Source organism: Peptostreptococcus stomatis DSM 17678 (assembly GCF_000147675.1).
Lineage (GTDB): Bacteria > Bacillota > Clostridia > Peptostreptococcales > Peptostreptococcaceae > Peptostreptococcus > Peptostreptococcus stomatis.
In genome coordinates, this window is record NZ_ADGQ01000071.1 from 1 (window position 1) to 111,577 (window position 111,577).

Annotated in this window: 96 protein-coding genes, 2 pseudogenes and 1 riboswitch; of the genes and pseudogenes, 87 read left to right on the forward strand and 11 right to left on the reverse strand. The window is 37.8% G+C overall.

What is annotated here, in order from left to right; genetic code table 11:
* On the forward strand, positions 1-436 hold a 436-nt coding region (locus HMPREF0634_RS08150), incomplete at its 5' end, for a cell wall-binding repeat-containing protein (protein ID WP_007791134.1).
* A 171-nt stretch (positions 437-607) separates the two neighbouring features.
* Here the strand turns inward: HMPREF0634_RS08150 and HMPREF0634_RS08155 are convergent.
* Together HMPREF0634_RS08155 and HMPREF0634_RS09425 are read right to left on the reverse strand one after the other, a co-directional pair.
* Positions 608-1,258, reverse strand: a complete 651-nt coding sequence (locus HMPREF0634_RS08155; RefSeq protein WP_007791051.1) for a response regulator transcription factor — start codon at positions 1,256-1,258, stop codon at positions 608-610.
* Positions 1,259-1,387: 129 nt separating this feature from the next.
* Positions 1,388-2,533, reverse strand: a complete 1,146-nt coding sequence (locus HMPREF0634_RS09425; RefSeq protein ID WP_007791009.1) for a sensor histidine kinase — start codon at positions 2,531-2,533, stop codon at positions 1,388-1,390.
* Positions 2,534-2,808: 275 nt separating this feature from the next.
* On the opposite strand from HMPREF0634_RS09425, the gene HMPREF0634_RS08165 reads away from it, so the two are divergent.
* The 8 genes from HMPREF0634_RS08165 (at position 2,809) to HMPREF0634_RS08200 (ending at position 10,633) form a co-directional block, all read left to right on the forward strand.
* On the forward strand, positions 2,809-3,741 hold the full coding sequence (locus HMPREF0634_RS08165) for an ABC transporter ATP-binding protein (protein WP_007791023.1): 933 nt from the start codon (positions 2,809-2,811) through the stop codon (positions 3,739-3,741).
* Between the two features lie 14 nt (positions 3,742-3,755).
* Entirely contained in the window at positions 3,756-4,874 is a 1,119-nt protein-coding gene (locus HMPREF0634_RS08170; RefSeq protein WP_040565929.1) for an ABC transporter permease, read from the forward strand.
* On the forward strand, positions 4,861-5,973 hold the full coding sequence (locus tag HMPREF0634_RS08175) for an ABC transporter permease (protein ID WP_040565930.1): 1,113 nt from the start codon (positions 4,861-4,863) through the stop codon (positions 5,971-5,973). The genes HMPREF0634_RS08170 and HMPREF0634_RS08175 overlap by 14 nt, the downstream gene beginning before the upstream one ends.
* 255 nt (positions 5,974-6,228) lie before the next feature.
* Positions 6,229-6,825, forward strand: a complete 597-nt coding sequence (locus HMPREF0634_RS08180) for an HMA2 domain-containing protein (RefSeq protein ID WP_007791097.1) — start codon at positions 6,229-6,231, stop codon at positions 6,823-6,825.
* 12 nt (positions 6,826-6,837) lie between these two features.
* Complete coding sequence (locus HMPREF0634_RS08185) at positions 6,838-7,215, forward strand: HMA2 domain-containing protein (RefSeq protein WP_007790914.1); 378 nt, start codon at positions 6,838-6,840, stop codon at positions 7,213-7,215.
* Positions 7,216-7,241: 26 nt separating this feature from the next.
* Positions 7,242-9,443 (forward strand): heavy metal translocating P-type ATPase, encoded by a 2,202-nt coding sequence (locus HMPREF0634_RS08190; RefSeq protein WP_243440526.1) that lies wholly within the window; start codon positions 7,242-7,244, stop codon positions 9,441-9,443.
* 1 nt (position 9,444) lies between these two features.
* Positions 9,445-10,299, forward strand: a complete 855-nt coding sequence (locus HMPREF0634_RS08195; RefSeq protein ID WP_040565931.1) for a hypothetical protein — start codon at positions 9,445-9,447, stop codon at positions 10,297-10,299.
* 61 nt (positions 10,300-10,360) lie between these two features.
* Complete coding sequence (locus tag HMPREF0634_RS08200) at positions 10,361-10,633, forward strand: hypothetical protein (protein WP_007791028.1); 273 nt, start codon at positions 10,361-10,363, stop codon at positions 10,631-10,633.
* 25 nt (positions 10,634-10,658) lie between these two features.
* On the opposite strand, the pseudogene HMPREF0634_RS10205 reads toward HMPREF0634_RS08200, so the two are convergent.
* Positions 10,659-10,865 (reverse strand): annotated as a pseudogene (locus HMPREF0634_RS10205) (ISL3 family transposase); the annotation flags it as partial.
* A 273-nt stretch (positions 10,866-11,138) separates the two neighbouring features.
* On the opposite strand from HMPREF0634_RS10205, the gene HMPREF0634_RS08205 reads away from it, so the two are divergent.
* From HMPREF0634_RS08205 to HMPREF0634_RS08300, 20 genes are all read left to right on the forward strand, one after another.
* The gene (locus HMPREF0634_RS08205; protein WP_007791005.1) at positions 11,139-13,568 is read left to right on the forward strand and encodes a helix-turn-helix domain-containing protein; all 2,430 of its coding nucleotides are present in this window, start codon (positions 11,139-11,141) and stop codon (positions 13,566-13,568) included.
* Positions 13,569-13,851: 283 nt separating this feature from the next.
* On the forward strand, positions 13,852-14,640 hold the full coding sequence (locus HMPREF0634_RS08210) for an Ig-like domain-containing protein (protein ID WP_040565932.1): 789 nt from the start codon (positions 13,852-13,854) through the stop codon (positions 14,638-14,640).
* Between the two features lie 89 nt (positions 14,641-14,729).
* Positions 14,730-16,754 (forward strand): Ig-like domain-containing protein, encoded by a 2,025-nt coding sequence (locus tag HMPREF0634_RS08215; protein WP_123795863.1) that lies wholly within the window; start codon positions 14,730-14,732, stop codon positions 16,752-16,754.
* A gap of 248 nt (positions 16,755-17,002) precedes the next feature.
* Positions 17,003-18,472: a SpaH/EbpB family LPXTG-anchored major pilin gene (locus HMPREF0634_RS08220; protein ID WP_165480198.1), complete on the forward strand. Its 1,470-nt coding sequence runs from the start codon at positions 17,003-17,005 to the stop codon at positions 18,470-18,472.
* 243 nt (positions 18,473-18,715) lie between these two features.
* Complete coding sequence (locus HMPREF0634_RS08225; protein ID WP_040565933.1) at positions 18,716-19,633, forward strand: Cna B-type domain-containing protein; 918 nt, start codon at positions 18,716-18,718, stop codon at positions 19,631-19,633.
* Positions 19,634-19,748: 115 nt separating this feature from the next.
* The gene (locus tag HMPREF0634_RS08230; protein WP_007790913.1) at positions 19,749-20,606 is read left to right on the forward strand and encodes a class C sortase; all 858 of its coding nucleotides are present in this window, start codon (positions 19,749-19,751) and stop codon (positions 20,604-20,606) included.
* Positions 20,599-21,534: a class C sortase gene (locus HMPREF0634_RS08235; RefSeq protein WP_007791088.1), complete on the forward strand. Its 936-nt coding sequence runs from the start codon at positions 20,599-20,601 to the stop codon at positions 21,532-21,534. The genes HMPREF0634_RS08230 and HMPREF0634_RS08235 overlap by 8 nt, the downstream gene beginning before the upstream one ends.
* Positions 21,535-21,633: 99 nt before the next feature.
* Positions 21,634-22,491: a class C sortase gene (locus tag HMPREF0634_RS08240; RefSeq protein ID WP_165480199.1), complete on the forward strand. Its 858-nt coding sequence runs from the start codon at positions 21,634-21,636 to the stop codon at positions 22,489-22,491.
* Positions 22,492-22,616: 125 nt separating this feature from the next.
* Positions 22,617-22,729, forward strand: a riboswitch (FMN riboswitch).
* A 175-nt stretch (positions 22,730-22,904) separates the two neighbouring features.
* Entirely contained in the window at positions 22,905-24,023 is a 1,119-nt protein-coding gene (ribD, locus tag HMPREF0634_RS08245) for a bifunctional diaminohydroxyphosphoribosylaminopyrimidine deaminase/5-amino-6-(5-phosphoribosylamino)uracil reductase RibD (RefSeq protein WP_007791129.1), read from the forward strand.
* Positions 24,008-24,664, forward strand: a complete 657-nt coding sequence (locus HMPREF0634_RS08250; protein WP_007790912.1) for a riboflavin synthase — start codon at positions 24,008-24,010, stop codon at positions 24,662-24,664. The genes ribD and HMPREF0634_RS08250 overlap by 16 nt, the downstream gene beginning before the upstream one ends.
* Before the next feature lie 10 nt (positions 24,665-24,674).
* Positions 24,675-25,880, forward strand: coding sequence for a bifunctional 3,4-dihydroxy-2-butanone-4-phosphate synthase/GTP cyclohydrolase II (locus HMPREF0634_RS08255; protein WP_007790920.1), 1,206 nt, complete (start codon positions 24,675-24,677; stop codon positions 25,878-25,880).
* 118 nt (positions 25,881-25,998) lie between these two features.
* On the forward strand, positions 25,999-26,460 hold the full coding sequence (ribH, locus tag HMPREF0634_RS08260) for a 6,7-dimethyl-8-ribityllumazine synthase (RefSeq protein WP_007790970.1): 462 nt from the start codon (positions 25,999-26,001) through the stop codon (positions 26,458-26,460).
* Between the two features lie 208 nt (positions 26,461-26,668).
* Entirely contained in the window at positions 26,669-27,355 is a 687-nt protein-coding gene (locus HMPREF0634_RS08265; RefSeq protein ID WP_007790932.1) for a Crp/Fnr family transcriptional regulator, read from the forward strand.
* 220 nt (positions 27,356-27,575) lie between these two features.
* Positions 27,576-28,586 (forward strand): anaerobic sulfite reductase subunit AsrA, encoded by a 1,011-nt coding sequence (gene asrA, locus HMPREF0634_RS08270; protein ID WP_007791007.1) that lies wholly within the window; start codon positions 27,576-27,578, stop codon positions 28,584-28,586.
* 9 nt (positions 28,587-28,595) lie between these two features.
* Complete coding sequence (gene asrB / locus HMPREF0634_RS08275; RefSeq protein ID WP_007790905.1) at positions 28,596-29,396, forward strand: anaerobic sulfite reductase subunit AsrB; 801 nt, start codon at positions 28,596-28,598, stop codon at positions 29,394-29,396.
* 11 nt (positions 29,397-29,407) lie between these two features.
* Positions 29,408-30,379 carry a sulfite reductase subunit C gene (asrC, locus tag HMPREF0634_RS08280; RefSeq protein WP_007790989.1) on the forward strand — a complete coding sequence of 324 codons (972 nt, stop codon included), beginning with the start codon at positions 29,408-29,410 and terminating at the stop codon, positions 30,377-30,379.
* 211 nt (positions 30,380-30,590) lie between these two features.
* Entirely contained in the window at positions 30,591-31,361 is a 771-nt protein-coding gene (locus HMPREF0634_RS08285; RefSeq protein ID WP_007790909.1) for a formate/nitrite transporter family protein, read from the forward strand.
* Positions 31,362-31,665: 304 nt separating this feature from the next.
* Complete coding sequence (locus HMPREF0634_RS08290) at positions 31,666-31,989, forward strand: PadR family transcriptional regulator (protein WP_007791034.1); 324 nt, start codon at positions 31,666-31,668, stop codon at positions 31,987-31,989.
* Positions 31,982-32,527, forward strand: coding sequence for a DUF2812 domain-containing protein (locus HMPREF0634_RS08295; RefSeq protein ID WP_007791068.1), 546 nt, complete (start codon positions 31,982-31,984; stop codon positions 32,525-32,527). Before HMPREF0634_RS08290 ends, HMPREF0634_RS08295 begins: the two co-directional genes overlap by 8 nt.
* Positions 32,528-32,685: 158 nt before the next feature.
* The gene (locus HMPREF0634_RS08300; protein ID WP_007790911.1) at positions 32,686-33,087 is read left to right on the forward strand and encodes a thioesterase family protein; all 402 of its coding nucleotides are present in this window, start codon (positions 32,686-32,688) and stop codon (positions 33,085-33,087) included.
* Between the two features lie 108 nt (positions 33,088-33,195).
* Here HMPREF0634_RS08300 and dcd read toward each other — a convergent pair whose 3' ends face one another.
* Positions 33,196-33,717, reverse strand: coding sequence for a dCTP deaminase (gene dcd, locus HMPREF0634_RS08305; protein WP_007790935.1), 522 nt, complete (start codon positions 33,715-33,717; stop codon positions 33,196-33,198).
* Between the two features lie 150 nt (positions 33,718-33,867).
* Here dcd and bioB point away from each other — a divergent pair, with 150 nt between their 5' ends.
* From bioB to HMPREF0634_RS08340, 7 genes are all read left to right on the forward strand, one after another.
* On the forward strand, positions 33,868-34,836 hold the full coding sequence (gene bioB / locus HMPREF0634_RS08310) for a biotin synthase BioB (RefSeq protein ID WP_007791093.1): 969 nt from the start codon (positions 33,868-33,870) through the stop codon (positions 34,834-34,836).
* A 203-nt stretch (positions 34,837-35,039) separates the two neighbouring features.
* Positions 35,040-35,972, forward strand: a complete 933-nt coding sequence (hemC, locus tag HMPREF0634_RS08315) for a hydroxymethylbilane synthase (RefSeq protein ID WP_007791025.1) — start codon at positions 35,040-35,042, stop codon at positions 35,970-35,972.
* 144 nt (positions 35,973-36,116) lie between these two features.
* Positions 36,117-37,640: a uroporphyrinogen-III C-methyltransferase gene (gene cobA, locus HMPREF0634_RS08320; protein WP_007791074.1), complete on the forward strand. Its 1,524-nt coding sequence runs from the start codon at positions 36,117-36,119 to the stop codon at positions 37,638-37,640.
* Between the two features lie 78 nt (positions 37,641-37,718).
* The gene (gene hemB / locus HMPREF0634_RS08325) at positions 37,719-38,687 is read left to right on the forward strand and encodes a porphobilinogen synthase (RefSeq protein WP_007791079.1); all 969 of its coding nucleotides are present in this window, start codon (positions 37,719-37,721) and stop codon (positions 38,685-38,687) included.
* Positions 38,688-38,871: 184 nt separating this feature from the next.
* Positions 38,872-39,348, forward strand: coding sequence for a precorrin-2 dehydrogenase/sirohydrochlorin ferrochelatase family protein (locus HMPREF0634_RS08330; RefSeq protein WP_007791062.1), 477 nt, complete (start codon positions 38,872-38,874; stop codon positions 39,346-39,348).
* Positions 39,348-41,711 (forward strand): ATP-dependent helicase, encoded by a 2,364-nt coding sequence (locus HMPREF0634_RS08335; protein WP_007790955.1) that lies wholly within the window; start codon positions 39,348-39,350, stop codon positions 41,709-41,711. The genes HMPREF0634_RS08330 and HMPREF0634_RS08335 overlap by 1 nt, the downstream gene beginning before the upstream one ends.
* 40 nt (positions 41,712-41,751) lie before the next feature.
* A complete protein-coding gene (locus HMPREF0634_RS08340) occupies positions 41,752-43,179 on the forward strand; it encodes a M18 family aminopeptidase (RefSeq protein ID WP_007790937.1) in 1,428 nt (475 codons plus the stop codon).
* 170 nt (positions 43,180-43,349) lie between these two features.
* Here HMPREF0634_RS08340 and HMPREF0634_RS08345 read toward each other — a convergent pair whose 3' ends face one another.
* The gene (locus HMPREF0634_RS08345) at positions 43,350-43,874 is read right to left on the reverse strand and encodes a peptidylprolyl isomerase (protein ID WP_007791118.1); all 525 of its coding nucleotides are present in this window, start codon (positions 43,872-43,874) and stop codon (positions 43,350-43,352) included.
* Positions 43,875-43,888: 14 nt separating this feature from the next.
* The gene (locus HMPREF0634_RS08350; protein WP_007791039.1) at positions 43,889-44,797 is read right to left on the reverse strand and encodes a manganese-dependent inorganic pyrophosphatase; all 909 of its coding nucleotides are present in this window, start codon (positions 44,795-44,797) and stop codon (positions 43,889-43,891) included.
* A 187-nt stretch (positions 44,798-44,984) separates the two neighbouring features.
* Between HMPREF0634_RS08350 and HMPREF0634_RS10080 the strand changes: the two genes are divergently transcribed.
* The 10 genes from HMPREF0634_RS10080 to HMPREF0634_RS08400 all read left to right on the forward strand — a co-directional run bounded on the left by HMPREF0634_RS10080 (position 44,985) and on the right by HMPREF0634_RS08400 (position 55,391).
* Positions 44,985-46,223 carry a 5-formyltetrahydrofolate cyclo-ligase gene (locus HMPREF0634_RS10080; protein ID WP_007791000.1) on the forward strand — a complete coding sequence of 413 codons (1,239 nt, stop codon included), beginning with the start codon at positions 44,985-44,987 and terminating at the stop codon, positions 46,221-46,223.
* 131 nt (positions 46,224-46,354) lie between these two features.
* Positions 46,355-47,164 carry an ABC transporter ATP-binding protein gene (locus HMPREF0634_RS08360; protein WP_007790967.1) on the forward strand — a complete coding sequence of 270 codons (810 nt, stop codon included), beginning with the start codon at positions 46,355-46,357 and terminating at the stop codon, positions 47,162-47,164.
* An 8-nt stretch (positions 47,165-47,172) separates the two neighbouring features.
* Positions 47,173-48,918: an ABC transporter permease gene (locus tag HMPREF0634_RS08365; RefSeq protein ID WP_007791101.1), complete on the forward strand. Its 1,746-nt coding sequence runs from the start codon at positions 47,173-47,175 to the stop codon at positions 48,916-48,918.
* Positions 48,919-49,143: 225 nt separating this feature from the next.
* A complete protein-coding gene (locus tag HMPREF0634_RS08370) occupies positions 49,144-50,370 on the forward strand; it encodes an ABC transporter substrate-binding protein (RefSeq protein WP_007791112.1) in 1,227 nt (408 codons plus the stop codon).
* Between the two features lie 54 nt (positions 50,371-50,424).
* Positions 50,425-51,120, forward strand: coding sequence for a GTP-binding protein (locus HMPREF0634_RS08375; RefSeq protein ID WP_007791133.1), 696 nt, complete (start codon positions 50,425-50,427; stop codon positions 51,118-51,120).
* A 17-nt stretch (positions 51,121-51,137) separates the two neighbouring features.
* Positions 51,138-52,133 (forward strand): ATP-binding cassette domain-containing protein, encoded by a 996-nt coding sequence (locus HMPREF0634_RS08380; RefSeq protein WP_007790925.1) that lies wholly within the window; start codon positions 51,138-51,140, stop codon positions 52,131-52,133.
* 24 nt (positions 52,134-52,157) lie between these two features.
* On the forward strand, positions 52,158-52,838 hold the full coding sequence (locus HMPREF0634_RS08385) for an alpha/beta fold hydrolase (RefSeq protein WP_007790978.1): 681 nt from the start codon (positions 52,158-52,160) through the stop codon (positions 52,836-52,838).
* Positions 52,839-53,043: 205 nt separating this feature from the next.
* Positions 53,044-54,036: an ABC transporter substrate-binding protein gene (locus HMPREF0634_RS08390; RefSeq protein WP_007791019.1), complete on the forward strand. Its 993-nt coding sequence runs from the start codon at positions 53,044-53,046 to the stop codon at positions 54,034-54,036.
* Positions 54,020-54,769, forward strand: coding sequence for an ABC transporter permease (locus HMPREF0634_RS08395; RefSeq protein ID WP_007791037.1), 750 nt, complete (start codon positions 54,020-54,022; stop codon positions 54,767-54,769). The genes HMPREF0634_RS08390 and HMPREF0634_RS08395 overlap by 17 nt, the downstream gene beginning before the upstream one ends.
* Positions 54,770-54,791: 22 nt before the next feature.
* Positions 54,792-55,391 (forward strand): ABC transporter ATP-binding protein, encoded by a 600-nt coding sequence (locus tag HMPREF0634_RS08400; RefSeq protein ID WP_007791065.1) that lies wholly within the window; start codon positions 54,792-54,794, stop codon positions 55,389-55,391.
* A gap of 42 nt (positions 55,392-55,433) precedes the next feature.
* On the opposite strand, the gene HMPREF0634_RS08405 is transcribed toward HMPREF0634_RS08400, so the two are convergent.
* Entirely contained in the window at positions 55,434-56,495 is a 1,062-nt protein-coding gene (locus HMPREF0634_RS08405) for a cell wall-binding repeat-containing protein (RefSeq protein WP_007791059.1), read from the reverse strand.
* A 326-nt stretch (positions 56,496-56,821) separates the two neighbouring features.
* Between HMPREF0634_RS08405 and HMPREF0634_RS08410 the strand changes: the two genes are divergently transcribed.
* The 9 genes from HMPREF0634_RS08410 to trxB all read left to right on the forward strand — a co-directional run bounded on the left by HMPREF0634_RS08410 (position 56,822) and on the right by trxB (position 67,338).
* Positions 56,822-58,024 carry an FprA family A-type flavoprotein gene (locus HMPREF0634_RS08410; protein ID WP_007790907.1) on the forward strand — a complete coding sequence of 401 codons (1,203 nt, stop codon included), beginning with the start codon at positions 56,822-56,824 and terminating at the stop codon, positions 58,022-58,024.
* 89 nt (positions 58,025-58,113) lie between these two features.
* Positions 58,114-58,575: a dCTP deaminase/dUTPase family protein gene (locus HMPREF0634_RS08415; protein ID WP_007790900.1), complete on the forward strand. Its 462-nt coding sequence runs from the start codon at positions 58,114-58,116 to the stop codon at positions 58,573-58,575.
* A 303-nt stretch (positions 58,576-58,878) separates the two neighbouring features.
* Positions 58,879-59,787: a quinolinate synthase NadA gene (gene nadA, locus HMPREF0634_RS08420; RefSeq protein WP_007791055.1), complete on the forward strand. Its 909-nt coding sequence runs from the start codon at positions 58,879-58,881 to the stop codon at positions 59,785-59,787.
* Positions 59,788-61,098, forward strand: a complete 1,311-nt coding sequence (locus HMPREF0634_RS08425) for an L-aspartate oxidase (RefSeq protein ID WP_007791016.1) — start codon at positions 59,788-59,790, stop codon at positions 61,096-61,098.
* Complete coding sequence (nadC, locus tag HMPREF0634_RS08430; RefSeq protein ID WP_040565935.1) at positions 61,067-61,915, forward strand: carboxylating nicotinate-nucleotide diphosphorylase; 849 nt, start codon at positions 61,067-61,069, stop codon at positions 61,913-61,915. Before HMPREF0634_RS08425 ends, nadC begins: the two co-directional genes overlap by 32 nt.
* 174 nt (positions 61,916-62,089) lie before the next feature.
* Positions 62,090-63,340 carry a DNA polymerase Y family protein gene (locus tag HMPREF0634_RS08435; RefSeq protein ID WP_007791084.1) on the forward strand — a complete coding sequence of 417 codons (1,251 nt, stop codon included), beginning with the start codon at positions 62,090-62,092 and terminating at the stop codon, positions 63,338-63,340.
* Positions 63,341-63,509: 169 nt separating this feature from the next.
* Positions 63,510-64,949 (forward strand): decarboxylating NADP(+)-dependent phosphogluconate dehydrogenase, encoded by a 1,440-nt coding sequence (gene gnd / locus HMPREF0634_RS08440; protein ID WP_007791115.1) that lies wholly within the window; start codon positions 63,510-63,512, stop codon positions 64,947-64,949.
* Entirely contained in the window at positions 64,939-66,312 is a 1,374-nt protein-coding gene (gene zwf / locus HMPREF0634_RS08445; RefSeq protein WP_007790929.1) for a glucose-6-phosphate dehydrogenase, read from the forward strand. The genes gnd and zwf overlap by 11 nt, the downstream gene beginning before the upstream one ends.
* Positions 66,313-66,411: 99 nt before the next feature.
* A complete protein-coding gene (gene trxB / locus HMPREF0634_RS08450) occupies positions 66,412-67,338 on the forward strand; it encodes a thioredoxin-disulfide reductase (protein ID WP_007790995.1) in 927 nt (308 codons plus the stop codon).
* Positions 67,339-67,413: 75 nt separating this feature from the next.
* On the opposite strand, the gene HMPREF0634_RS08455 is transcribed toward trxB, so the two are convergent.
* The gene (locus HMPREF0634_RS08455; RefSeq protein WP_007791137.1) at positions 67,414-68,178 is read right to left on the reverse strand and encodes a PepSY domain-containing protein; all 765 of its coding nucleotides are present in this window, start codon (positions 68,176-68,178) and stop codon (positions 67,414-67,416) included.
* Between the two features lie 128 nt (positions 68,179-68,306).
* Between HMPREF0634_RS08455 and trkA the strand changes: the two genes are divergently transcribed.
* The 12 genes from trkA (at position 68,307) to HMPREF0634_RS08515 (ending at position 83,454) form a co-directional block, all read left to right on the forward strand.
* Positions 68,307-69,689: a Trk system potassium transporter TrkA gene (gene trkA, locus HMPREF0634_RS08460; protein WP_276324360.1), complete on the forward strand. Its 1,383-nt coding sequence runs from the start codon at positions 68,307-68,309 to the stop codon at positions 69,687-69,689.
* Between the two features lie 20 nt (positions 69,690-69,709).
* Positions 69,710-71,161, forward strand: a complete 1,452-nt coding sequence (locus tag HMPREF0634_RS08465; protein ID WP_007791126.1) for a TrkH family potassium uptake protein — start codon at positions 69,710-69,712, stop codon at positions 71,159-71,161.
* Between the two features lie 320 nt (positions 71,162-71,481).
* Positions 71,482-72,759, forward strand: coding sequence for an adenylosuccinate synthase (locus HMPREF0634_RS08470; protein WP_007791043.1), 1,278 nt, complete (start codon positions 71,482-71,484; stop codon positions 72,757-72,759).
* A gap of 13 nt (positions 72,760-72,772) precedes the next feature.
* The gene (purB, locus tag HMPREF0634_RS08475) at positions 72,773-74,197 is read left to right on the forward strand and encodes an adenylosuccinate lyase (protein ID WP_007791014.1); all 1,425 of its coding nucleotides are present in this window, start codon (positions 72,773-72,775) and stop codon (positions 74,195-74,197) included.
* A gap of 128 nt (positions 74,198-74,325) precedes the next feature.
* Positions 74,326-75,255 (forward strand): DUF975 family protein, encoded by a 930-nt coding sequence (locus HMPREF0634_RS08480; protein WP_007790926.1) that lies wholly within the window; start codon positions 74,326-74,328, stop codon positions 75,253-75,255.
* Between the two features lie 332 nt (positions 75,256-75,587).
* Positions 75,588-75,962: a YbaN family protein gene (locus HMPREF0634_RS08485; RefSeq protein ID WP_007790963.1), complete on the forward strand. Its 375-nt coding sequence runs from the start codon at positions 75,588-75,590 to the stop codon at positions 75,960-75,962.
* Positions 75,963-76,032: 70 nt separating this feature from the next.
* The gene (locus HMPREF0634_RS08490) at positions 76,033-77,961 is read left to right on the forward strand and encodes an NEAT domain-containing protein (RefSeq protein ID WP_083799413.1); all 1,929 of its coding nucleotides are present in this window, start codon (positions 76,033-76,035) and stop codon (positions 77,959-77,961) included.
* Positions 77,962-77,984: 23 nt separating this feature from the next.
* On the forward strand, positions 77,985-79,109 hold the full coding sequence (locus HMPREF0634_RS08495) for a heme-binding Shp domain-containing protein (protein WP_050786379.1): 1,125 nt from the start codon (positions 77,985-77,987) through the stop codon (positions 79,107-79,109).
* Positions 79,102-80,019 carry a heme ABC transporter substrate-binding protein IsdE gene (gene isdE / locus HMPREF0634_RS08500; RefSeq protein WP_007791045.1) on the forward strand — a complete coding sequence of 306 codons (918 nt, stop codon included), beginning with the start codon at positions 79,102-79,104 and terminating at the stop codon, positions 80,017-80,019. The genes HMPREF0634_RS08495 and isdE overlap by 8 nt, the downstream gene beginning before the upstream one ends.
* Entirely contained in the window at positions 80,019-81,083 is a 1,065-nt protein-coding gene (locus HMPREF0634_RS08505; protein WP_007790943.1) for a FecCD family ABC transporter permease, read from the forward strand. Before isdE ends, HMPREF0634_RS08505 begins: the two co-directional genes overlap by 1 nt.
* Positions 81,073-81,837 (forward strand): ABC transporter ATP-binding protein, encoded by a 765-nt coding sequence (locus HMPREF0634_RS08510; protein WP_007790923.1) that lies wholly within the window; start codon positions 81,073-81,075, stop codon positions 81,835-81,837. The genes HMPREF0634_RS08505 and HMPREF0634_RS08510 overlap by 11 nt, the downstream gene beginning before the upstream one ends.
* A gap of 156 nt (positions 81,838-81,993) precedes the next feature.
* Positions 81,994-83,454, forward strand: coding sequence for a cell wall-binding repeat-containing protein (locus HMPREF0634_RS08515; protein WP_007790951.1), 1,461 nt, complete (start codon positions 81,994-81,996; stop codon positions 83,452-83,454).
* Positions 83,455-83,770: 316 nt separating this feature from the next.
* Here the strand turns inward: HMPREF0634_RS08515 and htpG are convergent.
* Positions 83,771-85,750, reverse strand: a pseudogene (htpG, locus tag HMPREF0634_RS08520) (molecular chaperone HtpG).
* A 286-nt stretch (positions 85,751-86,036) separates the two neighbouring features.
* Here htpG and HMPREF0634_RS10085 point away from each other — a divergent pair.
* The 5 genes from HMPREF0634_RS10085 to HMPREF0634_RS08540 all read left to right on the forward strand — a co-directional run bounded on the left by HMPREF0634_RS10085 (position 86,037) and on the right by HMPREF0634_RS08540 (position 91,291).
* Positions 86,037-86,168: a hypothetical protein gene (locus HMPREF0634_RS10085; protein ID WP_273163284.1), complete on the forward strand. Its 132-nt coding sequence runs from the start codon at positions 86,037-86,039 to the stop codon at positions 86,166-86,168.
* Complete coding sequence (locus tag HMPREF0634_RS08525) at positions 86,143-86,778, forward strand: cyclodeaminase/cyclohydrolase family protein (protein WP_007790958.1); 636 nt, start codon at positions 86,143-86,145, stop codon at positions 86,776-86,778. The genes HMPREF0634_RS10085 and HMPREF0634_RS08525 overlap by 26 nt, the downstream gene beginning before the upstream one ends.
* On the forward strand, positions 86,779-87,636 hold the full coding sequence (locus tag HMPREF0634_RS08530; RefSeq protein ID WP_007791057.1) for a bifunctional 5,10-methylenetetrahydrofolate dehydrogenase/5,10-methenyltetrahydrofolate cyclohydrolase: 858 nt from the start codon (positions 86,779-86,781) through the stop codon (positions 87,634-87,636).
* A gap of 26 nt (positions 87,637-87,662) precedes the next feature.
* Complete coding sequence (locus HMPREF0634_RS08535) at positions 87,663-89,249, forward strand: ClC family H(+)/Cl(-) exchange transporter (RefSeq protein WP_007791048.1); 1,587 nt, start codon at positions 87,663-87,665, stop codon at positions 89,247-89,249.
* 170 nt (positions 89,250-89,419) lie between these two features.
* Entirely contained in the window at positions 89,420-91,291 is a 1,872-nt protein-coding gene (locus tag HMPREF0634_RS08540; protein WP_007790917.1) for an ATP-dependent helicase, read from the forward strand.
* A 25-nt stretch (positions 91,292-91,316) separates the two neighbouring features.
* On the opposite strand, the gene HMPREF0634_RS08545 is transcribed toward HMPREF0634_RS08540, so the two are convergent.
* Positions 91,317-92,201 (reverse strand): thermonuclease family protein, encoded by an 885-nt coding sequence (locus HMPREF0634_RS08545; protein ID WP_007790992.1) that lies wholly within the window; start codon positions 92,199-92,201, stop codon positions 91,317-91,319.
* A gap of 76 nt (positions 92,202-92,277) precedes the next feature.
* Complete coding sequence (gene pdxS / locus HMPREF0634_RS08550; protein ID WP_007791050.1) at positions 92,278-93,135, reverse strand: pyridoxal 5'-phosphate synthase lyase subunit PdxS; 858 nt, start codon at positions 93,133-93,135, stop codon at positions 92,278-92,280.
* A 243-nt stretch (positions 93,136-93,378) separates the two neighbouring features.
* On the opposite strand from pdxS, the gene pdxR reads away from it, so the two are divergent.
* From pdxR to rpoN, 15 genes are all read left to right on the forward strand, one after another.
* Entirely contained in the window at positions 93,379-94,740 is a 1,362-nt protein-coding gene (pdxR, locus tag HMPREF0634_RS08555) for a MocR-like pyridoxine biosynthesis transcription factor PdxR (RefSeq protein ID WP_007791072.1), read from the forward strand.
* A 90-nt stretch (positions 94,741-94,830) separates the two neighbouring features.
* Complete coding sequence (locus HMPREF0634_RS08560; protein WP_007790941.1) at positions 94,831-95,130, forward strand: MTH1187 family thiamine-binding protein; 300 nt, start codon at positions 94,831-94,833, stop codon at positions 95,128-95,130.
* A 213-nt stretch (positions 95,131-95,343) separates the two neighbouring features.
* Positions 95,344-96,516, forward strand: coding sequence for a class I SAM-dependent methyltransferase (locus tag HMPREF0634_RS08565; protein ID WP_007790948.1), 1,173 nt, complete (start codon positions 95,344-95,346; stop codon positions 96,514-96,516).
* A 28-nt stretch (positions 96,517-96,544) separates the two neighbouring features.
* Positions 96,545-97,771: a D-alanyl-lipoteichoic acid biosynthesis protein DltD gene (dltD, locus tag HMPREF0634_RS08570; protein ID WP_007791033.1), complete on the forward strand. Its 1,227-nt coding sequence runs from the start codon at positions 96,545-96,547 to the stop codon at positions 97,769-97,771.
* Positions 97,772-97,776: 5 nt separating this feature from the next.
* On the forward strand, positions 97,777-97,902 hold the full coding sequence (locus HMPREF0634_RS10090) for a hypothetical protein (RefSeq protein WP_007790946.1): 126 nt from the start codon (positions 97,777-97,779) through the stop codon (positions 97,900-97,902).
* A 16-nt stretch (positions 97,903-97,918) separates the two neighbouring features.
* Positions 97,919-99,517 carry a D-alanine--poly(phosphoribitol) ligase subunit DltA gene (gene dltA, locus HMPREF0634_RS08575; RefSeq protein ID WP_007791042.1) on the forward strand — a complete coding sequence of 533 codons (1,599 nt, stop codon included), beginning with the start codon at positions 97,919-97,921 and terminating at the stop codon, positions 99,515-99,517.
* Positions 99,518-99,530: 13 nt separating this feature from the next.
* Entirely contained in the window at positions 99,531-100,691 is a 1,161-nt protein-coding gene (gene dltB, locus HMPREF0634_RS08580; RefSeq protein ID WP_007790981.1) for a D-alanyl-lipoteichoic acid biosynthesis protein DltB, read from the forward strand.
* 170 nt (positions 100,692-100,861) lie between these two features.
* Positions 100,862-101,098: a D-alanine--poly(phosphoribitol) ligase subunit 2 gene (gene dltC, locus HMPREF0634_RS08585; protein ID WP_007791077.1), complete on the forward strand. Its 237-nt coding sequence runs from the start codon at positions 100,862-100,864 to the stop codon at positions 101,096-101,098.
* A 240-nt stretch (positions 101,099-101,338) separates the two neighbouring features.
* Entirely contained in the window at positions 101,339-103,741 is a 2,403-nt protein-coding gene (locus HMPREF0634_RS08590; RefSeq protein WP_007790910.1) for a L,D-transpeptidase family protein, read from the forward strand.
* Between the two features lie 103 nt (positions 103,742-103,844).
* A complete protein-coding gene (gene nrdE, locus HMPREF0634_RS08595) occupies positions 103,845-105,953 on the forward strand; it encodes a class 1b ribonucleoside-diphosphate reductase subunit alpha (protein WP_007791124.1) in 2,109 nt (702 codons plus the stop codon).
* 30 nt (positions 105,954-105,983) lie between these two features.
* Positions 105,984-106,970: a class 1b ribonucleoside-diphosphate reductase subunit beta gene (gene nrdF, locus HMPREF0634_RS08600; RefSeq protein WP_007791091.1), complete on the forward strand. Its 987-nt coding sequence runs from the start codon at positions 105,984-105,986 to the stop codon at positions 106,968-106,970.
* A 145-nt stretch (positions 106,971-107,115) separates the two neighbouring features.
* Entirely contained in the window at positions 107,116-108,279 is a 1,164-nt protein-coding gene (locus HMPREF0634_RS08605; protein ID WP_007791109.1) for an MGDG synthase family glycosyltransferase, read from the forward strand.
* A 141-nt stretch (positions 108,280-108,420) separates the two neighbouring features.
* Positions 108,421-109,110, forward strand: a complete 690-nt coding sequence (locus tag HMPREF0634_RS08610) for a polysaccharide deacetylase family protein (RefSeq protein ID WP_007791106.1) — start codon at positions 108,421-108,423, stop codon at positions 109,108-109,110.
* A 25-nt stretch (positions 109,111-109,135) separates the two neighbouring features.
* On the forward strand, positions 109,136-110,179 hold the full coding sequence (locus HMPREF0634_RS08615; RefSeq protein WP_007791011.1) for a lysylphosphatidylglycerol synthase transmembrane domain-containing protein: 1,044 nt from the start codon (positions 109,136-109,138) through the stop codon (positions 110,177-110,179).
* A gap of 24 nt (positions 110,180-110,203) precedes the next feature.
* Entirely contained in the window at positions 110,204-111,550 is a 1,347-nt protein-coding gene (gene rpoN, locus HMPREF0634_RS08620) for an RNA polymerase factor sigma-54 (RefSeq protein WP_007791053.1), read from the forward strand.
* Positions 111,551-111,577: the final 27 nt, after the last annotated feature.

The following is a 111,577-nucleotide window of genomic DNA, read 5'->3' on the forward strand; positions in this document are numbered from 1 at the left end:
CTATCCAATCTTACTAGTTAAGAAGAACCTTGTACCAGACCAGGTTGTAAGGGCTATCAAGGACCTAGAAATCAAGAAGACTTATATAGCAGGTGGAACTAACACAATATCTAAGTCTACAGAGGCCAAGCTTCCAGGCGTTTTAGAAAGAATGGCAGGTAAGGACAGGTATGAAACATCAGTAGCCATAGCCAAGTCTAAGTTTAAGGATAGCAGAGAGGCCTTTATAGCATCAGGTGAAGAATTCGCAGATGCCCTAGTTATCTCACCAGTATCTGGTAAGTATAATAGGCCAACATTACTTGCATCAAGAAACAAGAAGACTAATGCTGTAGTTAAGAAGTATATAGAAGAGTCTTACTTGACTAGCATTACAGCTATAGGTGGAGAAAAGTACCTACCAAATAGTATAATGTTAGATTTAGTCGGTAAGTAGAAAATTAAATAATAAATATTATAGAAAACATGATATAAAGACAATATAAAAAGCTCTCCGGGGAATTTCCCTGGAGAGTCTTTTATATTGCATGCTTATTTTTTATAGAATCATTTTTATAAAGAGAAATTAGCCATTTGTTGGCCATATAGACGAGTCACTGGGTTCAACCTAGCTTTTAAGATAATAGATAGCCAATTGGGTCCTGTCTCTTAGGTCTAGTTTTACCAGGATAGAGGAAATATAGTTTCTTACAGTTCCTTCACTTAGGTAGAGTTTACCCGCTATTTCCTTGTTGCTGAGACCATCAGCTATAAGTTCCAGGACATCTATTTCCCTTTCGCTTAGGACCTTAGTTAGGTTTTCTTTTTTGCCTTTTATAGATGATCCTTCAGTATCCTCATCAACTTCCTTGGCAGCAAGGCTAAGACTATCAAAGACCTTATTTCCAAATACATTTTGTCCTGCAAAGGCAGCCCTGATGGCAGGGCAGATATTTTCAAAGTCATCCTTTAGGATGTAGCCAGAGCTACCATATTTTATAGAGTCCTTGATATATTCCTGGTCCAGGAAGGTAGTAAGGAAGATTATTTTAGCATGGGGATAGTCTATTTTTATGTATTTTAGGGCATCGATACCGGTCTTGTCACCTATTCTGATATCAAATAGACAGATATCGGGCTTGTGTTCCTTGTACTTATTGATGGCATCATCATAATTATGGCCTATATCAACCACTTCCATATCACTTTCCGACTCTATGATGGTCTTAAGGGCGAAGCATATCATCTTATCATCATCTATTACTAGTATTCTCATCATATCACCTTTCTATTTCCTAATTAAATCTATTATTATAATCTATAAATCGAATCCTCAAATATAGTATATAAATCTAATCTGCAAGTATTACCTATTAAATAAGACTATAATTATGTTTATAAATCCAGCCTATACATCTAGATGTGAATCCTGACTAATGTTCTTACCTATAGTGGCAAATATCCTGAAACCATCCTCTGTAGATATTTCTACCTTACCACCCAGGTCTTCTATCCTCTTGCTGATAGAGAAGATTCCCATACCACTATCCTTACTAGGAAGCTTAGTACCGTTGTCACTAATCTTTAGATAGCAAGCAGTCTTCATTTCTACCAGGGTTATATTTACAAGGCTAGCATTAGAGTGCTTGCTAACATTTGTTAGGGCTTCCTTGATAATATATAAGATGGAGTACTTGAAGGCCATATCAAAGTCACTAGTTAGACCATATGAGAAGTTAATCCTACAGAAGGTAAATTCATCTATTAGCTTGTCTATTTCAGCTTTCAAATTAATGGATTCGCTTTGGAGGTTATGGAGACTCCTTCTTACTTCAGTCATACCTTCGGATAGGGTGTTCTTGATTTCATTAAGGGCATCTTTCTTGACAGGGTCTTTTTCCACGACCATCATGGCCCCAAGTTGTAGGATAGCCCTTGAGGTCAAGTGGCCCAGGCCATCGTGGATATCCCTAGAAATCCTGTTTCTTTCACTCAGGATGGCATTTTCTATCCTGTTATTTTGGTCAATACTAAGGGACTGGTAGAGCTTTTCTAACTTGTATCTTTCACCCTTAGACCTATGGTAGTAGCTATAGTACTTATTTTCCAGGTCTAAAATATTTACACTATACTTGCCTATGATATACACTAGTCCGCTGATACCTAGGAGAATTACTATATCAGTAGGGGCTAGAGAAGCAAATGGGCCAAGTATAGGTATGGAGACTAGTAGTAATACCTCTTCCAAGGACATCCTTGGCCTATCTATAGAAAAGTATAGGATTAGGGGTATGTATACCAGGCTGTACCTTAAGTCCAGATAGGATGGGATGATCTTAGCTGCATCTAGACCTACAAGTAAGACTAGACAAATATTTACAAGGGCAACCATGTGGTCATACTTGAAAATTATAGTAGAAAGGGCTAGAATTAAGCCTACACAGATAGGAATTATTATATAGACATCAGTTGCCGACCTAAGAGATATAGAAAGGCAACTTATAAACACAAGCAGGCCTATAAAATTTGTCTTTATCCTATATTTTTGATACATACCTATCCCCCTCAGTTAAATATACTTATTTACTAGAATACCATACAAATATTCATAACATAATTATATCAAAAAAAGAATGATAGGGGGGCTTTTAATGGAGAAAGTATAGATAATGACAAATGTAATATAGGATTATGACGGTGAGCACTAAAAAAATACGTAAAGATATGTTAGTATATCAATACTAGTTAAAAGTTTTATGAATAGGTTAAAAGAAAATGGTAAAAGCGAATATGACAATATGAAGATAAATAAATAGAGGAGGAAATATTATGTTAGAGGTTAAGAATGTATTAAAAAGATATGATGATTTGGTTGCCCTAGACAACCTTAGCTTGGATATAAAGAAGGGAGAGGTTTTTGGTCTATTGGGACCCAATGGTTCAGGTAAAACTACCCTTATAAATTGTATCTTATCTTTGAGTAAGTTTGAAAAGGGTGATATAAAAATATTCGACCAGCCTATGTCTGCGGATCGTTACGGTTTAAAGGCTAAAATAGGCTATGTTCCTCAGGAAATAGCTGTCTTTGATGAATTAAGTGTCTATGATAATATAGATTTTTTCTGTGGTCTTTATATCCAGGACAGGGCTACTAGGAAGCAGTATGTAGAGGATGCCATAGAATTTGTTGGTCTAAATGACTTTAGGAAATTTGTACCTAAGAAGCTAAGTGGAGGACTAAAGAGGAGACTAAATTTAGCTTGTGGTTTGGCCCACAAACCTGAGCTTTTAATCCTAGATGAGCCTACAGTTGCAGTGGACCCCCAGAGTAGAAATGCGATCCTAGAGGGGATAATGGACCTTAACAATAAGGGTATGACAGTAATATATACATCCCACTACATGGATGAAGTAGAGCAGATTTGTACAAGAATTTCAATAATAGACAAGGGTAAGCTACTGGCAACAGGGGACAAGTATGAGCTTAAGAAGCTAGTTGGTCTAACAGATACCCTAATACTAAAGGACATAGATATGAAGAACCTAGACCTAAGTCAGTTAGAAAGTATTGAGGGCTTAGGAAAGATAAGCCTAGAGGGGTCTAATCTAAGCATTGGTATCCAAGATAACCTGGCTATGACACATATCTTTGCCTACCTTGAAAATAATGATATCTTCTTTAAGGGTATGGATATAATTTCCCCTAGTCTTAACGATGTATTCTTGGAGATAACTGGCAAGCAGTTAAGAGACGACCTATAAGGAGGGATAAGTATATGTTTGGATTTTTATTTAAATATGTTATAAAGCGTGCAATTTTAAACAAGGAATCCCTTTTTTGGGTCTTGATATTCCCATTTTTCCTATCAACCATATTCGGTATAGTTTTTACTAGAATGGATAATAATACTGAACTCTCACCAATACCAATCATGGTAGAGGACAGGGCCTATAAGGAAATTCTCAACCAAATAGACCTGGACGACAAGAAAATTTTTGACATAAAAGACTACAAAAACCCTGACCAGGCCCTAGAGTCTGGCAAGGTAGAGGCAGTAATTAATGGTGACCTTAGGAAGCCTCAATTAGTTATAAAGAATGATACTGTAAATACAGCCATTGTCCATGGTGTAGTATCACAAATCAACCACATGGGTCTATCAGTTGGTCAACTTATGAAAAACCCTGAAAATAGGTCAAAGATAGAAGCTATATTAAAAGACTTAAGGGGAAATAATGATTTCGAAATTGAAAATGACCTTAATCTTAAAAATAAGTCTGGTATTACTATATATATTTACTCCCTATTAGCTATGATATGCCTGGGGGCATCTACATTTGGTGTAGCAACAGTAGAAGGCTTAAGATTAGATTCAGATATGGATACTTCAAAGAGACTTGGAGCATCACCAATACCAAGGATCAAGCACCTGATTGCCGATTTTGCAGGCTACCTTGTAATTACCAGCCTAAATACTATCCTATTGTATATCTATATCAGGTATGTCATGAACACCGACTTTGCTGGTAGCCAGGCCCAGATAATATTTGGCTTATTGATTGGTAATGTAATGGCCATGGCAATGGGTATGTTTATAGCCCTATCTACAAGGATGGGGACTAATGCAAAGTTTGGTCTTAGTGCAGGTATATATGTATTTTCTACATTCTTAGCTGGTATGATGAATCCTAGTGTGGCCGGCTATATAAGCAATAACATACCTGTATTAAACTATATAAACCCAGCGACTGTCTTGACTAGGATGTTTACAGCCCTATACCTATCAGATAATAGGGTGTACGCCTATTCACTTTTAAATATAGGACTTATAAGCATAGCCCTATTTGCTGGAGGTTATATATTTGCAAGGAGGAACTCATATGACAGTATTTAATACATATTTTAAAATAATGAAAAAAAATGCGAGAATGATGTTTATATATATTGCAATTTTTGTTGCTATGGCCATAGGGATAGCAGCATCAGGAGACCAGGATGTAAAGACAGATATAAATTCCAACATCAGAATCAGTGTTATAAATATGGATCATGATAACCAGAGAAGTCAAGGCCTAAAGGACTATCTAGAGTCAAATTTTAAGCCAATTAAGATTATGTCTGATGATAGGTCAATAAGAGAAAACCTATTGTCATCATATGTAGACTATGTGCTTAAGATAGGCAAGGACGGAAAACTTAAGTACTATGTAAGCAAAGACCAGGGTAAGTCCTTTATGGTCAACCAAAAGGCTATGGAATATTTAAAGACCTACGACCTTATGGACAAGTACAGGTTTGAGGGTATGGCCAAGCCAGAAGAAATACTTAAAGAAAAGATAGAGGTTAGCTATATCGGCCAGTCAAGGGCTAAAAGGGATATAAAACAAAACATGTATGCCTACTACAATGTCAGCTCCTACGTGGTATTTATAATCCTAATGCTAGGTGCATTTACAGGCCAGTATAGCTTTAACTCAAAAAAGATAAGTGACAGGATTAGGGTGTCGAAGGTTTCTCCAAGAAAGATTAGCTTGAATGTATTTTATAGCTCACTTTCCTTTGTAGCCCTTGTTTGGGCCATATTCTTTGTTACAGCACTGGCATCCTTTAGGACAAATATGTTCACATCCTATGGAAGGGACTTTGTTTTTGCTAGTATCCTATACTTGCTGCCAACATCAGCCATGGCCTTCCTATTTGCCAATGTAACAAAAAGCCCTGCTGTAAATAACGGTCTTTCCAATATGCTGGGTCTCCTGTTTTCGTTTGTATCAGGTATATTTATACCACTCAAATATATACCTTCATATATTGAAATGTTGGCCATAGTATCGCCTATGTACTGGAATAACAAAATATATTCAGCCATATTAGATTCATCTTCTAGTAGTAAGGGTATAATGGTATATGTATTTATACAAATATTGATAGGTCTTGCTTGCCTATTTGTAGGCCTAGTCCTAAAGAATAAAAATGTGGAAAGTAAGGCTTAATAGTGGTATAATTAAGGCAAGTGAAATATATAAACAATATCAATTGTTCAGTGATGACGACTGAATAAAACCAAGGTCCTGCTTAGAATATAAATTACTAATTGAGAATAAAGAGTATTGAAAAATCAATAAAAAAATTAAAAATACCCTTGCAATTGATAACTAAAGATGGTATAGTAATAGCATCGTTAAAATAGATATCAAGAGTTATGCAGAATTATGTGACTTATATAAAGGTAAAATGGAGGTAGACATATGTTACTAGGTAGGAGACGTGCTTTATGGGTAAGTGCTTTACTAATAATGAATGCGTTCAACAGGAAGAACAGGGACAAGGATATGGCTGGTGGAAATGATGGAAATAACCTAAAATTACCATCTTTCAAAAATGCCCTGGAAGTCAAGAGTTCTATACCAGGCAGGGTTAGGTTTTATGCCCCTGTATTGGTAGGAAATATTGAAGTAGCCAACCACTTTGTTGACCAGATAAGCAAGATAGAAGTTATCAAGTCTTGCAGGGTTAACACGCTTACAGGAACTATAGTAATGGAGTATGACCATCAGCAGTTAGACCCACAGACACTAGAGGGTGCAGTTATCAAACTTCTTGGTGTGGACAGGTCAATTGATGAAGGCAGGGTTTCTGAAGTTAAGAAGTTTTCTGAAAAAGTATTCGCAGCAGTTAACAATGGTTTATATGATTTCACGAATGGACTATTAGATGTAAAGTCTTTGGCGAGTTTGTCACTTTTGGTGGCAGCTATATTTGACCGTAGACGTTATGGTGGAGGTAGGATGCCTGGATACCCTACACTATGTTGGTGGAGTACGAGGCTGTTCTTACAAAAGTAATAGGAGGTAGTAATGTTTAATTTTAAAGCATCTATTCTAAGTATGCTTTTCAAGTTCGAGGTTGTATCAGACATTCCAGGACGATTGAGAATAAAGGTAAACAACTATAAGAAGATACCAAAAGATGCCGTAAACTTCCAGAGCCAGGCTATGGAGGCTGTGAAGAGGCTTGATGGTGTTAAAACAGTAAAGTTTAACTTTGTTATTGGTACAGTTCTGATAGAGTATGATACTGATAAGGTTGATTCAAAGACCGTAGTTAATTGGTTAAATACGATTAAGAAGTTGGCCCTGGACAATATGAATTTGATAAACAGTTTAGAAGGCAAGGATGAAGAAGAAGTTATAGATATACTATTTAACATCCTAGACACCAATGCATCTAAATAACGAAAGGAGTGGGTTATTTGATTCAAATGGGTAATAGGACATTCTCTTTAAAGGGAAAGATTGTTTCGAATATAGAAGGACGTATAAGGATTAAGTATTCAGGTTTGAAGTACATTCAGGACCTGTATTCTGACCTTATAGATGAGGTTGGATCCTTGTACTATGTTGAATATGTAGCTGTGAATTCTGTTACAGAGACTGTCTTAATAAAGTATAATAATGATGCAAAGATTGATTCAGGGGAGATTGTAGAGACTGTAGACTATATAATGCAGAAGTTCTCCCTGGATATATATAAAAATTATATAGAAGCAAGAAATAATGAAATGAATAATAAGTATGATGGGGAAGAAATGTCATCAAGGAAGCTGATAGCCAGGTTATTGGTAAATGGTAGCGTAATATTGGCTACTAGGTTCTTAGGTGGGGCAAATAGTCCACTGATAAACCAACCTAGGTATGATAAGTTTACTACCTTGCCAGCTATTACGAGTTTGGCACTGACATCTCCATTGTTTAGGTCTGCCTGGGATGGTATGGTTGAGGACAAGAGGCCAAATGCAGATGCCTTGACAATTATGTCAATAGTAGCCAGTCTAATGTTGGGTAACAGCATATCTGCCTTGACTATCATAGCCTTGTCAGATATAGCAGAATTTATGACAGCCTATACGGTTGAGCGTACTAGAAACTCCATTAAGAACCTTTTGAGTGTTGAACAGGATACAACTTGGAAAGTTCTTGAAGATGGAAGCCTAGAGAAGTGTGGTGTAGACAAGCTAGTCAAGGAAGACCTGGTAGTTACTCATACAGGTGAAAAGATTTGTGTCGATGGTGAAGTAATAGACGGTGAAGCCATAGTCGACCTTAGTTCTGTATCTGGTGAATATATGCCGGTTATCAAGAAAAAGGGAGACAAGGTCTTCGCAGGAGGTCTGATTAAAAATGGTACTATAACAGTTAAGGCTGAAAAAGTAGGGGATGATACTGTAATTTCCAGGATTATAGACTTGGTTGAAAATAGTGCAACCCAGCAGGCTCCAATACAGAAGTATGCTGACAAGTTCTCTAATTACCTGGTACCATTGAACCTATTACTTTGTGGTGTGGTTTATGCTGCAACTAGGTCGACAACTAAGGCCTTGAATATGTTGGTTATAGACTACTCATGTGGTATCAAGCTTTCGACAGCAACAGCCTTTTCAGCATCTATCAATACATCAGTTAAGAATGGTGTCTTGATAAAGGGTGGTGCCTTTATAGAACAGTTGAGTATGACTGACACAGTTGTATTCGACAAGACAGGTACTATTACAGAAGGTAAGCCTAGGATAAGGGACATTTATATAGAAGAAGGAAGTAGCTATACAGAAAAAGACCTGGTTAGCTATGCCTGTGCAGCAGAAGAAACTTCATCTCACCCACTATCATACTGTGTACTAGAATATGGTAAGCTTTTGGGTGTACAGATTCCTAAGCATGGTCCTATAGAGACCGTAGTAGCCAGGGGTACATCTACAGAGGTCGATGGTAAGCTGGTACGTGCGGGTAACCTTAAGTTTATGACAGAGAATGGCATAGAGCCATCTAGTCAGGCTATAGAATTTGCTATGGGTTCTACTCCAATCTTTGTATCATATGGGGATGAATTTATAGGTGTTCTAGGAGCATTTGACAAGCCTAGAAAAAATATAAAGAGAGCTATCAATATGATGCGTTCTAATGGTATAAATGAAGTTGTTATCTTGACTGGTGACATGGGCAAGCAGGCCCAGGAAGTAGCAGCCAAGGTAAATGCAGATAGCTTTAGGGCAGAGCTTTTACCAGAAGACAAGGCCAATGAAATATTAAAAATGAAGTCAGAGGGTACAGGTGTTATAATGGTTGGAGATGGTATCAATGACGCTCCGGCCCTATCATATGCCAATGTAGGTATATCATTAGGTAGCAAGTCTACTGATGTGGCTATGGAGACATCTGACCTGGTAATACATTCAGATGACCCTATAATGATTCCGAGGGTTATTGACCTATCTCACAAGACTATGGAGATAGTAAAACAGAACTTTGCCCTGGTAGCAGGTATAAATACTGTGGGTCTAGTTCTGGGAGCAACCAGCAACATATCTGTATTCTGGAGTGCTGTAATGCACAATATGAGTACAATTTTGGTAGTTGGTAACTCATGTAGATTATTGTTCCACAAGTCTTTAAGAGGAGGAATGTAAGATGGCCAAGTATTGTCCTGAGAAGAATATAGAAGTTGATGTGGTTTTCTCTGTATCAGGTAGACTGAGAATGAGGGTTGTAAAAGAACCTAATAATCCACTAGAAATACTAAGTAAGTTAAAAGAAAAAACTAAGATAAATGTAGGCAGGTATACTGGACCTACAAAGACTTTTGTTCTGGAGTATGACAAGGATCTTACAGACTTAAACGAGTTAATACTTACATTTTGTGGCCTATACTCCAGGGACATAAAGGAGAACCAGATAAAATTAAACTACAAGTTATCCAACAAGCATGCCATGGGATATAGTTCCCTTGTATCCCTAGCCTTTATAATAATAGACTTAGGTATGAACTTTATGGGACTAGGAGGAGGACCAAATGCTAGTGATGATGCCCCAGGTTTTGGTATGAGATCAGGCCAGGGACAAGGTATTGGTGGTCGTATGTTTGGTAATATGAATACCTATAGGAATTTCGTAAGATGGGGAGCCCTTGTGACTACTACTGGAGCTATATTTGAGCACGGTTATAAGGAGTTAAATGAAAAGGGAGCCTTTGACCCAGAAGTTATGTCAATTATGTACTTGATTAGGTCAATGAACAGGGGAACAGTTGTGAATGATGAAACTAATGTAGGCTTGTATTCACCAGCTATTGCCTGGTTACTGACATTTGGCCGTCATATATTGACAAGGCAGGAGAGGTCTATAATAATTGATATATTTGAAGATGAAAATGGTGAAATAAAGGTAGTAGAGGAAGAAAGTAAGTCATTTTTCTTTAACAAGTTTATCAGTTCATGCTTTGACGTATATCAAAATGTGAACTTTAGAAGAGGTTTTATGAGATAGGTTTAGTATTAATCCTAAATTAATACATTATATATTTTTAACATTAAAGGAGGATTTTGATATGATGTTTAGATTCCGTAATAGAGGGGATGTTTTGAAGGGTGTTGCAATCGGCGTAGGTGTATGTGCTATAGGTTATGTGGCATATAAGAAGAATGAAGAAGCAGTTAATGCTTTCTTAAATGACCATGGTTTCAATATTGAAGGTAATACAGGTTCAGACTACTATTCAATGTCACTAGAAAAGTTGATGGAAACTAAGGAAACTATAGAAGATATTATAGCTGAAAAGGACCTATCAGGTGTTACAATAGTTTCAACTGAAGACAAGTAAAAATTCAACTTAATATATTATATAATTATAGGGCAACATCCATAGCAAACTTATAGCTATGGATGTTGCCCTTTTGTATCTTATACCTTTCCATAAGCATTATCTTTGACTTAAAATTCTTAAAACTTCTCTATATATAAAATATTCTATTAACAACTTTTGTTTTAGTGTTTTTATATTCTTCCATTGCATTCATATAGTTATATTTCAAAGAATTTACTATATATTTTTTAAAAAACTAAATATTTTATATGCGATTTAGAATGTTGATATTTCAACGGTTTTAACATGTAAAATACATAGTTACATATCAGTATATAATGAGTTTCATACTGATATGTAGGATTTAGTTAATGGAAATTATATTCAATTCATGTTATACTCTGTATTAAAGTGGGAATGGGTTCATAAAAACATCTTTGGTCATTATGTTTAAGGGTACAAAGATTATGTGAGGAAATTTTTGGTGTAAAAAATATTAAGGTTAAAGTGGAAGAGGATGAGGATGAGGATGATAGGATTTAGGGAGAAAATAGTATCAAGGCTTATTAATACAGATGACATACCATTTTCTATGACTCTTACGAGTTATAAAGCTAACAATTATTCAATAAATGGTAAAAACTATAAGCTTTTATTAGTGGTAGATGGGGAAATAGAATTTTTATATAATTCTAGTGAAAAAAAATTAATTAAGAATCAATTTGTAATTTTAAATCCTAATAAAATATTTGGAATAAATAAGCTGACGCAAAATAATTTGATTTTAGAAATTGATTTAGATTATGATTTCGTATTGAAGAGTAGTTACAATCCAATATCATTTTTGGTGAATTTAGATGGAACAGAAAATGAGAAAGAAAATGAAAAGATAGTTTATTTAGTGAAGAAACTATTTTATTATTACACGACAGATTTAGGAGTGTCAGCTCAAAAATGTATACTAGTACTTACAGATATGGTAGATATCTTATATGCATATTTTTTAGGGGAATCAAATGAACAAAATCAAATTAATAATTTAATTAGTACTAAGCTTATAGAAATCATGGAAAAAATATTTCAAAATAGAGATTTTGATTACAAATTAGGAGAAATTGCTGATGAATTAAATTTGAAAGCATCAAATATATCAAAATTATTTAAACCCATATTTGGATATGGGTTCTCTGAATGCCATAGAATGGCTAGAATAAATAAGTCTATAGAACTTGTATATTCTACAGAGTACAGTATTTTGGAAATTGCTAATATAGTTGGGTTCTTAAATTCAAAGTCGCTGAATAAAAATTTTAAAGAGTATGTAGGAGTGCCTCCAAACAGATATAGAAGACAGATACAAGAGTTAGATGATAACTTTAAGTATAACAGTATATCTAGTATTCTAGAATCAGAAAGCATTTCAGAGATATATAAGTATTATGAGAATACAGACATATTTTCAAAGAAACCAGTGAATGTAGAATATACAAATACTTTTGATGTGAATGTAAATAGTGAACCACTGATATATGAAAGTGTAGTTGATAAAATAATTGATATTAGTATCTTTGAAGATAATTGGATGGAGTATATGTCTGAAATTAGTACAAATTTAAGGTATAAAAATATGAAGATAAATTTGTTTTTTGATGACTCGGGTATGTATTTAATCAAAGATATTAATAAAAAAGAACACTTAGATCCTTACAGAAGGGAGCGTATTACTCATTGGGTTGAGTCTTTGGGGATTTACTGTAGGATAGGAATAGAAATACCTAAAGAGTGTGTAGATGGAATATATTTATATAAATATGAGAATCAGGATGTGGAAAATGCATACTCTAGATTAGAGGAGTTTTTTGAACATTTAAAATTATTGATTCCATCATCTGATTTAAAGAATTGGTCATTTGAGTTAGATATGCCTTGGGTCTGGATGATATCCAGAAACCACAAAAATTATAGAAAATACAAGTCTATATATAGATGTATATATAAATTGGTTGCACGGAACTTTCAAGAATCAGAAATAGGAGTATATCTAGGTGACATAGATGTAGTAAAATCGAAACATTATCTAAGTAATATAGAAGATATAATAATTGATGAATTTAAGCCAAACTTTTTTTCTTTTGATATATTGGATGAAAGATTATTCAATAAAAATATCACAGCTGCCAATACAAGAATAAAAAATTTGGAGTATATAAAGAAAGTCATGGAATTTATTGAAGAATTAGAAAAAAAATATAGCTTTAAGTCTGAAAAATATGTATCTAGGATGCTGATATATTATGAGTGGAATTCTATACCGAAAATATACTGGGAATCTATATGTGCATTGAATCTGATAAATAGATTTTTGGTGGCACAGAAAGAACAAATTTTAATAGCTAGTATCTACTACTATGATGAAAGATATAAAGATAAAAAAACTTTATATGATAATCTTGATAAATATATTCAAAAAAAATCTTTAAGTAATCCGATTGGTACAAAAAATACTACTTATTATCTAAGCGAGATACTGTCTAGCATGTATAGAAAATGTATATATAGTGGAGATGGCTTAATTGCCACATATATAGATGAGAATAAGTATAATTTTTTGATATATCAGGATTTGGAGATGTGTAAAGATTATGTAGTTGCAAAAGATAAAATCAAAAAAGAAATCTTTTTGAACAAAAAATATAAAATTAATATAAAAGGTTTAAACGGGAAATATAGAATAGTTACAAAAATTTTGCATTCAAGAGAAAATACATTTTTATATGAATGGAAGAAGATGGGGGCTCCAGAACATATAGGTAAAGATGACAAGGAGTATCTACAAATGAAAACTATACCTGAGAGGCATGTAGAAATAGTACAAATATATGGAGATTTTGAAAAAAGTATAGAACTTGATATATTTGAGATTGCACATATAGAAATTAATAAAATTTTATAAAATATTTGGGTATGATAGCCTGATTTTTAAAATATAATAGTATGCATAACTACTTTTAGTACTTTTTTTATAAAAGTGGACAAGGATTTGGTACTTTTTTTATAAAAAAAGTAAAATAAAGTGTATAAAAAATGATAAAAAAGATATCTTTTAAAAAAAGGGGTTAAAAAATATAATTATTTTCATTTAAAGAGGCTTTTAATAATGCTATAATCTATACAATGATAAAATTAAAGTTTACGAAAGATACTATATAGACTATATCAGGAAGGTGGATAAAGCAATGACCAAGAAGAGAATAAGTTTTTTGTTTGTCATGATTTTGGTAATTAGTATTTTCCTTAATCATTCATACGCTGACGTGCTTCATGGATTAGTAAATGAAATGCAGAGTAATGTTGTTAATATGGTGGGTGATGGAGAACAAAAAGATTTGCAAAAAGACTCTAAAGATAAAAGAATCAAGACTGTCAATATAGAAAGCTATCAATTTGTAGATAGGAAACAAGCTTTGGTAGAGGATATATCATACTTAGATGATTTTTATATTAATATAAACTGGTCAATATCAAGAGAGCAAGGAATAGAAAAGGATAGTCATTTTGATGTAATACTATCTGATAAGCTAGATTATGGTTATGAATTGGAAAAAACTAGCCATATAATAGCAAGTGACACTAAGCATAGTGTAGGAAGTGCAAAAATACTTACCAATGAAAATGGTAAGAAGGTTATACGTATCAGTATTGAGCAAGCAAATAGGTCGGAAATAAAAGGACAGTTGTATTTGAAGGCACGTTTCAAAACAAGACCTCATTCTGCAAAGCAGACGATACCGATTACATTGGGTGATGAAACAAAATATTCAGATATTTATATTAGAGAATTGTTAAACGTAAAAACTAATGATAAGTCAACTGAAAGTAAAAATAAATCAGATGATAAAAATGGAATAGGTAATAGTAATTCAGAGTTGGAGAAGAAAACAAAAAAGAAAGCACAGAAAAAAAAGATGGCAAATTTGAAGGCGAGGAATCTAGTGAAGAAAATCCTGAAAAAAATAAAAAGTTGAGGGGTAAAAAAGATGAAAGAAGACCCCCTCTTAATGCGGTAAATACCGTGATTACACACTTTTCTATTACTGATCAGGATGGCAATCCTGTGACCGAACTGGCGAAGTATAAAAAGTTCAAATTAAAAATTAGCTGGGATGCAAGTAGTTATGGGGCCGGTAATTTGAAGGCTGGCGATTATTTTGAAATAAAATTACCAGACAAGATGAAATTCCCGACCAATCATAATGCCTGCAATTTCCAAATAAAAAATGAAGAGGGTAAGGTAGTTGCAAATGCTGTGGTATCACCAAATGATCCCGAAGTGGGTGGAGGTAAAGTTAGGGTTACATTCACTGATTTTGTTGAAAACAATAATAATATTAAGGGAACAATGTTTTTAGCAGCAGAATTTATAATTCATAAGGTGATAATAAATGAAAAAAATAAATTTTCTATCACTGTAGGATCTAAGTTATATGAAACAGATATAATGATAACAAATCCTAAACCATCTTTAGATATATTAAAAAAATATGGATATACTCCTAAGGAAAATAGCAATGTTCTTGCAGGATGGAATGTTAGAATAAATTATGAACAGTCAAATCTTAAAAATGCTAAATTTACAGATAAACTAAATGACAAAAGACAGAAATATATAGAAAAACAATATGGAGATAAGTATTCGTTTTTTTTAAAATATGTAAAGTTGAATGCTACGGGCGACCAAGTAGCTAAAGTATATAAGACATATAATTTTGATGATTTGATAAGTGGTAAAGATGGATATAAATTGACAATTAGTCCTGATAAAAATTCATTTAAGCTCACTCTTGGCAATATAGGTCGTAAGCAGTTCGTTCTAACATACTTTACTACATACAAGGAAGGGTCTACACTGACAAATAAGGCTACCTTGACTCATGGAGAAGATCAAATAGGTGTCTCATACTCATATAAATCTTCAGAATCTGGTGGTCAAGCAGAAGGAGAATTGAATAATAAGATTAAGATAATAAAACTTGATAAGGATGATGGTAGAATAACCCTTGCTGGGGCTAAATTTAAGATTATTAAACTTAAAAATAATGGTGAGGAATTTATAGGAGAATTTATTACTAATGATTTTGGTGAGATAGAATCTCCTGTTTTAGTGGCTGGAAAGTATAGGTTAATAGAGCTAGAACCACCAAAGGACTATGACATAGAAAAAAAAGTGCATGAAGTTGAGGTGAAAAATGGTCAGGCGACAATAGTTACAATCACAAATAAAAAAAATAAATTAGACCTACCTATAACAAAACTTTGGTACGATTCTGAGGGCAGAGAAATAACAACAGATGAGGAATTAGCAAAGTTGCCTAAGGAAGTTAAAATTAAGTTATACAGAAAGATTAATGGTGGAAATGAAGAAGTCGTTAAGATTAATGGCCAAGATTATGTGACTGTAGAGAGAGATGAATTAAATAGATGGATGTATAAGTATAGAGGTTTGCCAGCATATAAGTTGTTACCTTCTGGGGAAAAAAAGTATTATACATATCGTATAGAGGAAGTTCCACTACCAGGATATGAAAATATAGAGGTGTCAAATCAAAAGTTAACACTAACTGGAGGGTTAAATTATCATACACAGAGGTTGGAAATAAAGAATAGGCAGAATAAATATACTTTCAAGATCTTTAAGAAAGATATGGAAGGTGGGAATATTGATTCTGGAGCAAAATTTCAGTTATATAAGGCCAATATAGACCAAAATGGAAATATAACTAAAGGTGATCCTATAGAAGATGAAAAGGAAGTGACATCCCAGGGAATATCTTATGAGAATCTGGTAAAAGGTGTATATATTCTTTCTGAGACAAAGGCACCTATTGGGTACACTAAGTTGCTCAATGATGTAGTATTAGAGATAAATAAATCAGGCAAGTTGGTATTGAGAGAACCTAACAATATGGTGAAACTGGAAAATGATGGCAATGGTCAGAATAATATATTTATGATAAATATACAGAATCGAAAAGCTGAATATCCAGCTACTGGTGGTATTGGTTCGCCTATCGTTATAGTGATGGGACTGATATTGATATTAGCAGGATTATTGGTGCGAAGGCGATTAAATTGTGGCTAGGAGTGTGTTTCCTAGGATTGTTTATAATATTAGAGTTGATATTTCAAATCATAATAGGTGTATAAATTCAAATTTACAATTTTATAAGTTTGAATGATATATATTTTAAAAAAATTTACAAGTGAAGGGAGTTATTTTATGAAAAAAATAGGTAAGTTTTTAATTTTTTAATTGCATTTGCCTTGATAGTAATGGCTTTTGTGCCATTTCAAAGGGTCGATGCAGTATATGACCCAGGATATGACATTGTGGTTACAAAAATGTTGGTGAAGGATATTTCACAGTGGGCTACAGGCGGAACTTTAGTGACTGATGGAGAAAATGCAGGATACCGTAGAGGTCTAGATTCAAATACATACTATACAGGTGGTAAGATGACAGATCAAGAATTGACCAAGTACTTTGGTCAGAATAAGGTTCTGAAAGGCGTATATTTTGAGCTTCGTAAGGATACCAAAAATGGTACTATAGTGAAAGAAGGTCTTACAGATGACAATGGTCAAATCTTTTTTAAAGGGCTTCAAAAGGGCACATATTGGTTAGTTGAAAACAAGGAAAAATCAAAACTTAAAGATAGCGATAAGAAACAGCTTGCCGGTGTGGCAGCAGTACCTATGGAAATAAAGCTACCAGTATATAAGAAAGATGGTAGCACATTCACTACTATGGATAGTAATAATGCTTTGCATGTGTATCCTAAGAATACTATTGATGAACCTTCAATAGAAAAGAAGGTTAATGAAAATGATATGAAGGACACAGAACTTATAGGTCAAGAAAAAAACTATAAAATCACATCTATAATGCCTGAGGGTATTGAAGATTATAAAAGGCTTGAATTTACGGATAAATTGAGCAAGGGATTGACGTATGCAGGTGGTTTTAATCTGAAAGTTCATAGAGGTGGCACTGAATTACCGGCTATTAATGGTAAATATGATTCAAATATTCCTGCTGAAGGTACAAAAAATGCTACTATTAATGTTAAGTTTAAGCCTGAAGGTATAAAGCTACTTAAAAAGGGTGACAAAATAGTAATTAAGTATAAGGCTAAAATAAATGAAGATGCAATCTTAGGTGGAGCAAATGACAACGAAGTAACTCTAACATATGGTACAAATCCATCTGAACTAAAAGAAAAGAAACCAGAAAAGCCAGAAATACATACAGGTGGTAAAAGGTTTAAAAAGACAGGTGAAAATGGAGCAGCCTTAGCTAAGGCTAAGTTCCTTATCTACAATACTGACCAGACTAAAGTGTTAAAACAGACAAAGAATGCTGGTGGTAAGGTAGTAAAAAATGAATGGGTAGCCAAGGCTACTGTAGATGGAAAGACTGCTAAAGAGATTACTGACGGTAATTTAGCTACTGTATTCGAATCAAATAACAATGGTGAATTTGAAGTTGTGGGACTTCCATATGGAAAGGTTAATCAGCCAGCTGCTAGTGCAGATTCTACTACATATTACTACAAGGAAATTGAGGCACCAGCGGGATATGCCTTACTACCTGGCAGTGCAGAATTCCAAGTAAATGCTACATCTTATTATAAGGATCCTACTCAGATTAATCTTGTTCCTGCGGATCCTAAGGTAATAAATAATAACAAGATTACAATTCCACAGACAGGTGGTATTGGTTCTGTAATAGTAGTAGTAGGTGGTGTCCTTCTAGTAGGTATGGGTATCTTCTTGAAGAGAAGATTCTCACAACAGTAATCAATTAATTTAAAAATTTAAAATATATTTTTGTGTACTAATATATTCTAATATTAAAAAATAATAAATGTACACTGATTATGATATTGTTTTTACACATTTTTTCTATTTAATATCTTGATATAATGAAGAGGGCGAATTTCGCCCCTTCAATAAATTGCTGAATAAATTCAGCAATTTATTGAAGATAGATAATAAATTATATATATTAAATTGTTTAAAATATATGAAGGAGGTTTCTTGATGAATAAAAGGAGATGTTTGTCACTAGTGCTTGCTTTTTCTTTATTACTGTGTTTTTTAATTAACATAGGTGGAGCTAGTAAGGCTGAGGACTTGGGTTCTGCCAATATAGTGACATTGGTGAATATAGATAATGGTAACGGTGGTTCTAGTGTTCAGCCTGTCAAGGGTATTGTATATGGTTTGATACGAGTAAAAGAAGGCTTGATTGATGATAATAATGAAAAAACAAAGTTACTAGAGGATTTGTCAAATCTATCTTTAGAGCAATTGGAAAAAAAGTATGAAAAATTTGGGAATTTGTTGCTAGCTGATCCTAGTGATTCACAAGGGCGTACTGAAATTAAGTCTATGAAACTAGGTGAATACTATGTAGTTGACATACGAAAAGAAAATGGAAAGTGGGTCAAGGCATCTAGTGTGGCACCATTTATAATGAGGGTGACTAGGGGTTCAAGTATTACGATATATGCAAAATCAAATCAACCTAATGATGGTAAGAAAATACGTGTAAAAAAGAAGTGGGTCGGTGGTAAGCTTAACAAGGTAGATATTTACTTATATGCTGATGGAAAGAAAATAAATGAAGTTGAGTTGAGTGAAAGTAATAGTTGGCAATACACTTTCAATAATTTAAATAAAGTCAATTCTGAAGGTAAGGAAATCAAATATACGATTGGGGAAGGTTTAACAGAAGGGTATACATCTAAGATTGAGATAGATAAAGAGGGTGTATATACAGTGACGAATACAAAAAAAGATAATAAAATAATAGGTAATACAAGAGAGAATGGTTCGACAGGAAGAAAAGGTGGAAGTATTATTAAAACTGGCGATTGGTTAATTTATTTTATAGTAGGCCTAGGATTGATTCTGATGGCAGTGGGTTATAGAGTTTATAGAAAAGCGTATAAATAGGTAAGAGTATTTTATAGGGGGCTTTTTTCAGGAATTCATTTTTATTAGATTGGAGTTACTGAAATGGAGTCGCCCTATTTTGGTCTAATTTATAAGTTATAAGGGGTTAAATATTATGAAAAAAAATAAACGTAAGAAAGGTAAATTACTGAATAGAATTATAAATACTGTGATAATTATAGGTGTATTGACAATGTTATATCCATTTATAAGTCAATTATACTATAGTCAACTGTCCAAGCAGAATACAGATGATTTTGATAAAATTGCAAGTACTCTTGAACCATACGAAATTAAAGAAAGAATAAGATTAGCTACAGCTTATAACGATTCCTTGAAAGGTGGGGTAACAACAGATCCTTATGTAAAAAAGAGGTTAGAGGAAGGCAGGACAGAATATGCTAGAATGTTGGAAGTTCATGAGAAAATAGGTCATGTACTGATACCTAAGATAGGTGAAGACCTACCTATATATGCAGGAACAGCTGAATCTGTTTTACAAAAAGGTGTTGGTCATTTAGAAGGTTCATCTTTACCAATAGGTGGTTCATCTACACATTCAGTATTGACAGCTCATTCTGGCTTGCCAAAAAATAGATTGTTTACTGATTTAAAAAAATTAAAAATAGGAGATAACTTTTATATTACAAATATTCAAAAATGCATAGCATATAAAGTAGATCAGATTAAGGTTGTGGAGCCGACTCATTTTGAAGATATGCAAATTTCTATAGGGCGTGATTATGTAACACTTTTGACATGTACGCCATATATGGTAAATTCTCATAGGTTGCTGATTAGAGGTCATAGGATACCATATTCTCCTAAAATGGAGGAAAAAGAGAAGAATATCATGTCGAATACCTTATTTGTATATGCAATAATAATATTAGCAATTTTATTATTAATAATTATATTACTTGTTAGAAACTCTAGAAAAAAGAGGAAGAAAAAGGAGGTTAAGTGTGAGTAGAACAGATAAAAATATGCGCACAAGAAGCTCAAGAAAAAAAATTATGAAGAAAAGAAAAAATAAATTCACTTTTGATAAAAAGGGGTTAGTTTTCTTTTTTAAAAACTATTTATGGATGATTATTATCGGGTTAGGAATACTTGTAGTCTTATATCCTTTTGTGAGTCAACAGTACTATAAATATATATCCAAACAAGAGGTAGAAAAGTTTGATTCTGATAAAAGTAAATTTGTACCAGAAGAAATAAATAGAAAAATTGCTCTAGCTGAGGCCTATAATCAAAGTTTAAGGCTTGATAAAATAGTTGACCCTTTTAATGATAAAAAACTAAAAGAGGGAAGACTTGAGTATGCGAGAATGCTTGAAGTTCGTGAAATGATAGGTCATATTGAAATTCCTAGAATTGGACAAAAATTAGTAATAAAGGCTGGAACATCACCATCAGTATTACAAGAATGTGCTGGTCACATGGAAGGGACAAGTCTGCCAGTTGGTGGAAAGGGTACTCATGCAGTGATTACAGCTCATAGGGGGCTACCATCTGCGAAGTTATTTACCGACCTAAACAGGGTTAGGGTCGGAGATGTGTTTTTTATTACTAATATAAAGGAAAAACTTGCATATAAGGTTGACAAGATTCAAACTGTAGAACCAAATGATTTTGAACCGATAAAGATAAATTTGAAAAACGAATATATAAGTTTACTTACATGTACACCTTATATGATAAATTCACACAGGCTAATAGTAAGAGGACACAGAATACCATTAAATGAGAGTAAAAAGATAGAGGAAGAAACACTTAAAGATAACTATTTTAGAAATATTGTATTTACTATAATAGCTATTTTGTTCTTGATTTTAGTGTTGCTTGTAATCATTAAATTCTACAATAGAAAGAAAAAAGTAAAAATAAGTAGAGGTTAGATTAGAAACAAATTGTATATGAAATAAGTAAAATAGAATTGCATAGTTTAATCAATTAAAAATTACTTTAATCTGTGCAGGTGGTTTGAGGTGTGTAATTTGAAGAAATTGAAAATTATTGGACTATTTATATTTCTAATTGGAATATGTCTATCTACATATCCATTCTTAAATATGGCTATGGATGATTATACACAGTATTCTAGAAATGCTGAATTTGATAATTCTATAAAAAAAGATGCTTTAATAGAAAAAAAAATAAACAAAGCAAAAGAAAATGCTAATAAGCAAAAAAAGGAAAATGATGTAATTGGAGATGTTTTTTCTGATAGAAATGTTGATACAGTAAATAGTAGTTTCTTGGACTTATCTAAAAAGCAAGGATATCTTTCTATACCTAAATTGGGACAATCCTTTGATTTATATTTGGATGCTGACTACTATAAAATAGCGAAAGGAGTAGCTGTATTAAAGGGGAGTGACCCGCCCATTGGAGGACTTGGAAAGAGATGTGTGATTGCTGGACATAGTGGTTATTATAATAAGGTTATGTTTCTTAATATACATAAGCTAGAAAATGGAGACAAGATAATTGTGAATTTTTTGGGGAAGATATTAGAGTATAAGGTTTATAACAAAGAAAAGATAATGCCTACAGATGTTCATAAATTGGAACCTATTGAGTCAGAAGATATGTTGACTCTTTTGACTTGCACACAGGCACCAAGATATAATATGAGATTATTAGTGAATGCTAGAAGAAATAAAGTGCTAGATGATAAAAATAGCAATAATAAAGAAACAATTAAAAATACTAATATTCAAGAATATTTATTGAATAAAGATATCTCATCGGGTATCAAGATTAGGAAGATGTTTCCTTATGTAGTAAGTTTTCTAGGGATTGTGATTATTATCTCTATTTTAAGAAAAATGACTATTATATTAAAATCATAATGAAATATTTGTGAATTTAATATGTAAATTTATGAATAAACAAGCTTTTTATCTCTTAAAAAAGGTTGAAAATCATTGACAAGGTTTTCATAATATGATAAATTAAGTGTGTAAGATAAATTAAATAAAATCTTCAGGGCAGGGTGCAAGTCCCTACCGGCGGTAAAGCCCGCGAGCGCAAGCAGATTTGGTGTAATTCCAAAGCCGACAGTTAAAGTCTGGATGAAAGAAGATGTGGTATATATTTTGTGGTACAGGAAATTGCTCTGAAATGTTTTTTTTTGACATTTCAGATTTTTTTTACAAGAAAGAGCTTTCTTTTAGAAAATTGGCGGAGTGACACATCTATATATATTAGGATAGATAATATGCCCTGGACTATAAGTTCAGGGCTTTTTTGTGGGGGTATTCATATGGAAGAAAAATATATGAGTATGGCTATTGAACTAGCAAAAAAAGCTTGTGGTTATACAAATCCCAATCCCATGGTTGGGGCTGTGATAGTAAAAGATGGTCAGGTTTTGGGTAAGGGTTACCATACATGGTGCGGTTGCCTCCATGCAGAGAGGGAAGCCTTAAAGGATTGTCAATCCAGGGGAGTGACAGTTACAGGAGCAACTATGTATGTTACCCTGGAGCCATGTTGTCACTATGGGAAAACACCTCCATGCACGGAGGCCATAATAGAAAATGGTATAGCAAAGGTGGTAGTAGGGTCACTTGATCCCAATCCAAAAGTTGCAGGTAAGGGAATTCAAATCCTTAAAGACCATGGCATTAATGTAGTCACAGGTGTCATGGAGAAGGAATGTGATGACCTAAACGAGGTCTTTATGCACTATATTAAAAATAAGAAACCCTTTGTGGTCATGAAATATGCTATGACTGCTGATGGTAAGATAGCGACAAGGACAGGTAAGTCTCAGTGGATAACAGGTCCAGAGGCTAGGGGTCAGGTCCATAAGGACCGACACAGGTATGCAGGTATTATGGTAGGTATAGGAACCGTTCTGGCGGATGATCCAACCTTGAATTGTAGGTTGGAGGATGGCCTTAGTCCAACCAGGATAATATGTGATACAAGCCTGAGGATTCCTATGGATTCCAATATAGTGAGGACAGCTAAGACATACGATACTATAATAGCAACTAGGTCCAAGGATAATGAAAAAATACGTAAATTGAAAGAGGCAAGTTGCCAGATACTGGTCCAGGATGGACAAGCTGATAGGATAGACCTAGTAGACTTGATGGATAAAGTAGGAAGTATGGGACTTGATTCAGTCCTACTAGAGGGTGGAGGCCAGTTAAACTGGTCGGCCCTTGAAGCTGGAATAGTAAATAAGGTCCAGGTCTATATAGGAAATAAGATTTTTGGTGGTAATGATGCCAAGTCACCAGTAGGAGGATATGGTGTTGACCTGCCAGACCAGGCTAAGAGATTGAAATTGACTGGGCTAGAAAAATTTGGTCCAGATCTCTTGATAGAGTATAGGGTTGAAAATGAGGTGGTTGAGTGTTCACAGGAATAGTAGAAGAAATAGGTAGCATCAAGGGGATTTCAAAGGGGGCTAATTCGGCAGTCTTAACCCTATCCGCTAGTAAGGTACTAGAAGACGTAAACCTTGGTGATAGTATAGCAGTTAATGGGGTTTGCCTGACGGTCACATCTTATAGGCAGGATGAGTTTACAGTGGATGTCATGCATGAAACGATGGACAGGTCGTCCCTGTCTAGCCTAAAGGCAGGCTCAAAGGTAAACTTAGAAAGAGCCATGATGGCCAATGGTCGTTTTGGTGGTCATATAGTATCTGGCCACATTGACGGTACCGGTAAGATTCTATCAGTAAAGAAAGATGACAATGCCATTTGGTACCAGATAAGTGCAGATAAAAAGATATTAAAGTACATTATAGAAAAGGGGTCTATTACCGTAGATGGGATAAGCCTGACAGTTGCCAGGGTGACTGACCGGGATTTTTCATTATCAATAATACCCCACACCTTAGAGAATACTATATTGGCCTACAAGAGTGAGGGTCATATAGTAAACCTGGAAAATGACTGCATAGCCAAGTATGTAGAAAAGTTGATGAATTTTGGAAATTTAGATAGCAAGCAAGAAAATAAACACGAAATAACAAGAGAATTTTTATTAAAAAATGGTTTTTAGGAGGGAAAAAATGTTTAAGTTCAGCACAATTGAAGAAGTATTAGAAGATTTAAGACAGGGAAAGATGGTCTTGGTTACAGATGATGAAGACAGGGAGAATGAAGGTGACCTGATATGTGCAGCAGAGTTTGCAACAACTGAAAATATTAACTTTATGGCAACATATGGTAAGGGTCTAATCTGTATGCCAATGAGTGAAGAATATTGTAAAAAGCTAGGTTTAGAGCAGATGGTAGTAAACAATACCGACAACCATGAAACAGCCTTTACTGTATCAATTGACCACATTGACACAACTACAGGTATATCAGCAGTTGAGAGAGGTTTCACTGCAAGGGCCTGCGTGGATGAAAATGTAAAGCCTAGTGACTTCCGTAGACCAGGACATATGTTCCCTCTTAAGGCCAAGCCTTGTGGGGTACTAGAAAGAAACGGTCATACAGAAGCCACAGTGGACCTATTGAGGTTGGCAGGCCTAAAGGAATGTGGCCTTTGCTGTGAAATCATGAAGGAAGATGGAACAATGATGAGGAAGAGCGACCTTATAGAAATGGCCCAGGAATGGGACCTAAAGTTTACATCTATAAAGGCCCTACAGGAATACAGGAAAAAACACGACAAGTTGGTAGAGTGTTCAAGTAAGGTAAAGATGCCAACTAGGTTTGGTGACTTTACGGCCTATGCCTATATAAACAGGCTAAATGGAGAACACCATATAGCCCTGGTAAAGGGGGATATAGGTGACGGAAAAGACATCTTGTGTAGGGTTCATTCAGAATGCCTGACAGGTGATGTATTCGGTTCAATGAGGTGTGATTGTGGTAAGCAGTTTGAAGCTGCCATGGAGGCCGTTGAGAAAGAGGGACGTGGAATAGTTCTTTACATGAGGCAAGAGGGACGTGGAATAGGCCTGGTAAATAAGCTTAAGGCATATGCCCTTCAGGATGAGGGTATGGACACACTAGAAGCCAACCTGGCCCTGGGATTTGAGGCTGACATGAGGGAGTATTTCACAGGTGCCCAGATTCTAAAGGACTTGGGAGTAAAGACTATGAGGTTATTAACTAACAATCCGGACAAGGTATACCAGTTATCAGACTATGGTATGGAAATAGTTGAAAGGGTACCTATTGAAATAAAGGCTACAGAGCATGATAGGTTCTACCTACAGACTAAGAAGGACAAGATGGGCCATATACTTGAGATAGCAGAATAATTGAAATAGGTATTAAAGACCAAACAAGTATAGGGAATATAAATGGTCTGGATTAAAAGTGAGAAGGATATAAGTATATATAAAATTTCAGAGTTAACTAATAGGAGGAAAAGAAAAAATGAATTATATTCAAGGAAATTTAGTGGCAAAGGAAGTAAAGATAGGAATAGTTGCAGCACGTTTTAACGAGTTTATAACATCAAAATTACTTTCAGGAGCCCAGGATGCCCTAGTAAGACACGATGTAAAGGATGACAATATAGATGTAGCCTGGGTACCAGGAGCCTTTGAGATACCCCTAATAGCAGATAAGATGGCCAAGTCTGGCAAGTATGATGCAGTAATCTGCCTGGGTGCAGTAATCAGAGGTAACACTAGCCACTACGACTATGTATGTAGTGAAGTTTCAAAGGGGATAGCCCATGTATCGCTTGAAAGTGGAATACCTGTAATGTTTGGCGTAGTAACTACAGAAAACATAGAACAGGCAATTGAGAGGGCAGGTACAAAGGCAGGTAACAAGGGATTTGACGTAGCAGTTGGTGCTATTGAAATGATCAACCTGATAAACAACCTATAAAATTCAATAATAGGCGATATATTTTCATGAGATAGGCCTAGTTTAGTCTTCAGAGATTACTAAACTGGGCCTGCTTTTAATGTCTACATAAAAATGACAGAAGTCCTAAAATATGATAATATTAATTTTAGGGGATATTTTATGTAGCCCCTTCTGTTTATAAATGGTATGGGATAAATATATGTGAGTTTTAGGAAGAAGGATGCATATGAAGGCTAAGATTGAAGAAGTATGCGGAGTCAAGGTATTCAAAGGAATATCTGATGACAGTTTAAATAGGATACTAGTCTGTGGTGATATTGTGGACTTGAAGAAAAATGCTTGTTTGTACCATGACAGACAAGACTTGTACTATGTATATTTTTTACTGGAAGGCAAGGTTACCCTTGTAAAACCAAATGAAAATGGTGAAAGCAAGGTGGTATTTATCCTGAATCCAGGAGATACTATAAACCAGCCTGTTATGAGGAATAACACATCGGCAGTTGAATGTTGGGGCTTTGAAAATTCAAGGATACTTAGGATAGGTTTTGATGACTTTGACACTATTATGGCCAAGGACTATATATTGGCAAAAAATTGTATGGCCTTTATGGAAAACAGGATCAGGAGGCTTTATAGGCAACTTAAAAACTCTGTGACCATCAATATAGAGAAGAGGTTGGCAGCCAAGTTAGTGAGGTTGGGACTTGACTATGGAAGTAGGGAGGAAGACTCTGTTATGACCAGGATAGACCTTAATCTGACAGTGACCTATATAGCCAAGATGTTGGGATGCCAGAGGGAGTCGGTGTCCAGGGCAATGAAGTCTTTGACCAAGAGGGGCATAGTTGAATTAGATGGCAGGAAGATATATGTGGATATAGAAAAGGCGAGGAAATTCTTCAAATCTTGAGAGTAAATATCATTAGAAATATGTAATATTAATGATTTTCATAAAATAATAAAAGAATTTTGATAATTTGATAAATTTTTAGGAAACTGTGACTTATGTTACAGTTTTTTTTTTATCAAACTGCTATTATTGAATTATCAATTATTATATCAATTGACAAAGACCTGTCTTTGTCCTTAAATTAAAAATTTAGAATAATTTTCTAAAGGAGGTAAGTTGCATGAAATTAGAGTTAAATATCGAATCGTTTGACAAGGGGTTAAAAGCCTTAAGCAAGGAGTACAGGATATTTGCTCCAAAGGCTTTCCCTAAAAGGGGAACTTACTCAGATACAGATGTTGTAAAGTATTCTGTGGTGAGTTCTTTTGATGAAATGGTGTGGGATAGAAAGTCAAATTTTTCACCAAAAGAGACTTTTTTACCAATTAATGAGGTCTTATTCTACTTCACTGAAAGCGAATTTAGAGAGTCTTCAATCGATGACAGGAAGACGCTTGTATTCCTAAGGGCTTGTGACCTAAACGCAGTTAAGAGGGTAGACCAGATTTATCTTGGAAACGGTGAGGAAGAAGACTACTACTACAAGAGAAACAGGGAAAAGGTTAAGTTTGTCTTGGTTGGATGTCAAGAATCATATAGAAACTGTTTCTGTGTAAGCATGGATTCAAATAGGGCCGACAACTACCAGGCGGCTATGAATATTAGAGAAGGTAAGATTTTCTTGGATATTAGAGACCAAGACCTGAATGTATTTGAGGGTAGTCCAACAGATTTTGAAGTTGACTATGTTAAGGAGAACCTATTTAAGGTAAATGTTCCTGATAAGGTTGATTTCAACCATATGAAGGACCACAAGATGTGGGATGAATACGATGCTAGATGTATAGCTTGTGGTAGGTGTAACTTTACCTGTCCAACTTGTACTTGCTACTCTATGCAGGATATTTTCTATAGGGAAAATGAAAATGTCGGTGAGAGAAGAAGGGTTTGGGCATCATGTCAGGTAGATGGATATACTAGCATAGCTGGTGGTCATGCCTTTAGAGAAAAGCATGGTCAGAGGATGAGGTTTAAGTCTATGCACAAGATACACGACTTCAAGGAAAGATTTGGATACAATATGTGTGTAGGTTGTGGCAGATGTGATGATGCCTGTCCACAGTATATTTCATTCTCAGAGGCTATAGACAAGGTGTCAAAGGCCATGATAGAAAAAGATTTAGAAAAGTAGGAGGCCATTATGTGTAATTCTAACAATCCATATATACCAGTAGCAAGTGAGATACTTGAAATAATAGAGCATACAGACAAGGAGTGGACTTTCAGGACCAAGACTGATACCAGCAAGGTAAAGCCAGGTCAATTCTATGAAATATCACTTCCAAGGTATGGTGAATCACCAATATCTGTATCGGGTATTGGACCAGACTATGTGGACCTTACTATTAGAAATGTTGGTAAGGTTACGGGGGTAATCTTTGGCTATAGGCCGGGAGACAAGCTACTATTAAGAGGTCCTTATGGTAATGGTTTTGATATAAATGAATACAAGGGAAGGGACCTGGTTGTGGTAGCAGGTGGTTCTGCCCTAGCTCCAGTAAGGGGTATAATTGAATATGTATACGACCACAAGGAAGAATTTAAGTCTTTCAAATTAATTGTTGGCTTCAAGTCACCAGCAGATGTACTGTTTGCCAAAGACCTTGAAAAGTGGGATCAAAGACTGGATATCCTAGTGACAGTCGATGGTGCTGATGAGGGCTATACGGGAAATATAGGCCTGGTAACAAAGTATATACCAGAATTGAATATAGATATAGACCAGGCATCTGCAGTGGTTGTAGGACCACCTATGATGATGAAGTTTGCAGTAGCAGAATTTTTGAAGTTAAATATAGCTGAATCTAATGTTTGGGTTTCATACGAAAGAAGAATGCACTGTGGTATAGGTAAGTGTGGTCATTGTAAGATGGATTCAACATACATCTGTCTGGATGGTCCAGTATTTAGCTATGATTTTGCTAAGAACTTGGTAGACTAGGAGGTAGAGTTATGATTAGAGATTTAAATACTAAAAAGGTAATGAAAAATGCCTTTAGAATAACTAAGCACAAGTACCAGACATCTTTGAGAGTCAGGGTACCAGGTGGTTTGATAGACCCAGAGTCGCTATTGACAGTGTCTAAGATTTCATCTGAATATGGAGATGGTCAGATACATATAACAACTAGGCAGGGATTTGAAATACTTGGTATAGCCATGGAGGATATGGGTCAAGTAAACCAGATGATCCAGCCCGTGATAGAAAAATTAGACATCAACCAGGACGAAAAGGGAACAGGTTATGGGGCAGCAGGTACTAGAAATGTATCAGCCTGTATAGGTAACAAGGTCTGTCCAAAGGCCCAGTACAATACTACTAAATTTGCCAAGAGGGTAGAAAAGGCAATATTCCCTCATGACCTACACTTTAAAGTAGCCCTAACAGGGTGTCCAAATGACTGTATAAAGGCCAGGATGCACGACTTCGGTATAATCGGTACCTGCCTACCTGAATATGAAATGGATAGGTGTGTAACTTGTATGGCCTGTGTAAACAAGTGTAAGTCATATTCAGTAGGAGCCCTAAGGTGTGAAAACAACAAGATAATTAGAAATGAAGAAAAGTGTATCGGCTGTGGTGAATGTGTACTTAACTGTCCGATGAATGCCTGGACAAGAAGCCCTAAAAAATACTACAAGCTAATGATAATGGGTAGGACAGGTAAGAAAAATCCTAGGCTGGCTGAGGATTGGTTGAGATGGGTTGATGAGGACTCTATAGTCAAGATAATAGTAAATACTTACGACTATGTTAAGGAATATATTGATCCAAAGGCACCAGGAGGTAAGGAACACATAGGTTATATCATAGACAGGACTGGTTTCCAGGAATACAGGAAGTGGGCCCTTAAGGATGTAAACCTACCAGAAGAAACTATAGAAAACAAGAATGTATATTGGGGTGGCCCAAAATACTATTAGGAATGGTGTCATAAAATACGATATATACTTGTATATAAATAATAAATATTTGTATAATAACGATTAATATTTATAAAATTACTTGAAATATTTGTGAATTTTAGAGATATTAATAGTAAATAAGTTCTCCTTATGATAAGATTATAAGGAGAACTTGTTTACAGGAATTGATTTTAAATTATATTATTTTAGTGAAGTTTTGGAGGTAATTATGTACGATGAAACGATCGGTAAGCTGACGGGTGCAGCTAAGAAAAAGCTTGGCGTATTAAACGAAAGTAGGTTCAAGTACTTGGTATCATCTGCTTTTGCAGGTGCCTTTATAGGAGTAGGTATACTTCTAGCATTTACAGTAGGTGGTTTAATGACTGCCGGTGGTAGTCCTGCTACAAAGATATTGATGGGTCTGTCATTCTCAGTAGCCTTGAGCTTGGTAATATTCACAGGCACAGACCTGTTTACAGGTAATAACCTTGTAATGACAGTTGGTTACCTAAACAAGGCTGTTTCTATGAAAGACCTGACAAGAATTTGGGTTGTATCTTATATCGGTAACTTTATAGGCGCTATTATACTTAGTTTTATATTTGTTTATACAGGCCTAGTAGACAAGGGACCGGTTATGGAATTCTTTGCAAGTGCGGCTGTAGCTAAGGCAGCACCATCATTTATTGCCCTATTTATGAGGGGTGTCCTTTGTAACTTCTTGGTTTGTTTAGCAGTATTGATATCATTCAGGACTGAAAACGATGCAGCCAAGCTAATAATGATCACTATGTGCCTCTTTGCCTTTATAACATCTGGTTTTGAGCATAGTATTGCCAACATGACTGTTTACAGTGTTGGTCTAATATCTAAGTCTATTACAGGTGTAACTATGGGTCAGTTGGTAGCTAACTTAGTGCCAGTAACTCTAGGTAATATAGTTGGTGGAGGTCTTATCCTGGGTGGGGGAGCCTTTGCCCTTAGGTCAGGCAAGTAATAAGTAAGTACTCTATACTACAACATAATGTTTTTTGGGGGAGCAAGATAGATAGTCTTGCTCTTTCATTTTTATGAAAGACAATAAAATATTGTATTAACTAAAAGTAAATATATAAATAATTGATCAAATTAAAGGTCTATGGTCTTAATAACATAGGCCTTTTTGGTGTGAAGAATCTTCTATAAGATAAAAAACTTGACATTATATATCGAGGTGTGATATATTTTATATAACGGAGTACGATATATAGAGTTTAGATATAAACTGTAAGGTAAATGATTAATATTGAGTGGGGGGTAAAATGGATTCTAAGTTGAAGAGGATTTATATACCTATGTCTGAGACGGCCTTTTATATTTTGTTTTACCTACAAGAGCCAAACCACGGTTATGGGATAGGTCAGGCGGTAAAGCAGGTGACTAATAATGAGGTGACTATCAGTCCAGGGACCATGTATGGAACCTTGTCTAAGATGGAAAAGGATGGACTAATAGACTTTGTTAGGGAAGAGAATAAGAGGAAGTTGTACCAGATTACAGACCTGGGTAGGCAAATACTGGAAATAGAGTTAAAGAGGATAAAGAGATTATATAAGACTAGTATAGGAGAGGTTTACAATGGCTAATTACAAGACAAAAATAAGATTTTTTACTATAGCAGACTATGAAGAAGAACAGGCTTGGCTAGAAGACCAGCATAGGCAGGGTTGGAAACTGAAAAAGATGACTCCTCCTTGTTTCTTTACTTTTGAGGAAGTAGGGCCAGAGGAAGTGGTCTATCAGTTAGACTATAAGAATGAAAAAGTTACAGGAGAGTATTTACAGATGTTTAGAGACTATGGTTGGGAATACTCTGGTTCATGTATGGGTTGGAACTATTTTTCAAAGCTCAAGTCACAGATAGAGAACGAGAGCGAGATGAAGATTTTTTCCGATTTAGAGTCAAAAATAGAGATGATCGACCGTATATTTAAGACAAGAATGATGCCACTTGTTATAATTTTCTGTGCTATTATAGTACCAAACTTATTAAGGCTTTCATCTTCAAGAAGTGGACCTAGGAATGTGTCATTTATAATTACACTAATGATATTTGCCCTATATATCTACATCTTTTTACATTGTGGCCTAAAATTAAAGAAAATTAAGAATAAACTGAAATAAATATAGAATATATGGGTATATACACCATGAGGCAGTGGTAAGGCTACAAACCAAGTCTTGATTTCCTGCTTGAAAAGTCCTATAACAAATGATAAAATTAATTATAGGATAGTGATATTCAAAAGAAAAATATTATATTTATTACGAGGAGAGAAGATATGTTAGAAGTTGGATTAAAGGGTGTTGAAAAAACGGTTGTAGATAAGACCAATACAGCAGCGGCTATAGGTAGTGGTGGATTGGAAGTATTCTCTACACCAAGCATGATATCTCTTATGGAGTGTACTTGTAAGCTTTGTGCCCAGGAGCACCTTGAAGAAGGCCTAGGAACAGTAGGTATATCTATATCAACAAACCACAAGGCAGCTACACCAATAGGTATGGAAGTCACTTGTGAGTGTGAATTAGTTGAAATCGACAGGTCTAGACTAGTTTTCAAGGTTAGGTGCTATGATGAATTAGAAGAAATCGGTGTTTGTACACATGAAAGATTTATCATTGACAATGCTAAGTTCCTAGCTAATGTTGATGCAAAGATAGAAAGGGCTAAGAATAAATAATACAATATACAATTAAAAATAATAAGCTATAAAGAAAAGAGCTAAAGATCAACCTTAAAATAGGCTGGTCTTAGCTCTTTTTAGTTATCATTAATTATAGGGACTTCCTTATTCAAAGTCCTTGTACATTAGTGATGGCTGGATACCAGTATTATTCTGGTACTTGCCACTCTTGTATAGGTCATAGTCACCGTGTATATCATGGTAGTAGATCTGACAAATCTGTGTATTTGGATATATCTTGATAGGTTGAACACAGAATATTTCAAGGGTCCAGTAGCCAGCAAAGCCAATATCGCCAAAGCCTGCAGTTACATGGATAAATAGGCCCAGTCTGCCCGTTGAAGACCTTCCCTCCAGCATTGGGACAAATTTTTCAGTCTTAGTAAACTCATTTGTCCTGCCCAGGTAAAGCTTGTTTGGTTCAAGGATTAGGCCCTCTTCAGGTATTTCTATCATCTTAGTCTTATTTGGTATCTTCATATCCAATAGGTCATTTTCATATACCAAAAGTTCATTACTCAGGGTAAGATTATAGCTATTTGGATTTATCCTTGACTTGTCAAAGGGTTCTATTATTATATCTTTAGATTCTACATTTTTCAGTATTTCCTTACCTGATAAAATCATTGTTATCTCCTCTCAAAAAAAGAATTCTACCTGTATTTTAGCACAAAAATAGATAGAAATAAATCATTTAAAGAAAAGTATCTTATATTTTTCACTTATTCAGGTTGATTGTAGTATAATTAATTCATGAGAAATTTTTGGAGGTTATATATGGATATAAAAACACTTTACAATAGGGTCATAGGTGGTCACCTTATAAGAAGAGATGAGGCCCTATTTTTATATAATCAAGACCTGGAAAACCTGACTAGGTATGCAAATATGATTAGGGACCATTTTTGTGGTAACCAGTTTGATATGTGTACAATTATAAATGGAAAAAGTGGACTCTGTTCAGAAAACTGTAAGTTTTGTGCCCAGTCTAGCCACTACAATACAGGTTCTAAGGTATATGAACTCCTATCTGAAGAAGAGATACTGGCGGATGCCAAAAAGAATGCCTACCAAGGGGTAATGAGATACTCTATAGTTACGGCTGGCAGGAGCCTTTCTGATAAGGAAGTGGATAGGATGTGCCAGATAATAAGGAGGATAAAGGAGGAATGCAATATTTCTGTTTGTGTGTCCTTTGGACTTTTGAAGGAGGACCAGTTTAAGAGGCTTAAGGCTTCAGGTGCAGAAAGGGTCCACAATAACCTAGAGGCTTCAGAAAACTTCTTTCCGTCTGTCTGTACCAGTCATAGTTTTTCGGACAAGGTCCAGGCAATAAGGGCTGCCCAATCAGCAGGTTTGGATGTATGTAGTGGAGGTATTATGGGCCTAGGTGAAAGTATAGGGGACCGTATAGATATGGCCCTTAGCCTTAGGGACTTAGGCATTAAGAGTATACCAGTTAACATGCTAAATCCTATACCCGGAACACCTATGGAAAAGTATGAAAGCCTGGCTGTAGAGGAAATGCAAAGGATAATTGCCGTTTATAGGTTTATCCTTCCAGATTCCTTTATTAGGCTGGCTGGTGGCAGGGGCCTAATGGATGACAAGGGTAGGGCCTGTTTCCAGTCTGGGGCCAATGCTGCCATATCGGGGGATATGTTGACTACAGCCGGTATAACGGTTGAGAAAGACAAGAGGCTTTTAGAAGAATTAGATTACAAGATAAAACCTTTCAACTTGTAGAGGAAATAACCTATATATGGTATACTAAAAGGTAATTGATATATAGTTGATAAAATAATTGATAAATAGTTGATAGACCCTTAATCTGTAGTAGATAGGACCCTAGAAATAGAGTTTTTACGATAAAACCATTATAGGGTTCTTTATACGAGTAGGTAAAGAGAAAAACAAAGAGAATAGTAGTGTATGTTTGGAGGTAGTAGATGAAATTAATTGTGGGTACTAGGGGCAGTGCCTTGGCTCTTGCACAGACCGACAGTATAATCAGTCTAGTTTTAGATAAATTTCCAGACTTGGAGATAGAAAAAAAGATTATAAAGACCAAGGGTGACAAGATCCTTGACAAGTCCTTGGACAAGATTGGTGACAAGGGCCTGTTTGTTAGTGAAATAGAGAGAGAACTATTAGAGGGGACCATAGACTTTGCTGTACATAGTCTGAAGGATATGCCTACAAAGATCAGTCCCGGCTTAAAGTTGGCACAGACACCTGAGAGACAGGATCCTAGGGATGTCCTGGTGATAAACCCCAAACACCAGCTTAGGCCGGAAGACATAATGGACTGGTTGAGGTCTAGCCAGGGCCTAAAAATAGGTACTGGTAGCAAGCGTAGGACGAGCCAGTTAAAGAGAATAAATGAATCAATCCAACCAATGATGATAAGGGGTAATATAGGAACCAGGTTAGAAAAACTAGTCAGTCAAGACTTAGATGCTATCGTCCTGGCAGCTGCAGGTATCAACCGCCTGGGCATGGATGGTCTTAACCTATATCATTTTTCCTATGAGGAGATGATTCCGGCCTGTGGACAGGGGGCTCTAGCCATAGAAGTTAGGTCTAATGATGAAAATACTGACAGGATATTTGACTTTCTGGCTGATGACCAGGCCTGTATGGAGATAGAGGCTGAAAGAACTTTTTTGGAAGTTATAAATGGAGGCTGTCATGTACCTGTGGGTGCCACTGTCAAAAAGGTTGGTAACAAGTGGGTCTTGATGGGTATGTATGGTAGGGAAGATTGTTCTTCTATAGTTTATGGCCAGCTAGACTTTGAGCCTAGCCTTGGTGGTGCAAAAAAGGTAGGTCAAGACTTGGCAAGCTACCTGATAAAAAGCCTGGAAGACCGGGACAAATAGGATATTAAACTGATAAAGAAATATATAAAACAAGATATAAAAACAAGATGTTATAAATGGAAGTTAGGGGTATTTCGTTGTAAGGATAGGTTTGGAAGCTGACTATGCGATAATACCCAATGTGTTGAGATAAGGAAGAAAAGTATGAATAAGGGAAAAGTATACCTTGTTGGGGCTGGCCCTGGTGACTATGGTCTGATAACCTTAAAGGGTTTGGATTGTATAGCCAAGGCAGATATAATTATATATGATAGACTGGTAAACCGAGATTTATTAAAAAATGCCAAACCAGGCTGTGAATTTATATATGTTGGCAAGAAGTCCAGCAACCATATAATGGCCCAGGACAAGATTAATGAAACCATAGCTGAAAGTGCAGCCATGGGTAAGGTCGTTATTAGGCTAAAGGGGGGAGACCCCTATGTATTTGGTAGGGGTGGTGAAGAGGCCGAGGTATTATATGACCAGGGTATAGACTTTGAGGTAGTACCAGGCGTAACTTCATCTATAGGAGGCTTGGCCTATGCGGGTATACCTGTTACCCACCGTGATTTTGCATCATCGTTTCATGTGGTGACTGGCCATGCCAAGAAGGATGACAGCCTAGATATCAACTGGGAGTCTCTGGCCAGAGAAAAGGGGACTGTTGTATTTTTGATGGGTATTGGTAATATCAAGCATATTACTAAAATGCTTGTAAGTCATGGCAGGGACCCAAAGACTCCGGTGGCCTTTGTGTCTAATGCTACCAACTATAGGCAGAGGACTGTCAAGACTAGCTTGGAAGATGCCTATGACTGTGTCCAGAGGGAAGGCATCAAGGCTCCTAGTTTATTTGTAGTGGGTGGAGTAGTCAGCCTATCTGACAAGCTTGGTTTCTATGAGAGAAAACCCCTGTTTGGCAAGACTGTAATGGTGACCAGGACTAGAAAGAAAAATAGTGAACTTAGGCAGAAGATAAGTGAATTAGGGGGAAAGACTTTTGAACTCCCTACTATAGATATACAGGATAAAAAGGACATAGGTAAGACCCTAATTGAAAGACTGGAGAGCAAGAGATATAGTCATATAGCCTTGACTAGCCACAATAGTGTGGATATATTCTTTAAGAACCTTGTCAAAGAAGGTTATGATTTTAGGAAATTGGCAGGTATAAAGATAGCCAGTGTAGGAAGTGCAACCAGCAGGGCTATCCGTAGGTATGGTTTTTTACCTGATATAGAGAGTAGTCAATCAACTGGCCAAGACCTGGCAGGATTGATACTTAAAGATATAGGTAGTGGTGGATTTGTAAGTCCATCCGTCTTATTCCCATGTTCAGAGATAGCCAGCAGGGTTATGGAAGAGGTAATGGTATCAGGTCAGGTCGACCTCGATAGGGTGGACTTATATACAAATACTGTTAATATGGCTATAAAGGACGAACTTTTGGAGATCTTAAAGAAGGAAGACATAGACTATATTACCTTTACCAGTTCCTCTACAGTCAAGTACCTGGTTGAAATACTAGGTGATGACAAGGGCCTGATAAGGGACATAAAGAAGGTTTCGATTGGAAGTATAACTAGCCAGACAATTAGGGACCTGGGCTTTGAATTGGATATAGAGTCAGACCAGGCCAGTATAGATTCTATGGTTTCAGCCATACTGGATGATGTGATTGGCTAGTTTTGAGGATTGTTAGTTTTGTTTAGGAATCAGGATATGGTTGACTTCCTGCTTGTGAAAAAATAAAAGGAGAAATAAATGATAAGAAGACCGAGACGTTTAAGAGTAAATAGTATAACAAGAGACTTAGTAAGGGAAACTAGGCTTGATATGAAGAGTCTGGTATACCCCCTATTTATTGTTGAGGGTGAAAAAATCAAGAATGAAATCAAGTCTATGCCAGGTGTATACCATTTTTCAATAGATATGTTAGATGGTGAAATTGAGGATATCATAAAGCATGGTATACAAAATATTATGATTTTTGGCGTTACACATGACAAGGATGCCTGTGCAAGCTCAGGTTTTGCAGAGGATGGTATAGTCCAGAGGGCAGTAAGAAAGATAAAGTCTTTGGGAAAGAGTTTAAATGTAATCACAGACGTTTGTATGTGTGAATATACTGACCATGGTCATTGTGGTATCTTGGACGAAACAGGCTATGTAGACAATGACAAGAGCCTGGCAGTCTTGGCTAAGATAGCCCTTAGCCATGCCCAGGCGGGAGCAGACATGGTAGCCCCATCGGATATGATGGATGGCAGGGTAGGAGCTATTAGAAAAATACTTGACGAGCATGGATTTGTAAATGTTGGAATTATGGCCTATAGTGCCAAGTTTGCATCAAACTTCTACGGACCATTTAGGGATGCTGCTGATTCAGCACCGGCCTTTGGTGATAGGAAGACCTACCAGATGGACCCAGCCAACTTTAGAGAGGCCATGCTGGAGTGTGCCTATGATATTGAGGAGGGGGCGGACATGGTAATGGTCAAGCCAGCCCTATCATATTTGGATGTTATCAAGGGGGCCAGGGAGAGGTTCGATGTTCCTATTGTAGCCTATAATGTAAGTGGTGAATATTCTATGATAAAATTTGCTATTAGCCAGGGTCTTTTAAATGAAGAGGTCATGTATGAGGCTGTAATGTCTATCAAGAGGGCAGGGGCAGACATTATTATCACATATTTTGCCAAGGACCTGGCTAAGTATATTGGTAGATACTAGGACCCATATGTAAATTAAAACGACCGTAAAGGAGTCAAAATCTCTAAGCGGTCGTTATTTTTATTGCCAAATAAAAGGTCGTAAAATTTTTTTCTTCTAAGAAATGGCAACTCAATAGTATTGGTATTTGTTGGAATTTTTGTATATAATATATATGAGAAAGATATGTGTAAAGGAGGTAGCTATGTTTTTTCCAGTGATGGTAGATTTATCAGCCATGGAGGTCTTGGTTGTAGGTGGTGGAAGGATTGCCTGCAGAAAGGTTAAAAAACTTTTAGAGTTTGGTGGCAGGGTTAAGGTGATTGCCCCCGAATTTTGTAAGGAACTTTATTCTCTAGCCCAGTCTATGGATGAAGGAAAAAGTCTGACTATGATAAGTAGGGCCTTTGAAGTGACTGATCTTGAGGGTCAGGACCTGGTTTATCTAGCTACTGATGATAAGGACCTTAATGGTCGAATAGGTGACCTGTGTAGGTCTAAAAGGATACTGGTAAACAGGTTGGATGACCATAGGGCTTCAAGCTTTATAAATATGGCAACAACTAATAAGGAATATAGGGATCAAGAGGTCTTGCTTGCAGTGTCATGCTTTGGTGAAAATCCAAGCCTGACAAAGGACCTATGTAAGAAGCTAGATGAAGAATTTTTGGAGGATGAATAATGAATATAGATGATTTAAATCCCGCCCAAAGGCAGGCGGTAGAGAGGACAGAGGGTCCAGTTTTAATTTTGGCTGGTGCCGGTTCCGGTAAGACTAAGGTGCTGACTACTAGAATTGCCTACCTGGTGGAGGATAAGCAAGTTATGCCGGCCAATATCTTAGCAATAACCTTTACCAACAAGGCAGCCAATGAGATGAGGGAGAGGGTTGAAAATATAATTGGTGAAAACTCTAGGGATATGTGGATATCTACCTTCCACTCATGCTGTGTAAGGATATTGAGAAAGGACATAAACAAGATAGGCTACAACAGGAGTTTTGTCATTTATGATGCATCAGACCAGCTTACCCTGGTAAAGGACTGCTTAAAGGAATTAAATTTAGATGATAAGAAGTTTGAACCAAAGTCTATAATTTCTTATATATCATCAGCCAAGGACAAGCTACAGACACCAAAGGAATTTGCCAGAGAGGCTGAGGGCGATATTTGGTTGTCGAAAATTGCTGAAGTCTATGCTATTTACCAGGATAGACTATTGAGGAATAGTGCCCTGGACTTTGATGACCTTATAGTTAAGACAGTGGAGCTACTCCAGTCAAATGAGGACGTCCTAAACTTCTACAGGGGCAAATTCAAGTACATAATGGTAGATGAGTACCAGGATACTTCAAGGGCCCAGTATCAATTAATCAAGATGTTGGCCCAGGGTCACCAGAATATTTGCGTGGTTGGGGATGATGACCAGAGTATATATGGCTGGAGAGGAGCAGACATAAGAAATATACTGGAATTTGAAAAAGACTATGATGATGTATTTGTGGTAAAACTAGAGCAGAACTACAGGTCTACCCAGCCAATCCTGGATACTGCCAACCACCTTATAGCCAACAATGTAGAGAGGAAGAAAAAGAGGCTATGGAGTGATAAGAAGGAGGGCCAGCCAGTCAAGATAAAGTTGCTTAGAAATGAGGTTGAAGAGGCCAGTTATGTGGCCGAGGAGATATACAATCATTCTATGGAAACGGGTAGGTCTTTTGAAGATTATGCAGTACTATATAGGGCCAATGCCCAGGCCAGGGCCATAGAAGATGCCCTAAATAGGTTCCAGATACCTTATAGCATCTATGGGGGAACTAAGTTCTACGAGAGAAAGGAAATAAAGGACCTTTTAGCCTACCTGAGGATAATAGTTAACCCACAAGATGATATATCTGTCAAGAGGGTTATAAATGTACCTAGGAGGGGGATAGGTCTTAGGACAATAGAAAAGTTAGAGGATAGGGCCAGCCTTATGAAGGAGAGTGTCTATTCGGTTATTTTGGATGTAGATAATAATTCGGACATCTCTACCAAGGCCAAGAAGAGTATCAACGAGTTTTTAGATCTGATAAGTATTTTTAGGACCTTTGTAGATGCCTATTCACCTAGCCAGCTAGTTGAAAAGGTCCTTGATATGACAGGCTATATACATGAGTTAGAAGAAATTGTAGCCAAGAACCAAAACCTACAAAATGGTAAGGCAGAAGATGCCCAGGACAGGATAGACAACCTTAGGGAGTTTATATCTATAGCTATAGAATATGAAAATTCTGACCTAAATAATGAGGAAGAAAAGAACCTAGAAAACTTCCTGGCAACCATATCTCTTTCGAGTGATGTAGCCGATGAGGAAGAGGAAGGCCTATCTAAGGTGTCTATGATGACTATGCATTCCTCAAAGGGTTTGGAATTCCCGGTGGTATTTATAGTGGGTATGGAAGAAAATATCTTCCCTATAGCCAGGGCCATTTCATCTATGTCGGATTCGGATATAGAAGAGGAGCGTAGGCTTTGTTATGTTGGTATTACAAGGGCCATGCGTGACCTCTACTTGACACATGTTGCAACCAGGACCCTTTATGGTAAGACCTCTGTAAATATGAAATCCAGGTTTTTAGGAGAATTGCCTGAGGAAACTACTCAGATTTTGGACTCGCCAGTTAAGGTCAACAAGTATGACCATGCAGACTATAGTCTGCTTCACAACTACGCACAGAAGTACAAGAACCAGATGAATATAGATAATATCAAGAAGGTTACGAGGAGTGCCAGGCTAGGTGAGTTAGATAGTCAAGCCGGTGGTCAAGAAGCTTCAGGTCAGGCAAGGGATATGTCCAATATTGGTGGTGAAGGCAAGGGGTATGACTCCTATGATGCCGATACTATACCAAAGATTAAGATAGGATCTCTTGTAGAACACCCAAAATTTGGGGAGGGATCTATAATATCCAAGGCTGGGGCTGATGTAACCATAGCCTTTAAGATAAAGGGAGTAAAGAAGATCAATCTTGAATATACCAATATCAAGGTTTTGAAATACTAAAGGCTTAAGCATTTCATAGGAGTAAAGAAAGGAACTATATATGTTTAATGACAATTCATTTGAGCTAGGCCAGGACCTAGTCGATTACATAAATGATAGTCCGACCATGTACAATGCCGTGGAAAATGTAAGGGTATGGTTGGATGAATATAATTTTGAAAGGTTGGGCCTTGCTGAGGAATGGAAATTGGTCAAGGGAGGCAAGTACTACCTGGTGGTCAATTCTTCGTCAATATTTGCCTTTATAGTTGCAGGTGACAGGATAGAGAGGGAGGGTTTCAGGATAATTGGTAGCCATACAGACTCACCTGGTTTTAAGTTAAAGCCAAATCCTGAAATCAAGCAGAGGCAGTACTTAAAGTTAAATGTTGAGCCCTATGGTGGTATGATTTTAAATACCTGGATGGACAGGCCCTTGTCCCTGGCAGGTAGGGTCTTTACCAGAAATATAGATGACCCATTTAAGCCTATAGAACACATAATCAAGCTTGATAGGCCTATATGTATAATACCAAACCTTGCAATTCATATGAACAGGTCTATAAATGAGGGTTATGCCTATAATAAGCAGGATGATATGACTCCAATTATCCTGGAATCATATGAGGGGGAGGAAAAAGACTATATCAGGTCCCTCCTTCATAGGGAAATAAATATGACAGGCAGGGAAAAAGTATCTCTTGACGATATTTTGGACTATGACCTATACCTCTACGAATATGAAAAGGGGAGCCTGATCGGTGACGAAAAGGAATATATATCCTGTGGCAGGTTGGACAACCTTGCCAGTGTTCATGCCAGTATATCAGCCCTTTTATACAGTGATAGTCTAGGTAGGTCTGTTTGCAATGAGGATATAGACATCAATTCCTTTAGGAATGTCCTGTCCATAAATGAAGCTGGTATGGACCAGTCAGTCCAGCAAAAGGCCAGATTCGAAGGTGTCAAGCTGGTAGCAGCCTTCAATAATGAAGAGGTTGGTAGCCAGACTAGACAGGGGGCAGATTCCCAATTATTGATAAATATATTGGAGAGGATAGCCCTAGGACTAGGAAAAACCAAGTCCCAGCTATTGAGGTCATATGAATCTTCATTTATGATATCAGCAGACCTTGCCCATGCAGTCCATCCTAATAAGTCATCTGTTGCAGATCCTACTAATAGACCAGTCTTTGCTGGTGGACCGACTATCAAGTCCCATGCAGGCCAGGCCTATGCAAGTGATGCCTATTCTGTGGCAGTTTACAAGGACATATGCGATAGAAATGGTATCAAGTACCAGACCTTTGCCAATAGGTCTGACAAGGCAAGTGGGTCTACAATAGGATCAATTACAGCATCCTACCTACCAATAGCCATAGTGGATGTAGGTATGCCGGTCTTGGCCATGCATTCCATAAGGGAGTTGGGGCATATAGACGACTACAGGTCCTACTACAAAAGCTTTTATAGGTTTTTTGAACTCTAGGAAAGGGTCCATGGATATTTATATAAAGCCTCATAGAAGTCTAGGTTTATACTATTGATATTAGAGTTAAATTTATATGAAATTATAGGATTTTTCCTATTAAAAAACTAGTCCAGGACTTTATAAGCTTGGACTAGTCTTGTATTTAAAATTATCTTGTTTTTTGTAAACTATACTGTTTTTGGTTCTGGATAATCAACACCAAAGGTATCTACAGTAACCTTTTTTATCTTCTGTTCTACTACTGGCTTGTCACCGAATGTAGTTTCTGTCCCAGCTATCTGGTCCACTATATCCATACCTTCTAAAACCCTACCAAAGCTGGCATACTGGCCATCTAGGTGTGGAGAATCCTGGTGCATGATAAAGAACTGAGAACCTGCTGAGTTTGGGTTCATAGCCCTAGCCATTGATATAACACCTCTTTCATGCTTTAGGTTGTTAGTAAAACCATTCATTGTGAATTCACCAGCTATTGTATAGCCAGGTCCACCCATGCCTGATCCCTGTGGGCATCCACCCTGGATCATAAAGCCACTGATTACCCTGTGGAAGATTAGGCCATCATAGTAACCCTTCTTTATTAATGAGATAAAGTTATTTACTGAGTTTGGAGCTATATTAGGCAATAATTCTAGCTTGATTACTCCTCCATTTTCCATTTCTATTGTTACTAGTGGATTATTAATTTCCATTTTTACACCTCTTATTATAATTTTTCTACTTCAGGAGTTAGGTTAGGAACTAACTGCTTCTTTCTAGATACTAGACCCTCTACAAAGGCACCCTGGACTGGTTCTACCTTGAAGGCATTCTTCACTATTTCGTCTGGAGACTTGTATAGTAGGTAAGAGCCTTCGTTGATGATGTCTGTGATAGCCAGGTATAGCATATCGTAGTCAGTACTGTTGATGTAGTCTAGGTATTCATCCTTCCTGCTTAGAACTGAATCTATATCAAGAGTCATTACCTGACCTATACCAACCTTCTTGCTACCCATATCAAAGGCCTTGAAGTCCATGTTTACGATTTCTTCTATACTGTATCCTTCCAGTGAAGTACCAGCCTTGAACATTTCCATACCATAGGCTTCGTAGTCAACTCCAGCTATCTTAGCCAAGTCCTTACCAGCAGCTATATCTTCTTCAGTTGTAGTTGGTGACCTGAATATCAATGTATCAGAAAGTATTGCTGATAACATAAGGCCGGCGATTGGCTTTGTGATTTCAACACCATTTTCCTTGTACATATTGTAAAGGATAGTATTTGTACATCCAACCGGTCTAAGAGTTACACTTAGTGGGGCTGGAGTAGTTATTCCACCTAGCTTGTGGTGGTCAACTATTTCTACTATTGTTGCATTTTCAAGTCCGTCAACACTTTGACCATATTCATTGTGGTCAACCAGGCAACATAGGTCGCCCTCCCTAACAGATTCTATTAGCTTAGGACCCTCTACTCCAAAGTAGTTTAGGACGAATTCTGCTTCCTTTCTAAGTTCACCTAGACAACATGATACTGCGTCAACACCTAGGGACTTTTTTAAATTTGTCATTACCAAACTTGAACAGATTGAATCTGTGTCTGGATTTTTATGACCAAATACTAATAAACTCATTTTTTATACCCCTTTCAATTTTTCGATTTATTCATAAAATAACTTTCATGATTCCTTTTACTATTCTATTATACCAAAAAAACTGGTCAATTAGTATATTTGACCCCATATTTATCCCTACAAATATATCATGTTTTATGATATTATTAAATTACCTGGTAAAGCATATGAAAAGAGTGAGTAAATAATGATGAATAATAATATTAATAAGAGTATAATAGATAATAGAAATATAGATAAAATAAATTCGAACAAGGCTACTAAGCCGGTCAAGGTAAACTACCAGAAGGAGCTGGAAAAGATACTGAAGAAGGTTGAAGATGAGGGAACTTGCCCAAGCCTTCTTTTACATTCATGTTGTGGTCCATGTAGCTCTTATGTCCTAGAATACCTGGGCCAGTATTTTGAGATTACAGTTTTTTACTATAATCCAAATATCTACCCATCAGAGGAGTACTGGTACAGGGTCGATGAGCAGAAGAAGATAATAGATTTAACCAAGGCCAGGTACCCTATCCACATGATAGAGGGGGCCTATGAAGTTGATAGGTTTTATGAGACTATAGACGGTATGAAAGACCTCCCTGAGGGTGGGGCCAGGTGCCACAAGTGCTATGAACTAAGGATGTCTGAGGCTGCCAAGCTAGCCAAGGAAGAGGGCTTTGATTACTTTACTACCACCCTTACCATCAGTCCACACAAGAATTCCCAAATCCTAAATAGGATAGGTCAGGAAGTGGGAGCTAGGTATGGTGTGAGTCATCTGCCTTCTGACTTTAAGAAGAACAATGGCTACAAGAGGTCATGCCAGTTGACAAGTGGCTTTGGTATGTACAGGCAGGACTATTGTGGTTGTGAGTATTCCATGAAGGAGACCATGAAAAGAAGAAAGAAAAGGCTGAGAGATGATATGAAGGTCATTAATGAAGGTCTAGACCCAGCATATATGGCCCAGGCTGACCAGGCAATTTTTGACAAGCTATACAAGAGGCCAGAATACCTTGCGTCAAGGGTTATTTTTACCTATGCCGGCAGGTATCCAGAGGTAGATACTATAGACTTTATAGAGAGGGCACTTGGTGAAGGTAAGATAGTAGCAGTACCCTATTGTAGTGATAGGGAGACTATGAAGGCCTATAAGATCCAGTCTACAAGTGAACTGGTGGAAAATTCCTTTGGGGTCCTAGAACCTGATATAGACCTTTGCCAGGAACTTGCTATAGAAGAGATAGACCTGATTCTAGTTCCATGCTGTACAGCAGACAAGAAAGGGGCTCGGTTAGGTTTTGGTAGGGGCTACTATGATAGGTTCTTGCCGAGGAGTCAGGCAGAAAAGATACTTTTAATCAGGTCCAGGCAGATGTCAGAGGATATACCTATGGAGGACCATGACCTGGTAATAGACAAGCTAATAAGTGAAATATAAATTCAAAACAAGAGTATATTTAAGGCTAATATAAGAAGTAAGAGTTAAAGATAAGATAAATAAATAAAATTATACAGATAAGGCAGAGAAAACAGAGAAGACAAAAAATATAAATGGTTAGGAGTTTAAAAATGATAAGAATTGAGAACTTGACTAAAAATTATGGGGCTAAGAAGGCCCTTGATGACCTGAATTTAACTATAAATGACGGTGAGATATTCGGTTTGATTGGCCACAATGGGGCGGGTAAGTCTACTACCATCAAGTCCCTGGTAAGCATAATAGAACCTACAAGTGGTCAAATATACTTTGATGGCTTAGACTTAAAAAATAATAGGGATGAGATAAAGAAGATGATAGCCTATGTGCCTGATAGTCCTGATATGTTTCTCAAGCTACCAGTTACTAGCTATTGGAAGTTTATAGCTAGTGTATTTGGTATTGGTAATGACTTGAGAAAAGAGAGGATAGACAAGTTATGCCAGATATTTTCCATGGAAGCAGATACTAAGTCCAGGATAGAAGAGTATTCACATGGTATGAGGCAGAAGGTGTTTCTGATAGGTGCCCTAATTTCAAATCCAAAGATATGGATCCTGGATGAGCCAATGACAGGCTTGGACCCACAGGCTGCCTACAATCTTAAGGAACTTATGAAGGACCATGCCAGCCAGGGAAATACTGTCTTGTTTTCTACCCATGTCCTAGAGGTGGCAGAACAGCTATGCGATAGGATAGGTATACTTAGCAAGGGTAAGATTCTTTTTGTTGGAACTATGGACGAATTAAGGGCCAAACACCCTGGAAAGTCCCTAGAAGACATATACCTGGGTATGGTAAAGCATAAGCTACAAGATTTAGAGGACAAGCCAAGTATTTCCCCTGATGAGGCAGATGTAGCTAATAATAGGTCGGAAGAACCCGATGCCGGTGAAAAGTAGGTGATACTATGTTCAAGAACTTTAAAAACCCTATTTTTAAGCAGGTTTTCTATTTTAACTTGCTCTATGCGAATCCCACTATAACAGCCAATGCTATGAAGAAAAAACAATATGGAGATACTCCAGAAGATATATTTAGGCGCCTATTGATGAAGTCATATTTAATGTCTAGTGTTTTTGTCTTAGTGGTATATACATTGATATTTTTGGTTATACCCCTTAATAAGGCACCCTATTATTTAGACTATACCATCTTGGTATTTTTCTTATTGTGTATACTTCAGACATTTACATATTTCTTTAATGTATTTTACAACAGTAAGGATATTGAGGGCTATATGTCGCTGCCAATAGAAGAAAGTTTGGTCTACAGGGCAAAGATGGCTGTAGTAGCTATAGCTACTATCCAGATGGCCATACCTATATGGTCAATAACAAGCATTTATGGATTTAAAATGGGCTTAGGTTATATATCCATACTTTATGGTTTTCTTGACTTTGTCTTGGCTGGCTCTCTTGTAGTTATAGTGAATATGATCTTGATGGAGGGGCTAGCTAAGACCTCAGTCCTATCCAAGTTTAAAAACGGCATAATAACTGCAATAAACATAGTGGCAACTCTGGCTAATATATCCATAATAGTCTTCTTGCAAACCACATCTAAGGCAAGGATTCTATCCTCTCAAATTGAAGGACGAGTGGAGTATGGCTTTATATCAAGTCTGGCAAAGTCGCACATGGGCAACCTTGGACTAATACTTGTCCTAAGTCTAGTTATATTGGGTATATATGCCCTTATAATGAAGTCTGTAAATGGAAGGTTTTACGACTATATAAGGAAGATACAGGATGGGTCTGGTCAAAAGAAGAGGCCTGCCAAGGAAAATATGGAAGCCAGCCATAATAAAGTGGCCTTAGAAAGCATCAGTGATTTTAGTATAGGAAGTGAAAATGGAAGTGAAGCAAGAATAGGACTTGGCCTAGCCAATGAAACTAGTCAGACAAAGGAAGATAAGAAGGGACAAGCATCTGGTTTAGGGTTTAGTCTATTCAAGTATAATCTTAGCCTGATTAATGAGCCTACTGTAATCACACAATCAATTGTTATGAATTGTGCCATGCCTATATTCTTGTTTCTACCTGTTTTAATGGATATTAGGAAAGAAGCCGCAACACTAGAATTAATAAGGACTAATAGTGGAATGGCAGCAGTCATAATAGCACTTGTAGTAGCTATATTTATTAATGCATTTTCAACTACTTTGTCAAGTATTGTGGTATCTTTGGACAGGGAAAACTACTACTACATAAAGAGTCTGCCTATTAGCAGGAAACAATACTTTATGTCCAAGTTAATAATATCTACAGGTATCAATTCCATACTTCCTATGATATTGATATTAGGGGTTTATATATATGTAGGCATACCGGTGTTTGATATAGTTTATGCCCTTGTCTTATATATAATACTATGCCTATCAATATCTTCATTATGGTTGATTTATGACTTTAAAAATGTTGTAACAGACTGGCAAAATGTATCTGATATATATGGTAGGTTAAACAAGGCCTTAGTCTTTGTACTTACATTTTTAATATTTATTGTATGCTTTGCAATGGTAATGTTACTAAGCTTTGTCCTAAGCTTAGGTCTTGGAACTCAAATCAGGAGCGCATTTACCATATTAATACTTATATTTGCAATCTTCTCCCTATCTAGGGTGAGGAATTTTACGAAAAAGTCCGGTTACTAAAGAGGGATAGATAATAGTCCATCACGGGTGATTAGAGGGGTGCAAGTTCTTATGTTTATAAGATGCTTGTATCCCCTATTTTTATAAAAATGAAATTTGGTTGCATTTGCAATGTTGTTTTTGATTTTTTTGGTGTATATTATAAATAGCGGATAATATAAGTAGAAAATATAAGACAAAAAGTATATAAAAGATTTAGAACAATTAAACTTAGGAGGTAGTTTTATGAACAAGTATTTTTCAATAAATGACAAGATATACGATATAGTAGAAAAGAATCCAAGGGCTCTAGAATTCTTGACAGCCAACGGGTTTGAACAGTTTATGGACCAGTCTATATTTGATAAGATGGCCAAAACTGTCAGCCTGTCAATGGCCCTTAAACTAAAGAGGATGAACTTAGAACTTTATGAAGAAAGGCTGGTTTCATACCTGGAAAGTGAGTCTACAAGTGTGGATAAGGACCTAATAGAAGAAATAAAGATATCCAGGTCAGATATAAATGTAGAAGGTGTCCTACCTTGTCCTATAAGGATTCCCCTACTGGAAGGTTTTGAGATGTGGCTAAAGGACAATAGGGACAAGTATGCCTACTCGATTGGCTATGAATTAAAGTCTGCCAACCTAGGCCTTGACTGGATTAAGGACCAGGTTAAGACTGGTGATGTAGACCAGATACCTGATATACTGATGTCAGCAGGTTTTGACCTGTTTTTTGATAGGGAATTGATGGGTCAGTACCTGGACAAGGATGTATTTGAGGCGGCTACTGATGAGATGAACAGTGACTTCTGTAATGACTATATTGACTTGAGAGACCCTAGCAAGAAGTACCTTATAACCGGTGTAGTTCCAGCAGTATTCCTGGTAAACCTTGACGAGCTAAATGGCAGGGAGGTCCCTAAGACTTGGGATGACATCTTGAGTCCAGAATTTGAAGACTCTGTAGCAGTTCCAATGGGAGACCTGGACCTATTCAATGCCTTGGTGGTTAACCTATACAAGGAATATGGTATGGATGGTATCACCAGGTTGGCCAGATCATATAAGAAGAGCCTACACCCAGCCCAGATGGTAAAGGCTAAGTCCAAGGGCAAGTCAGAAAATCCAGCAGTAAGTATAATACCATACTTCTTTACCCAGATGATCCAGGGCAATAACCAGGTGGCAGTTTGGCCTGAAGATGGGGCAGTAATCAGTCCAATCTTTATGATAGCCAAGAAGGATAAGAAGGAAAAGACTCAACCAATAATAGACTTCTTTATGTCAGAAGCAGTTGGTAAGGTGTTTTCAGCCAATGGTAAGTTCCCATCAACAAACAAGCTGGTAGACAATGGCCTAAGCCCAGACCAGAAGTTTAAGTGGGTAGGCTGGGACTTTATAGAAAAGACGGATATAGGTGCCTTGTTGAGAGACTTGGAAGCCAAGTTCAATGAGGATATCCTAAAGTAGGTTTGAGAAAAACCAGATAGAGATAGACTGCTTATTTAAGAGAAAGGGATAATTATGAATCTAGTAGTATTTTCTGGTCCTCCTTCATCAGGTAAGACCAGTGTAATTATAAAGACAATAGACGCCTTGAAACAACAGGGCATAAAGGTAGGGGTAGTCAAGTTTGACTGCCTATATACAGACGATGACGCCCTATATGAAAGGGCTGGTGTCCCAGTGAGAAAGGGCCTATCAGGGGCCCTTTGTCCAGACCACTTCTTCGTATCAAATATCGAAGAGGTAGTAAAGTGGGGTACAGATAATGACCTGGACCTACTTATAACAGAGTCAGCAGGTCTTTGCAACAGGTGTTCCCCATATATCAAGGAAATAAAGGGTGTGTGTGTTATCGATAACCTTTCAGGTATTAATACACCAAAGAAGATAGGGCCTATGTTAAAGGCTGCAGATATAGTAATAATCACAAAGGGAGATATAGTATCCCAGGCAGAGAGGGAAGTTTTTGCATCAAAGGTAAATTCAGTAAATCCGACTGCCATAACTATGCATGTAAATGGACTTACTGGCCAGGGAACTTATGAGCTAAGTACCCTACTAATGGACGAAAAAAAGGAAATATCTACAGTTAAGGGTATGAAGTTGAGATTTCCAATGCCATCTGCCCTATGTTCATACTGCCTAGGAGAAACCAGGATAGGCGAACAGTACCAGATGGGTAATGTAAGAAAAATGGACCTAGAGGACAAGTAGGGGATGGAGGAATTAAAATGAATGAAATAGAAAAGTTGAAAATTGCGGACATCTTAGAAAAGTATCCTTTTGTAGAGTCCTATTTTGAAGAAAATAAGTTGGATGTTGCAGGTTTTGAGGACAAGACCTTTATAGAGTTTTTGGACCATTTTTCACTAGAGGAAGTGGAGGATATGGCCCTGGACCTTAACAAGATGACAATAGACCTGGTAGAGTACATCAAGCAAATGAAGTCCTTTTTGGGTATAGAGGATGCCAACACCGTAGATGTATTGACTATTATACCAGGCCAGGACAAGTCTGGTAACAAGGAAGGTTTTGATAGGTTAGATATAAAAAAGTCTGAAATGATAGCAATAGTTGGGCCAACTGGTTCAGGTAAGTCAAGGCTTTTGGCCGACATAGAGTGGACTGCCCAGTGTGACACACCTACTAAGAGGACTATAATGATAAATGGAGAATATCCGGACAAGAAGTGGAGATTTTCTTCAAACAACAAGCTGGTAGCCCAGCTATCACAGAACATGAACTTTGTAATGGACCTGTCTGTAAGAGACTTCCTAGAATTACATGCAAGGTCCAGGATGGTAGAGGATATTGACCAGACAGTGGACAAGATAATAGAAGAGGCCAACAAGCTGGCTGGAGAACAGTTCAAGATGGACACCCAGATAACTGCCTTGAGTGGTGGCCAATCTAGGGCCCTGATGATAGCAGATACTGCCATCCTATCATCTTCACCAATAGTCTTGATAGATGAAATAGAAAATGCAGGTATAGATAGGAAAAAGGCCTTGGAATTATTGGTATCATCTGATAAGATAGTCTTAATGGCAACACATGATCCTACCCTTGCCCTATTGGCAGATAGGAGAATAGTTATCCAGAATGGTGGTATCTTTAAGATAATTGAAACTAGCCAGGAAGAAAAGGAGAAGTTGTCAGAACTAGAAGAAATGGATAGGAAAATCCAAGAAATGAGAAGGGCCCTTAGGTACGGTGAAAGAGTATAGGCCTGAGGGGGATCGGGTGATATTATGGATATTAAGCATTATTATATTGAAAAGGGGCAGGGAGAGCCATTGATTCTCCTTCATGGAAATGGGGAAGATTCTACCTATTTTGTAAACCAGATAGACGAATTTTCTTCCTACTATAGGGTGCTAGCTCTTGATACAAGGGGACATGGCCAGACACCAAGGGGTGAGGCTTCCTTTACAATCAGGCAGTTTGCCGATGACTTATTGGTATTTTTAGATAGGATGAATATTCAAAAGGCCAATATACTTGGTTTTTCTGATGGGGCAAATATAGCCATGTGTTTTGCATCCAAGTACCCTGAAAGGGTCTTGAAGCTAGTCTTGAATGGTGGAAATCTGGATACCCAGGGTATAGAGCCGGATGTTCAAACACCGATTGAAAATGCCTATGAAGCAGCAAAAAGAGACTCAGATAAGAGTGAAAAAGCAAGGGCAAAAATGGAGATGCTTGGCCTAATGGTAAATGACCCTAATATAACAAGGCAAGAGTTGGATAATATAGTTGCAGAAACACTTGTGATTGCTGGAACTGAGGACTTGGTTAAAAAAGACCATACTGAGCTTATTGCCGGTCAAATAAAGAAGGCAAGCTTGAAATTTGTAGAGGGTGACCATTTTGTGGCCAAGGAAAATCCTAGAGACTTTAATTGTTCAGTTAAGGACTTTTTGCTTAAATAAAGCATTAGGGAGAGCAAATATGTTAATAAGAAGGGCAAAATTAGTTGAACTTGATTCAATAATGGGGCCATCCAAGGATTGCCTACCAGCTTACATGTATTAATAGGGTCTAATATTAAGTTGGAAATATATTGAAAACAATAGCTAGTTGTGATATTATTTCAATTAGGAACTTATTAATATTTTTGATAAAGGAGTGACTTAGATGAAAAAGAAATTAGCGGTTTTTTTAGCAGCCCTACTAGTGATTACTGGTTTGACTGCTTGTGGACAAAAGGAAAAAACGACAAGTGAACCTGCTGTTACTGCGAAGGTTGCAGCCCTGAAGGGACCTACCAGTATGGGTATGGTAAAGATGATGGCAGATCAAAAGGATGCAAAGGAAAAGGATTATGACTTTACAATAGCTAGTTCACCGGATGAGATAGCGCCAAAGTTTTTAAAGGGTGAATTTGATATAGTAGCCCTGCCATCAAATTTGGCATCTATCCTTTACAACAAGAGTCAGGGTAAGCTTCAAGTCCTAGCTATAAATACCCTAGGAGTCCTATACTTGATGGAAAATGGAGACACTATAAAGTCTATTGCCGACCTAAAGGGTAAGACAGTCTACTCAAGCGGTAAGGGGGCTGTGCCAGAATATGCCTTTAACTATATACTTAAGGCGAACGGCCTAAACCCGGATACAGACCTAAGGGTTGAGTACAAGTCTGAGCATACAGAGGCCCTGGCTGCCCTGCTTAATGACAAGTCTGGTCTGGCAGTTTTACCACAGCCATTTGCAACGGTTGCCAGTTTAAAAAACAAGGGCTTAAGACCAGCCTTAGACCTAACGAAGGAGTGGGACAAGGCAAGTAAGAATGCTAAGAGCACAATGATTACAGGTGTAGTAGTTGTAAACAAGGATTTTGCAGCCAAGTATCCTGAAAAGATTAAGAAGTTTATGGCTGACTATAAGGCTTCAATAGACTATACTAATGATAATATTGATGATGCAGCCAAGTTAATAGAAGAAAATGATATAGTTCCTGCAGCAGTTGCCAAGAAGGCTATACCACAGTGTAATATTACCTATGTAGACGGGTCTGATATGAAGGACAAGTTGAGTGGGTATTTACAGGTCCTATTTGAGGCAAATCCTAAATCTATAGGAGGCAAGATGCCTGCTGACGATTTCTACTATGTACAAAAGAAATAGTAAATTATATATACTGGCTATAGCCTTTTGGTTGTCAATTTGGCAATTAGTCAGTTCTTTGATGGGGCAGGAGATACTTTTAGTATCTCCTCTTTCTGCTTTATCCAGGTTGGGACACCTTTCTCTGGAAGCAGACTTTTGGAAGACGGTGTGGTATTCGTTTTCTAAGATTAGCCTTGGTTTCTTTTTAGCCTTTATATTAGGTATTGGCATGGCCCTATTAGGGGCAAACTTTAGGGCTTTTAGGGTCTTAATCCAACCCCTAATGGCTACAATTCAAGCAATACCTGTAGTTTCCTTTATCATACTATGTCTAATATGGGTGTCATCAAGAAACCTATCAGTTTTAATATCATTTTTGTTGGTCTTGCCTATAATCTATACCAATGTTTTGACCGGTATAGATAGTATAGACTCATCATTCATGGACCTGGCCAAGGTTTTTAAGATGAAGAGGTCCAAGATAATCAGGTATATTTACCTATCTGAAGTTTATCCCCACCTCAAGTCTGCAACCTATGTATCCTTGGGCCTATGTTGGAAGTCTGGTATTGCAGCCGAAGTAATAGGTATGCCAAATATGTCTATAGGTGAGAAACTTTACCAGGCAAAGATATATCTTAGTACGGGCGACTTATTTGCCTGGACCCTGGTTATTATAGTTTTGAGTGTGGCCTTTAGGAAGGTCTTTATGGCCTTGATGGACAGGCTGGTTGATAGGCTGTCTATATAAGCTTTTTTGGGTAGGTGATATTATGAATATTTTGATGGAAAAAATAAATAAGGCCTATGGAGACAAGGAAGTCCTTAAAGACTTTACAGCCAAATTTCAGGAGGGTACAGTTACCTTTATCACAGGGGAGTCGGGTATAGGTAAGACTTCTATTATAAGGATTTTGATGGGGCTGGAAGTCTACCAGTCTGGTAGTATAAGTGGCATGGAGGACAAGCAGGTATCCGTGGTCTTCCAGGATGACTGTCTTTGTGATAAGCTAAGTCTATATAAAAACTTAAAGATGGTCCTAGATGGTCTGGAATACAAGGACCAAGATTTAGGTGGACTTTTAGATATGTTCGGATTGGGAGACTATGACCACAAGAGGGTGGCTGAGCTTAGTGGTGGTATGAAGAGGCGTTTAGCCATACTAAGGGCTATCCTATATCCCCACAATTTAATGATTATGGATGAACCCTTCAAGGGTTTGGATGTAGAAAATAAAAAGCTGGTAATGGGCCAGGTAGGTAAAAGTCTGGTGGGGAAAACTGCAATTATTGTTACCCATGACAAGACTGAAATAGATTTTTTTAGGTCAATTGAAGGCCTTGCAATAAGGGAAATAGATATGAAAAAATAGGGTTGATTTACACCAACCCTATTAATATTTTAGCTAGAGGGCTTATAAGCCTTTTAACTCATTTTCAACCTTCTTGGATACTGATTTTTCACCACCAACTATAATTATATTCTTTATGTCATTAGCCTGGATAAAGGCCTTAGTATCCTCATTTAGCTTGTCTGGTCTTGTAAGCAGGATAACTCCATTACTAAAATTAGCAACAGTACCAGAGGCAAGGGCATCAGGATAGTTAGTAGAATCTACTATAACAGCAGTATTAATATATGGCTTAAGGACTGTCTTGTAGGCCTTGGCAATTTCTACGGCTGTTTTATACCTGTCTGGACCGGAAATCCTACCTGTGTATAGGTCTGAGCCTTTACCAAAGTAGTCTTTATCATGTGTATTTAATCCGTCAAGGTCTTCTGGGTAAGTTTTGACTTTTTTTGGAATAGAGTCATTACCACCTATAATAAACCTCCAACCTTCAAGATTATCATTCATATTAAGTTTATATGATCCTACAAAACAAGTTCCTTGTTCCCTCATTAGTTTGGCTACAAATGGTATAGAGGATAATAGGTCTGGGAATTTTTGGTCATTTACAAGTATGCCATTACTGAGATCGCCCCTAAAATGTATATCTGGAAATAATATACTGAATAGAGTTAGGTCCATGTCATTAGCGATTGAAAGAAAATCTTTACCCTCATACCTATCATAAAACCTACTATATTTGAATCTATTTGCCTTTAAAGTCTTTTCAAGTGAATTATTTAAAAGCTTGTAGTCACCCATTATATAGACACGATCAACATCATTGATTTTTAACCTATTTAGGATAGACTTGGATATACCAGACTTAGGTACAATATAGAAGGGTGCCTTTAAGGCTGTTGCCATATATGACCCGTAAAGAGCAGTCCTAAAATCATTACCAGGTGCTAGTACAGCCTGACTGGCGTATGACTTGCCAAAATAATTTTCTTGAACTTCTATGGCCGTTTCATACCTATCGGCTCCAGCAAATCTAGTTACATACCTATCGGCACTAGCAACAGATGGTAGCAAAAAGGCTAAGGCACAAGATAAAATAAGTGATTTTTTCAATCCTTTAATCATAGTAGATACCCCCTTGAATAATGTATAAATATTTAATCATAATCTGTAGATATATAAAAAATATCTACTATAATAATTATACAATTTATAAATCAAATTAACAAGATAAAGGGCAAAAATTATAGTTATAGGTGGCAAAAATTAAGCCTTCTAAGAGGAAATCTCCTAGGCCTATATTTAAAGTAAAGCTATTGAAAATAGCTAATTTTATTACTTATTAAATTGTGTTGGCAGATAGGTGATATTATTGTATAATATAGGCTAGGAGAAGTTCGTATATTAAATTTAATTTGAAATATGTGGTTGTTGAAGGAGGAAATTATTTCATGAATACAGTAAGTGTAGAAATTTTAAAAGACTTGTACTATATTGGTGTTAACGACAGGGATACAAATCTTTTTGAAAATATGTGGCCATTGCCAGAGGGAGTAGCCTACAATTCGTACTTGATAGTTGACGAAAAGACTGCCCTACTTGACACTGTAAAAATAACTAAGGTTAATGGATTTATTGAAAATCTAAAGAAGAACCTAAATGGTAGGGACCTGGACTATCTGATAATCCACCATATGGAGCCTGACCACTCAGGTTGTTACCTATCAGTTTTGGATGTATATCCAAACCTTACTTTTGTTGGTAACAAGAAGGCCAAGGCTATGTTTAAGGACTACTTGGATATGGAGCCTGAAAACTTTATTGAAGTAAAGGATGGAGAAACCCTATCTTTAGGTAAGAGAACCCTTACTTTTGTTAATACTCCAATGGTTCACTGGCCAGAATCTATGGTTAGTTATGAATCTACAGACAAGATCTTGTTCTCACAGGATATCTTTGGTGGTTTTGGTGCCCTAAATGGTACAATCTTTGATGATGAAATGAATTTCGACTTCTTCAGAGATGAAATGAGAAGATACTATTCTAATATAGTTGGTAAGTATTCTAAGCAGGCAGCTAAGGCCCTAGAAAAGGTAAAAGCCCTAGATATAAAGGTTATATGTCCAGTTCACGGTATTGTTTGGAGAACACACCCAAATATGATAATTGACGAATATATAAGATTAGCCAACCAGGTTAATGAAGAGGGTGTAGTTATAGCTTATGGTTCTATGTATGGAAATACAGAAAAAATGGCCGATACTTTGGCTAGATACCTGGCAGAAGAAGGTATAAGTAACGTTAAGGTGTTTGATGTATCTAAGACTCATGTATCTTATATACTTAGCGAAATATGGAAATACAAGGGCTTCATACTAGGAAGTTGTACATACAACAACTCTGTATACCCTAATGTAAACCAGTTGTTGTACACTTTAAGAATGAACAAGTTATCAAACCATATCCTAGGAATCTTCGGTTCTTATGGATGGAGTGGTGGAGCTGTCAAGGAATTGACAGAATTTGCTTCTGAAGGTGGTAACTTCGAAGTTCTTCCAACTGTTGTTGAAACTAAGGGAACTTTAAAGGAAGAAGACGATGAAGGTCTAAGAGCTATGGCTAAGGAAATGGCCGAAGCCCTAAAAAATAGCTAGGAAAAATTTTAAAAGTATTGCTAGCTGGATGAATAGACTTGTCCAGCTAGACTTATGTAATAGAATAATTAGAATAAGAGGTTTAATGTATGAGAGGTTTTGAACTAGTTTCAGATCAACATAGAAAACACCCGGACTGCAATATACTTATCCCCCAGAGGGGGACAGCCAAGTCAGCGGGTTATGACCTGTGTACACCGGTTGATATAGTTATACCGGCCAGGGGACAGTCAGGTGTGATTTTCACTGATATAAAGGCCTATATGGAGGCCGATGAAGTATTGACAACTCACGTAAGAAGCTCTATTGGTATGAAGAGGGGTCTAGTCTTGGCCAATACTACAGGTATTATAGATTCAGACTATTATTCTAATCCAGACAATGATGGCAATATAGGTTTCATGCTTAGGAACCTGACTGATGAAGAGGTTATCATAAAGGCTGGAGAGAGGGTAATCCAGGGAATATTTATAAAATACCTGATAAGTGACCATGACCAACCCAAGTCTGAAGAGAGACTTGGTGGGGTAGGGTCTACTGGAAAAAAATAGGTTAAAAAGCTTTAAAGAGACATATATTAATGCTATAATAAGCTTGTGTGCGTATGAACGTAACAAAGTCTAAAAACCAAACAAGGGCCGGATTCGAAAGATGGTCCAAGTGAAAAAGTCACTGTATTCATTTGATATGAGGGATGAATAGGGTGGCTTTTTTCGTATATGATTTAGGAGAGCGTAAGATTTTTCCCCTTTTCCTATTCACATTTTAGGATATGTATAGTATTATGTATATGTTAGTGTATATACATATAGATATGTACAAACCAAACAAGTCTTATATGTTGAGGAGGATATATGGAAAGGGAAGTTTTAAAAGAAAAAATTTTACGTTTAAAAGAGGAGAAGGACGTCCTGATCCTAGCTCATTTTTATGCTAATAGTGAGGTCCAGGATATAGCTGACAAGGTTGGAGACTCTTTCAAACTGGCCAAGGATGCTCAAAATGCTGATAATAAAATTATCTGTTTTTGTGGTGTCAATTTTATGGGAGAAAGTGCTAAGCTATTGAATCCAGACAAAAAGATATTGATTCCAGATATAGAGTCAGGCTGTGCTATGGCAGACATGGTCAATTTGGATGACCTGGATGGAATCAAGGAAAGATACGATGATGTAGCCATAGTTTCATATATAAATACCAAGGCGGATGTAAAGTCTAAGAGTGATGTCTGCGTTACTTCTTCAAATGCAATGAAGATAGTATCAGGCCTGCCAAATAAGAATATATATTTCTTGCCGGACAGGAACCTGGGAAGGTATATAGCAGACAAGCTACAAGACAAGAATTTTATCTTCCATGAAGGATATTGCAAGTACCATAACTTTGTAGACTATGAAGAGGTCAAGGCCCTGAAGGAAAAATATGCTTATGATGTTTTAGTACATCCAGAGTGTACGAGTGAGGTTGTTTCCTTGGGTGACTGTGTTGGTTCTACCAAGGCCCTTTTGGACTATGTTGAAAAAACTAAAAAGGCAGGATATATTGTATGTACTGAAGAAGGAATTTTGCACCAGATGAACAAGGTATCACCTAAGAGTGAATTTATTATACCGACTTCTATGAAAGCATGTGAGGATATGAAGAAGAATAGCCTGGAAAACTTGTACAAGGTATTAGTAGATGAGGGACCAGAGATTGTCCTGGATGAAGCCATAATGGAGAGGGCCAGTCAGCCCCTTAAAAAGATGATGGAGATGAGTTAAATGAAGGAATTTTATGATATTGTGATAGTTGGTAGTGGAGCGGCAGGCCTTTCTTGCGCCCTGAAGTTAAACCCTGATTATGACATATGTTTAATATCAAAAAAAAGTATGGCAGAGGCCAATTCATACCTGGCCCAGGGGGGTATATCAGCCAAGCTTGCCCATGAAAATCTGGATGACTATATAGAAGATACCTTAAAGGCAGGCCACTATGAGAATGATGTGGATGTAGTCAGGGCCATATTGGATGAATCTTTAGATGTAGTCGAAGAATTGACAGGCTATGGTGTCAATTTTGACAAGCTTGACCCGGATACCTATAGCCTCCACAAGGAAGGTGGACATAGGTCGGCTAGGGTCTACCATGTTGGAGATTTCACTGGTAGGTCTATGTGTGAGGTTATGGCAGAAAGGGTAAAGGCCAGGCCTAATATAGATACTTGTGAAAATACGACTTTCTATGACCTGATAATTGAGGATAATAAAGCGGTAGGCATAAGGGTATTTGTCGATGGCCTGTATAAGAATATATATGCTAGGGCAGTAGTCCTGGCCACAGGAGGTATAGGTGGTATATTTAATTCATCAACTAACTACAAGTCGGTATCTGGTGAGGCCTTGTCTATAGCCATGAAATATGGTGTGGAGGTCTCTAATTTAGAATATATACAGATACACCCAACAGTCCTATACGATAAGGCTATGGGAAGGCATAGTTTGATTACCGAGGCCCTGAGGGGAGAAGGAGGCATCCTACTTGGAATTAATGGTGATAGGTTTATTGACGAATTGCTTCCTAGGGATGTAGTCAGTAAGGCCATCAGAAAGAAGATGGAGGAGGACCAGACTGACCATGTTTACCTATCACTTGAAAATATAAGGGATAGGGAAAGGATTGATGAAAGATTTCCGACGGTTTTCCAGGCCTGTATGGACAAGGGGATAGATATCAGGAAGGATATGATACCCGTATGCCCAGGCCAACACTACCATATGGGTGGTATAAGGGCCCAGATAGATGGTAGGACTAGTCTACCAGGCCTATATGCCATAGGAGAGACGTCTTGTACAGGCCTACATGGAAGAAATAGGTTGGCGTCAAACTCCCTTTTAGAAGCATGTTTTTGTGGTATGAAGTGTGGTGAAGGCCTAAATGCTTCATTGCCAGACTTCAAGGCCCATATGGAAGAAAATAGAGAAACTAGAAATATAGATGATATAATTGCTGACTACCATAAGATTTTGGTGGATACAATAAAGGAAAGGAACCACGATTTTTATGAATACTGGCTTAAAAATGAGGATGCTTGATAAGATAAAAGAGAGTCTACTTGAGGATATTAGCTACAAGGATATCAGTGCCGATGCCATAATAGATGAGGATAGGATGGCCAGGGCTGACTTGATAGCCAAGGAAGAGGGGATTGTATGTGGTTTGGAAGTCTTTTACCAGTCTTTTAAAATCTTGGATGAAGGGGCAAAGTTTACTTGCTCCCACAAGGATGGAGATAGGGTTTACAAGGGTGACAAGATTGGTATAGTTGAATGTAAGGCCCAGGCCATGCTCTTGGCTGAGAGGACAGGCTTAAACTTCCTTCAAAGGATGAGTGGTATAGCTACCATGACTAGGTATATGGTGGATGCCCTAGGTGATGAATCAGTCAGCCTAGCCGACACCAGGAAGACTGCCCCAGGACTGAGGGTATTTGACAAGTATTCCGTAGAGGTTGGTGGTGGAAAGAACCACAGATACAACCTATCTGATATGGTCATGCTAAAAGACAACCATATAGGCGTTGCAGGTGGTATCAGGCAGGCTGTTGAAAAGACAAGGGCCAAGATATCCTTCTCAAAAAAGATAGAGTTAGAGGTGGAAAACCTGGACCAGGTTAGGGAAGCCCTTGATGTAGGTTGTGACATAATAATGCTGGACAATATGTCTATAGGCCAGATTAGGGAGGCTGTAGATCTTATAGGAGGCAAGGCCCTTATTGAGGTATCTGGTAATATAAGTCCAGATAATATAGGTGACTACAGGGGCTTAGGTATAGATATTATATCTTGTGGTGCCCTGACTCATTCGGTAAAGGCCCTGGATATCAGCTTAAAAAATATGGATATAATTTAGTTTTAAGCTTAGAACTTCTTTTAGCAATTTGGATAAACTGCTGGGAGGGGTTCTTTTTTTTATGAGTATTTATTATTTACCTATCCAGAAATATTTACTAAATTACAAGTATGGTGTAAAATATAGTTAAAAGAACATATGTTCTTTTAACTATATTTTTTAGGGGGTGTTTTGGTGAAGGACAAGGTATTTTTTCATATAGATGTAAATTCTGCCTACCTAAGTTGGGAGGCAGCCAATAGAAAAAAGATGAATATAGGAGGGCCGGACCTTATAAATATTCCATCTGCTGTAGCTGGTAATCCAGAGAGACGGAGTGGCATAATTTTGGCCAAGAGTCAGTCGGCCAAGAAGTTTGGTATAAAGACGGGCGAGCCAGTAGGTATAGCCAGGACCAAGTGTCCCAACATATACCTGGTTCCACCAAATTTTGACCTCTATGTAGAGTATTCCAACCTATTGATGGACTTTTTGAGGACATATTCTCCAAGCGTTTACCAGTATTCTATAGATGAGGCCTTTGTGGACATGACTGGAACCCAGAGGCTCTTTGGAAATCCAATGGACTGTGCTGATACTATTCGCCAGAGGGTAAGGGAGGAACTAGGATTTACCATAAATGTTGGTGTTTCTGATAAGATGGTCCTGGCCAAGATAGCAGGTGATTTTAGCAAGCCGGACAAGACCCACACACTTTTCCAGTCGGAGATAGAGGAAAAGATGTGGCCCCTTCCGATTGAAGACCTCTTTTTCGTGGGTAGGAAGACCTCTAAAAAACTTAGAAGTCTGGGTATAGAGACAATAGGTCAGTTGGCCAATACAGACATAAATTTTATGAAGAGGCACTTTAAAAAGCATGGCCTAGTCATCCACAACCATGCCAATGGTATGGATGGCTATGACTTCTTCCAGAAAACAACTGCCAATAATAGGTCTGTGGGTAATTCAACTACTACATCTAGCGATATATACAGTTTTGAGGAGGCCAGACACTGGATTTTGGCCCTTAGTGAGACTGTATGTGCCAGATTGAGGAGGAAAAACTCTACGGCAGCTGTCGTATCTGTAGAGCTGGTTGATAGGGATTTTAAGAGGGGCCAGGCCCAAAAATCCCTAGGTTTTAGGACCAATAGGGTTAGTGATATCTATGAAGCGGCTTGTGAAATTTTCAAGAGCCTTTGGTGGGGTAAGCCTATTAGACATATAGGCATAGCAACCAGTAAGGTCCAGGGAAAAAATTCAAACCAACTTAGTTTTTTCAACCAGCTTTCTAGTAAAGAAGAAAAGCTATATACAGCCATGGACGATATAAGGGCCAAGTATGGTGATGATTCTATCAAGAGGGCTAGTTTTCTGAGGGGAGAGGCAGACCATATGGAAGGAGGAACTTCCAAAAATAAAAAGAATGGCCTAGTCTATTTGTAGGGGGAATCCCAGGGAATACCTTAGGGCTGGATAAAAGGCTAATGAGAATAGAATTCAAAAAAACTGGGAAGAGGCTTGTCATAATGATTAAATGTCTGGCTTTTGGTGTATAAGAATAATATGAATCTTATACAAAGAGTAAGGATTAAAACGAAAGTGAGGAATATAGATGAATAATATAGGTGTAATTGGCCTATCTGTCATGGGTATGAACCTAGCTCTAAATATGGCAGACAAGGGCTATAAGGTTTCTATCTACAATAGAACAACATCAGTTGTAGATGATGTAATGAGAGACCATGGACATAAAAATTTCACACCAACCTATGACCTAGAGGACTTTGTCAAGTCTCTTGAGAGGCCAAGAAGGGTCTTTCTAATGATAAAGTCAGGCAAGCCAATAGACATGGTTATAGACCAGCTGATGGGTCTCCTAGATGAGGGAGATATAATAATAGATGGTGGAAATTCTTATTTCAAGGATACAATAAGGAGGTCCAACTACCTGGAGGACAAGAAGATAAACTACCTAGGTGTTGGTATATCAGGTGGCGAAGAAGGGGCCAGGTTTGGACCAGCTATCATGCCAAGTGGTAATAAAGAGGCCTATGGACATGTAAAGGATATATTTGAAGATATCTCAGCCAAGGCCTATGGAGAGGCTTGCTGTAAGTATATTTCTACCGGTGGATCTGGCCACTATGTCAAGATGGTCCACAATGGTATAGAATATGGTGATATGCAACTTATAAGTGAGGCCTACATGCTACTTAGGGATATAGGTGGCATGGACAATAGTCAGATACAGGAGGTCTTTGAGGCCTGGAACAAGACTGAGCTAGAAAGCTACCTGATAGAAATAACAGCCAATATACTTAAGGTTAAGGAGGCAGATGGATCCTACCTGGTAGACAAGATTTTAGACAAGTCGGCCCAAAAGGGTACTGGTAAATGGACCAACCTGGAGGCCATAGACCTAGGGGTTGATGTATCGGTAATCACTGCAGCCCTAAATGCCAGGTATATGTCCGGCCTAAAGGATGAGAGGGTTAAGCTGTCTACAATTATAGGTGAAAATAAGGCTGAATTTGCAGGCAAGAAAGACCTTCTAGACCTTATGGGACTTAATAAGGAAGACCTAGTAGACCTGGTTAAAAAGAGTCTATATGCTTCCAAGATAGTTTCTTATGCCCAGGGTTTTAAGCTACTTAGTGTGGCTGAAAAAGAGTATGGCTGGGACCTGAATTTTGCAGATATAGCAAAGATATTTAGGGGCGGATGTATAATCAGGGCCAGGTTCCTGAATGATATATCGGCAGCTTTTGACCAGGACAAGGATGTGGAGAATTTGTTGATGACAGACTTCTTCGCAAAGGAAATTAATGATAGGCTAGCAGACCTTAGAAAGCTAGTGGCTATTGGTGCCATGGGGGGCATTCCAATAACTGCTATGTCAGCAGCCTTGGCTTATGTCGATACGTATAGGTCTTCAAGACTAGGTGCCAATATCATACAGGCACAGAGGGATTATTTTGGGGCCCATACATTTGAAAGAGTAGATGTGGATGGAGTATTCCATCATGATTGGATAGATGAAGATGAAAAATAAGGGAATAATAATATTTGGAGGAACAGGGGATTTAGCTTATAGGAAGCTACTTCCAGCTTTATATAATTTGCATTGTCTAGGCCTACTGCCAGAAGACTACAAGGTAGTTGGTGTAGGTAGGAGAGACTATAGCAAGGAAGACTATATTGAAATAATAAGAAAATGGACTAGTGAATTTTCTAGGTTAAAGTATACAGATAAAGACTTTTTTGAGTTTTCAAAGAGGATTATCTACTACCAGATGGATATGACTAAGGTTGCCCAGTATAGGAACCTACTAGCTGACCTGGACTATGTAAATGGCAGGACAGAGAGCGGGTGGACTTACTATTATGCAGTACCACCTAAGATTTTCGGCTTTATAACTGATGGTATTAGGCTGGCAGGCTGTCCTTTAAAGGGGGCCAAGGTAATAATAGAAAAGCCATTTGGTGACACTATGGATGCAGCAGAATATATTTATAAGAACCTGAAGCAGTGCTTCTCACAAGAAAATATATTCTTTATAGACCACTACTTGGGTAAGGAAATGATAATAAATATAATGACCCTAAGGTTTGCCAATGCTATCTTTGGTGGTGTATGGAATAGGAATTTTATAGAGAAGGTTGAAATAAATGCCTTTGAAGAAGTTGGAGTAGGTACTAGGGGTGGCTACTATGACAAGAGTGGGGCCATGGTTGACATGGTACAAAACCACTTGTTCCAGATCCTGTCTATAGTGGCAATGGAAAGACCAACAGATAGCTCGCCTGAAGCCATAAAGGCTGCCCAGACTAAGTTGTTCAAGGAACTAAAGGATATAGAAGACCCTCACAAGATAGACCAGTTACTAGTGATGGGCCAGTACAAGGGTTATTTAGAAGAAGACAAGATAGACCCAGAATCTACTACAGAAACATATGTGGCCCTTAAATTAGGCATAGAAAATGACAGGTGGAGGGGAGTTCCTTTCTACCTAAGGACAGGTAAGAAGATGGGACAGAAGAAGAGTGAGGTAGTGATTAGCTTCAAGTCTACTGCGGGGGGTGCCCAGTCAAACAAGCTGGTAATAGAGATACAGCCAGATGAGGGTGTCAAGCTAGACTTCAATATAAAGAAGCCAGGAACAGAAAATACTATAGAAAAGGTTGATATGGACTTCTGCCAGAGTTGTGTATTGGAAAATAGACAAAACACACCAGAAGCATATGAAAGGTTATTGATGGCTTCTATGGACGAGGATAGGTCTTTATTCTCCCAGTGGAACCAGATAGAGATTTGCTGGAAGTATATCAACAGGATAATGGAAATATACCATAGGTTCTCTGACAAGCTTCATGTATATGAACCAGGCCAAGAGGGTCCTTTGAATAATTTTTAGTATATACATTTAGTATATACATAAAGTAAAGAAATATACTATAATAAAGAGTATGGTATGAGTGAAGTTACTTTATTAGACAATATTGGAGGTAGAAAAATGAGTGAAGTTAAGGTTCATGATATAGTAATAATCGGTAGTGGCCCAGGTGGTATGACAGCCGGTATTTACGGTGGAAGGGCAGAATTGGATACAGTAATTTTGGAAAAGAACTTCCACGGTGGCCAGATGGTTTCTACTACAGAAATAGAAAACTATCCAGCCATACCTGAGACTAATGGTATCCAGTTAGCCAATGATATGTTAGCCCATGCAAAGAAGTTTGGGGCAAAGATTGACTACAAGGGAGTAGATTCAATAGAGGTGCTAGAAGACGGCACAAAGAAGTTGATGGCAGGCGGTGAGGAAATCTTAACTAAGACAGTCATCCTATCAATGGGGTCTACACCAAGAAAGTTGGGTCTAGACAAGGAAGACAAGTTTACAGGTAGGGGCCTGGGCTATTGTGCGACATGTGATGGTGGTTTCTATAGAAACAAGGTAGTAGCAGTGAACGGTGGTGGAGACACGGCTGTTGAAGATGCCCTATACCTATCAAGAATAGCATCTAAGGTATACCTGATCCACAGGAGAGACGAGCTAAGAGCCAACAAGACACTACAGACAAGGCTAGCTGAGTCGAATGTAGAGGTTGTATGGAACAGTACAATCAAGGAAATCCTGGGTGAAGAAAAGTTAACAGGTGTAATAACTGTAGACAAGACAGACCAGTCAGAAAGAAAGATAGAATTAGACGGTCTATTTGTGGCCATAGGTGGTATACCTACTTCAGGCCTAGTAGATGGCCTAGTAGACTTAAATCCACAGGGATATATAATAACTGGTGAAGATTGTCAGACAAGTGTAGATGGTATTTATGCAGTTGGTGATATTAGGGTTAAGTCTCTAAGACAGGTAATAACTGCAGCCGCTGATGGGGCTATTGCAGTTCATGCGGCGGAAAAATATATATTAGAACACCAGTAAAATAAAAAATGTACCGACATCTAAATGGTTAGCCTTTAAGCTAACTTTTGGTCTCGGTACATTTTTTCATATAAATTATTCCTGGTTTGTCTGGCTACTTGATCCCGTATTATCACTACTACCAGCAGTATCACTGTTTGAACTAGTACTAGTATCTGTAGAACTAGTCTGGCTTGCTTCCAGGTCGGCCTTTGTCAAGGTCTTGCCTGTAGTAGCATCTACCAATATAGTCTCTGAATTCTTTGCATCCCCACCATATAGCTTGAATGAAAATACATTCTTACCATTTTTTGCAAATAACTGGTAAGATAGGACCTGTGTATAATTCTTAGCAGAAGCCTTTGTGGCTACCTGGGCGGCCTCATCTACGTCCATAAGAGTAACAAAGCCTAGTAGGTTAGACTTCATTTCAGCGCTTGCCGGGCCATTATCAGTCTTGCCCAATACAGTACCAGTCTTGGCATCTATAGTCATAGTCTGGCTGACACCCTTTTTAGATATAACCTCTAGCGTATAGATATACTTCTTTTCAGTCTTGGCTTCCTGAGAATCTTCCTGCTTGTCAGTCTTTACAGGGACTTCCTTTTCTTCTAGACTTACAGATGATACACTACCTGCCTTTTCAGCAGTTGTAAATTTTAATAGGGCAGCCTGTAGGCCTATTAATTTTTCTGACTTTAGCTCAGTTACTAAGCTAGGTCCAGATGCCTGTTGCTCCTTACCACCATCAGCATTTTTAGAACCACATCCTGCCAGGGATAGGGTCAAGATAGAGCACATAGAAAGTGCTAACAATTTTTTTTCTATTCTTTTTCTGGTATTATTTTTTGAAATTTTCATATCTATCTCCTCATCGAATATTAATCAATAGTAGGTATATTATACTATAAAATTTAAATGATAGTAAAGTACTAAAAAAAAATCACAGCATGTGGTATAATATTCAAATGAAGATATAAACACGTTAGTTGTGGAAGGAGAAAAAAGTGAAAATAGTAATAATAGGTGGAGGAAAGGTTGGATCTAAACTCTCTGAGGAATTGTCTAATGAATCTCATGATGTAACAGTTATAGAGCAAGATATAGATGTAATCAACAGAATAAATTCTAACCAGGATGTTGCCTGCATAAATGGAAATGCTATTAATCGTGAAATACTAAAAGAGGCTGGCGTAGAAGAGGCAGACCTCTTAATTGGGTGTACCTCATCTGATGAAATAAATATGTTTTCTTGCTTGTTTGCTAAAAATCTAGGGGCAAAGAATACCATAGCAAGGGTTAGAAATCCTGAATATTACAGTCAGTTAAATTATATAAAAGAAGATCTGGGTCTAAGTATGATTATAAACCCAGAGTTTGTTGCGGCCAATGTAATCTCAAGAATATTGAGGTTCCCGTCTGCAATCAAGGTTGAAACCTTTGCCAAGGGTAAGGTTGAAATAATGGAGTTTAAAATATATGAAAACTCTAACCTACCTGGCATGCAGATGAGGGATGTAGTTAGGACTTTTGGTATAAAAGTCTTGGTTTGTGCCGTACAGAGAAGGGATGAAGTTTTTATACCAGACGGTACTTTTATCTTTGAACAGGGGGACAAGTTGAGTATAGCGGCCAGTCATGAGGACTTGGAAAAGTTCCTAAAGAAGGTGGGAGGTCTTAAAAGAAAGGTCAAGACAGTCATGATAATAGGTGGAGGAAAGATTGCCTACTACCTATGCAAGAGTCTTGAAAATATAAATATTAAGACTAAGATTATAGAAAGAGACAGGAAGACTTGTCATTTCCTGGCCCAGAACCTGCCGAAAGTCGATATTATACATGGGGATGGTACGGACAACCAGATACTAGAGGAGGAGGGTATCCACGAAGTAGATGCCTTTGTATCCCTTACTGGTATTGATGAGGAAAATATAATTATGTCCATGTATGCGGATTCCAAGGGGGTTTCCAAGGTTATCACAAAGATAAGTCAGTCTACCTTTAAGGATATGATTGACACCTTTAATCTAGATACAGTAATATCACCAAAAGAATTGACAGCCACTAGGATACTACAGTATGTTAAGGCTATGAATAATTCCTATGGTAGCCAGTTAAATTCCCTATACAGGATAGTAAATGACAAGGTTGAGGTATTGGAATTCTCGGTAAGTGCTACAGGCAGGGTAGTCAACCAGCCATTGAGAGATTTGAAGTTCAAAAAGGGTATGTTGATAGCCTGCATAGTACGTAATGGTAAGATTATAATACCGGGTGGAGATGATAAGATCATGGTTGGAGATAATATTATAATAGTGACTTCAAGCCTTAAAATAACTGATATAGAAGATATACTAGAAAGAAATGTATAGGTTTATTTAGGAGAATTAAGATGAATTATGAAATGATGGCCTATGTTCTGATGAACATAGCCAAGGTGGAAGGTTTTTTGATGCTTATACCTGCCATAGTATCTTTGATATACGGGGAAAGGGATGTGGCACTTAAGATTTTTGAGATAGCCCTGGTCTCTGCCGGTGTTGGTATGGTATTTACAAGAAAAAGACCTACCAGGTCTGAATTGTTTATCAAGGATGGTCTCTTGATAGTAGGGCTGGCCTGGATTATATTTTCTATTATAGGGTCTATGCCTTATTTCCTAACAGGAAGCATAGCCAGTCCAATAGATGCATTTTTTGAAACAGTATCTGGATTTACAACTACTGGGTCTACCATCCTTACCGATATAGAAGCACTTCCAATAGGAATCCTATTTTGGAGGTCCTTTACCCACTGGATAGGTGGTATGGGTGTATTGGTATTTGTTATGGCTATAATACCTCTATCAGGTGGAAATACCATGAATATAATGAGGGCAGAGGTACCAGGCCCTACAGTGGATAAGTTGGTTCCAAAGACTAAGCAAACAGCGAAGATTTTATACTATATCTATATAGCCTTAACTGCCTTGGAGGTTATTTTACTAATGTTGGGTGGTATGCCATTTATAGATAGTTTGACAAATTCGTTTTCTACTGCAGGTACGGGTGGATTTTGTATGAAGGCCGATAGTATCGGTTATTACAATAGCGCCTATGTTGATGGTGTCATTACAGTCTTTATGATTCTGTTTGGTATAAACTTCAACCTCTTTTACCTGGTATTGTTGAAGAAGTTTAAACGTATATTTAAGAGTGAAGAACTGAGGGCCTATATAGCAATTATAGCAGTGGCCATAGGCATGATCACTTGGAATATATATACTATGTATGGTAGTGTCTTGACATCCTTTAGGTATGCAGCTTTCCAGGTTGCTACTATAATAACTACCACAGGTTTTATGACTACTGACTTTAACCTATGGCCTACTTTTTCCAAGGGAATTTTATTGTCACTTATGATAATAGGTGCCTGTGCAGGATCTACTGGTGGAGGTATAAAGGTATCCAGAGTCCTGATTACCTTCAAATATATAAAGTCAGAGATAAAAAAAGTTATTCAGCCTAGGTCCGTAAGTAATATTACCATGGATGAAAAATTGATAGATGATACGGTGACAAAGAATGTGTCAGCATATCTTTTAATATATACCATTATAATTATAGTATCATTTATATTGATTACCCTAAATGAGTTTGACCTCGAGACATCTTTGACTTCGGTCATTACTTGTGTAAACAATGTAGGGCCAGGTTTTGGTAAGCTGGTTGGGCCAACTGGTAACTTTTCAGTTTTTTCAACTTTTTCAAAGCTGGTCTTGAGTCTGGATATGCTACTGGGTAGGTTAGAAATATTCCCAATCCTATTTTTATTTAGTCCAAGGATATTTAATAGGCGTTTTTAAGATAGGTGTAATATTGGATAACTTTTAAGACCTTATTAGGGTGAAGTTATATAGAAGTTAAAACTATATTTTTAATAAAAACAGATAATACTAAGGATTTTAGAAGGAAGGCTATATTGCTGGATGCAATTTTATAGACCTTCCTTTTTGTATGTCAACTTTTCTGGCAATAGGGTCCTTTCTTAATCTTACTAGGGGCAAGCTACCCTTAAAATAGTATATAGATATATGTATATACATATATCTATATACTATTGGGGTTCTTAGTGGTATAATGAAGATTGGGTAAGGATACTAGTACTAAGAAAGGACGAAATGACATGTTAACAGCAATTACAGGAATAAACTGGGGTGATGAAGGCAAGGGGAGGATGGTTGACCTACTCTCAGAAGACTATGATATAGTTGTAAGGTACCAGGGTGGCAATAATGCAGGCCACACAGTAGTAAATGATAGGGGGAAGTTTATCTTGAACCTACTTCCATCTGGAATTTTGCGTCCTGATGTTGTAAATGTAATAGGTAATGGGGTGGTTGTAGATATTAAGCACCTGGTTGGAGAGATAAATAAGCTAAGGGGACTTGGTATAGAGATTACACCAGATAATTTAAAATTAAGTGACAGGGCAGTGATTGTAATGCCTTACCATGTAGACCAGGATTGCCTGGAAGAAGATAGGCTGGCAGATGCCAAATTTGGGTCTACCAAAAGGGGGATAGCACCGGTTTATGGTGATAAGTATATGAAAAAAGGCATCAGGTTGGGTGACCTTCTAGATAGTGAAGAGGACCTAAAGGAAAGATTGAGGGCTATCATTGAATGGAAAAATTTGTTGATAGAAAAGGGCTATGGAATAAAACCTATAATTTTTGAGGATATGTGGTCCTATCTAAAGGAATATGGAGACATAGTAAAGGACTATGTCTGTGATACGGGCCTATATCTAAACGAGGCCAATAAGGAGGGCAAGAACATAATGTTTGAGGCCCAGTTGGGAGCCTTGAGGGATATAGACTTTGGTATATACCCATTTACATCATCATCTTCAACAATAGCACCATATGCACCTATAGGGGCGGGTGTACCTAATTTGAAGTTGACAAATTCCGTGGGAATAATGAAGGCCTATTCTACTTGTGTAGGTGAGGGTCCCTTCACTGCAGAAATCTTTGGTGACAAGGCAGAAGAATTGCGTAAGGCAGGTAATGAATATGGGGCAGCCACTGGCAGGCCTAGAAGGGTAGGAGGATTTGACATACTGGCCTCAAGGTATGGTGTAAGGGCACAAGGGTCTGATGTAATAGCCCTTACAAAGCTTGATGTCCTGTCATATATGGAAGAAATACCAGTATGTGTAGCCTATAAGTTTGGTGACCAAATCCTGGATGAATTTCCAATAGGTGAGAAATTATTCAAGGCTGAACCAGTATACGAATACAAGAAGGGCTGGATGAAGGATATATCTGGATGCAGGAGGTTAGAAGACCTGCCAAATGAGGCCATAGACTATATCAAATACCTAGAAGAGGTAGTTGATTGTAAGATCAAGTACGTATCAGTAGGTCCAGAAAGAGACCAGTATATAGTAATGGCTTAATAGGAGGAAATTTATGAAAAATACATATGAATCACCCCTGACTTCCAGGTATGCTAGTAGGGAAATGCAGGCCCTATTTTCTCCTGACAAGAAGTTTAGGACATGGAGAAAGTTGTGGGTAGCCCTGGCTGAATCCCAAATGGAACTGGGTCTGGATATTAGCAAAGACCAGGTAGATGAACTAAAAAAGAACCAGGATAATATAAATTACGATATAGCCCAGGCCAGGGAAAAAGAGGTAAGGCATGATGTAATGAGTCATGTATATGCCTATGGAATCCAGTGTCCTAAGGCTGCGGGTATAATCCACCTGGGTGCAACTTCATGTTTTGTAGGTGATAATACAGACTTAATAATAGATTATGAGGCCCTAGACCTGATTAAAAAGAGGTTAGTCAAGCTGATATCGATTTTATCTAGGTTTGCAGACCAGTATAAGGACTTGCCAACGCTTGGTTTTACTCATTTTCAGCCAGCCCAACCAACAACAGTTGGTAAGAGGGCCTGCTTATGGATACAGGACTTTATCTTTGACCTGGAAAGTCTGGAAGACTTCCTACAGAGAAGGAGGTTGAGGGGGGTAAAGGGTACGACTGGAACCCAGGCATCCTTCCTGGAATTATTTGATGGAGACTATGAAAAGGTCAAGCTGCTTGACAAGATGGTAGCCAAGAAGATGGGCTATGAAGATGTCTTTGCAGTTACAGGTCAGACATATTCCAGAAAGTTCGATAGCCAGCTGGTAAATATCCTGGCAGGTATTGCCCAGTCAGCTACAAAGTTTTCGAATGATATAAGGCTCTTACAACACTTGAAGGAAATAGAAGAGCCCTTTGAAAAAAACCAGATAGGTTCATCTGCCATGGCCTATAAGAGAAATCCAATGAGGAGTGAGAGGATAGCATCCCTAGCCAGGTATATTATTGCCGATATGATAAACCCAGCTATGACTGTGTCAGGCCAGTGGTTTGAAAGGACCTTAGACGATTCAGCCAATAGGAGGATATCTGTACCAGAAGCCTTTTTGGCTACAGATGCAGTTCTTAACCTGTGTGCTAATGTAAGTGATGGCCTAGTGGTTTATCCCAAGCTTATAGGCCAGAGGTTGATGAAGGAGTTACCATTTATGGCCACTGAAAATATAATGATGGATGCCGTAAAGAAGGGGGGTAACAGGCAAGAACTTCATGAGAAGATAAGATTACACTCTTTGGCTGCAGCAAGGATAGTCAAAGAAGAAGGGGGAGAGAATGACCTGGTAGATAGGATAGCAGGAGACCCCAGCTTTGGGATAAGCAAGGAGGAAATTCTTGAAATCCTAAGACCAGATCTGTATATAGGTTGTGCACCTATGCAGGTAAGGGAATTTCTTGAAAATATAGTAAAGCCTATTTTGGATAATGAAGAATCCATAGATATGGAACAAGTAAGTGTATAGCCTATTAAATAAGGTCTATATGGCTAGCTACGCATTTATATAAAAGTTTAGGTTGATAAAAGGTCTAGTTTAAGTTATAATATACTAAAATTAATTAAAAATTAATTTTAAAAGAAGGGAGGACTTTTATGTTATCTAATAAAGAAATAAGGACCCTAAGTAGGGAGCAATTAAGGGGCAATTGGTTAAAGTTTGCCTTAATTAATCTTGTAATGCTAATTCTAGCAGGTGGGTGTAGTTATCTTGCAAACTTTAAGGGCATGACAGTACTATCACTCGTTCAGATTCTAATACAGTTATTTATCGGTTTAGGTATCTGTAGGTTGATGATAGACATAGCCAAGGGTAAGGGATTTAGCTTCTCTAATTTCTGGCAGCCAGGTAGGGTATATCTAAGGTATATACTTGCTTGTATTTTGTTGGCAATTCTAATTATAGCCGTAAATTTAATCATAGGATTTATTTTGAGTATAGTAGGTTTTTCTGTGCTTATTGGTGGCATGCAAACTTTGACAAATATGTCTTTTTATACACTGCCAACACCTTCAGCTGGAGCAGTTATAGGATTTATAATTTTAATCTTGCTTGCATTAGTTATAAACATATTTATTGAGTTGACATACCAGTTGGTAAGCTTAATTATAATTGAGAACAATGATGATGTTGGGGCAATAGACTCACTAGCAGCTTCTAGAAAGTTGATGAAGGGCTACAAGTGGAGACTTTTCAAGCTAAACCTATCATTTATAGGCTGGGGTATACTTTGTATTTTCACAGCAGGTATAGGTATTTTATGGTTGTCAACATATATAACAATGTCATTAGTTAACTTCTACAGAGAATTGTTAAAAGAAAGGGAAGAACTAGCTAAAGACCTACATCTAGTTGAACCAGTAGTTGTATCAGCCAGCAATGTTTATACAGGTGAAAGCCAGACCCAAATTAGTGGGGTTGAAGAAGTAAAGACTGTAGAAGTTGCACCAGTTGAATCTGCTGAAGGAGCTAATCTAGAGGATTCGGCCAAGGCTGAAGAACCTAATGAAGATAGTGAAAAATAAATATAAATAAGATGCTTTATATATGGCTATAGGGACATACATTTCTATAGCCATTTTTTTATATAAAATATTAAATACAAAAACAAAAACTAAATATAGTTAATAAATTTCCAAAAATATTGAATTTTATTATCAGTAATTTAGTGATAAAATATAGATAGGGAAAAAATTATTATGCAAATCACTATCAATAGCGAATATTTATGATATACTTACTACAAGTACTAATAACTATTAGATATATATATTTATTTAGATTGAGAATGAGCATGAGTATAATAGCTGGATTTTAGTAGTTATTACAGGAGTTAAGAGTTTTTAAGGGGGTTTTTATGAAATATATTTTTATAGTTATAGGTATCTTATCAACGATACTAGGGGGAATAGGTGTAGTATTGCCGGTATTACCGACAGTTCCATTTTTGCTAGTCGCTTCTTTTTGTTTTGCAAAGGGATCAGACAGGTTTAACAACTGGTTTAAATCTACAGGTCTTTATAAAAATAATTTAGAGTCTTTTGAAAGGAACAAGTCTATGACTAAGAAGACTAAGTGGAAGATATTACTATTTGCAACAGTAATGCTACTATTCGTGTTCTTTAGATATAATGTTTTACCAATGAGGATATTTATAGCAGTCCTAATAGCTTTTAAATATTACTACTTCTTGGTAGTTATAAAGACTGTTGATGGGGGTGATTGTCATTGATAGGTTACTAGGTCTATCCAAGTCTAAAAGACAGACAAAAATAAATAATAGGAATTTTTATAAGTATTTAATGAGAATAATAGTATCTCTGGCTCTAATTACTAGTTTGCTGACATCCTTTGTACCTGATGTAAGTGCTGCAACTCCACCCGATGGCATATACAAAGTTAAGCTATCATTGATGAAGAGGTATGATGAAGAAAAGTCCATGGGAGATGGGGCATTTGTACCTACAGGTTTTATTACTGTATCAGGAGGAAAGGCCAAGCTCAGAATAAAGATGATACCACTTACAGCCTTTAATTTTAGGGGCTACCTTAGTGAGCTTTTAGTAAAGGACCAGCCTGTAAATGTCTTATCTAGGTATGATGAGTATGATGTCTACAATAACCCTACAAATGGTAAGGATGCAAAATTCAAGGGGGTCAAGTACCCTAAGGAAATGGAATTCGACCTGGAATGGGGAGAAAAAGACATATTCGTCCAGGTGTATGTACCGGTTATGGGAGAATTGGCCAGTGGAGACCAGAAGGCGAGGTTGAGGATAGATTGGCCTTCCAATCCGGAATCTGCCAAGGTATCTTCTATAAATTTTGATTCAAGTTCGGTAGATGATACTTCTAGCAGTACGGGTGAGACTGCCAACAATGCCTACCAGTCAAAAGATACGAGAAATCTTCCAGCCCTGGAAAAGGGTGAAAATATAAGCTTGGAACCAGGCATATACAAGTTGGATGTCAGCCTCTACCACGAGAGGGAAGACAAGGCTTCTATGGGAAATAATGCAATGGTCCATGATGCTGAATTGATATCAAAGGATGGTAAGTATACCTTCTTGCTAGGTTCTACTACTATGGAGGTTTCAAATATTATTGCTTCCCTAGTTTCACTACAGATTAGGGATGATAATGCCTACTACCATTTTGCTGAGCCACATGCCTTCGACCTGTCAATACCAGGCGAGCAAGACAAGAGGCCAGAGGTATTTAGTTTTAACCTTGTTCGTAAGGACCCAATGATTTATGTAAAGGTTGACCCAAAGGTAAAACCTATGGGGGAAGTACCGGTTGGGGCTAGGCTAAAAATAGACTGGTTAGGTATAAAAAAAATAGAGGAGTCAGAATCAGTCTTGTATAAGAAGATGAAAAACGGTACTCCAAGGAAGAAATTTGACCCTAAGGAGAAAATCCATAAAATTCTACCAGAGGGCTTTGAACTTGTGGCTCAACCAGGTGCCTTCAAAGAGAATATAGTTTTTAAGGTCAATCCGGTAACAGGAGGGGCCAGTTTCCAGAAGGTTACACAGAAGTTTGGTAGGGGAACAGCCATGAAGATATATGAATTCAAGATAGAAAATGACTATGGAATTCCTACCAAGCCATCCAAGAGTATAACAATAAAGGCCAAGTTGCCTTCTAATATTGTAAAGCCAAAGGTTTACAGGCTTACTGATATGGCTGAAATGAATACATCTGTTTCTGGTGAATATACTTCATTTACTACGGATACTTATGGTGAGTTTGCTTTTGTTGCTTCAAATGGGTCGGGTTCATCTGGCCAGTTAAATAATGGCAATAAGTCGAATAATAATTCAAAGGCCCTTGGTGGAACAAATAATAATAAGTCTTCAAGCAATAATACAAACAGTAATTCTAAAAAAACGAGTGATACAAAGGCAAGTAGCAATTCAAAAGCTACTACTAATACGGTTTCAGCAACTTCTATTAGTGACTTGAAAAATGATGCTACAGATTTTTCAACGGCTAGTCAGCCGGAATCAACAGACCAGGCCAACCAGCCTGGTAATGTTACAAAAACACTAAAGGCCAAGGAAAATCCTAAGGTGATATTTTATAGTGTCCTGATACTTACAGCTATAATTGCAGGGTCTGCCTATGTATACACTAAGTTTAGCAAACGTTTGATTTATGAATTCAAGTACAATAGTTACTTGAAAAATAAGATAAATGAATTTAACAAGGTAAGAGAAATATTATAAGGAGAGGTGGGGGATAGGATAAAATGCAATATATAAATAAAAAATTATTTAGCAAGCTGTCAATACTAGCCTTCATCTTGGTAGTAGGTTTATATATGTCCACTGGAATCTCTTTTGCAGGAGAGGTATATACGGCAAATGCCCATGGCCACTATTCACACCCTGTGACTGGATCTATAGAGGATCCAGGTAACAATCCAGGTATTGGTGAAGGAATGGTATCCAATGTTGTATACGGTACTGCCCTCATAGAAAAGGATGATGATGGCAAGCTATATGCAACAGTAAGGTATAACCTAAGAGATAAGATTAGTAAGTTTAGTTTTAATGTACAGAAGAAGGGGGACAGTGGTTGGACAGAGGTTCCCTACCAGGAAACACAAAATGCAGGTGCTACTGGTGACTTCAGGTTTGAAATACCTTCTGCTGATTGTATTGTAAGGGCTACTTTTTTTGTTGATCCAATGGCTAGGTCTGTAGTATTCTATATAAATTTTGATGACTTACAGGCCGGAAATACTGACTTTAAGGCCCTGGTTTCTACAGGAGGATCAAGCCAGTCATCAGGTGGTGGTTCTACTGCAAGTAGTCAGTCTAGTGGCGGAACAAGTAGTTCAAGTAATAGTGGTGGGTCAACGACTAAGTCTTCAAGCCCAACAAAGCAGGCATCCACAAGCCCGTCTACTAGTAAGGCGAGTGGGTCAACCACTCCTAATGACAAGGTAAAGAGTCTTATGGCCTCATCTAATAAGGTGACTCCAAAGCCTGGTTCCACAAGTACTGATGGGGTGGCTCCAGTAGCTGGTGGAGAGAGTGATAAGAAAATAAACCAAGGTGACTTGGGTTATGACCACGGTCTTCTAACTAACAAAGATTTTGGTGATAGCAAGACCCTGATGGATGGTCAAGATGAAGATGCCCCTTGGGGCATAGTTACCAAGGTCCTATTTACCATAATAGTTGTCCTATTGGCGATTATACTGGCTGTTATATTATTTGGTGCTATAGGCCTGGTTTTAGGTTTTAAATACTTGAAAAATAAAAATTATTCTATCTCTGAAAATTTGGAAAGTCAAGGCTTTGAATTTGATGAACTAGAGGATATAGAAATTTTATGTGAACCAAGTGGGGTGGCAGGTTATGAATAGGAAAATGCGTTTTATGAGCCTGGTCTTGTGTCTGGTTGCTTGCCTGCTTGGTGGTTGTGTTAACCAACATCCAGAAGGGACTAAGAATAAGCAAGAAGAACTAAGACAGGTCACTAAGATAAAGAATCCAAAGATAATAGCGACGTCTATGGCTACAGTGGATATACTAAACAAGCTTAATGTCGATCTTATTGCAGTTCCGGATAGCAAGCTTGATGCCCTGCCTAAAAGATACCGTGGCAAGCCTACTATAGGTATGGCTATGTCACCAGATATGGAAAAGATTAAAACCCTTAATCCGGATTGGATTTTTTCTCCGGTTAGTTTGGTCAGCGACCTTGAACCTAAGTATGAGAATGCAGGCCTAAGGTTTGGTTTTTTAAACCTAAATAATGTACCGGGTATGTACAAGTCCATAGAAGATCTGGGAGCCCTCCTAGACAGGGAGAAGGAAGCCAAGGTCCTGATAGATGAGTACCAGAATTTTATGAAGGACTATAAGGAAAAGCATAAAAATATGAAAAAGAAGAAGGTTCTAGTCTTGATGGGGCTACCGGGTAGTTATGTAGTAGCAACTGACAAGTCCTATGTTGGTTCCCTAGTGGAACTGGCAGGTGGAGAAAATGTATACAAGTCTGACAAGGACCAGTTTATTAATATTACAACAGAAGATATGTTGAAGAAAAATCCAGAAATAATTCTAAGGACAGCCCATGCCTTGCCTGATGATGTAAGGGATATGTTTTCCAAGGAATTTAAGACTAATCAGATTTGGTCTAAATTTGATGCAGTCAAAAACAACAAGGTCTATGATTTGGACCATAAGAAGTTTGGTATGTCAGCCAAGTTTTCATATCCACAGGCCTTGGAAGATTTAGGTAAGATATTTGACGTAGGAGGTGATAAGTAGTGAAGTTAAAAATCTTTAAATTTGGTCTTTCCAAATTTCTGGCAGGAGATGACAGAAGGGAAAAACCAATTAATAATACCAGAAAGGCCCTTGCTTTTATCATCACCCTGGTCTTATTAGTAATAGTATTTTTTATAGCGGCAACTTCTGGTAGTATAAATGTTGGGGTTGGCAAGTTATTGAGGGGTCTGTTTGTGAAACTAGACCAAGATGTAGTAGCCATATGGGACTTGAGGTTTCCTAGAATAGTAATATCTATTTTGGCTGGTGCTGCCATATCAGTATCAGGTGTCCTCTTACAGGCAGTAATGAAAAATCCCTTGACTGATCCAGGAATTATAGGTATATCATCAGCGGCATCTCTAACGTCAGTCTTGATAATTACTATATTTCCTTCCCTATATTTCTCAATTCCATTTTTCTCAGTTGCAGGCGGTCTTTTGGCCTACCTATTGATATATTCGCTGGCCTGGGATGGTGGGGTAAATCCTGTAAAACTGATATTAGTGGGTGTTGCCCTTAATATGACTTTTACAGGGATTAGTGAGTTTTGTAAGGCCTTTGTTGGTGGTGGAGCCAACCTAAGTAAGGTCCAGTCTATTGTTGAAGGTAATATCACCCAGAGGACCTGGGCAGATGTAAATATGCTATTTTGGTATGTCCTAATAGGCTTGATACTAGCCTTTTGCCTATATAAGAAGTGTGACCTGCTTTCTTTGGAAGACAAGACAGCCAGAGGTCTGGGTGTAAATGTAGATAGGGACAGGTTTATAGTAGCCCTAGTGGCAATTATCCTAGTAAGTATATCAACTGCTATAGTTGGTGTAATAGGATTTTTGGGGCTTATAGTACCTCATATGGCCAAGATGTTAGTGGGTAGCGAGCACAAGGCCAAGATACCATATACCATGGTGCTTGGAGCCTTTGTCTTCCTTTTATGTGATACAATCGGTAGAACTATGGTTGCCCCTTATGAAATACCAGCATCTATCATGATGGCTATTATAGGTGGTCCATTCTTTATCTTCCTTCTTAAGCATGGAGGTGATAGTTATGGAAGTTAGAAATCTTACATTCTCCTACACTGAAGGTGGGAAGACTATATTAAAAGACATATCATTTAAGATAAAGCAGGGGAGCATAACCTCTATACTGGGAGCCAATGGTTGTGGTAAGTCAACCCTGTTTGACCTGATGACAAAGAACCTAAAGGTAAACACAGGTCAAATCCTATTAAACGGTAGAGATATTGAAACCATGTCACAAAAAGAATTTGCCAGGAAGGTGGCCATTATCCACCAGTACAACAGGGTATCCAATGATATCACTGTTAAACAGTTGGTAAGTTATGGAAGGACTCCCTATCAGGTTATGATGAAGAGACATAATGAAGAGGATGAGAGGATGATAAACTGGGCAATAGAGGCCACAAACCTGGTAGATATACAGGATAGGACAGTAAATTCCCTTTCAGGTGGTCAAAAGCAGAGGGCTTGGATAGCCATGGCCCTGGCCCAAGGGACAAAGTTCTTATTCTTGGATGAACCAACTACCTACCTGGATATTAGGTACCAGTTGGAAGTTTTACAGCTGGTAGAGAGGCTTAATAGGGACCTGGGCATGACCATAGTGATGGTCCTACATGATATCAACCAGGCCATGTACTACAGTGATAGGATTATTGGCCTAAAGGACGGTAATATTCTAGTACAGGGAGACCCTGAAAAGGTTATATCATCATACTCAGTAGAGCAGATGTTTGGTGTTAAACTTGATATAATTGAGGCTGATAATAAAAAATTAATATTAACTATTTAAAAAAGATATTGATAGTATGTAGCATTTTCAAACAACTTGTTGTATACTAATTATAATGGGATTAAATATAGTTCTCATTATAAGTTATGATATCATTGGTGGAAGATGATATAGATTTGAGTAATTTAATAATTAAAATACATTTGGAGGTAAATTATGAAAAATATGACTAAAAAATTTGCAACTGTTATGGTGGCAGCAACTGCTGTTACAGCTGTAGCGCCAGCATTGGTAAATGCAGAGGAGGCTGTTGAATACAAGGTTCCAGTCCAGCTGAAGCATGCTCATGAAGATAAGGATTCTATGGGTAATGCAGCTTTAGATCATACGGCTAAGGTAATTGAAAAGGATGGAAAGACTGAAATATACATCAATGTAAAGGGTCTTTCTTTCATGGGCTTATTTGGCCACCTTTGGGGGATGAATGTATATGAAAATGGATTGGGAACTGCCAAGTCTCCAGTTACAGTAGCAAAGACTTTCACAGACAAGGATCTAGAAGGCAAGACTAGAGAATTCCCTCAGGTTTTAAAGATAGTAAGAAATACAACTAAGGAAGACAAGGTTTACGTAAATGTCGAAGTTGATGCTATGGATGCCATTGCTAGTGGTGGGGCAAATACATATGCCAAGACTATAAAGGGTAAGGGTGCCCAGGATGCTATCTTGACGCTAGACTATTCTAAGGCAGAAAAGGTAACACCAGATCCTAAGCCTGATGAAAATAAGGACAACAAGAAGAGGGATAGAATAGCAGGTATAAGCAGGTATGCTACAGCAGCTAAGATCAGTTCAACTAACTATAACAAGGCTGATTCAGTAATCCTAGCAAATGCCTACAAGGATGCAGATGCCCTAGCAGCAGCTCCTCTAGCGGCTAGCATGTCAGCTCCTATACTATTAACTAAGGGAGATGCTATTCCAGCTGAAACTATGGCTGAAATAACTAGACTAGGTGCTAAGAAGGTATACATAGCTGGTGGAGAAGGTTCTGTAAGTGCTGGTGTTGCTAACCAGTTAAAGAAGGCCGGTATAGAAGTAGTTAGAATCAGTGGTGACAACAAGTACCAGACAGCTATAAAGATTGCTGACATGGTAAGAGCTTCTGGTAACAAGGAAGAAGCAATACTTGTAAATGGAACTAAGACAGCAGATGCCCTTTCAGTATCAGCTTTTGCAACTAAGATCAAGGCTCCAGTTCTATTGACTGGTGCAGCTAACTTAAATGCTGATGTAGATGCATCTCTAAAGGCTTGGAACTTGAAGAAGTTAACAGTTGTTGGTGGAGTAAACAGTGTACCTAAGGCTGTTGAAGACGCTGCTAAGGCAGAATCAAAGGTTAGAATCAGTGGTGACAACAAGTATGCAACTTCTGTAGCAATAGCAAAACATGCATACGCTAATCCTAAGTCTGTGATGGTAGCTAACGGTGTTAAGACAGCAGATGCTCTAGCGGCTGGTGCAGTAACTGCTAAGACTATGAGTCCAGTTGTCTTAGTTAATGGTAAGACTGTAGCTCCAGAGTTAAAGACATACCTGGCAGGAACAGAAAAGATATCTGTAGTAGGTGGAGTGGACTCTATACCAGATGCTTTGATGAATCTTTTAGGTAAGTAGACATACCTTGACTAGAAGATTGCTTTTATAAAAATGGACAAACATATTAAATTACATTAATTATATAGTTTATGACGTCGACGGAGAGGGTTATTTGTATTATCGAGGATAACTTTTGAAGTTGGCGTTATTTTTTTGTTATTTAGAAGGTGTTAAATATATTTTAAAGCGACAATATATTTTTAAACTTAATAAAATCAAAAAAGAAACCCCGCACTATCATACCTCTAATGCAGGGCTTCCTTATAATCTACACAAATATCTATACGGTTACTAGCTATTATATACTAGCGATATAGGTATTATCTATTTAGTTCTATTTATCTAGTTCAACAAACATTGCCATTAGCTTGTTAGTCCTATCAACATAGTCATTAAGCTGATCTGGTTTCAATTCCTTGTTGGCCAACATGGCTAGGTCTGCTATCTGCTGACACATTAGTTCGACCATGTCCTTCTTGTCTGTCTGGTCAGCCAGGCTCACTAGTTTTTTGATGATAGAAGAGTTCCTATTTATCAAGAGACCCTGTTCTTCATCAAAGCTAAGGCCTTCTAGCCCCATGGCCTGGAACTGGTCCTTCATATGGGCCATACGTATACTTTGTTCATCCACGACTACCATGGCTGATAGGTTGGAATCCTTAAAACTTTCAACCTTATAAGAGGATAATTTATCCCCTAATATATCTTGGAATAGGCTAGTAATTTTTTCATCATTGGCCTTGTCTTCTTCTTTGGCATCGGAATTTAGGACCTTGGATATGTCTGAATCTATTCTGGCAAACTTAAGTATTTCTTCTTGATTTTCTGGATTTTTATCCATATTTTCTACATATTCTATCAGACCCATAAATGGAGTATCAAGGCTATTGTCGAGTATCAGGGCATTTAAGCCATTGTCTTTAAACTGCTTGATATATTGAGCCTGCTGGTTTTCATCAGTTACATAGTAGATAGTCTTGTCCTGGTTATCTGCCAGGTATTCCTTTAGGTTTATGTGTCTACCATCTATAGTCTTGTATAGGATTACATCCTTTATCTTATCATAGAACTTGTTGTCTTTCAGACAACCAAACTTGATAAATACCTGGATATCATCCCAGAATTTCTCATAACTTTCTCTTTCCGTATTGTAAAGGGACTTAAGCTTGTCGGCGACCTTCTTAACAATATGTTTAGAAATCTTGCTGACATCCCTGTCATTCTGTAGGAAACTTCTCGAAACGTTGAGTGGTAGGTCAGGACAGTCGATAACTCCCTTTAATAGGAGAAGGAATTCAGGTATTACTTCCTTGATATTATCTGCCACAAAGACCTGGTTGTTTTATAATTTTACCTGGCCCTCAACCAGCTCAAACTCATTTTTAAGTTTTGGGAAGTATAGGATTCCCTTTAGGTTGAATGGGAAGTCTACATTTAGGTGGATCCAGAAAAGTGGTTCATCATTAGTCTGGAAGACTTCCTTGTAGAAGGCCTTGTAGTCATCTTCTGTGCAGTCCTTAGGAGACTTTATCCATAGGGGCTGGGTATTGTTTATGGCCTTATTTTCTTCTGGAAGGTCAACCTCTATTGGGTTAGGAGTCTGGCCATTTTTTATAGCTTCATCATACTTTTCCTGTGATTCTTGAGCCTTTTTAGCCCTTTCCTCAGCCTGTCTTTTTTCTCCTGACGCATCTTCTAGGTATATTTCAGTTGGCAGGAAGTAGCAGTACTTGTTTAGGATCTCCCTTATCTTGTAGGCATATAGGAAATCATCATTGTCCTCAGATATTGTCAAGATGATACTAGTACCGTGTTCCTTCCTATCTCCCTGGCCTATTTCAAATTCCATGCCATCTTCAGACACCCACCTGACTGGCTGGGATCCATCCTTGTAGGAAAGGGTATCAATCTCTACCTTGTCAGAAACCATAAAGGCAGAATAAAAACCAAGTCCAAAGTGGCCTATAATATCATTTGATTCATCCATGTGGTCTTTGTACTTGTTGACAAATTCTTCAGCGCCAGAAAAGGCTACCTGGTTGATGTACTTCTTTATTTCATCTACATCCATACCAATACCATTGTCGGTAAAAGTCAGACTCCTATTTTCCCTGTCAACCCTAACGATAACCCTGTAGTCATCCCTAAGGCTTGCCTCACCAATACTGGCCAGCCTTTTATGTTTTGCTATGGCGTCACAACCATTACTCACCAATTCTCTTACAAATATATCCTTATCAGAGTACAACCATTTTTTAATTATTGGAAAAATATTCTCTGAGTGGATAGATACTTTACCCTTTTCAGTAGTCATATTAATGCCTCCTCTTATTTTCTAATATTTTCATAGGTCAATTCTACCACTTTTTGTTATCACTGTCAATTGTTGAGTGCTAAAAGTCGTTTAAAGAACAAAGACCGGCCATATAAGGCAATAGAAAGTAGGATAGAGGCAGCTTTATCAGGAATGTTAGAGTGTATTTTATTAAGAAAATAGGGACTTTTAGTAAAAATTAAAATTTTTAAGCTAGATTTACAGCCTAATTGGTCAAGAGACCCATATTTTTTGGTATAATAGATGGGGAGAAAATATGATATGTATGAGAAAGTATCGTAAATATGAAAAAGATGATAAATATAGTAAAAATATCATGTATATAAAAAAGATATTTTTGGTATGTAAAGAAAAATATTCGGGAGGAATTAATGGAGAAAAAATACTTGGATTTTAGTTTAGAGGAATTTGCTCAGGACCTTGGGTCAAAAAAGTCAATGCCAGGTGGAGGCAGTGTGGCTGCCTATGCCTTGAATTTGGCCAACGGTTTGGCTTCTATGGTAGCCAACTTTACCAGTGGTAAGAAAAAGTATGCAGCCTACCAGGCTGACATAGAAAAAATCTTGGAAAAGTGTCAGGCTTTTCATAGAGAATCCATGGATATGGTAGACAGGGATGCAGAGGCCTTCTTGCCCCTGGCAGCAGTCTACAAGATGCCTAGTGATACAGATGAAGAGATGGAGGCCAAGTATGCCCAGATGCAGATATGCCTGACAAGGGCTGCCAGTGTTCCTTTGGACCTCCTACGTTTATCCAAGAAAGTCTTGGACCTACACGAAGACTTGTTGGAAAAGGGGTCTATCATGTTATTAAGTGATGTTGGGGTAGGTGTGGCCATGCTTAGGTCGGCTGCCTTAAGTGCCAGGATAAATGTAATGATCAATATAAAGGATATTGATGACCAGACCTATGTGACAAGGACGAATGAAGAAGTAGAGGACCTAGTAGCTGATATAGTGAAGAGGTCAGACTATATATATGATGAGGTATTTAGGAGGTTAAGATAAGTGGAAGAAAAGCTGTTAAGAGGAAAGCCAGTGGCTGATGCACTGACGGACGATATTATAGACAAGGTCGGCAAGCTAAATGACCAGGGAATATTCCCCAAGCTAGCCATGTTAAAAGTTGGTAATAGGGCAGATGACGCTTCCTACCAGAAGGGGGCTACTAATAGGTGTGCCAAGTGTGGTGTTGAAACTATGGTAGTTGAATTGGCTGAAGACTGTAGCCAGGAAGACTATTTGGCTGCTTTAGAGGACTTAAACAAGGATGAGACTGTTCATGGCATCCTATGTTTTAGGCCACTTCCAGCCCATATTGATGAGGAAATTGTAAAGTATTACATAGATGATAAGAAGGATGTAGACTGTTTTTCACCACTTAGCCTAGCTAAGATTATGTCTGGTGATAAGAGGGGCTTTGCCCCATGTACTCCTATGGGGGTTATAGAAATTTTAAAGTACTATGATATAGACTTAAGGGGCAAGAATGTGACTGTCTTGGGAAGGTCTATGGTAGTGGGTAAGCCCCTATCAATGCTTCTATTGAACAGGGATTCTACGGTTACTATCTGCCACTCTAAGTCCAAGGACCTTGAAAATATTGTCAAGGAGTCTGATATCCTGGTTTCTTGTATGGGCAGGGCTAAGGCGGTTGACAAGTCCTATATAAAGGAAGGGGCCGTAGTCATTGACGTTGGAATAAACTTTGACCAGGAGGGTAAGATGTGTGGAGATGTAGATACTGATGATGTTCTTGAGAGGGTATCACATATTACACCTGTTCCAGGTGGAGTAGGTTCTGTAACTAGTTCTATATTGGCAAGACATACCTTGAGGGCCTGTATCCAGCTACATGACCTTTAAAGTATGATTTTAGAGGGGGGTTTTAGGTGTTTTCTAAATTAATGGGATACAAAAATGAAAATGTGTCTACAATAATAAAGAGTACTAATGGTCTTAAATACAAGATGATAATCCACTCACTTTTTATAGGCATTTTAACTGGTTGTATTATCGTGGCCTATAGGATAATGGGGGAAAGGTTGTTAGGCCTATTTGCCAACCTGTATAGACTGGCAAAAACCAATACATCTATAGCTATAGGTGTCTTTGTTATTTTGGTGTTAATTGCCCTCTTAGTTAGCCTATTTGTCAGGCAGGAGCCTAATATATCGGGTTCAGGTATACCCCAGGTAGAGGGGGTTATGACCAGGAAGATGAAGACCAATTGGTGGTCTGTCCTTGTCTATAAGTTTTTCGGGGGTATACTTTGTTTGGCTGCAGGCCTCTCTGTAGGAAGGGAGGGACCCTCTATCCAGATGGGGGCAGCTATAGGAGAGGGTGTATCGAGGAAGACCAACCAGTTGGACTATGAGCATAAGTACCTTATGACCAGTGGTGCATCTGCTGGATTGGCAGCGGCCTTTAATGCCCCTCTTGCAGGGGTTATGTTTGCCCTGGAAGAGGTCCACAAGAACTTTTCGCCAGTAGTCTTGGTATCTGCCATGGTATCGGCAGTTACGGCAGATATGATTACCAAGTCATTCTTGGGAATCAACCCATCTTTAAGGTTCGATGCCCTTAGTATAATGCCTATAAAGTACTATTGGTCCCTCCTATTGTTGGGTATCTTGATAGGACTTTCAAGCTATATTTTCAACCATGGTGTAATAATGTCAAAGGCTATATACAGGGGAATGCCGATTAAGCAGGAGTTTAAGATTTTAATCCCCTTTATTTTTGCAGCCCTGATTGGTATGGCCTTTCCAACCCTACTTGGTGGTGGTCATGAACTGATTATAAATATAAACCACCTACACCTGGGCTTGGCCCTATTGTTATTGTACCTGCTTATAAAGTACCTATTTACCTTTGTTTCCTTTGGGTCTGGTGTACCAGGGGGTATATTCTTCCCTTTGTTGGCCCTAGGAGCACTTATGGGTAATATTTTTGGTACTATATGCGTAAACTACCTGGGTATACCCCACCAGTTCCTGGTGAATTTTGCAGTCCTGGCCATGGCAGGCCATTTTGCAGCTACTGTGAAGGCACCTATAACAGGTATAATATTAATATTTGAAATGACGGGTTCATTTGAACACCTCCTACCCCTATCAGTTGTAGTCTTCAGTGCCTTGATTACGTCAGACCTCTTGGGAGTGGAGCCCGTATATGATATGCTTTTAAATGATATTCTGAAGCATAAAAAGGATTCTGACTACCATACAGAGGACAAGAATAAGACTCTTATGGAGTTTGCAGTCCATATAGGTAGTCAAGTAGAGGGTAAACTCATATCCCAGGTGACTTGGCCAGACAAGTGTCTAGTGGTAGCAATCTATAGGGGGGCGGAAGAAATAATCCCTAGGGGCAACACCATGATAGTTGGTGGAGATATGCTGCTAGTCATGGTCAACAAGGATGAATCACAAGAAATGTTAGACCTCTTGACCCTTATGACCAGTAAGATAGGCTGATTTTAGGACTAAAAGGACCGGTCAAAAGGTGGTTTTAAAAAAATATATAAATTCCATCTATATTACAGGTGGGATCTATAAGTTTATACATTAGATAGAACTAAGAAGGAATTCTTATTGAACTAATAGAGAAGAATTATATAGAGTTTATTTTGATTGGAGGTGGTAGAGTGGTTAAATTAAATAAAAACCAGGCCAAGGCAGTTGTCCACATTCATGGTCCCTGCATGGTCCTGGCAGGACCTGGATCTGGTAAGACCAGGATTATATCACAGAGGATAGTTTCTATGGTGCTTGACCATGATATACCACCGACAAGGATATTGGCCATTAGTTTTACCAAGGCTTCTTCTCTTGAAATGAAGAAGAGGACCCTGGCCTATGGTAAGGATGAGAGGTTAAACAAGGTTAATTTTGGGACCTTTCATTCTAGTTTTTTTAGGATACTTAGGAGGTATGCAGGGGTTGGCCTAGATGACCTACTACTTGACCCGGACAGGTTCAAGCTAGTCAGGTCCATATTAAAATACCTCAAAATCAGCAATTATAACGATGATGATGTCTTAGACCTCTTAAATGAAATATCTCTGGTAAAAAATGAACTCCTGGATTATATGGCCTATGATAGTCACTGTTTTGAACAGGAAATATTTCAAAAGGCCTACAAGCTATATGAAGATGAAAAGAAGAGGTATGGTAAGATCGACTTTGATGATATGTTGATACAGGCCTATGACCTCTTAAATGATGACCCTGCCATATTGTCTATAGTGAGGCAGGTTTTCAAGTATATACTGGTAGATGAATTTCAGGATATAAATAGGGTTCAATTTGAACTGATAAGACTGATAGCAGGCCAGGAAAAAAATATTTTTGTGGTTGGTGATGAAGACCAGAGTATATATGGTTTCAGGGGGGCCAGACCAGATTTTATGTTGGAGTTTGACCAGTATTTTCCTGGGGGCCAGCATATTTTATTGGATACAAACTACAGGTCTAGCAAGGACATAGTGGACCTGTCTCTTGGCCTTATAAAAAAGAATAAAAAGAGGCATCCTAAGGACCTAAGGGCCTTTAACAAGGAAGCATCCAAGATAGTTTACATATATCCCAAGGATACTGATGATGAGGCTAGGCTGGTAGCCCAACAGATATATGATAGGGTGGGATCAAAGGATGGTCCTGACTATGGAGATTTTGCAGTCATATATAGGACCAACAGGCAGGCGAGGGCCTTTGTTGATGCATTTATGGACAAGAGAATACCCTTTATCTTGAAGGATGCTCCCAAGACCATATATGACCACTGGGTCAGCCTGGATATTATAGCCTACCTGAGGATAGCTATGGATATAGGGTCCGGTGGAGATTGGGCTAGGGTTATAAACAAGCCTTTTAGGTATATCTCCAAAAAATCCATCGTCAAGGCAGAGGCTTCTATGGACTTTTTGGACAGCCTCTTGAAGGATGAGGATATAAAGGATTTTCAGAAGAAAAATTTAGAAGACCTATATATTGACCTGAATTATGTGAGGGGATTAAGTCCCCAGTACGGTATATCCTACATTAGGACAACACTTGACTATGACAGGTATATATTAGAGTATTGTCATGAACGAAAGATAAAGTCCCAACAGATAGTAGAAATACTGGATGAGTTAGAAACAGCAGCCGGTCCCTACAAGACTATCTTGGATTTTTTTAAACATATAGACCAGGTAAGGGAAGAGGTCAAGAAGAGTGCTGACAAGACTGGAGGTTCAAGTTTGGCAACAAGTGCAGACAAGGGGGTAGTCCTTACCACCATGCATAGTTCCAAGGGATTGGAGTTTGATTCTGTCTACATAGTAGGAGTCAATGAGGGCCTAGTACCCTACCAGGTCAGTGAGGAGTCAAAACTCGATATTGAAGAAGAGAGAAGGCTTTTGTATGTAGCTATCACCAGGGCCAAGAAGACCTTGGTAGTATCAAGCCCTCTTAAACGATTTGGAAAGAAGATTGGACTATCCCCATTTTTAAAAGAATTACAGGAAAAAAGGTAGTAAAGAGTCTATATAGACTCAATTACTACCTTTTTGATTTTCTATAACCGGCTGCAATAGCATCATCCTCATTATCAAAGTAGACTGCATTTTTATCACTTACGGAATCATAGCCCTTAGACCCTCTTAGGTGGTATACCTTGCTTTTTTTGTTGGCCTTGATATACTTTTGGGAATCCTGGTCAGACTCCTTGGACTTAGTTTTATCAGTCAATTTATCTTTGTCTATAGATTTGTTTTCACTTGGATAGTAGGTCTTTTTAGCATCCTTTCCAGTTAAATTTTTATTGGAGTCTTTTATGCTTTTACCACCATTTAGAGGCCTGGTATCTATAGAGTCTGGATGGGTCTGGTTGAAGGCCTTTAGTTTGTCTTCATCCCAAAGTCCCACTGAATTTTCTTGGGCCTGGTGTTGTAACCTGGCAAAAAGCTGACTATATCTCGTATCAGGCTGGTAGCTATAGGAGTAGGCATAACCATTTATAACAAGTCGGGCATTGTACATATACCTGCTGATCTCTTCCTGGCTAGGGTTGTCACTAGAAGGTTTTTCTAGCCAAACATACCTCAAGAGACGACCGTACTTGTCAGTATCGGATAGGTCCTTTTGCAGGTAGACGGTCTTGTCTTTGAGTTGCTTTTTAGTATAGTCGCTGGCTTCTTTGCCATAGAATTGGACTGGCTTACTGGGATGGACAGTCTCGGGTGTATCAACACCTATCATCCTAAGTTTGTATTTTTTACCACTTACCATTACATGAATGGTATCACCATCGATAACCCTGACTACACTAGCCCTTTCAAAACTTGAGTCACTAGAGTTCCCACAAGCAACAAGGGAAACTAACAAAAAGACGGATAAACATATGCAACTTAATTTAATAATCCTATTTTTAATATCGTCAAACATCTCTCTTATCTCCTTACTTATTGGACCTAACAAATAAATGTCCGACTATATTATAACATATATTATTCTTATAAAACTATATGCCCCTTTCAGCCATTATGATTTCTATTTCATCTTCATTGATACCAACCATAGCTTCTCCAAGATTTTCAGATACCTGGGCTATTATTTCAGGCTTGTCGTAGTTCTGAACGGCCTTAACAATAGCCTTGGCCCTCTGTTCTGGGTTACCAGACTTGAATATACCAGAACCTACAAATACACCTTCAGCGCCTAGTTGTCTCATTAGGGCAGCGTCTGCAGGAGTAGCAACTCCGCCGGCAGAGAAGTTTACAACTGGGAGTTTACCATTGTCATGGACATACTTGATTAGGTCGTATGGTACCCTAAATTCTTTGGCTTTTTCATATAGTTCATCTTCAGCTAGGGCAGTCACCATTCTGATTTCTCCCTGGATCTGTCTCATGTGAGATACTGCCTGAACAACATCACCAGTACCAGCTTCACCCTTAGTCCTGATCATTGCAGCACCCTCCTGGATTCTTCTTAGGGCTTCACCAAGGTCTCTGGCACCACAAACGAATGGGGCATCGAACTTAGTCTTGTCAACATGGTGGATATTGTCAGCAGGTGATAGAACTTCACTTTCATCTATATAGTCAATACCTATAGCCTCAAGTATCTGGGCTTCTACAAAGTGACCTATCCTACACTTAGCCATTACAGGTATGGATACGGCATCCATAATTTCCTTAATCATGGCTGGGTCACTCATCCTTGATACACCTCCGGCTACCCTTATATCCGCTGGTATTCTTTCAAGGGCCATAACGGCAACAGCACCGGCTGCTTCAGCTATTTTTGCCTGCTCCGGGCTAGTAACATCCATAATTACCCCACCAATAAATTGTTTTGTAACATCTTCCTTTTTCATAATATTTGTATCTCCTTTTCATATTGTTACGATACACTTACTAAATTTTTCTAAATATTGTATCGTTTATGCTAATAGTATAGAATAGAAGTGGTAGGTGAAAAAGAACCAATTTAAATAAAAAAAATAGGACCAGAAGTGAACTGACCTCCAAAAAATTGAATTTTTAGGTCCAACTTTTTGGGGTCATCTTAAAGTTAGAATTTCAAGTAAGTCTTTTTGTTATAGGGAGGAATAGGAAGTATGAAAAAATATGAGCTGGTATATAAGGATGTTAAAGATAAGATTATATCCGGCCTATATCCTGAAAATACCAGGTTGCCAAGCAAGAGGGACATGGCCCATATGATGTGTGTCAGCATTAATACGGTGGAGATTGCCTATGGTAAGTTGGAGGATGAGGCCTATATTGAGTCCATAGAAAGAAGGGGCTACTTTGTTGCCAAACGTGACTATATGAAAAAATACATGGGTACAATTTCCAGGCCAAAGGCTGAGAAAAAAACATATGAGTACGACTTTTCATATGGGGGAGTTGACGACAAGTTTCCCTTTGGTGTATGGAAAAAAATTTCCAGACAGGCTATTGATGATTTGGGCAGGGACCTCTTAAAGAGGGTAGACCCCATGGGGGATATGAGCCTGAGACAATCTATAGCGACCTATCTCAAGACCTACAGGGGGATAGATACCAGTATGGATAATATCTTAATTTCTGCCAGTACAGAACACCTATTTCAAATTCTCTTTTGTATACTTGGTGAGGACAAGGTATATGGGATAGAAGACCCTGGTTTTGAAAGGTGGGGCCAGCTTTTTAAAACCAATAATATAAGCTTTAAAGCCCTGCCCCTGGATGGCAAGGGTATTAAGGTACAAGCCCTGAGGGAGTCTGGGGTTGACATCCTATGTACAACACCTGCCCACCAGTTTCCAACCGGTCAGATAATGCCAACTGCCAGGAGGCTTGATATATTAGACTGGGCTAGGCATGAGGCCAGGTGGCTTATAGAAGATGACTATGATGGTGAATTTAGGTATAGGGGTAAGCCACTTCCAGCCATGAAGAGCATGGATGATATGGATAGGGTTATCTTTATGGGGTCATTTTCCAATACGGTCAGTCCTGCTATGAGGATAAGCTATATGGTAATGCCCGATAAACTGGTTGACATTTACCATAAAAGAGTTTCATATGCAGCCTGTCCGGTACCTGTCTTGACCCAGAGAAGTCTGGATATTTTTATCAGGGATGGTTACTTTGTAAGGCACATAAACAGGATGAGGAAAATCTACAAGAGGAAGCTGGACCTTATCAAATCCCTTCTTGCCAATTATGAATTTCTAGAAGTTGAAGGGGGAGATACGGGACTCCACCTGGTCATTAGCTGGAACAAGAAATCATGTGGTATGACAGGTGATAGGTTGGTAGACCTGGCAGACAAGAAGCTTATAAGGCTGACCAGCCTATCGAAGTACTATATAGGCCAGCCACCTAGGGAGGGACTAGTCTTAGGTTTTGGGTCTATGACTTTAGAAGATCTTGAGGAAGGCTTGACAAAACTATTGGGTCTTTTTGCGGATATAAAATTACTTGAAAAATAGGAGCTCAAGTTTTATAATTTAATTAGAAGATATGTATAATTTATTAAGTAGCTTTAAAGAAAATATTAGATAAATATAGGAGGCGTAGATATGGCAGTAGTAGAGTTAACAGTTTGTCCTTTAGGGACTGGAACAACAAGTGCAAGTTCATATGTGGCAGGTGCACAGAAGATATTAAGCGACCAGGATAAGGTTAAGTATTTACTAAACCCAATGGGAACTGTAATGGAAGGCGACATTGATGAAATATTTGCCTTGATCAGAAAGATTCAGGAGGATGTTTTTGACAAGGGAGTAGGAAGAGTATACTCTATTATAAAGGTTGACGATAGAAGGGACAAGCAGGCTAGTATGGAACAGAAGTTAGCGTCAGTTAAGGCCAAACTCTAGTCAAGCTTTAGTTCTGAAAAGGGTCGAATTTACTTAGACAGACAAGTTTATATTTTTTAGGGCAATTAGGCTTATATCCTAATTGCCTTTTTCGTGAATTACGAGGGCCAATCTTTAGATTTTATTTATTTTTTTGCTAGGTTTAATTTAAGCTTTTTATGGTAACATTTTGTCTTGTACTCAAGATCTATCAGAGTACATTTAGGAGGAATAATGGAATTAATAGGATATATAGATGATATAGTTAAATCGAAACCTTTAAGGTTGGTTTTTAGCAATAAATATGATAAAAATTATGACTACAAGAAGGTTAAAATAAATATGGTGAGGGTCAAGGAAAGAGACTTTTACCAGGTAGAGAAATTTACTGACAAGCAGGTCTTCCATGAAAATATAGAAGTAGAAGACCTGGCCAAGAGTATTGGAGATATGATGGAAAGGTTCCGTCAGTTGACAGCTATCTCTGAAGAATATAATTTTGATGTCAGGATATCTAAGAAGGGAAAGGTTTTTTGCTCAAAGCATGCCCAAAAAAATGACCTAAAGATAGACAAGAGCCATAATAAAAAGAAAAACTATATCCTTCAAGAGGGGATGGATATACCAGCCTTTGTAGACCTAGGAGTCTTTAACAAGGATGGCAAGATAATAAATTCAAAATACGATAAATACAAGCAGATAAATAGGTTTATAGAGATAATAGATGATGAGATAAAGAACCTGGGGGATGAATATAGCCTAGGTGGTGACAAGGTCTTGAGAATCCTTGACTTTGGCTGTGGTAAATCCTACCTTACATTTGTAGTTTACTATTACTTTGTAGAAATTAAGAAAATGAATGTAGAAATTACAGGCCTGGACCTCAAGGAGGATGTAATCGACAAGTGCAACAAGGTTGCCAGTAAGTATGGCTACGATAGGTTGAAGTTTGAGCTAGGTGATATAAACGGCTACAAGTTTGAAAACAATGTTGATATAGTAATCAGCCTTCATGCTTGTGATACGGCTACAGACTATGCCCTTTACAATGCCATCAATTGGAAGGCTAAAATGATATTTTCAGTTCCATGTTGCCAGCATGAGATAAATTCGACTATAAGGGTAGACAAGTTGTCTATAATTACCAGGTATGGGCTGATCCAGGAGAGGGTAGCTGCCTTGATGACAGACAGCATAAGGGCCAATTTATTGGAGGCAATGGGTTACAAGACACAGTTAATAGAGTTCATAGACTTTGAACATTCTCCAAAAAATATATTGATTAGGGCAGTAAGGTCCAATATCAGCAAGGATAAAAGAAAAAAATTAATAGATGAGATAGAGGTCTTGAGAGAAGAATTTTCCTTTGAACAGACCCTATACAATCTTTTAAAGGACAGGTTATAAGAATATATTTAAATAATAGGTGTTAATTATGAAAAAAGTTTGGTATGTAGTACTTGCCTTGTTAATACCAGTTTTGGTGGCAACAACATGCGTTTTTAGCTTGGACAAGTATCTAGATTATAAAAATAATAAGATGATGGAGGTCAAGGACCTCTATCCCATGCTACATGATACAGTTAGTTTGGTCAAGGACAAGGGGGTCTATGCGAACAACTACCTGGCACATGAAGGTGCAATCATGATAATGGGTTCATCAGAGTTGAGTCACTCTACTAGGCAGCATCCCGACTATTATTTTAATACGGGAAGGACTAAGAACAAGGCGATTACTATAGGTAGGGCCTATACTCAATCACTCCAGCATGCCACAATAGTTGGGTCACTGGATAATGATATAAAAAATAAAAAGGTAGTCCTACTATTGTCTATGCAGTGGTTTATGGAAAAAGAAGGGGTAACGTCAGACCATTTTCTTACTAGGTTTTCCCCAGTCCAATTCTACAATTTCATGTCCAATCCAAAGGTTAGTCTTAAAACTAAAAAAGACTATGCGAGGAGGATAGCTAGCCTGATGAAGGACCCGGGAGAGTTTAAGCCAGAAGCTATATACGCCAACCTTTATCTGCATGATGATCTTGGTCACAAGACCTTGAAACTACTTTTTAGTCCATATTATAAGGCTAGAAGGGTTATGGTTAGTATGAAGGACAAGGGTATAACATACAAGGCCCTTAGAAAACTTTATAACAAGGTTGACCAGTCCCATGATATAGCGGGTAAGATAGACTGGGCTAATGAAAAAAAGTATGCCAAAATAGAGGCTAAAAATAGGGTAGGCAAGAGGATCTACAAGTTGGGTGGCAGGAATGTTTATGTTGATAAGGGCTACTACAGGGAGTACATGAAGGGCAAGGATGAAGGCTTCAGGGGCTTCTATAGCTATGTTAAGTTGACAGATTCTAAAGAATATACTGACTTGAAGATATTTTTAGATACCTGCAAGGATATGGGTATAAAACCGACTATAGTCCTAATACCAGGTATGCCGGAGTTTTATGACTTCGCAGGTATAGGTGTCAAGGACAGGAAGGCTTTCGCCAAGAAGATAAGAGGCATATCAGACAAGTATAATACAAGGTTGATAGACCTGACAGCCAATGAAAACAAGAGATACTATCTGAGGGATATAATGCACTTAGGAACCCTGGGATGGGCAGACTTGAGTGAGAAAATTTACAAGATATATGAGAGGTAGATATTATGACAGATGAAGCAAAAAAGTATATAAAGATTGCCATAGTTATAAGCCTGGCAATGGTCATATGTATTTTAGTTTTTACCTTTTTACCTTTTAAAGAATTACCATTTATATATAATGAGTTTTAGATAGTGAGGGATGAAGATGATGAACATAGTCAGTGGTATAAGGCAATATGCTAATAGTGATAGGTTGGCAGTAGTCTGTGACGATGAAAAATTAAGCTATAAGGACCTGGATAGGTATTCAGATATTATAGGAAATTATATAAGTCAAAAATACGGAGAAAATACTCCGGTTGCTATATATGGAAATAAGGATGTCATGATCATAGCTTGTATGATTGGGGCCTTGAAGTCAAAGAGGGCCTATGTGCCCATGGATGTCAGCTTTCCTGAGCAGAGGGTTTTAGATGTATTAGACAGTGTAAGACCTAATATAGTATTTGACATGTCAGGAAAGAACTTCTTCCGTGACCAGGATGGTCAGGTTAAGGAGGCCTACAAGTCTTTTGAAATAATAGATAAGAAAAATTTGATAAATTTAATAGAAGAAAACAAGGTGGGACCTTTGGCAAGTCAAGTCCCTAGTGAAAATTGGGTAGATGGGGATGAAAATTCATATATCCTATTTACATCTGGGTCTACAGGTAAACCAAAGGGGGTCCAAATCAGTGCCTATAACCTGGATTCTTTTATGAGGTGGATGAGCCCTATATTGGGTTTGGATGGCCAGGCCAAGGTGGTAATGGACCAGCCAGCCTACTCATTTGACTTGAGTGTGTCCCAGTTGTATCCAGGTCTGGCAAATGGAGCTACCCTATATTCCTTGTCCAAGGATGTAGTGGCAGACTTTAAGGTCTTATTTGACCATATGAGGAAGTCAGACATGGAAGTTTGGGTTTCTACACCATCTTTTGTAGGTATGTGTTTGGTAGACAAGGACTTTAACCAGGAAATGTTGCCTAAGTTAAGAAAAATGCTGTATATAGGTGAAGTATTACCAGTCGAGGTGGCTAGGAAGCTTAGGGAGAGGTTCCCAAAAGTTGACATAATCAATGGATATGGGCCGACTGAAGCTACAGTAGGTATAAGTCATGTGGTAATAAATGATGACCATATAGGATCAGGCAAGTCCCTGCCAGTAGGTATACCTATGGAAAACTGTAAGATAAAGATAGTTGACGAAGAAGGCAGGGAGGTAGAAGAAGGCCAAAAGGGAGAAATAGTAATAATAGGACCATCTGTATCCAAGGGTTACTTTAAGAACGAAGAGAAGACCAAGGAGGTATTTTACCTTGAGTCTACAGATCCTGGCCTAGAGAGTGGGTCTCCTAAGGACTTGGCTCATTTAAGATTTAGGGCATACAAGACAGGTGACTTGGGCTTTATAGATGAAACAGGTAACATCAGGTATGCAGGTAGGAAGGACTTCCAGATTAAGCTAAATGGCTACAGGATAGAGATAGAAGATATAGAAAACAACCTTAGGAAGGTTGAAAATATAAGAAATGCAGTAGTCCTACCAGTATATAAGAATGAAAAAATAGCCTACCTGAAGGCAATAGTAGAGCTAGAGGTTGAAAATGACTTGGGTAACCTGAAAAATGGTATAAGGATCAAGAAAGACTTGGCCAAACTGGTACCAGAATATATGGTTCCTAGGAATGTAACTATAATAGATAAGTTGCCTATGAATACCAATGGCAAGATAGATAGAAAAAAATTAGCACAGGAATTGTAAGTAGGAGGGGACGATGACATTTTCACAATATGAGAGTTACCTCTATATGTATATACTGCTCTTGACTATGATACCAGCCATAGGTCTGGGACTAGCCGGTAAGAGGATTAAGTACTATGGTATGGTTGCAACGGCCCTTATGGTATACCTGATAATAGGCCTGGATATACAATTTAAGTTCCTAGTTGGTTTTATAGTTTGGGAACTGGCCTGTATATACCTCTTCATGTGGTCTAGGAAGAAGGAAAAAAACAAGTGGACCTTTAGGCTATTTCTTTTGGCAACAATGATGCCCCTTATAATAAATAAGGTGTCGGCCAAGTTGCCAATAGGAGTTTTAGGTTTTATAGGTATATCATACCTTAGTTTTAGGACTATACAGATAATAATTGAAATATATGATGGGGCTATCAAGGAATTAAAATTCTTAGATATGGTTTACTTTATCCTCTTCTTCCCAAGTTTGAGCTCCGGTCCTATAGACAGGTCCAGGAGATTTGAAGAGGAAATCAACCAGTCAATACCAAGGGGAGAATATGTTAGTAACTATTTGTTGCCAGGTATTAAAAAGGTCTTTTTAGGGATAATGTACAAGTTTGCCATTGCCAACCTTATACACCTTTACTGGGTCAGCAGGATTAGTCCGGACAAGTCAATTGTACCTATAATCCTATATATGTATGCCTATACGCTTTATTTGTTTTTTGATTTTGCGGGTTATAGTTTGATAGCAGTTGGTACCAGTTATATATTTGGGGTTCATGCACCAGACAACTTCAACAAGCCTTTCTTATCGAAGGATATGAAGGAATTCTGGACCAGGTGGCATATTAGTTTGTCCAGGTGGTTTGGAGACTATATCTTCTCCAGGTATGTCCTAAATGCTATGAGGAATAAAAAGTTTAAGAAAAGAGCAACAGCATCCCATGTCGCCCAGATGATAACCATGACTGTAATGGGATTTTGGCATGGTCTTACTTGGTATTATATAGCCTATGGTGTCTACCAGGGCTTGATGCTGGTCTTAACTGACGAGTTTACCAAAAAATCCAAAATATATAAAAAGTACAAGCAGGAAAAGTGGTTCCAGAGGTTACAGATAGCTATAACATTTAATATAGTATGTTTTGGTATGCTGATATTCTCAGGCTTCCTAAATTATTATGTCAAGTAAGGTGATTTTTAAGGATTACCACCTTAAGACACTTCTTTATTTAACCTTTTAAAAGACTTATTCAATGATTATCTATTAATAAAAAGTTAAGGTTAGGGAGTATAATGAATATATACTGATAATTATTTTATACATAGGTAATTGATTTGATATCTAATATGGAGGTAAAAATGGATATAAGAGAAAGTGTAATAGAAATATTTGAAGAGGTTTTGGGAAGTGATGAAATTAGAGACAACCAGGACTTGGATATGTTTGAAAATGAGATGTTGGATTCACTTGCAATAATAGAAGTATTATTGGGAATAGAAGACAAGTTAAACCTATCTTTACAGCCAACAGACTTGGAAAGAAAGGATATGGCCACAGTAAATAACCTGGTCGACTTCCTAAAAGAAAGGATATAAATAATTAACTATATGCAGGGTTCATGTTAAATACATGGGCCCTGTTTTATCTATAATAAGGCATTATTATTCAATCTAGTAAATAAAGTAAAGGGAAAGATGGTTACAATTCAGTAAATTTACTTGTTTAGTAATTTTTTTGTGTTAATATATAAAAGAGTATATTATGTAAAAGTATATAATCTAATGTTAAATATATATTATGGATTAAGAACATTCTAAGTATGAAAGGAAACAATCATGTCTAGAGTTGAGAGAAAAAGATTAGAAAAAGAAGCTAAAAAAAATAAGAAAACTAGACTTTTTAAATCCAAAGATAAGGAAGCGCAAAAGATAGACGGGGTTTTGGAATCTGATACATCTACAAAACTAGCTCCAAGACTTGATGCCGCTAGGGATGAAAAAGTTGATGACATAGATTTTGTAACAAAAAAGATAGAAGATAGGTTTATTGCAAGAGAAAACCAGAATGCAGACCCTATAATGAAGGGGCTTGGAAATAAACAAGAGGACAATGATGATATTAAGATGAAAAAAATGTCGAAGATGTCCATGAAGACTGCTGATAAAATAGTCTCAGTTGAAGATGAAGAAATGAGACTAAAGAGGAGGAGGGCCTACCTGGATAAACAAGGTCATGTCGACTCAGGTGAAATATCTCCAATTACCGTTGATGATATCAGGACAGAAGAAGATATAAATCTAGGCTTATATGACAGGTCTCCTGAAAAGGAAATTAAGGATATTGAGCATAATTTAGAGTCTGATATCAATATAAATGAGGTCAAGCATATAGATATAGAAAGGGCTCCATTTGAAGATGTCGTTAAGGTAGCTGAATCAAGGATTGCTGCTGAAAAAATCAGGCATGAGGAACAGAAAAAAGAAGAAGAGAAAATCTTAAAACAAGAGCAGATAAAGAAGGAAGTACTCGAAAAGGAATTGCGTGAAAGAGAGAAGTTGAAGACTCAGCAATTGAATTTGGATATGGGGCAGGATGAAGAACCTAAACCTGAAATATCGAGTAAGAAGAAAGGATGGTTCAAGAAAAAGATGAGTGAAAAAGATAAGGAAGAAGTAAAGGGGCTTGAAGAAGCTAACAAGACTCAAGATACAAGCACACAAGAAAATAAACCTAACAAAGACAAGTCAGAAGAAGTAAAGGCCCAGGAAGTCAAAGAAGAACCTGTAGCAGACGTTGTAATGACAGAGAAAAAAATTGAAAGTGTAGAGAATAATGAAGAACCCAAGAAGGGTGGCTTCAAGAGAGTCTTAAAGAAATTATGTATATTCTTAATAGCAATTATAGCCCTTGTTTACATAGCAGGTTGTATAGTATTCAAGGATAGGTATTTTGTAAATACCAACATAAATGGTATCAAGGCAGACCTAAAGACTCCTGGCGATATAGACAAGTTGGCTAGCGACAAGGCGGCTAACTATAAGCTGAATATCAGTGGTAGAAACGACGTCAAGGACTCAATAAATGGAACAGATGTAGATATAGCCTATGTCAAGGACGGCAGTGCTGCCAAGATAAAGGAAGACCAAGGTTTCCTGGCATGGCCACTAGCATTTCTTGATAAGACAAATATAGATGGAAAGTTAAATGTAAAGTATGATGAAGCCAAGCTAAACGATGTAGTCAAGAAGCTTAACATATTTGACAAGAAGAATATTAAGGCTCCGGTAAGTGCCTTCCCTAGGTTTGATGAGAAAAAGGGCGACTATGTAGTTGACAAGGGAGACCTTGGCAGTACACCAATAGAAGTTTCTGTTAAGAATTTTATAGCGACTTCTCTTAAGTCGGAGGCTACAGAGGTAGAATATCCAGCATCTGCCTATAAGAGCCAGAAGAACAAGGCTAATGACAAGAGGATAGAAAAGGCCATAGCCCAGTTGAAGGAATATGACAATGTAAAGGTAGTATATGACTTCGAAAAGGAAAAGTATGTGGCTGGGACTAAGGATGTCAGCACTATGTTTGATATAGCTTCTGAAGAAGACTATAAGGTGGAGTTAAGCAAGGACAAGGTGAGAGAATTTGTAAGAAGCTTAAGCAAGAAGTATTCTACATATGGAGACGCTAGAGAAATCCCATCAGCATCTACTGGTGGTAAGTTAAAGGTTACTGGCGGTATATATGGTTGGTTGATCGATAGGGAAAAGGAAACTGACTACCTGTATGACCTTGTAAAGGCAAAGAAAAGTGAAAATGATAGAAAACCTATATATGCCCAGACAGCTATAACAAGAGAAAATCAGGACTTGGGTAATGAGTTTATAGAGATTGACCTTACAAAGCAGCATATGTGGTTTGTTAGAGATGGTAAGGTAGTAGTAGATACACCTATAGTATCAGGAAATCCAAATCGTGGAGATGCTACACCTCCAGGTATATATCCTCTAAACTACAAGACGAGACATGCTACCTTAAGAGGACCAGGATATGCATCACCAGTTTCATACTGGATGCCTTTCAATGGTGATATAGGTATACATGATGCCAGTTGGCAGCCGGTATATGGTGGAAGCAGGTACCTATATGCAGGTTCACATGGATGTATAAATACACCTTATAGTAAGGTGGCTCAGTTCTATGCACTTTCCAAGAAGGGAATGCCAGTAGTAGTACATTATTAGGATTAAATAGCATCTACAATCAATATATTGATTGTAGGTGCTTATTTTTGTCTTGAAAGGGTATAGATAAACCATAAGTATTTAAGAAAGGGAAATATATTTAATGACTAGTTATGTTGAGTTAAATAATGAAGTTATTGTGAGAGATATAGAGGGCAAGTACCAACTCCACAAGGACAAGGAGGCCTTAGACCTATACCTAAGGGATTCTATAGATGGTAGGTCTATGAAGTTTGAATCTATATCAGACAAGATTAAGTATCTTGTAGATAATAATTACTATGAAAAAGAGATAATTGACAAGTACAGTATGGACTTTATAGGAGACTTACACGAGTATATAAAGAGTTTTGGTTTTAGTTTTCAGTCATATATGAGTGCCAGCAAGTTTTATGAAAACTATGCCCTAAAGTCAGATGACGGGGAGTACATACTAGAAGACTATAATGATAAGATTTTAATATGTTCACTAGCCATAGCAAATGGTGATACTGAAGTAGCAAAGAAGGTAGCCAAGAGGCTGATTAGACAGGAATTCCAGCCAGCTACACCAACCTTCCTGAATTTAGGTAGGAAGAGGGCTGGTGAGTTAGTGAGCTGTTTTTTGCTTACAGTAGAAGATTCATGCGAAGGGATTAGCTATGCAGTAGCTTCTGCCAACCACCTATCAAAAATAGGTGGAGGAGTAGCCCTAAATTTGACTAGACTAAGGGCCAGGGCAGAATCTATAAAGGGAATAGAAGGTGCCAGTGGGGGTGTAGTTGGTGTTGCCAAAATGTTGGAACAGAGTTTCAGCTACTTCAACCAGATGGGGGCTAGACAGGGGGCAGGTGCAGTTTACCTAAATGTCCTACACGCAGACTTTGATGCCCTTATGGATACCAAGAAGATAAATGCAGATGAGAGGGTCAGACTTGCTACCCTTTCAATAGGGGCCATTATACCGGATGTATTTATGAGGCTGGCTGAAAAGAACGAGACAGGCTATGCCTTTTACCCACACTCAATTTATAAGAAGTATGGCCTTCATTTAGATGACCTAAATATGGAGGAATGGTATGATAAGTTGGTAGCTGATCCGGATATCAGGAAGAAAGAAATTAACCCAAGACAGTACCTGACTAGGATAGCAGCTACACAGATGGAGTCCGGCTATCCATATATAGTATATATAGACACAGCCAATAGGGACCATACCCTAAAAGACCTAGGTATGATTAGGATGTCCAATCTTTGTTGTGAGATCTTCCAGTACCAGGAGCCTTCCCAGATTGAGTCCTATGGGTCAAGTGCCAGCCAGTGGGGCCAGGATGTATCTTGTAACCTGGGTTCCTTGAACATAGTCAACCTAATGGAAAGTAAGGAAGTTGACAAGGCCATAGACACTGCAGTAAGGTTCCTGACAGATGTGAGTGATAGGACAGATATCCACCAGGTACCTACTATAAAGATGGGTAATGACAAGAGTCATTCAATAGGGCTTGGTGCCATGAACCTACATGGTTATTTGATGAAAAATAATATAATGTATGTAACAGATGAGGCAGTAGAATTTGCTGATGTATTTTTTGCCATGATGAGGTATTATGCCATCAAGACTTCTATGGAAATAGCAAGGGAGAGAAAGGAAACCTTTGAAGGCTTTGAAAAGTCAGAGTATGCCAAGGGAAGAGCCAGTGATGTCCTGGGTAAATACTATGAAGTAGACTTTAGGCCAAAGTCTGACAAGGTTAAAAAACTATTTGAGGGTATTTATGTGCCTGATAAGAATGATTGGGCCAAATTGCTTGACGAGGTCAAGGAGGTCGGAATTTACAATGCCTATTTGATGGCTATAGCACCTACACAGAGTATCAGTTATGTACAAAATTCCACATCTTCTATCATGCCTATAACAGAGCAGATAGAGGTGAGGATTTACGGTGACTCGACTACCATTTACCCAATGCCTTTCTTGACTAATGAAAATATGCTTTTCTACAGGTCAGCCTACAATACAGACATGTTCAAGGTTATAGATGTAGTGGCAGCTGCCCAGGGGCACGTAGACCAGGGAATTTCAACTACACTCTTTGTAACAGATGATAAGACTACTAGAGATATAGCCAGGTATTATATATATGCATATAAGAAGGGCTTGAAGAGCCTTTATTACACAAGGACTAAGATGTTGAGAGAGTTAAATAATGAATGCCTATCATGTTCGGTTTAGGTAGAGGTTTTATTTTAGACGGGGGAAATTATGACTAAGGAAAAATATGTAGATGTTTTTAATACAGTCCACAAGGCTGTTAATTGGGATACGGAAGATGACGATTTTACCCAAGCCTTTTGGGATGAAAATGTAAAACAATTTTGGTTGCCTGAAGAAGTACCAATTTCTAAGGATATACCTAGTTGGTCCCAGCTAAGTGAGAGCGAGAGGGTCCTTTATAAGAGGGTTCTAGCAGGGCTTACACTACTGGACACAAAGCAGGGTAATGATGGTATACCTTCAATGATGGAATTGACAGAGAACTTCCAGAGGAAGGCCGTCTTATCTTTTATGGGGACCATGGAAGAGATTCATGCAAAGAGTTATTCAAGTATCTTTACGACACTCCTATCAAAGCAGGAGATAAATGACCTGTTTGTATGGATAGAGGAGGAGCCTCTTCTACAGAACAAGGCTAAGTTGGTATTGAGACAGTATAAGAATACCCACACACCGAAGGGCCTATATATGTCAATGGCCACTAGTGTATTCTTAGAATCCTTCTTGTTCTATAGCGGGTTTTTCTATCCTCTTTTCCTAGCAGGCCAGGGAAAGATGATATCAAGTGGCGAAATTATATCCCTGATATTGAGGGATGAGTCCCTACATGGCAAGTATATTGGTCTTTTGGCCCAGGAAAAGTTCAATGAATTCCACTATGATGACAAGAATGAATTGAAGGAGAAGGTGTATTCCCTACTTAAGGAATTGATGGAAAATGAAGAAAAGTATACAAAACTTCTGTATGAGGGGTCTGGTCTAGAAGAGCAGGTTATCAATTTCTTGAAGTACAATGCCAATACAGCCCTTACAAATATGGGATTTGAAGAATTTTACAAGGTAGAGCCTGTAAATGCCATAGTCCTTAATGGCTTAAGTACAGAGACAAAGACACACGACTTTTTCTCAACTAAGGGTAATGGCTACCAGAAGGGCATATATGAAGAACTAACAGATGAAGATTTTATATTTTAGGATGGCTTATGCTATCCTATTTTTCTTGAAAAATTAATAAAAACTTAAGATTTGTATAGACTTTATATTTAGTTTTTTTAGCTATACTATTAGTATAAAGAAACAGACTTTAATATAAAAATGCTTAGGAAAAGGAGGACTACAAATGAAGATAGCAATTTTGACTGCAAAATTTGGTATGGGCCATATGTCAGCATCTAAATCTATAATGCAAGATATACAAGCATATTATAAGAATGATGATATAGAGATAATAGACTTTTATGAATACGCCTTGCCTCATCTATCTGGATATATGTACAAGTCCTTTGACCTATTATTAAAGTACGCAAAAGGAATTTACAGTTTCTATTATTCAATCAATGATAAGAAGGTGACAGGTGTTGATCTCCTAACTAGGGTATTTGCCAGTGCCTGTAAAAAAATGGTAGATGAGATGGAACCAGACTTGGTAATATCTACCTTCCCTATGATTTCTAGGGGTGTGGGTTATTACAAGGAAAAGTATGAATCTGACCTAGAATTGATTACATGCATTACAGATGTAAGTAGCCACTATGAGTGGTTGGTTGATGGAACTGACCAGTATTTGGTTGCCTGTCCGGATGTAAAGTATGAAATGATTCACAAGGGTATTGACCCTGATAAGATAGTAGTTTATGGTATTCCTGTGGCAGAAAAGTTTAAAAATAGACAAGAAAGCAAGAAGGCAGGTCGTTTGATCAGTGATAATATAATAGGTATGCCTGAGCTTAAGAAGGGCAAGGAAATCCTAATAATGGGTGGTGGCCTAGGTATATTACCTAAGAGCCAGGCCTTCTATGAGGACTTAAATTCAGCCCCTGGGATTCATACTACAATAGTTGCTGGTAACAATAAGGAAATATACAAGAACCTACATGGCAAGTATGAAAACATTACAGTATTAGGTTTTACAGACCAGGTAGACAGCTTGATGGAAAGGGCAGACTGCATAGTGACAAAGCCAGGTGGAATAACTGTATTTGAAGCCATATACTCAAATACACCTATAATTTCATTTGCCCCAACCCTACCTAATGAACAGAGGAATGTGGAATTTATAGAAGATAATAATTTCGGTATTCTTCTGACTGAGAACCCAGATGTAAGTGTTAAGACCATAGTTGACCTGGTAAGTGATGACAGGGTCCTAGAGGGTATGCGTTCAAGTATGGCAAGCTTTGTAGCCAAGTTGAACAGGGCCTACTTCAAGGAGTACAGCTATGCAGGTAGGCATAATTACGGCCTAGGAATCTACCACGATTCAAGGAAGATATATTCTTATTAATAGGAATAAAAGGGTCGTTACCAGTAGGCTAATTTATAGTGAGTAATTAATCGCAAATTGTAATTAATCTTTAATATAAATATAGTATTAAAAGTTGCCTTTGCGGGCAACTTTTAGTCTATGTAAGGAGATGGAATAAATATGTATATTTTATATTTGTTTTTAATAGTAGTCTTGGTATTTGTGGTTCATTCTATCCTGCCTACCTACTATAATAAAATTTTTAATAAGGAGGTCGTTAGGACTACAGGTCAAAATAATAAAATAATGTTGACCTTTGATGATGGGCCTGATGATAGATATATACATGACTTGTTGGAAGTCTTGGACCAAAATCAAGTCAAGGCCACATTTTTTATGGTGGCAGAAAATGCCCAAAAAAACAGACAGATTGTAGACAAGATACTAGGAGGTGGCCACAAGGTCGGTCTCCACTCTTGGCAGCATAAAAATGCCATGCTTTACTCATATTCATATACTAAAAGGGATTTTGAAAATAGCTTTAGGATTATGAAGGGTTTGGGCCTAGAAGAGATGCTTTATAGACCACCTTGGGGGCATACAAATATATTCTCTAACCATTTCGTAAAAAGGTATGGGATGAAGATGATATACTGGGATGTGATGGCAGAAGACTGGGAAGCCCAGGCAAGCCCAGAATCGATTAGGAAGAAATTGTTGGATAGGACTAGTCCAACTAGTATAATATGCCTGCATGATGCAGGGGAAAATTCTGGTGGGGCAGCTGGAGCACCTAAAAATACTATCGAAGGTCTAAAGCTAGCCATACCAGAATTGAAGGCCAAGGGGTATGAATTTATCCTACCCTAGGCTATGATAGGTTTTAGGAGGTAAAATGGAGGGTTTAAAGAATAAAAAAAGCCAGTTTATAGGCATAACAATAATGGTGGTCTTGATGGTCTTTACCATATCCCAGGTATTGAAGGGGGAGTCAGTTGACTCTATAATGAGGGCCCTTAGGTCAGTCAAGCCTATATATATCCTGGTAGGAATAGGAATGATGCTGGTATATGCTTCATTTGAGGGGATAAACATATGGTTAATTGTCAAGGGCCTTAAGCAAAAAACATCCATATTTAAGTGTATAGGCTATGGTTTTGTAGGCTTCTATTTTAGTTCCATAACTCCTTCTGCATCCGGGGGTCAACCTGCCCAGGTATATTTTATGAAGAAGGATGGCATTAGTGTGACTTCATCTTCATTGACCCTTATGTTGATTCTTTTTACCCACCAGCTGGGAGTAGTCATATATGCTCTTATAGGAGTCTTACTAAATACTAATATAGGGGGGTCACAGTTAGCTAATACCCTTCTTTTAGCCTTTGGTTTTATAACAAATGCCCTGCTTTTAATCGGCATTATAATGCTTGTATACTGGCCAAAATTGGTCTTCAAGATATTGAACTTTTTCGGCCTCCTACTACACAGGACTAGGATAATAAAAAATAGGGAGAAAATAGAAAAGAAGATATCTAGCTCTGTTGAAGAATATGAGCGTGGGGCCATATATATGAGAAATAATTCAATCCTAATATTAAAGGTAACCCTACTAACTGTGGTCCAGATTAGCCTCTTATATGCAGTTCCTTATGTAATATACAAGGGTTTTGGCCTTAGTGGTTATTCGGTCATGGACTTGATTTTGATGCAGGCCATATTGAATATAGCTGTATCGTCCTTACCACTCCCAGGTGGGGTAGGGGCAAGTGAGTCCTTGTTCCTAGGTATGTTTAGTGTTTTCTATGGAAAAAAACTCCTTATACCTGGAATGTTGTTGACGAGGATATCAAACTTCTATTCAGTTTTGGTAATTAGTGGTATAATATCATTAGTAATGTACTTATGGCCTAGCAAGAACCAGGTCGTAGAGGACATTTAAATCTTACTGAAAAGAAGGCAATATATGGATATACACAACTCGATACAACAGAAACAAACACAAAGTTTAAATATTTCTAACCAGATAGTTCAGTTTTTAAATATACTAAATATGGGCAGGTATGAGTTGGAAGATGCCATAGAGGCTGAAGCTGAGTCGAACCCGGTATTAGAGGTAGATATAAAAGATGATGGAATAGATTGGGAGGAATACTTTAAAAAAGAAAAGTTCAACTATGATTTTGATAAAAATGAACTAGTATATGCAGATAGTTATGACTATGACTTTGAAAATATGACAAGTGATGAAGACAGTCTATATGATGAGTTACATGGTCAGATTAAAATAATGAATATAGATGATAGGAAGAGAAGGGTATGTGACTACCTGGTAGATAGTCTGGATGAAGATGGCTATTTGAGGGAAAAGGAGTCTGATATAGCCGACAAGTTGGGGGTAGATTTTGACCTGGTTGAAGAATGTATAGGCCTTGTTCAAACTCTGGAACCTGCTGGTATATGTGCGAGAAACCTACAGGAATGTATAATCCTCCAACTCCACAGTGAGGGTATATACGATGATGCACTTGAAGACATTATAGTCAATAATATCAACCTGGTAGCCAATTCCAATACCAGGCAACTAGCATCAAAATACAAGAAAAAGCAGGAAGAAATCAGAGACTATCTTGAATTAATCAAGAGTCTAGAGCCTAGACCTGCAGAAAAATACTTTAAAAATGCCATAGTCTATGCCTATCCAGATGTAGTTCTTGAAGAAGATGAACTGGGTAATTTGGTGGTTAGGCCCTATAACGAAAAGAGGTTGAAGCTGAATATTAGTAGCTACTATAGGGACTTATATATAACGACTGATGACCCAAGTGTTAAGGCCTATATAAGGGAAAAGTTATCTTCGGCCAAGAGGATTATAAATGATGTTGAAGACAGAAAGTCTACGGTAATAGCAATAGCAGAGGCCATGGTTGAAGTCCAATTCAACTATTTTAAGTATGAGGGACAGCTTGAGCCCATGACCCTTCAGAGGATTGCCGACATGGTAGGCTGTCATATCTCTACAGTTAGCAGGGGGGTAAATGACAAGTATATCCTTACCAATAAGGGTCTATACGAGATCAGGAGCTTTTTTTCAGGCGGACTAGAAACTGAAGAGGGTAGTATGATTTCTATATCCGTAGTAAAGGATAAATTAAAAGACATAATAGAACATGAAAACAAGAAAAAACCTCTTAGCGATAAGAAACTTGAAGATATGCTAAGGGCAGAAGGTTTTGAAATAGCTAGAAGAACCGTAGCAAAATATAGGGAAGAAATGGGTTACTTAAGTTCCTCAAAGCGAAAAGAAATCTAAAAAGATTGGGGACCATTTTGGTATTTA

Bases quoted from the DNA above. Each gene is read 5' to 3' on its own strand.
- dcd (WP_007790935.1), bottom strand. From the start codon at position 33,717: ATGATTTTATCAGGTAAGGAAATACTGAAAAATGTAGAATCTAAAGAT.
- HMPREF0634_RS08545 (WP_007790992.1), bottom strand. From the start codon at position 92,201: ATGTTTGACGATATTAAAAATAGGATTATTAAATTAAGTTGCATATGT.
- purB (WP_007791014.1), top strand. From the start codon at position 72,773: ATGAAAAATACATATGAATCACCCCTGACTTCCAGGTATGCTAGTAGG.
- HMPREF0634_RS08455 (WP_007791137.1), bottom strand. From the start codon at position 68,178: ATGAAAATTTCAAAAAATAATACCAGAAAAAGAATAGAAAAAAAATTG.
- HMPREF0634_RS08225 (WP_040565933.1), top strand. From the start codon at position 18,716: ATGAATAAAAGGAGATGTTTGTCACTAGTGCTTGCTTTTTCTTTATTA.
- dltB (WP_007790981.1), top strand. From the start codon at position 99,531: ATGACATTTTCACAATATGAGAGTTACCTCTATATGTATATACTGCTC.
- asrA (WP_007791007.1), top strand. From the start codon at position 27,576: ATGAAATTAGAGTTAAATATCGAATCGTTTGACAAGGGGTTAAAAGCC.
- hemC (WP_007791025.1), top strand. From the start codon at position 35,040: ATGAAATTAATTGTGGGTACTAGGGGCAGTGCCTTGGCTCTTGCACAG.
- HMPREF0634_RS08480 (WP_007790926.1), top strand. From the start codon at position 74,326: ATGTTATCTAATAAAGAAATAAGGACCCTAAGTAGGGAGCAATTAAGG.
- HMPREF0634_RS08290 (WP_007791034.1), top strand. From the start codon at position 31,666: ATGGATTCTAAGTTGAAGAGGATTTATATACCTATGTCTGAGACGGCC.
- HMPREF0634_RS08495 (WP_050786379.1), top strand. From the start codon at position 77,985: ATGCAATATATAAATAAAAAATTATTTAGCAAGCTGTCAATACTAGCC.
- HMPREF0634_RS08470 (WP_007791043.1), top strand. From the start codon at position 71,482: ATGTTAACAGCAATTACAGGAATAAACTGGGGTGATGAAGGCAAGGGG.
- HMPREF0634_RS08210 (WP_040565932.1), top strand. From the start codon at position 13,852: ATGACCAAGAAGAGAATAAGTTTTTTGTTTGTCATGATTTTGGTAATT.
- cobA (WP_007791074.1), top strand. From the start codon at position 36,117: ATGAATAAGGGAAAAGTATACCTTGTTGGGGCTGGCCCTGGTGACTAT.
- HMPREF0634_RS08155 (WP_007791051.1), bottom strand. From the start codon at position 1,258: ATGATGAGAATACTAGTAATAGATGATGATAAGATGATATGCTTCGCC.
- HMPREF0634_RS08610 (WP_007791106.1), top strand. From the start codon at position 108,421: ATGTATATTTTATATTTGTTTTTAATAGTAGTCTTGGTATTTGTGGTT.
- asrC (WP_007790989.1), top strand. From the start codon at position 29,408: ATGATTAGAGATTTAAATACTAAAAAGGTAATGAAAAATGCCTTTAGA.
- nadA (WP_007791055.1), top strand. From the start codon at position 58,879: ATGGAAAGGGAAGTTTTAAAAGAAAAAATTTTACGTTTAAAAGAGGAG.
- HMPREF0634_RS10085 (WP_273163284.1), top strand. From the start codon at position 86,037: ATGAGAAAGTATCGTAAATATGAAAAAGATGATAAATATAGTAAAAAT.
- asrB (WP_007790905.1), top strand. From the start codon at position 28,596: ATGTGTAATTCTAACAATCCATATATACCAGTAGCAAGTGAGATACTT.
- HMPREF0634_RS08615 (WP_007791011.1), top strand. From the start codon at position 109,136: ATGGAGGGTTTAAAGAATAAAAAAAGCCAGTTTATAGGCATAACAATA.
- HMPREF0634_RS10080 (WP_007791000.1), top strand. From the start codon at position 44,985: ATGATGAATAATAATATTAATAAGAGTATAATAGATAATAGAAATATA.
- HMPREF0634_RS08590 (WP_007790910.1), top strand. From the start codon at position 101,339: ATGTCTAGAGTTGAGAGAAAAAGATTAGAAAAAGAAGCTAAAAAAAAT.
- HMPREF0634_RS08170 (WP_040565929.1), top strand. From the start codon at position 3,756: ATGTTTGGATTTTTATTTAAATATGTTATAAAGCGTGCAATTTTAAAC.
- HMPREF0634_RS08200 (WP_007791028.1), top strand. From the start codon at position 10,361: ATGATGTTTAGATTCCGTAATAGAGGGGATGTTTTGAAGGGTGTTGCA.
- HMPREF0634_RS08485 (WP_007790963.1), top strand. From the start codon at position 75,588: ATGAAATATATTTTTATAGTTATAGGTATCTTATCAACGATACTAGGG.
- zwf (WP_007790929.1), top strand. From the start codon at position 64,939: ATGAAAAATAAGGGAATAATAATATTTGGAGGAACAGGGGATTTAGCT.
- HMPREF0634_RS08425 (WP_007791016.1), top strand. From the start codon at position 59,788: ATGAAGGAATTTTATGATATTGTGATAGTTGGTAGTGGAGCGGCAGGC.
- HMPREF0634_RS08185 (WP_007790914.1), top strand. From the start codon at position 6,838: ATGTTTAATTTTAAAGCATCTATTCTAAGTATGCTTTTCAAGTTCGAG.
- HMPREF0634_RS08300 (WP_007790911.1), top strand. From the start codon at position 32,686: ATGTTAGAAGTTGGATTAAAGGGTGTTGAAAAAACGGTTGTAGATAAG.
- HMPREF0634_RS08180 (WP_007791097.1), top strand. From the start codon at position 6,229: ATGTTACTAGGTAGGAGACGTGCTTTATGGGTAAGTGCTTTACTAATA.
- nrdE (WP_007791124.1), top strand. From the start codon at position 103,845: ATGACTAGTTATGTTGAGTTAAATAATGAAGTTATTGTGAGAGATATA.
- HMPREF0634_RS08405 (WP_007791059.1), bottom strand. From the start codon at position 56,495: ATGATTAAAGGATTGAAAAAATCACTTATTTTATCTTGTGCCTTAGCC.
- HMPREF0634_RS08515 (WP_007790951.1), top strand. From the start codon at position 81,994: ATGAAAAATATGACTAAAAAATTTGCAACTGTTATGGTGGCAGCAACT.
- dltC (WP_007791077.1), top strand. From the start codon at position 100,862: ATGGATATAAGAGAAAGTGTAATAGAAATATTTGAAGAGGTTTTGGGA.
- dltD (WP_007791033.1), top strand. From the start codon at position 96,545: ATGAAAAAAGTTTGGTATGTAGTACTTGCCTTGTTAATACCAGTTTTG.
- hemB (WP_007791079.1), top strand. From the start codon at position 37,719: ATGATAAGAAGACCGAGACGTTTAAGAGTAAATAGTATAACAAGAGAC.
- HMPREF0634_RS08400 (WP_007791065.1), top strand. From the start codon at position 54,792: ATGAATATTTTGATGGAAAAAATAAATAAGGCCTATGGAGACAAGGAA.
- HMPREF0634_RS08205 (WP_007791005.1), top strand. From the start codon at position 11,139: ATGAGGATGATAGGATTTAGGGAGAAAATAGTATCAAGGCTTATTAAT.
- HMPREF0634_RS08165 (WP_007791023.1), top strand. From the start codon at position 2,809: ATGTTAGAGGTTAAGAATGTATTAAAAAGATATGATGATTTGGTTGCC.
- ribD (WP_007791129.1), top strand. From the start codon at position 22,905: ATGGAAGAAAAATATATGAGTATGGCTATTGAACTAGCAAAAAAAGCT.
- HMPREF0634_RS08330 (WP_007791062.1), top strand. From the start codon at position 38,872: ATGTTTTTTCCAGTGATGGTAGATTTATCAGCCATGGAGGTCTTGGTT.
- pdxR (WP_007791072.1), top strand. From the start codon at position 93,379: ATGAAAAAATATGAGCTGGTATATAAGGATGTTAAAGATAAGATTATA.
- HMPREF0634_RS08410 (WP_007790907.1), top strand. From the start codon at position 56,822: ATGAATACAGTAAGTGTAGAAATTTTAAAAGACTTGTACTATATTGGT.
- HMPREF0634_RS08385 (WP_007790978.1), top strand. From the start codon at position 52,158: ATGGATATTAAGCATTATTATATTGAAAAGGGGCAGGGAGAGCCATTG.
- HMPREF0634_RS08230 (WP_007790913.1), top strand. From the start codon at position 19,749: ATGAAAAAAAATAAACGTAAGAAAGGTAAATTACTGAATAGAATTATA.
- HMPREF0634_RS08465 (WP_007791126.1), top strand. From the start codon at position 69,710: ATGAATTATGAAATGATGGCCTATGTTCTGATGAACATAGCCAAGGTG.
- HMPREF0634_RS10090 (WP_007790946.1), top strand. From the start codon at position 97,777: ATGACAGATGAAGCAAAAAAGTATATAAAGATTGCCATAGTTATAAGC.
- dltA (WP_007791042.1), top strand. From the start codon at position 97,919: ATGATGAACATAGTCAGTGGTATAAGGCAATATGCTAATAGTGATAGG.
- pdxS (WP_007791050.1), bottom strand. From the start codon at position 93,135: ATGAAAAAGGAAGATGTTACAAAACAATTTATTGGTGGGGTAATTATG.
- HMPREF0634_RS08365 (WP_007791101.1), top strand. From the start codon at position 47,173: ATGTTCAAGAACTTTAAAAACCCTATTTTTAAGCAGGTTTTCTATTTT.
- HMPREF0634_RS08265 (WP_007790932.1), top strand. From the start codon at position 26,669: ATGAAGGCTAAGATTGAAGAAGTATGCGGAGTCAAGGTATTCAAAGGA.
- nadC (WP_040565935.1), top strand. From the start codon at position 61,067: ATGAATACTGGCTTAAAAATGAGGATGCTTGATAAGATAAAAGAGAGT.
- nrdF (WP_007791091.1), top strand. From the start codon at position 105,984: ATGACTAAGGAAAAATATGTAGATGTTTTTAATACAGTCCACAAGGCT.
- HMPREF0634_RS08560 (WP_007790941.1), top strand. From the start codon at position 94,831: ATGGCAGTAGTAGAGTTAACAGTTTGTCCTTTAGGGACTGGAACAACA.
- HMPREF0634_RS08195 (WP_040565931.1), top strand. From the start codon at position 9,445: ATGGCCAAGTATTGTCCTGAGAAGAATATAGAAGTTGATGTGGTTTTC.
- HMPREF0634_RS08525 (WP_007790958.1), top strand. From the start codon at position 86,143: ATGGAGAAAAAATACTTGGATTTTAGTTTAGAGGAATTTGCTCAGGAC.
- HMPREF0634_RS09425 (WP_007791009.1), bottom strand. From the start codon at position 2,533: ATGTATCAAAAATATAGGATAAAGACAAATTTTATAGGCCTGCTTGTG.
- trxB (WP_007790995.1), top strand. From the start codon at position 66,412: ATGAGTGAAGTTAAGGTTCATGATATAGTAATAATCGGTAGTGGCCCA.
- ribH (WP_007790970.1), top strand. From the start codon at position 25,999: ATGAATTATATTCAAGGAAATTTAGTGGCAAAGGAAGTAAAGATAGGA.
- HMPREF0634_RS08415 (WP_007790900.1), top strand. From the start codon at position 58,114: ATGAGAGGTTTTGAACTAGTTTCAGATCAACATAGAAAACACCCGGAC.
- HMPREF0634_RS08490 (WP_083799413.1), top strand. From the start codon at position 76,033: ATGAGAATAATAGTATCTCTGGCTCTAATTACTAGTTTGCTGACATCC.
- HMPREF0634_RS08605 (WP_007791109.1), top strand. From the start codon at position 107,116: ATGAAGATAGCAATTTTGACTGCAAAATTTGGTATGGGCCATATGTCA.
- HMPREF0634_RS08370 (WP_007791112.1), top strand. From the start codon at position 49,144: ATGAACAAGTATTTTTCAATAAATGACAAGATATACGATATAGTAGAA.
- HMPREF0634_RS08380 (WP_007790925.1), top strand. From the start codon at position 51,138: ATGAATGAAATAGAAAAGTTGAAAATTGCGGACATCTTAGAAAAGTAT.
- HMPREF0634_RS08510 (WP_007790923.1), top strand. From the start codon at position 81,073: ATGGAAGTTAGAAATCTTACATTCTCCTACACTGAAGGTGGGAAGACT.
- HMPREF0634_RS08565 (WP_007790948.1), top strand. From the start codon at position 95,344: ATGGAATTAATAGGATATATAGATGATATAGTTAAATCGAAACCTTTA.
- HMPREF0634_RS08375 (WP_007791133.1), top strand. From the start codon at position 50,425: ATGAATCTAGTAGTATTTTCTGGTCCTCCTTCATCAGGTAAGACCAGT.
- gnd (WP_007791115.1), top strand. From the start codon at position 63,510: ATGAATAATATAGGTGTAATTGGCCTATCTGTCATGGGTATGAACCTA.
- isdE (WP_007791045.1), top strand. From the start codon at position 79,102: ATGAATAGGAAAATGCGTTTTATGAGCCTGGTCTTGTGTCTGGTTGCT.
- HMPREF0634_RS08360 (WP_007790967.1), top strand. From the start codon at position 46,355: ATGATAAGAATTGAGAACTTGACTAAAAATTATGGGGCTAAGAAGGCC.
- HMPREF0634_RS08175 (WP_040565930.1), top strand. From the start codon at position 4,861: ATGACAGTATTTAATACATATTTTAAAATAATGAAAAAAAATGCGAGA.
- HMPREF0634_RS08335 (WP_007790955.1), top strand. From the start codon at position 39,348: ATGAATATAGATGATTTAAATCCCGCCCAAAGGCAGGCGGTAGAGAGG.
- rpoN (WP_007791053.1), top strand. From the start codon at position 110,204: ATGGATATACACAACTCGATACAACAGAAACAAACACAAAGTTTAAAT.
- HMPREF0634_RS08190 (WP_243440526.1), top strand. From the start codon at position 7,242: ATGGGTAATAGGACATTCTCTTTAAAGGGAAAGATTGTTTCGAATATA.
- HMPREF0634_RS08285 (WP_007790909.1), top strand. From the start codon at position 30,591: ATGTACGATGAAACGATCGGTAAGCTGACGGGTGCAGCTAAGAAAAAG.
- bioB (WP_007791093.1), top strand. From the start codon at position 33,868: ATGGATATAAAAACACTTTACAATAGGGTCATAGGTGGTCACCTTATA.
- HMPREF0634_RS08340 (WP_007790937.1), top strand. From the start codon at position 41,752: ATGTTTAATGACAATTCATTTGAGCTAGGCCAGGACCTAGTCGATTAC.
- HMPREF0634_RS08350 (WP_007791039.1), bottom strand. From the start codon at position 44,797: ATGAGTTTATTAGTATTTGGTCATAAAAATCCAGACACAGATTCAATC.
- HMPREF0634_RS08295 (WP_007791068.1), top strand. From the start codon at position 31,982: ATGGCTAATTACAAGACAAAAATAAGATTTTTTACTATAGCAGACTAT.
- HMPREF0634_RS08390 (WP_007791019.1), top strand. From the start codon at position 53,044: ATGAAAAAGAAATTAGCGGTTTTTTTAGCAGCCCTACTAGTGATTACT.
- HMPREF0634_RS08395 (WP_007791037.1), top strand. From the start codon at position 54,020: ATGTACAAAAGAAATAGTAAATTATATATACTGGCTATAGCCTTTTGG.
- HMPREF0634_RS08345 (WP_007791118.1), bottom strand. From the start codon at position 43,874: ATGGAAATTAATAATCCACTAGTAACAATAGAAATGGAAAATGGAGGA.
- HMPREF0634_RS08255 (WP_007790920.1), top strand. From the start codon at position 24,675: ATGTTTAAGTTCAGCACAATTGAAGAAGTATTAGAAGATTTAAGACAG.